Consider the following 115,343-nt stretch of genomic DNA (forward strand, 5'->3'; position numbering starts at 1 on the left):
TTGCGACGCTCCGTCGCGGGTGAAAAAAGTTGGTCCCTGCAACCCCTTGATCCTGCCTCACAAGTTCCAGCCGTTCACAGCTTGTTAACGAAAAACTCTCCCCAACACCGTTGACGAGTCGTTCACCACTGTGGCCCCATATCTGGGCTGAGGGGGCTCCTCAGCCACAAGATATAGCGGCTGGGCGGGGCAATACCCTTCTCCGGAACACGCTGATTGAGCAATGGAATTTGGTCATGAACGGCAGTGAAGCGGCGAAGACGACCATCCGTAGAGAGGCCCAACTGGCGGCCATCAAGCCGGCCAAGCGGCCGCAGCTGGCCCTCGTGCGCAAGGTCGAGGTCGACCGCTCGCGCGACGCCCTGCTGACCGACTTCGGCAAGACCACCCTGGAAGACCGCTACCTGCTGCCGGGTGAGTCGTACCAGGACATGTTCGCGCGCGTCGCGACGGCCTTCGCCGACGACGCCGACCACGCCCAGCGCGTCTACGACTATATGAGCCGCCTGTGGTTCATGCCGGCCACGCCGGTGCTGTCGAACGGCGGCGCCGACCGCGGCCTGCCGATCAGCTGCTTCCTGAACGCCGTGAACGACAGCCTCGACGGCATCCTGGGCGTCTGGAACGAGAACGTCTGGCTGGCGGCCAACGGCGGCGGCATCGGCACCTACTGGGGCGGCGTCCGCTCGATCGGCGAGAAGGTGAAGGGCCAGGGCCAGACCTCGGGCATCATCCCCTTCATCCGCGTGATGGACTCGCTGACCCTGGCCATCAGCCAAGGTTCGCTGCGTCGCGGCTCGGCCGCCGTCTATCTCGACATCCACCACCCGGAAATCGAGGAGTTCCTCGAGATCCGCAAGCCGTCGGGCGACTTCAACCGCAAGTCCCTGAACCTGCACCACGGCATCAACATCACCGACGAGTTCATGCACGCGGTGCGCGACGGCCATAAGTTCGGCCTGCGCTCGCCCAAGACCAACGAAGTGCTGCGCGAAGTCGACGCCCGCGCCTTGTGGCAGAAGGTCCTGGAGCTGCGCCTGCAGACCGGCGAGCCCTATCTGATCTTCTCCGACAGCGTGAACAACGCCATGCCGTCGTTCCAGCGCGAGCTGGGCCTGAAGGTGCGCCAGTCGAACCTGTGCAGCGAGATCATGCTGCACACCGGCACCGACCACCTGGGCAACGAGCGGACCGCCGTCTGCTGCCTGTCGTCGGTCAACGCCGAGACGTTCCTCGAGTGGCGCGACCACCCGACGTTCATCGAGGACGTCATGCGCTTCCTCGACAACGTCCTGCAGGACTTCATCGACCGCGCGCCCGACGCCGCGGCCTCGGCCGCCTACGCCGCCATGCGCGAGCGCTCGGTGGGCCTGGGCCTGATGGGCTTCCACTCGTTCCTGCAAAGCCAGAACGTTCCGTTCGAGAGCGCCCTGGCCAAGAGCTGGAACATGCGGATGTTCAAGCACCTGCGCCGCGAGGCCGACAAGGCCTCGATCAAGCTGGGCGAGGAGAAGGGCCCCTGCCCCGACGCCGCCGATCGCGGCTCGGTCGAGCGCTTCTCGCACAAGCTGGCCATCGCTCCGACCGCCTCGATCTCGATCATCTGCGGCGGCACCTCGGCGGGCATCGAGCCGATCCCGGCCAACATCTACACCCACAAGACCCTGTCGGGCTCGTTCGCGGTGAAGAACCCCTATCTGGAGAACCTGCTCGCCGAGAAGGGCCAGAACACCGACGCGGTGTGGGGCTCGATCCTGGAGCACGAGGGCTCGGTCCAGCACCTGGACTTCCTGAGCCAGGACGAGAAGGACGTCTACAAGACCGCCTTCGAGCTGGACCAGCGCTGGGTGATCGAACTGGCCGCCGACCGGACCCCGGAAATCTGCCAGAGCCAGTCGGTCAACGTCTTCCTGCCGGGCGACGTCGACAAGTGGGACCTGCACATGCTGCACTGGACCGCCTGGGAGCGCGGCGTGAAGTCGCTGTACTACCTGCGCTCCAAGTCGGTGCAGCGCGCGGCCTACGCCGGCGCCGAGGACAAGGTCGCGGCGACGACCAGCGGCTTCGACGTTCCGGAAAAGACCGACTACGACGAGTGCCTCGCTTGCCAGTAAAGGCCTGCCGATAAGGCTTGTCACAAACCTCTGATATCGAGACGGCGGCGCGATGGGGATCGCGCCGCCGTTTTCGTTGGGGCCAACGGAACCCGCCCGCGTCCTGTCTGTTCACCACGTGCGCTTTCGTCACGGTGGACAGGTGGCAGGAAGCGCGTAGGCTGGACCTCCGTTAGGATTGGGGAATCCGGGATGCGGACCGCTGGGGAGCGAACCGTCCTGTGTGTTACGGCCTTTCTGGCCGTCGTGCTCGGTCACGCCGAGATCGCTTGCGCGGCCCAGAAGGCTGGCAAGGCGCCGGTCGACAAGCTCGCGACCGCCAAGCTCGCGCCCACGAAACCCACCTTCGCCGTGAAACCCGAAAGCCTGCGTCCGCTGAACCCGGCCGCCGACTTCATCGCCTATGACAGCGAGGCGATCGAGCTGGCGCTGGAGGGCGGCTTCGCGTTGCCGACGACCGCGCTGACGGGCGATGCGCGCTTGCTGGACACCGATCGCTACTACCAAGGCGTGGGGCCGATCAGCTGGCGTTCGAACGCCTTCAGCCACCAGGCCCAACCCGGCGGCCCGATCGACTCCGTCCGCGTCTCGATGGCGGGCGCCGCGCCGACCGCGGCCTATGCGCCGCTGACGCTCTCGCGTCCCGACGCCTACGAACTGCGCGAGGTCGACGTCACCGTCACGCGCGGCTGGCCTTCGGCGGTGATGCTGGCGGGCCGCAAGTACGCCCTGGACGTGACACCGCACGCCGGCGTCGGCTTCGGCGGAGCCGGCGGATCGGCAGAGGCCGGGGCGACGCTGCGCCTGGGCAAGAAGAAGAACATGGGCGACCGGGTCACCAACGCCCTGGGCGTGCGCGAGGGCGACGAAGCCTTCGGGAGCCGCGGGCGCTGGTACATCTACGCCGCCGCCAGCGGCCGGGCCGTCGGCTTCAACATGCTGCGCGGCCAGAACGGCGATTGGAGCCGCGCGGGCCTGACCCAGGACGCGACCAGCCGCCTGATCGGCGACAGCCAGGCGGGCGTCGCCTGGCGCAAGGGGCCGATGCAGGCCTCGCTGGGCTACATCCACCGCGAGATCAAGGCCAAGGAAGGCATCATGGGCTTGGCGACGCAGAAGGACGACGTGGTCGCCCTGTCGTTCAGCCTGAAGCCCCACTGGTAGGCGTCAATCCGCCTATTTGGCTTGTGTTTCTGGCCGCTTTCATGCAGCAAGCGCCCCACCTGTTCACTGCCAAAGCGAGACCATGAGCGAGAGCGAGCCCCCGCGCCGCAAGACCCTGAGCCTCAAGAGCCCGGTCGCCGCCCCCGGCGGTCCGCCGCCTCTGGAGCGCATGGTCAAGCCGTCGGCCCGCACCACCGTGTTCACGCCGTCGGCCGCCCCGCCGCCGCCACCGCCCGCCCCCGCGCCGGTGGGCGACTGGAAATGCAAGCCGTGCGGCACCCGCTTCGACCCGCCGGCCGAACTGGCCGACGAGGACCATGTCCGCTGTCCGTCGTGCAACGCCCGTCTGGGCCTGGCGTCCGATTTCCGCAGTGATCCGCCGAATGTCGCCAAGCTTCGGGCGCGGTATCTGAAGAAGGCCTAGGGCCCCGTCTGGTTTGGACGGAGCCCTCAAAACCAAGGCTATAATTCAAACACTTAGAGCGCGCTCAAGCGGTCTGGGCGCTCACACTTGGACCTAACGCGCCCTAGGCCAGGGCGTTCGCCGCGCGCGCGCCTTGCCGGTCCGCAACGCCGCCGCCCTCGTCCGCGAGACACGCCAGAAGCCGGGCCGAGAGCTCCGGCCTCGCCGCGTCACTGGCGCAGGCCACGACCGGCGCCAGGACCGCGACCTTCGCCGTCGCCAGGAACATCGCATCGCTGGCGTCGCCGCAGGCCCAATCGTAGATCGCGCCCAGATAGTTGGAATAGATCGTCCGCCCCAGGCGCGCCGGATCCACCGTCTGCTGCAGCACGCCGGCCGCCCGCGCCTGGGCCATCGCATGGACGACGACGTCGGCGGGCTCGCGACCCAGGCGCGTGCCACCGAACAGCACGCGCGGGATCCGCACCAGCACCTGGCGATAGAGCGCTGCGTCGGCGACGTAGAGCGCCGCCGACAGGCTCGAGGCTTCGAGCGCCAGTTCGACGCCGGTGGCGGCGCTGCAGGCCATGGCGGTCTCGATGCGGTCGACCGCCACGTTCACCACGGCCAAGGCGATCGCGTCCAGGCCGCCGATCAGATTGTAGATGGTCTGCGGCGCCACTTGGGCGGCGGCCGCGATCTGGCTTAGCGAGACGTTCTCGATCCCTCGCTCGCGCCACAACGCGGAGGCCGCCGCGATGATCTCGGCGCAGCGGCGGGCCTTGCCGCGCGCCCGCAGGGCCAGCATCAAATTTGGATTAGGTTCCAATTTCATTGCCACGGCTATTTTTAGACAGTATTCCAACTTTCCACAACCCGACCTCGCGGCCGACGAGGGCCGCCTTTGGAAAGCACCGCCTTGGGCCTCTTCGACTCCCATTCCGCCCTGATCGCCCGTTACGACGCCGCCCGCGCGCACGGCCAGATGCCCACGGGCGTGGTGATGGACAGGCTGCTGTCGGCCAGCGAGGCGATCATCAACGGCAAGCGGACGGTGACGGCCGGCACCCACAACTATCTGGGACTGGCCTTCGACGAGGCGTGCATCGAGGCGGCCGTCGCGGCCGTTCGCGCCGAAGGCACCGGCACCTGCGGTTCGCGCATCGCCAACGGCTCGTTCTCCGACCACGTCGCGCTGGAGCGCGAGCTGGCGGCCTTCCACGGCATGGCCCACGCCATGGTGTTCTCGACCGGCTACCAGGCCAATCTCGGGGTCATCTCGACGCTGGTCGGCGCCGGTGACTTCCTGCTGCTGGACGCCGACAGCCACGCCTCGATCTACGACGCCTGCAAGCAGACCCAGGCCAGCGCCATCCGCTTCAAGCACAACGATCCCGCCAGCCTGGACGCGCGCCTGCGGCGACTGTCGGACCAGCCCGGCGTCAAGCTTGTGGTGGTCGAGGGGATCTATTCGATGCTGGGCGACATCGCCCCGCTGCGGGACATCGTCGCGGTCGCCAAGCGGCACGGCGCCTTCGTCCTGGTCGACGAGGCCCATTCGATGGGCGTGCTGGGCGAGCGCGGCTGTGGCCTGGCCGAGCAGGAGGGCCTGCTGGGCGAGGTCGATTTCGTGGTCGGCACCTTCTCCAAGAGCCTGGGCGCCATCGGCGGCTACTGCGTGTCGGACCATGCGCAGTTCGACATCCTGCGCCTGGCCTGCCGTCCGTACATGTTCACCGCCTCGCTTCCGCCCGCGACCGTGGCCTCGGTGCGCGCGGCGCTGGCGGCGGTTCGCGAACGCCCCGGGCTGCGCGCCAGGCTGTGGCGCAACACCCGTCGGCTCTATGACACCCTGACGGCGGCCGGCTTCCAGCTGGGCCCGACGCCCAGCCCGATCGTGGCCGTCTGCCTCCCGTCGGACGAGATCACCATGGCGATGTGGCGGGCGCTGCTGGACGACGGCTACTACGTCAACATCGGCCTGCCGCCCGCGACGCCATCGGGTGAGAGCCTGCTGCGCTGCGCGATCTCTGCCGCGCATTCGGACGCCCAGATCGACGGCCTGGCCGATGCGCTGATCCGCCTGGGCCGGGCCTTTGGCGTGCTGCCCGACGTCCGTTGCGCCGCGGCCCTCTAGAGCGCGTGAGCGGTTAAACCGCTCGAACGCGCTTCAAGTCCAAGACGATGGAGCCTGTCTACGGCTCCAGCTGGGCCTGGGCGCCCAGCGGCTCCTCGCGGATCATCACGCCCGTTCCCGCCGCCGGCGAGGCGGCCAGCGGCTTCTTGAACAGGCCGCGCCACAGGCTCTGCTCCTCCACCGCGCTGGTCCAGGCGGTTCCGGCCATCGCCTGATCGACGCCGGCGTCATAGATCCGTTTCATCAGGCCGGTCTCGAACTTCAGCAGGTTGAAGCCCTCGAAGCTGCCCGGGATCGAGGCCACCGACAGCGGCAGGTTGTGGCGCGTGCAGAAGCCGGCGGCCAGGCTCAGCGCTTGGCGGTACGAGAACCGCAGCATGGTGTCGAAGCTGCGGCTCATGATCGAGGCCACGCCGGGTGGTGTCGACTGCGACGCGGGGTCCAGCACCGTGTTGACGATCACGTGCACGCGGCCGCGCCGGAAGCGGGGGCCGAGGTTGCGCCAGTGCAGCAGGGCGTCGGGCATCAGGAACAGCGGCGCGGCCACGCCGCCGTCGACGTGCATCTCCTGATGCGGGCGGCCGTCGACCTCGACGTCGATCAGCTTGGGCGGGAAGATCCCCGGCACCGAGGACGAGGCGACCAGCAGGGTGCGGAACAGCTTCAGCGCATCGTCGCCGCCCCGGGTGGCGATCTCGCCCAGGTCCCAGACCACGGCCCGCTGGCTGTCGAGATTGGTGGTGGCGATCAACAGGCGCCGGCCCCTCAGGTGCTCGGCCGCCACGGCCTCGACCATGGCCGTGTCGACGAAGGTCTCGACCAGGCGATCCAGCGACTCGCCCTTGAAGATGCTGGGGCCCAGGGCCGAGTTCAGACGGCGCAGGCTGAGCAGCTCCGCCGCGTGGCCGCCGACATAGGCGTCGGTCAGGCGCTCGTCCCAGCTTGAGCCCAGGAAGGCCAGGGGCGCGATCAGGGCGCCGGTGCTGACGCCGGTGACGATGGCGAAGTCAGGGCGTCGGCCGGCCTTGGACAGGCCTGTGAGCACGCCCGCGCCATAGGCGCCGCCAGCGGCGCCGCCGGACAGGGCCAGGATGTTGAACTCGTCGCGGCCCAGCAATGAGCGGAGCGGCGCGAGCCGATCGGCGGCCTGGCGCAGGGCGTCGTCGGCCTGATCGACGCTGAGGCGCACGCCCGGAAAGCCGGCGGCCTCGACATGGCGGTCATTGGGCGGAGCGGGCAGGCGCTTGCCGCGCAGGGGATCGGTCCGGAAGAAGCCCTGCAGGTTGGCCTTGCCGGAAAGATCCTTGTCCACGGCGCGCCTCAGTCGCTACCGCGCGCCAGCCAGCACGACGCCCACCAGCACGGCGGCGTAGTGAAGGCCCGCGCCGCCGATGACGTGGCCATGCCAGATGGCGCGGCGGAACTTCAGCCGCCGCATCAGGTAGAAGATCGTGCCGGTGGAATAGACGAGACCGCCGATGGCCAGCAGCAGCAGGGCCACCCAAGACAGGCCGTCGATCATCGGCTTGATCGCCACCAAGACCAGCCAGCCGAGGGCCAGGTACAGGCCGACCCAGAAGCGCTTGTCCAGGCCCGGGAGGAAAAGCTTGGCCGCCACGCCGACGCCGGCGACGGTCCACACCGCCGTGGTCATGCCGATGGCCCACCAGCCGGTCAGGTTCTGGGTGGTGAAGGGCGTGTAGGACGCGGCGATCATCACGAAGATGCCGGCGTGGTCGAAGCGGCGCAGCAGCGGCCGCCAACGCGCCTTGGCGAAGTTGTAGGCCGTCGACAGCGACAGCATCAGGATCAGACCGACGGTGTAGATGCTGACCGCGGCCACCTGCTTGAGGTCGCCCAGCCCGAAGGCCAGGCCCAGCAGGATGCCGCCGCCCAGCAGGGCGCCGGCCAGACCCGCCAGGTGCACGATCAGGTCGGCGCACTTGGCCGCCGGCGTCGGATAGTGCGTCGCCGCCGGCTCGCGTCCGACGAGATCGGTCGTTTGGGTGGTCGTGTCCATGGCCCCGCTCTGTCCGGATGCAGTACGCCCGAACGGTAAGTTCGTTCCGTGACATATAAGCGTCGATCAGTATGGCCGCGAAAGGGCGATCGCGACACGATCGGCGGTAAAACGCGCTTCAGGTCAAAAGGCCGCGGGACCCGTCGAAGATCAGCTTGCCGCCGACCAGCACCAGCAGGACGTAGATCACCTTGTAGAAGCCCTCGGCCGGCACGCGCCGCACCAGCCAGACCCCGGCCCAGGTCGAGGCGATGGCCAGCGGCGCCAGCACCCCGGCGGTGGCCAGCACCTTGGGCGTGAACTGGCCCAGGGCGACATAGGCCGGGACCTTCATCCAGTTCACGACGGCGAAGAAGATCGCGCTGGTGCCGATGAACGTGTCGCGCGGCAAGCGACGCGGCAGGACGTAGATCTGGAAGGGCGGGCCGCCGGCGTGGGCGATCTGGCTGGTGAACCCGGCCGCCGCCCCGCACAGGGCGCCGAACCAGGGCCGTCCCGGCGTCGCGTCCACCTGCTCGGCCGCTCGAACCGCCCGTTCGGCCCAAAGGCGCTGCAGCGCGAAGGCGACCGAGATCACGCCGACCGCCAGCTCGACCGCCGCCTCCTTGACGAAGGCCGCCAGCGCCCAGCCCAGGAAGATGCCGACCGCCGCGGCCGGCAGCATCAGGATCAGCAGGCCCTTGTCCCAGCTCTTCCGGAACGCCCAGACGCTGACGACGTCCTGCACCAGGAGGATCGGCAGCACGATCGAGGCGGCCAGAACCGGCGACACCGCCAGCGCCATCAGCGGCACCGCCACGACCCCTATCCCCGCGAAACCGCCCTTGGCCAGGCCCAGCAGGATCACGGCCGGAATGGCCACGGCGTAGAACAGCGGATCGGTCAGCATGCGGCGGTGTTACAGCCTCTCCGGCTCGGGCCCAAGCCGCGTCCAGGAGAAGGCGGCGACCAAGAGAAAGGGCCCGGCGTCGCCGCCGGGCCCTCCCAAGTCTTCAAGTCGTCGTCGATCTTAGAAGTTGATCGAGATCGTCGAACGACGGTTCAGCGGTTCCTTCACGCCATCGCCGGTGGCGACGGCCGGAGCGCTTTCACCCTTCCAGTCGACGCCCAGGACGTCCTTCGAGACGCCTTGCGAGACCAGAGCGTCGGCGACGGCCTTGGCGCGGCGTTCCGACAGCTTGACGTTGTACTTCGGCGAGCCCGAGGTGTCGGTGTGGCCGACCACGATGATCTTGGTCGCCTTGCCGTCGTTCGAGTACTTCGCGGCTTCCGTCACCACCGATTGCGCTTCCGGCGTCAGGACCGATTGGTCGAACGGGAAGTACACGATGAACTCACGCGCCTCGAAGGCCGGCGGCGGCGGAGGCGGCGGCGGCGGGGGAGGCGGGGGAGGCGGCGGGGGCGGCGGGGGCGGAGGCGGCGGGGGCGGAGGCGGCGGCGGGGGCGGCGACGCGAACGAGTAGCGCAGACCCACGGTCAGCGACTGGTCCTTGTACTGGCCCGCGAACGCGCCGGGCTGCAGAGCGCTCGAACCTTGCGACTGCCAGGCGTGCTCCGAACCCGTGATATAACGGTAGGTGATGTCGATGTTCAGCTTGTCGGTCGCCTTGATCGAGGCGCCGGCGATGGCTTGCCAAGCGACGGCCAGATCGTCGTCGTCGACGGTCAGGTTTTGGATCGCCGGGTTAGGAATCGTCGGGTCGCTGAGGGCCGGGACGTTGCTGAACTGACCCAGGGTCTTGACGTCCAGGCGGTTGATGCCCACGCCAGCGCCGAGGAAAGGATTGAACCAGGCGCCCGGCGCGAAGTCGTAAATGACGTTCGCCATCAGGGTCCAGGAATCGATCGAGCCATCCGGGGCGCCGCAGGTCGGGGCCGAGGCGGTGCGGGTCACGCCCGGGGTGCAGAGACCCAGCGGTTGGCGAGCGCGCGCGGCGTTGCCGTGGACGCCCTTCAGGTCGCCGGGACGATAGCCGCCTTCAACTTCGGCGCGCCAGTTCGGATTGAACTGGTAGCCCAGGCGAACGAAGCCGGTCCAGTCGCTGTCCGACTTCCAGCCCCAGTGATAGTGCGCGCCGTCAGGAGCGTTGGCGTCCGACTCGGTCTTGAGACCTTGCGGCCAATGGTAGCCCAGGTCGACCGCGCCGTACCAGCCGGTCTCTTGGGCCGAAACGCCCGACGCGGCGAACACCGCGGCTAGAGCGGCTCCCGCCAGGAGGTTGAGTTTCATTTTTGAAGAGCCCTCTATTGCCCTGCCCAGGCCGGAAACCCGAGCCTAGCGCTGTTATACCAAGGCGAACGCCACGGGAAAGTGTCAGCGAGGACACACTCGTCAGGTTTCGCCCTCCCTGTTTTTTCAAGGGAAAGCTCTACAAGACCGCCCCTCAGAGTCGCATCCGAGCGTGTCCGCCAACCTCCACGAAATGGAAGCGTCAGCTTTGCTGGGTTCGCACGTGAAACGATTGCGCGCAAGGTTTCTAGGCGTGAAAAGACCAAGCATTCTTAGATCGTCGCTAAAAAACCTCACCTCTTCGCATGTCATCGACGATCGCCGCCCACGTCACGCCAAAGCGAAAGGCCAAGCTAGACCTTCGCCGTGACCAGCCAGCACGCCGAGTTCATTGTCGCGACACCCTCCCGGACGTGGGGCGCCAAGGCGGTCGCGACCGCTTCGCCGACCTTCCGGCGCATGTCTTCGTCCGCCGCCTTGAGGATCGGGTTTAGCGGCCCGACCCGCAGGCTCATGGTCAGCAACTCGTCGAAGGACAGAGGGCTGGCGGCGTCCAGCGGCGCGACGGCGATCTCCCGCCAGCCGCTGGCCTCCAGGACGCCGCGCACGCGATCCCGATCGGCGAAGGCGAAGCGTCCCGGCCCCTCCGTTTCGAAGCGAGGCGGCTCTGACAGAAAAGGCGCGGCGGCGCGCAGGGGGATCTGCGACAGGGGGTTCTCCTCCGGCCCTCGCCAAGCGGCGAACGCCAGCCGTCCACCCGGCTTCAGCGCCCGCCGCAGGTTGGCGAAGGCGGACACGGGATCGGGGAAGAACATCACGCCGAACCGCGAGATGATCGCGTCGAACGACGGGGCGAAGGCGTGGGTCTGGGCGTCCGCCAGCAGGAACTCCGCGCCCTCGATCCCGTCCTCGCCCGCGCGCCGGCGGGCCAGCTCGACCAGCGCCCCGGAGATGTCGACCCCGACCGCGCGCCCCGTCGGCCCCACTCGCCAAGCCGCCGCCAGCGTGGTCGCGCCCGCGCCGCAGCCGACGTCGAGCACGGATTCCCCATTCGCCAGGCTGGCCGCCTCGACCACAGCCTCGCCGATCGGCGCCATGATCCGATCCAGCAGCGCTTGGTGCTCGACCCACACCTGGCCGGCCCGGTCCCAATAGGCCGCCATGTCGCGCTCGGCGCTCGTGCTCATGCTCATCTCCTCATTGCCAGGATCACGCGGCCCGACAATCCTGCAAGTTCAAGCGCACTTGAGGTCAAGCGATGTTCGACATCGACATTTCCGAGCTCTCCCGCCGGTCCGGCGTCAAGGCTTCGGCCCTGCGGTTCTACGAGGAGAAGGGCCTGATCGCCTCGGTTGGACGGCGGGGCCTCAAGCGCCTGTTCGCGCCGGAGACGGCCGAGCGGCTGTCCCTGATCGCCCTGGGCCGCGCCTGCGGCTTCACGCTGGGCGAGATCGCCCATCTGCTGGACGGGCCCGACATCGATCGTTCCCGGCTTCGCGCCCAGGCGGCGCATCTGGATCGGCGGATCGAGCAACTGACCCGGATGCGCGAGGGCCTGCGCCACGCCGCCGACTGCAAGGTTCCGGTCCTGGCGGACTGCCCGCACTTCCTGCGCCTGGTGAAGGCGGCGGGTCATCGGCGCAGGCGCTATCGGGCCGAGGCGGTCTAGCCGCCTACCGCAGCGACGCGTCGCGCAGCCGCCGCCGCTTGCCGCCCAGGGCGTCCGGGCGATTGAGCTTCTTGCGGTACTCGTCACGGCGCTCGTGGATCGAGGCGATGACCAGACCCATCGGCACGCCGATATCGACCAGCACGGCCTCGGAGAGCTGCAGCGAGGCCTCGATCGTCTCGGGCACGGCGTCGGTGGCGCCCAGCTCGTAGAGGCGCGCGGCGTGGCGGGCGTCGCGAGCGCGGGCGACGATGGCGAGGTCGGGACGCGCGCCGCGCGCGGCCGCGACCACCGCCTCGGCCGCCTCGGGCGCGTCCATGGTCACGACCACCGCCCGGGCCGTGGCCAAGCCACAGCGCTCCAGAAGCTCCACCCGCGCGGCGTCGCCGTAATAGACGCGCCGTCCGTCTCGGCGGGCCCGCTCAACCAGGCGAGCGTCGCGGTCGACCGCGATCCACGGCAGGTCGTGGCGCCCCAGCATGTCGCCGACGAGCTTGCCGACCCGGCCATAACCGATCACCAGCACCTGCCCCGTCGGCTCCGGCCCCAGGCGATCCGGCCCGGCGGCGGCGGGCGCTTCGCTGACTGGCGCGGGCGCGCCCTTGCGGCCCAGTCGTTGCCCCAGCGCCGCCAAACCCGGGATCAGGAACATGGTCAGGGTCGCCGAGACCAGCACCGCCTGGCCGATGGCCGGCGAGACCACCTGCGCGCCCATGGCGTTGTCCAGCAGCACGAAGGCGAACTCGCCGCCCGCCGCCAGGATCAGGGCCGCCTCGGTCGCGGCCTTGCGGCCCAGCCCCATCAGCAGGCCGATGCCGAACACGACGGCGGCCTTGACCAGGAGGAGGCCGACGACCGTCCCCAGGATCACCGCCGGCTTGGCCACCAGCAAGGACAGGTCGAGGCGAATGCCCAGCGACACGAAGAACAGGCTGAGCAGCAGGCCCTTGAAGGGCTCGATCTTGACCTCGACCTCATGGCGGTACTCGGTCTCGGCCAACAGGATGCCGGCGACGAACGCGCCCAGCGCCATCGACAGGCCCGACATCTGGCTGACCAGGCCCGCGCCGATGATCACCAGCAGGCAGGCGGCCATGAACATCTCTTCGCTCTTGGCCTTGGCGACGGACTTCAGCATCGGCCGCAGGGCCACGCGCCCCACCAGCACGATCACGGCGAGGCCAAGGGCGGCCGGCGCGAGAGACAGGAGGTCGGAGGCCTGGAACTCCCCATGGCCGCGACCGACGATGGCCAGGGTGATCAGGATCGGCGCGACGGCCAGGTCCTGGAACAGCAGGACCGAGAAGGTGGCGCGTCCGGCGTCCGAATGCAGTCGCCGCCGCTCGGCCAGTACCGGCACGGCGATCGCGGTGGACGAGAGGGTCAGGGCCGCGCCGATCGCCAGGGCGGCCGCCGGCGGCTGGCCCAGCAGGATGGCGCCGCCGGCCAGCACCAGCGAACAGCCGATCACCTGGGCCGCGCCCAGGCCGAAGACCAGCCGGCGCATCAACCGCAGCCGTTCCCAGGACAGCTCCAGCCCGATCATGAACAGCAGGAACACCACCCCGAACTCGGCCAGCTGGGCGATTTCAGCGGGGTTGTCGACGGTGACGTAGTCGAGCCACGGCGCGGCGTGGATGAAGCGGCCCAGGCCGAACGGACCCAGGATCACGCCAGCCAGCAGATAGCCGAGGATGGGATTGATCTTCAGGCGCTTGAAGATCGGCGCAACGATGCCGGCGGTCGCCAGGAACAGGACAAGGTCCTTGTAGTTCGCCGCTGAAACCCCGTGCTCCACGCGCCCTCCCCCTTTAGCTCCAGTGTTAGATCGGCCTCTTGAAGCGAACGCCGGCCCCGGCCTCGTCCGCAATGATCAAGATCACGCCGGCCGCCTCGATCGCGTCGATCAGCAGCCTTTCGGTGCTATGATGCAGGGCGTGGCGCTCGGTTTCGAAGTCCTTGACCGTGCTGCGCGAAACGCCCGCCCGGTCGGCGAGTTCTCCCTGGGACCAGTTGATCAGACCACGGGCGGCCCGGCATTGCGCCGGGAGGAGAATTTTTGCGTGCGGCATCTAGCGGCCTCGGGCATCTTCACCCATATTGGGTGAGTACGCCCGAAAAAGACGACCGTCAAGGAGGACCTTTGCACCATACCTCGCTGATCGCCACTATCGTCGCGGGCCTGGGCCTGGCGTTCGTCTTCGGCGCCATCGCCAACCGGCTGAAGCTGCCGGTGCTGGTCGGCTATCTGCTGGCCGGCGTGGTCGTCGGCCCCTTCACCCCCGGCTATGTCGCCGACCAGGAGTTGGCCCCGCAGTTGGCCGAGATCGGCGTGATCCTTCTGATGTTCGGCGTCGGCCTGCACTTTTCGCTGAAGGACCTGATGGCGGTGCGCAAGATCGCCATTCCGGGCGCGGTCGTGCAGATCACCGCGGCTACTGTGATGGGCCTGGGCCTGGCCCTGGCGCTGGGCTGGAGTGTCGGCGCGGGCGTTGTGTTCGGCCTCGCCTTGTCGGTCGCCTCGACCGTGGTGCTGCTGCGCGCCCTGCAGGAGCGCCGGCTGGTCGAGACCGGACGCGGCAAGATCGCGGTGGGCTGGCTGATCGTCGAGGACCTGGCCATGGTGCTGGCCCTCGTCCTGCTGCCGGCCCTGTCGGGCGTGCTGGGCGGAGAACCGCCAGTCGATCACGCCAAGGGCGGGGCGGCCGCCGGCGGGGTGCTCGGCGCGTTCGCCCTGACGGTCGGCAAGGTCGTCGCCTTCGTCGCCTTCATGCTGATCGTCGGCCGGCGGGTGATCCCCTGGATCCTGCACCGCATCGCCCACACCGGCTCGCGCGAGCTGTTCCGCCTGGCCGTGCTGGCCATTGCTCTGGGCGTGGCGTTCGGCTCGGCCGCCCTGTTCGGCGTCTCTTTCGCGCTGGGCGCCTTCTTCGCCGGCATGATCATGGCCGAGAGCGAGCTGTCGCAGCAGGCGGCCAATGACACCCTGCCGCTACGCGACGCCTTCGCCGTGCTGTTCTTCGTCTCGATCGGCATGCTGTTCGACCCCAGCGTGCTGCTGCGCGAACCGCTGGCGGTGCTGGCGACCCTGCTGATCATCGTCGTGGGCAAGTCGATCGCCGCCCTGATCATCGTGCGGGCCTTCAAGCGCCCAATGAGCACGGCCCTGACCATCTCGGTCAGCCTGGCCCAGATCGGCGAGTTCTCGTTCATCCTGGCGGGCCTGGGCGTCTCGCTGAAGCTGCTGCCCGACGACGGCCGCGATCTCGTGCTGGCCGGGGCGATCCTGTCGATCCTGGTCAACCCGCTGCTGTTCGCGATCCTCGACCGGATCCTGCCCAAGATGATCGCCAAGGAAGCCAAGGCGCGCGGCGAGACGCCGCCCGTCTCGGCCGCCGACCAGCCGCACGCGGTGCTGGTCGGCTACGGCCGGGTCGGCAAGGCCGTGGCCGAGGGCCTGAAGGGCCGCACGCCGCTGGTCGTGATCGAGGACGACGTCGAGCGCGCCGAGGACCTGCGCAAGGCCGGCTTCGAGACCGTCGGCGGCAACGCCGTGAAGCCCGAGATCCTGCTCGAGGCGGGGCTCGACAAGGCCACGCACCTGTTCGTCGCCGTGCCCAACCCGTTCGAAGCCGCACGGATCATCGAACAGGCCCGCGCCGCCAATCCCCAGGCCCTGATCGTCGCGCGCGCCTATACCGACGCCGACGTGGCCCTGCTCAAGCAGATGGGCGCCTCCCACGCCCTGATCGGCGAGGACGAGATCGCCCGCGGCATGCTCTCCCGCGCCCCGCGCAAGCCCGCGCCAGCGGTGGCCGGCGGGCATTGAGGATGTGGATTTTGCTGGTCATGACGCCGCGCGCCCGCTAACGCGGCGTCATGATCCAGCCACACGCCTCGGGCGGCTACATTCTTGAAGAACTGTCGGTCGGCATGACGGCCGAGAAGCACGTGACCGTCACCGAGGAACGCATTGGCCTGTTCGCCGAAGCGTCGGACGACTTCAACCCCGTGCATATCGACGAGGCGTTCGCGGCCAAGACCGCCTATCGCGGGCGGATCGCCCATGGGCTGCTGTCGGCCTCGTTCGGTTCGGCCGTGGTCGGAACGATCCTGCCGGGCGCGGGATCGATCTATCTGTCCCAGACCCTGGCCTTCCATCGCCCGGTGCGGATCGGCGACGTCGTCACCGCCCGCGTCACCGTCGCGGCGATCGACGAGACCAGCGCCCGCGTCACCCTGCGCTGCGAGGCCCTGGTCGGCGAGGATCCGATCATGGACGGCGAGGCGATCGTGCGCGTTCCGCGCCGCCGCCGTCCGGCCAAGGCCTGACGCCTCTCCCCGGATTGGGCTTGCCCCAAGGGCAAAAGTTTCCGTAACGCCGATCGCCGGAATCCATTGGCGGATCGAGCGCTGGCGCGCGCATGGGCGGCGCCGAAGATCCGGGCGAAGTCCGCCTGACGGCCAACATGAACTTTTTTTAAGGGAGCAAATATTTCGCGCCGTTGCAGATTGCCGCCAGCTCACTCCAACGGACGCGATTTCCATGAAAAGAGTTTTGTTCGGCGCGGCGGCCCTCGCGGCCCTGTCCCTGTCGGCTTTCGGCGCGCAAGCCCACGAGCAGCACGCCTGCATCGACGACGCCTGCGTGATGCAGTCCCTTCTGCCCGCGGGCGTCGCGGGCGCCGCCGGCGACACGACTTCCCTGGAATCCCCGCGCTACGGCGCCTGGGGCTTCGACATCTCGGGCATGGACACCACCGCCAAGCCCGGCGACGACTTCTACAAGTTCGCCAACGGGACCTGGGAAGCCAAGACGGAGATCCCGTCGGATCGCGTCCGCTACGGCAATTTCGACAAGCTGGCCGAGCTCTCCGAACTGCGCACCCGCGCGATCATCGAGTCCGCCGCCGCCGACAAGGCCGCGACCGGCGAGAAGGCCAAGATCGGCGCCGCCTATCGCGCCTTCATGGACGAGGCCGCGATCGAGAAGCTGGACGCCAAGCCGATCCAGCCCTGGCTCGACGGCATCAAGAAGGTCAAGACCAAGGATGAGTTCACGGCCCTGATGGGCAAGAGCTCGACCACGCCCTACGCCGACCTGATCAGCGTGGGCATCGGCGTCGACGCCAAGGATCCGCTGCGCTACGCCGTCTACGCGGGCACCGGCGGCACCAGCCTGCCCGACCGCGACTACTATCTGGACGCCAAGTTCGCCGACAAGAAGGCCGCCTATCTGGTCTATGTCGAGAAGATGCTGACCCTGGCCGGCTGGGAAAAGCCCGCCGAGAACGCCAAGGCCATCGTCGACTTCGAGACCAAGCTGGCCGAGGCCTCGTGGACCCGCGTCGAGCGCCGCAACCGCGACAAGACCTACAACCCCGCCACCCTGGCCGAGCTGCAGGCCCTGACGCCAGGCTACGACTGGAACCGCTACCTGGTGGGCACGGAGCTGCCGAAGGTCGATCGCTTCATCGTCACGACCAACACCTCGTTCCCCAAGTACGCGAAGATCTACGCCGACACTCCGCTGGAGACCCTGAAGGCCTGGCAGGCGTTCAAGGTGACCGACAGCGGCGCCTCGATGCTGTCCAAGCGCTTCGCCGACGCCCAGTTCGAATTCCGCAACAAGACCCTGGCCGGCCAGCCCGAGCAGCGTCCGCGCTGGAAGCGCGCCGTGAGCCAGGTCAACGGCATGCTGGGCGAGGCGGTCGGCAAGGAATACGTCGCCGCCTACTTCCCGCCGGAGTCGAAGGCCAAGATGCTGTCGCTGGTCGCCGACATCCGCACGGCCCTGAAGACCCGGATCGACAAGCTCGACTGGATGGGCCCGGAGACCAAGGTCAAGGCTCAGGACAAGCTCAACAAGTTCACCGTCAAGATCGGCTATCCCGACAAGTGGCGTGACTACTCCAAGCTGGAGATCAAGGAAGGTGACGCCTACGGCAACATGATCCGCACCGGCGCCTGGGACTATCGCCACGACGTCGAGCGCCTGAACCAGCCGGTCGACAAGAGCGAGTGGGGCATGACCCCGCAGACGGTCAACGCCTACTACAACTCGGTCAACAACGAGATCGTGTTCCCGGCCGCCATCCTGCAGGCGCCGTTCTTCCACCCCGACGCCGACCCGGCCATCAACTACGGCGGCATCGGCGGCGTGATCGGCCACGAGATCGGTCACGGCTTCGACGACCAAGGCCGCAAGTCCGACGGCGACGGCGTGCTGCGCGACTGGTGGACGGCGGAAGACGCCGCCAAGTTCAACGCCCAGGCCGACAAGCTGGGCGCCCAGTACTCGGCGTTCGAGCCCTTCCCGGGCGTCCACGTCAACGGCAAGCTGACCATGGGCGAGAACATCGGCGACATGGCCGGTCTGACCCTGGCGCTCGAGGCCTACCACGTCTCACTGAAGGGCCAGCCGGCCCCGGTGCTGGACGGCTTCACCGGCGACCAGCGCATCTATCTGGGCTGGGCCCAGGTGTGGCGCGGCAAGTCGCGCGACGACGCCCTCAAGCAGCAGATCGCCAGCGATCCGCACTCGCCGGGCTACTACCGCGTCAACGGCACGATCCGGAACCAGCCTGGCTGGTACTCGGCCTTCGACGTCAAGCCGGGCGACAAGCTCTACGTCCCGCCGGAAGAGCGCGTGAAGATCTGGTAGTCGCGAGACTCAAGTGTGAACGGGAAAGGCCGCCGGGAAACCGGCGGCCTTTTTCTTGGGCGGACGCCGGGACGCGGCGCGACTTCAGGAGCCGCCACCCCGCATAGTCTAAAGTCCACGGACACTAAACCTTGCCGCGCACGCGCCGGGCTGTAAAAGACCCCGGCTCACCCTCGAGACCCCATGCCACAGCACGGCCAACAGATCGGACAGACGCCGGAGTGGCTTCCGCATGAGCGGCCCTTCCTGCCCGGTTCGCCGTCGACGCCGCATTTTCCGGTCCAGTTCCGGGTCATCCACGGCCTCATCAGCCTGCTGATCGGGATCACCGGCTCGCTGGGCCAGGCGCTGATCCAGGTCAACCTGCCCGCCATCCAGGGGTCGCTGGGCCTAACGCCCACGGAAGGCGCGTGGCTGACCACCGTCTACATCATGACCAACATCTCGATGAACCTGCTGCTGGTGAAGTACCGCCAGCAGTTCGGCATCCGCCGGTTCGCCCTGGTGTTCCTCAGCCTCTACACCGTGGCGGCCTTCGCCCATCTCGCGCTCGACAACTTCGCCATGGCCCTGGTCCTACGGGCGATCAGCGGCGTCGGCGCCGCGGCCCTGACGGCGCTGGCCATGTTCTACATGCTGCAGGCCTTTCCCGCCTCGTTCCGGATCGGCGCCCTGGTGCTGGGGGTCGGGGTCTCGCAGCTGGGCTCGCCCCTGGCCCGGGTGATCTCGACCAGCCTGCTGGACGCCGCCTACTGGCACGGGCTCTACGCCCTGGAGGCCAGCCTCGCGGCCCTATGCCTGGCCGCCGTCTGGCTGTTCCGCCTGCCGCAAGGCATGCGCATCCACGTCTTCGAAGGCGTCGACGCCCTCAGTTTCGCCCTGCTGGGCGGGGGGCTAGGCCTGATCGTCGCGGTCTTAGGCCTGGGCCGCATCGTCTGGTGGTTCGAGGCGCCGTGGATCGGCTGGTGCCTGATCGCCGCGCTGGTCTTGCTGGTCGCGGGCGGCCTGGTCGAGGATCGGCGAACCCATCCGCTGATCGACACCCGGTGGGTGGCCACCGGGACCTTCCTGCGCTTCTGCCTGAACGTCGCCCTGGTGCGGGTGATCCTGTCGGAGCAGACGGTCGGGGCCGCCGGCCTGATGCAGGCCCTCGGCTTCGCGGCCGAGCAGCAGCGCCTGCTCTACGCCATCGTCCTGGCCGCCACCGCGGCCGGGGTCGTGATCAGCGCCGCCACCCTGAACCAGAAGACCCTGCCGGCGCAGTTCCTGGGCTCGATCCTTCTGATCGCCATCGCCGCCTTCCTGGACGCCCGCTCCACGCCCCAGACCGGACCTGGCGAGCTCTATTTCAGCCAGGCCCTGCTGGCCTTCGCCGCCGCCGTGTTCCTGGGCCCGTCGTTCATGTTCGGCATCGGCCAGCTGCTGACCCGAGGCCTGGGCTCGATCATCACCTTCTCGGTGATGTTCGGGGTCGCCCAGAACCTGGGCGGCCTGTTCGGCGCGGCCATGCTGGGCACGCTGCAGACGGTGCGGACCCAGCAGCACGCCGTGGGCCTGGCCGAGCGCCTGACCGGCGCCGACCCCGCCGTCGCCGCGACCTTGCAGACCTATGGCGGCGTCTACGCCTCGACCCAGGCCGATCCGGCGCTGCGCGCCGCCGACGCCAGCGTCCTCCTGACCCAGCAGGTGACGCAGCAGGCCAGCATCCTGGCCTTCAACGACGTCTTCCTGGTGATCGGCGTCGTCGCCCTCGTCCAATTCCTCTATGCCGGCTTCCTGTTCGCGCGCCTGGCCTTGCGTATGAAGGCCCAGGCTGGCGCGTCGCCGGCTCCCACCGTTCCAGCCCGAGAGACCCGCATGACCGACGCGACCTCCCCGCCGCCCGGCGCGCCCCAGCCCGAAGACCGCGCCGCCTCGGCCGCCCCGCCGCCCGCCCGGCCCAAGCCGCCGAGCGGCTATGCGATCTTCATCACCGCCACCGTCACCCTGGCGGTGATCCTGCTGATCCTGTTCCTGTGGAAGCTGCCGCCGTTCGGCGGTTCGGTGCAGCGGACGGACAACGCCTATGTGCGCGGCCAGGTCACGGTCGTGGCGCCGCAGCTCAGCGGTTACGTCGTCGGGGTCGCCGCCCAGGACTTCCAGACGGTCCGCAAGGGCCAACCGCTGTTCACGATCGACCAGCGCATCTACGCCCAACGCGTCGATCAGGCCCGCGCCACGCTGGCGGCGCGCGAGGCCGATCTGGCCAACTCCGCCCAGGCGCAAGCCTCGCGCGAAGCGGCCCTGAAGAGCCGCGAGGCCGACATCGGCTCGGCCCAGGCCCAGGTCGAGCGCGCGCGCGCCGACATGGCCCGCGTCGCCGACCTGGCCACCGACGGCTCGGTGTCGCTGCGCGAACGCGACCAGGCCCGCGCCGCCCTGCGCGCCGCCGAGGCCACGCTCGCCTCGGCCAAGGCCGGCCGCGAGATCGCCCGCCAGGACATCCGCTCGGTCGGCGTGTCCCGCGAGGGCCTGGAGGCCGCCGTGGCCGCCGCCAAGGCCGCGCTGCGCCTGGCCGAGATCGATCTTTCCAACACCATCGTCACCGCGCCCGCCGACGGCCAGCTGGGCCAGGTCGGGGTGCGTCATGGCCAGTGGGTGACCGCCGGCACGCAGCTCGTCTCGCTGGTGCCGCCGCAGCGCTGGGTGATCGCCAACTTCAAGGAGCGCCAGTCGGGCCGCATGCGCCCGGGCCAGCCGGCCAGCGTCACGGTCGACGCCCTGGGCGATCAGCGCTTCACGGGTCGGGTCGAGCAGGTCTCGCCCGCCACCGGCTCGGAGTTCAGCATCCTGCCGCCGCAGAACGCCACGGGGAACTTCACCAAGATCGCCCAGCGCCTGCCGGTGCGTATCGTGCTTGACGCCGGCCAGGCCGATCTGGCCCGCCTGCGCCCCGGCATGTCGGTGCAGGCCGAGGTCGACACCGCCGGCAAGGGCCGCCGCTGATGCGCCGCGCCCTGATCGGCCTGGTCGGCCTTGGCGCGCTGACGGCCTGCGCGACGCCAGGCCCGAAGACCGCGCCGCCGGCCTCGGCCGCCGTCGCCCCGCCGGCCGGATGGCGCGCCACCGCGACTGTCTCGGAGGACGCCTCGGTCGCCGACGGGTGGAAGGCGTTCGGCGATCCGCGCCTGTCGGAGCTGGTCGCCGCCGCCCTGGCCTACAACGCCGACCTCGGCGCCGCCGAGGCCCGGGTTCGCGAGGCCGAGGCCCAGAGCCGCCTGGCCGGCGCCGCCCTGCTCCCGTCGGTCAACCTTGGGGCGGGCGTCCAGAAGGAGCGCGACCTCAACGCCTTCGGCCAGCCCAGCACGACCCTGGCGGCCCAGCCCCAGGTCCAGGTCGCCTACGAAGTCGATCTCTGGGGCCGCCTGCGCGCCGCCGACGCCGCCGGACGCGCCAGCCTGCAGGCCAGCCGCGACGCCCGCGACGCCGCGCGCCTGTCGGTCGCCGCCGCGGTGGCGCGGTCCTATGTGGCCCTGTTGTCGCTGGACGCTCAGCTGGCCACCGCCCAAGGGACCCTGGCCTCGCGCCAGGAAGCCGCCGCCCGCGCTCGCCGCCGGGCCCGCGAGGGCGTGACGTCCGATCTGGAACTTCGCCAGGCCGAGGGCGAGCTGGAGGCCGCCGCCCAGCGCGTCCCAGCCCTGGAGCTGGCGATCCGTCGCCAGGAAGGCGCCCTGGCCCTGCTGGTCGGCCAGACCTCGCAAGCCATCCCGCGCGGGACGCTGGCCAGGCTCGTCATCCCGCAACCCTCCGCGCCCCTGCCTTCGTCGCTGTTGAACCGACGACCGGATATCGCCCAGGCCGAGGCCACGCTGGCCGCGTCCGACGCCAGCCTGGCGGCCGCGCGCGCCGCCTTCCTGCCGCAGGTGCGCCTGTCGGCGGCCGGCGGCGTCCTGTCCGTCCAACATGTCGACACCCTGACCGTCTGGACCCTCGGCGCCAGCGCCCTGGCGCCGATCTTCGACGGCGGCCGCCTGCGGGCCCAGTCCGACGCCGCCACGGCCCGCCGCGACCAGGCCGCCTTCGGCTATCGCAAGGCCGTGCTGACCGCCTTCAGCGAGGTCGAGAGCGCGCTCGAAGGGACCGGTCGCCTGGCCGAGCAGGAAGCCGCGGCCGTGCGCCAACGCGCCGCCGCCGCCTCGGCCCTGGACCACGCGCGCAAGCGCTATCAGGCCGGCTATGTCGCCTATCTGGAGGAGCTGGACGCCCAGCGCGGCCTGCTCGCGACCGATCTGGCCCTCTCGCAGGTCCGCGAGGCCCGGCTGCAAAACGCCGTGGCGCTGTATCAGGCGCTGGGGGGCGGGTGGACGGAGACCGGGCGGTAGCGCCTGTCTGGTTTTAGATGAAACCTCTTTCAGCGGTTGAGGAGGCGCGCCGGCCCACCGGCCGCCGGCTCAACATCGCCCCATTGCGACGCATATTTGCAAATGATTTTCATATGCAATATCCAGGCGCTCCTGAGTCGGGAGGAGCGTTCAATGCACGCAACAACATCTTCAACGGTCGCGCGTCGGCTTAAGTTGGCGCGATCCGCGTCTCTCGTCGCGCTGCTGCCGGTGATGGTCCTGCTGCCCTCGGCGACCTCGGCCCAGGAAGCGGCGGCCGACGACAAGGTCGCGGTGGATGAGCTGTTGGTGTACGGGCGTGGAGCGGCCAGGAACACGACGGCGACGGGTCTGGACCTCACGCCGCGAGAGACGCCTCAGTCCCTCAGCATCATCACCCAAGAGCAGATCCAGGATCAGGCCGCGTCCAGGGTGACCGAAGTGCTGGCCTACACGACCGGCGTTTCGGTGAAGGCGGTGGACCGGGGGCGCAACAGCCTGTCCGCGCGAGGCTTCGAGATCACCAACTTCCAGCTCGACGGCGTGCCGTTCGAAACTGGCAATGTCGGGTTGGAGGAAACCAGCACGGCGCTCTATGAGCGGGTCGAGGTCGTGCGCGGCGCGACCGGCCTGATGCAGGGCGCCGGGGAGCCCTCGGCCTCCATCAACCTGGTGCGCAAGCATGCGACCGCGCGCGAGTTCTCGGGCGAACTGACCCTGGAAGCCGGATCCTGGAACCGTTTCTCGGGGACAGCGGACGTGTCGGCCCCTCTAGCCCGCGACGGCGCCGTGCGCGGCCGCTTCGTCGCCGAGGTCTATAATGAGGAGTCCTTCGTCGACCTGGAGCAAAACCAGGGCTTCACCCTGTACGGCGTGATCGACGCCGATCTCGGCGACAAGACGCGCCTCAGCATCGGCGCCAGCCACCAGCGCGACGAGCGCAGCGGCACCCTGTGGGGGCAGTTGCCCTACTGGTACAGCAATGGCGCGCGCACCCACTGGCCGCGCTCGCAGACCAGCGCCGCCAAGTGGAACCAGTGGGACACCATCGAGCAGACCGCGTTCGTCACCCTGGAGCATTCGCTGAACGACCGCTGGTCGATCCGGGGCGACGCCGCCTATCACCGCCAGAAGGAAGACTCCAAGCTGCTCTGGCTGTCGGGCGACCTGGACGCCCAGACCGGCGTCGGGATGAGCGCCTGGCCCTATTGGTACAGGGCCACGCCCGAGCAGTGGAACCTGAACCTCTCGGCGAAAGGCGGCTACAGCCTCTTTGGCCGTGAGCACGAGCTGATCCTGGGCGCCATGTACAACCGCCTGTCCGCCGGCTGGACCAACAGGGACCCCGTTTCGGTCATGCCGGACGCGGGTGATTTTCGACGCTGGGACGGCAGCTATCCGGAACCCACCTGGGGCGAGCGCTACGACAGCTCGGACCTGGGGACCACCAAGCAGGCGGCCCTCTACGGCGCGACCCGCTTCCAGCTTCTGGACCGGCTCAAGCTGATCGCGGGCGCTCGCCTGAGCTATTGGCGGCGAGACGCGGAGGTGTCGCGCTGGACGCCCGAGGCCGTCACCCTCAAGCAGACCAACATCTTCACGCCCTATGCCGGCCTGATCTACGACCTGACGGAAAACCTGTCGGCCTATGCCAGCTACACCAGCATCTTCGATCCGCAGAACTACAAGGATCGCAACGGCAGCTACCTCGATCCGCTCGAGGGCGACAATTACGAGGCGGGGCTGAAGGTGGACCTGATGGGCGGACGCTTGCGGGCCTCCACCGCGATCTTCCGCGTCGAACAAAACAACTTCCCAGTGGCCGATGACGGTTTCCTCGTTCCGGGCACCGTCGATCCCGCCTATCGCGCCGCGCAGGGCACGGTGTCCAAGGGCTACGAGGCCGAGGTCCAAGGCCAGGTGCTGGACGGCTGGGACGTGAGCGTGGGCTGGAGCCAGTTTTCGGCCAAGGACGGCGACGGCGTGAATGTCCAGGCCCACCACCCTCGGCGCGTCTTCCGCCTGTCCACCAAGTACGAACTGCCTGGGACCCTGGATCGGATCAGCCTGGGGGGATCTCTGCGCTGGGAGAGCCGGCCGCCGCAGACGGCGGTCAATCCAGGTACGGGCCTGACCGAGCCCGTCGGCCAGCCCGCCTATGTGCTGGTGAACCTGATGGGGCAGTTCAAGGTCACGGACCAGACCTCGGTCCAGCTCAACGTCGATAACGTGTTCGACAAGACCTACTACAGCAACAACGCCTGGTTCGCGGGCTTCGTCTACGGCGAGCCGCGTCGCGTGCGCGTCACGCTGCGCCACGCCTTCTGACGGTGAGGGCGGCCACCGGCTTCACGGGCGGCCGCCTTCCACTCGGACAGACCGCGGCATGTCCGCTTCGGCGCCGGCGACCGGAATGTCCGTGTCGGTCCATTCCCCTCATCGCCAGGGCGGGGATGACGGTCTGCTTTGATAAGCTTGAGCCCCATCGCGAGGAGCTTCGGCTTCAGCCCCTAGGCCGCGATCGGCGGGTTGTCGCCGCCGCCCAGCGGCAGGGCCTCGTATTCCTTGAGGAGCTCTTCGAGCGTCTCGCGTAGTTCGGGATCATGCTCGCGCTTCAGCTTGGCGCGGAACAGTTCGATATTCTTGCGGCGAATGAACTCGTCCATGGCCATCTCCCGAAGCCTCCCAAACGCGAGGCAGGATGGCCCGAGATTCTTCCGCGCGCGCTGCGGCCCGACGACGCAGCAGGACGCCAGATCGCGGGCGCGATATTTTTGACGAAGATGTAAAAAATAGAAACAGGGGCCCAGATACACCAAACCCGTCGCGGGGGATAATCGCGACGGGCTGGCTATTTTCTCGATCATTCGATCTAGGCGGGCGTTTCCTCCCCGAAACGCCGAAGAACGGGAGCTCTCTGTTGGGCTCGTTTCGTCCTTGCAGTGTGTAGAAACGTCAAATTCGTGACGCTGTCAACGCGTCAAAGCCGTTTTCTGCAACGGTTTGGACGAATTTTTGACGCGGGTGGCGTAGTTTGGACTGAAAAGTCGGTTTTACCCCTGGATTCCGGCGTTATTTTTGACGAGAATGTCAAAACTTACTTTCCAAGCGTCGCCACGAAACGGTCCAGCACGGCCGAACGCGACTCGAAGACATAGTCCGGACGCGACACGGTCACCGGCTCGACCCCGGCCTCGGCCAGGGCGGCGGCGGCGTCGAACAGGTCGGCGGTCGCCAGGAGCGCGCCGTTGGCGCGGCGCGAACCGCCCTTGGCGACGAAGCCGGCCACGGCGTCCTGGGCGGCGCGGTCCTGCTCGGCCGGCCAGACCAGGGTCGCCAGCTTGCCCGCCCGGCCCTTGGCCTCGACCACCGACAAGAGGCGGCGCAGGGCGTCCAGCTGCTCGCCGTTCCAGCCGGCCAGCCGCGAGGCCGTCAGCTGGGCCTGGCTCTTCAGGATTACGCCGTCGGACAGGATCTTCAGGCCATTGGCGGCCAGGGTCGCGCCCGTGGTGGTGATGTCGACGACCAGCTCGGCCGCGCCGGCGGCGGGAGCGCCTTCGGTCGCGCCGCTGCTCTCGACGATCCGGTAGTCGGCGACGCCGTGGCGGGCGAAGAAGGCGCGGGTCTGGGTCACGTACTTGGTCGCCACGCGCAGGCGCCGGCCGGTGCGGGCCAGATGCGCGTGCCCGACCTCGTCGACGTCGGCCATGGTGTCGACGTCGAGCCAGCTCTTGGGCGCGGTCACCACCAGGTCGGCGCGGCCAAAGCCCAGCGCCCGCAGCAGCATGACACGCGGCTGTCCATGTCGTCGCCGCGCTCGCGCAGCAGATCTTCGCCGGTGACGCCCAGGTGCAGGTCGCCGCTGTCGAGGCCCGCGGCGATGTCGCCGGCCGAGAGTAGGCGCACCGAGACGCCGGGCAGGCCCGACAGCTCGGCCGAATAGCCGCGCGCCCCGCCGGTCATCTCCAGCTTGAAGCCGCACTCGGCCAGCCAGGCCTCGACCTGGTCCTTCAGGCGGCCCTTGGACGGGATGGCGAAGATCATCGGAGCAGACGTCATTCGCCGCCTCCCGCATAGGCGCGCGCGGGACGGACCATGAAGCCGACCGCGCCGGTGTTGATGGTGGAGACGCCGAGGCGCCCCGGCAGGCCGTCATAGCGACCGCCGGCGGCGATCGGCCGCTCGTCGCTTAAGGCCGCCGAACGGACCTCGAACAGGTAGCCGTCGTAATAGCCGAACGCCCGGCCGAAGGCGGCGGCCAGGGTCGCGCGCTCCAGCGGCACGCCCTGGGCGGCCATGCCGGAAAGACGCGCGCGCCAGCCGGCGACGGCGGCCTTCAGCGCGGCGTCGTTCGGGCCCGCCAGGGACGCGATGGCGTCGAGCGCGGCCTCCGGACGATCCGACACCGCCAGGAAGGCGCGGACCTTGGCGGCTTGATCCGCATCGAGACGGCCGGCCTTGGCGGTCTCGGCCTTTTCGACGAGGCGGCGAGCGATCTCGGCCGGGCGGCGGCCGCCGACGGGCTCGATGCCGGCCAGGGACCACAGCTCCTGCAGCACGGCGGAGGCCTCGGCCTCGGGCAGGCCGGCCAGCAGGGCGGCGATGCGGCTTTTTTCCTCGTCCGCGGCCAGTCCGCGCTCAGACGAACCGTCCAGCTCGGCCTTCAGCTGGCGCGGCTTGGCGAAGGCGCGCTTCAGGCGGGCCGCCAGCGGCGCGGCCAGGTCGAGACTGTCGACGAAGGCCGCGAACAGCGACACGTCGCCCAGCACCAGCGAGAGGTCCCCCCGCCCGCCGGCCGCCGAGGCCGCCCAGGCCAGGGCCGCCATCTCGGCGTCGGCGGCGACGGGATCGCCGGCCTCGAAGGCCTCGATCCCGATCTGCAGGAACTCCTCGGCGCGGTCCGAGCCGCGCGGGGCCACGCGGAAGGCCTTGCCCTCGTAGCGGTAGCGGCCGCTAGCCGCCCCTCCAGAAAAGTGCTGTCGCGCCACGGCGACGGTGAAGTCGGGGCGCAGGGCCGCCTCCTCGCCGCCGTCGCCGGAGACGACGAACAGCCGCGAGCGCATGGCCTCGCCGGCGAGGTCCAGCAGCAACCCTAAGGGCTGCAGCACCGGCGCGTCGGTCGGCGCGGCGCCGGCGGCCAGAAGCGGAGCGCGGATGGCGTCGAGCGCCTCCGCCGGAATGGAACGCTCGAGCCTCACGAACTAGCCCCCGATGATCTTGCGAACGGCGTCGACCAACTGGCCGCGCGGAATGGTCTGCTGGCCGGGACGCTCGGCCTTCCAGGCGGCGTTGTCGGCGACGCCCGAGGCCAGCTCGCGGCCGAGGTCCAAGTCCTTGATCGTCACGGTCCCCGCCGCGATCTCGTCGCCGCCCAGCATGATGGCCGCGGGCGACAGGCGCCGGTCGGCGTATTTCATCTGCGGCCGCATGCCGGAGGTCCCCAGATAGACCTCGGCCGGAATGCCCGCCGCGCGCAATTCTCCGACCACGGAGAAGTATTCCGGCATGTGCGCGTCGTCGAAGGCGATGACCACTACCGGCCCGCGCGCCGCCCCGCCCGGCTCGCGCCCGGCCGCCCGCAACGCCGCCGCCAGGCGCGACACCCCGAACGAGAAGCCCGTCGCCGGCGTCACATTGCCGGTGAACCGCGCCACCAGGTCGTCATAGCGCCCGCCGCCGCCGATCGAGCCGAAGGTGACCTTGTTACCCTTCTCGTCGGTGGTGGAGAGCAGCAGTTCGGCCTCGAACACCGCGCCGGTGTAGTATTCCAGCCCCCGGACGATCGACGGATCGATGAAGGCCTGGTCGTCGGCGATGCCCAGGCTGGTCAGGGCCGCGTCGATCCGCGACAGTTCCAAGAGGCCCTCGTCGCCCTCGGCCGAGCCGCCGATGACCTTGGCGATGTTGTCCAGCGTCGCCGAACGCCCGCCAGAGGAGCCGGCCTGGACGAAGTCCAGCACCTGGTCGACCGCCTGACCTTTGAGGCCCGCGCCCTTGGTGAAGTCGCCGCTCTCGTCCAGGCGGCCTTCGCCCAGCAGCAGCCGGACGCCGTCGACGCCCAGGCGGTCCAGCTTGTCGACCGCGCGCAGCACGGCCAGCTTCTGGCCGGCGCTGTCGGCGCCCGCGGCGGTCAGCAGGCCGTTCAGCAGCTTGCGATTGTTGATCTTCAGCACCGCCGCCCCGCGCGGCAGGCCCGCGGCCTCCAGGCCCTCGACGGCCATGGCGATGATCTCGGCGTCGGCCTCCGGACGGGCCGAGCCCACCGTGTCGGCGTCGCACTGGATGAACTGGCGGAAGCGCCCCGGCCCCGGCTTCTCGTTGCGCCACACCGGCCCGAAGGCGTAGCGGCGGAACGGCTTGGGCAGGGTCTCCCAGTTCTGGGCGGCGAACCGGGCCAGCGGCGCGGTCAGGTCGTAGCGCAGCGCCATCCACTGGTCGTCGTCGTCCTGCAGCGCGAAGACGCCCTCGTTGGGCCGGTCACTGTCGGGCAGGAACTTGCCCAGGGCGTCGGCGTATTCGAACGCCCCGGTGTCCAGCGCCTCGAAGCCGTAGCGCTCATAGACCGCCGACACCGCCTCCAGGATCGCCCGCTCGGCCCGCAGGTCGCGCGCGCGCTTGTCGGCGAAGCCGCGCGGGCTGCGCGCCTCGGGGCGGAAGTCTTGCGGGGTGTTGGTTTCGGAGTCGGTGGTCATCGTCGGTCCTTAGAACTTCAAGGCTTCGACGGATGGCGCTTTGGCTCAAGCCCCATCCGCTAGGCGGGGCTCAGGCTGGGGGCTTGCTTTTAGAGCGAGCGGACCCGGCCGATCCCGCGAGGCGAGGTCGGATGGTGGTGGTGGCCGTGATGGTGCGGCGTGCGGGTCATTGCGGGGGCGGTGTAGCGGATGGCGGGGGTGAGGGGAAGGGGGGAGGGCAACAGACGCTTGGAACACGCCCTTCGACAAAATTACAATTCAGACCACATCGGGATCTATAGCAGCATCCTCCAAGCCCAAAAGTGTAAAGCTCTCGCGAACAAGACCGCCATCTTTTAGAACTTTTCGCACCCTGAAACGACCTACCGATCGCCTCTCCATCCACTCTCTATTTAGATCAACAATTGCTGCTGAGCTGTATGAGCGATCAACACGACCCCTTATTATTCCTCGAGGCCCATCAGTTCTGAATTCCATTTGATGGCCTTCAGGGAGAGCGACGGAGAAAACGCCCTCAATTCGCTCTTCTTCATCGCCAACACTGGTAGTGGTCGCGCGGTCATCGGCACGCGCTATCGCAAGTGCTGATAGAGATCGATCCTTGCCGCCGCTCACGAGCCGGAATGTTGCACCAGATTGATACATGTGTTCAAAAAATACTTTCGCAGTTGATAGAACCCGCTCATCAACTTCAGAAACAATTGCCTGGAACCTCTCCTCATCGTCCTCGCCAAAGGCAGCTATAAGATCAGAAACGTGATCCACGCTTTCTTTCAAAGTGGAGTCTATAAGAGAGGATTGACCATCAATTTCCTCAAGTACAAATCCAAAAGATCCGCGCACAACATCAGTTATGTGCAACCGCGCAGCCGCCTTGTTTGGAACAACACCTCTTTGCCCCAAGCCACCATTTTCATGGGCCAATTGCTTGGCAACCAAATCTTGAAAGATTGAGACAGCCCGCGCCCCGAATTCGCTCTCAATTCCGCGATTTCCAATCACCGGCGCGCCGCCAAAGAAGAGCGCTGCTGAAGCTAACTCGCCCCCCGTTTGACCAAGACTCTCTAGCTCGACGCGAAGCTCCATCAGTCGATCTTCAAGACCGATGCGCATAACAACATCACGATCGCCCAGCTCTCCGAGCATGCGATTTAGCGAAGCGGACTCTGCTTCGAGTCGATCGCGCTCAAGCTTTTTGAGCGCACTCATGCACCGAACTCCTCAATTGGATTTTCAGCAGCGGATTGAGCTTCCTCAGCGACCTCAGCAGCCAGGGCATCCAGGAGAGCAATCGCTTCTGCGTCTCCGCTGACATCAAGGGAAACTTCAACCATGCCCTTCCACAGATCGTCGCCCCGACGATGCGAGAATAGACTACCGTAGTATCTAGTAGCACTCACAATGTTCGCCGGACTCGAATTTAGATCCACGAACATCGCATCCACTTTCAACCGACTTTTGATTGACGGCCGCCTGAGCACATCTGGATTTGCCAAAACTAGCGACCCAATCTGCGCATCGGTTTCGTGCCCATTTGGCCTATGGAAAAAGGTTATAACGTCGATATCGTTCGGAATTTTGTCCTCAACAAAGCTACCATCAATCCACTGAAAGCCGTTGTTAAAGCCGAGATCGGCCATCTCTTGCCGATGCTGGAGCCAATCTCTAAGAATCGTTCGGCGCCTTGCCGTGCTAGCGAAGCGCTGCACCACCTCCAACAACGGCGCTTTATAGGGCGACATGTCCGATGGCGCACCGCCAGGTCCGTTCGCCCCGACATACGGCGGAAGCACGCCATGGATGGTAAAGTTAGGAACCGGCATTTACCCCCCCGGCAACGACGTCGCCGCATTCTAACATCACGCAACTTTCAGGGGTTAATCGGAGACAAGGCAATCCAAAAACTCAAGTAACTGGGCACCCGCAACAAGCCCCCCTTACATCTCACGGCGAGACGATCGCTGGGCGGGCCGGGTTGCTCAAGGACCGCCCGGAGGGCGGCCGCAGCGCGGCGGCGCGGAGCGCCGTCCTTGACCAACCCGGCCCGCCCAGCACGCTGCAGCCTCCAAGAGATGTAAGGCTTGGCCCGACCTGGGGCGGTCGGGCTTTTCACTGACCAATCCTATTAAACTCCGTCATTCCCGCCCTTGTGGCGGGAACCCCTCTGTCCGCCGCAAGGGCGGGAGGGGCGGACCGCTGGCGGTCCGCTTGCGTCTCACGTGTCAGCTGAACCAGGGGTTCTCGCCACAAGGGCGAGAATGACGGTGGGCTTTGGGGGCGTGGGTGGAACGTCGCGGCGGTCGGGCTTTTCACTGACCAACCCTATTAAACTCCGTCATTCCCGCCCCACGGGACCGGCCTCGCCGGCCCGAGGGCAAGCCAAGTGGCGGGAACCCCTCTGTCCGCCGCAAGGGCGGGAGGGGCGAACCGCTGGCGGTTCGCTGGCGTCTCACGTGTCAGCTGAAACAGGGGTTCTCGCCACAAGGGCGAGAATGACGGTGGTTGGGGTGGTGGGCGTGACGGCGAACCAATGTTCATATATTGTTCTCATCCAGGAGGACACGCATGGTTCCGCGCGAGGCCTGGATCGCCGTCTACATGATGGCCGACCGTTATCGTGGGACGCTGTACGCCGGCGTGACCGCTCAGTTCATCACCCGGATCACGGACCACCGCGAAGGACGCGGGTCGGGCTTCACGCGGCGATACGGGCTGACGCGCCTGGTCTGGTACGAGGAGCACATGCTGATGACAGAGGCCATCCAGCGGGAGACCTCGATCAAGCGCTGGCCACGCCAGTGGAAGATCAACCTGATCGAGCGCGACAACCCACGCTGGGACGACCTCTACGCCGCCGTGTTCGAATGGACGCCGGTCCCGAAGTGGACGCCGAACTCGCCCCTTACTTCCCCAACCTCACCGGAAACAGCGCCCTCAGCGCCGGGTCGCGGAGCCACAGGCCGCCCCATAGGAAGAGGCCCAGATAGACGCTGAACAGCACGTGGCTGAACAGCGGGCTCTCGGCGCGGATCTGCGCAGCCATGGCGCCGCCCAGCAGGCCCGTGAACAGCACCGCGCCCAAGAGGCGCGTGCGCGGGATCAGGTAGAGCGCGAGGCACGTCGCCTCGATGATCCCGATCGTCAGGGTGTGGCGCGGGTCCCAGCCCAGCTTTTCCAGGGTCTGCGTCGCCGCCGGGTGATGCAGCAGTTTCGGCGCGACCGAGGCGCCGGCGATGAACAGGGCGAACGCCCCCGACAGCATCCACCCGGCCCAGGTCGTGATCTTCTCGCGCATGTGTGAGGTCCCTCCGTTTGGAGCGAGGACGGATGACGGGGGCGCGGGCCGACAGGGGGCTCCCACGAAAATCCTCCCCCTAGCGGGGGAGGTGTCGGCTCGAAGAGACGACGGAGGGGGAAGAGGCAAGGTCGGCGGGACTTCCGTCCGCGGAGTTTATCCTCGGGCGCGCGCTTCGCGCGACCCGGGGGCGGACACCTCCCCGCTAGGGGGAGGATTTGGTGTTTCCGCCCCTGAACGCAGCCGCGTATCCGGAATCGAATCCCACGAAATCAACGACTTCTCACTTTTACACGCCAATCTATCCTCCCCCTCCAAACCGGCGCCCATACTTGTTCTCGCCCCGTCGCGGGGGAGGCCGTCCAGCTGGCGACCGAACGGGCGGCGGGGGTGGTCGAGCGGGATGCGGTCCGGCTCGGCGTCGCGGGGCCCGGCGGGCCGGCGGAAGGGCGACAGCTCCGGACGGGGCGGCTCCTTCCGGCGGCCGGGCCGGGGGCCATGCTCGCGACGTTGAGAAGGGCGGCGCCAGGCGCGGGCTGAAATCGCCCGCGCGCGGTCCGGGAGGGTCGCTTTCCCTCCCGCCCGCCGAGGGCCTCTTTTCGGAAGCGGGTTAAAACCCCGCGCGCCGAGGGCTTTCGTCCAAACGATCGCGCGGAGCATCCGGGTCTCGTCGAAACGGTAACTCCTACATCCTTCCGGGCGCGCCCCGGAGCTCCGCCGCCTCCCCAGCCCGCCGGCTTTTCCGGCGGAAGACCGTCGCCGCATGTCCAAACCCGATGGAGACCCTCGCATGTCCAAGCACAGACCCCCGGCCTCGCCGGTTTCACCCCAAACCAGCGCCATGGCCGGCGCCGTCAGCGCCGACAGCTCCGTCCAGGCGATCCGCGCAGAGCGGTCCCGCGTCTTCGACGAGCTGCTGCGGCGGCAGGAATATCAGCTGCTGGTGGCCCTCAGAGCGCGGCTGGACGACACGCCGCCCGTCCCCGAACTCCACCCTCCGCCGGCCAACCAGGGCTGAACCGGGCGGCGGCTATACACGAAGTCTTAAGACTTTCGGGCGGCTCGGGCAGACTTATCCACAGCGCCGCGCTGTATAAACATGACAGCCCTGTAACCTATCAAAGATGTAATCCACCTTTCAGGCTTGTAACTTGAGATGAACAGGGGCGGCGGCCACAGCTTTCCTCGTGAGGGGAAAATTGATGACCAAGACCGCGCTTCTGGCGACCGCCGCCACCATGCTGCTCGCCGCCGCCGCATCGGCCCAGGCCGCCGAAACGCCCAAGCCGGCCGACCAGGCCGCCGCCGTGGCGCCGGTCCCGACCGGCCCGACCTCGCAGGCGCCGCTGGACGACACGGCCCAGAAGGGCGTGCTGGTCTTCACCCCCGACTTCTTCGCCGCCAATCGTCCGAACACGGCCCAGGACATGGTCAACCGGGTGCCCGGCTTCACCATCCAGGACGGCTCGGGCACGCGGGGCTTCGAGGGCGCGGTCGGCAACGTGCTGATCAACGGCAACCGCCCGGCCTCGAAGAACGACACCGGAAGCAACGTCCTGTCGCGCACGCCGGCCAACCGGGTCGAGCGGATCGAGCTGATCCGCGGCGGGGCCCCGGGCGTCGACATGCAGGGCTATTCGGTCGTCGTGAACGTGGTGCTGAAGAAGGGCGTCAGCCACCAGCAGATCGCCACCTGGAACGGCGCGTTTTTCGACGGCGGCCACGACGTCTACGGCGGCAGCTACCAGTTCACCGCCACGAACGGCGACACCAGCTGGGGGGTGACACTCAGCGACGGCACCTCGACCAGCGACTCCAACGGCGCGGGCCGCAGCGTGCGCCACGACGGCGCGGGCAGGCTGATCCGCGACGAGGCCTATCTGGACGACGGCTATGGCGGCGGGCGCTCGATCCGCGGCAACTGGTCGGGCCCGCTGCTGGGCGGCAAGCTGGAGGCCACGACGCGCTTTGGCCGCAACGACTGGCACGAGTGGACGGACCTCACCTCGCCCACCGCCTTCCGCCGCAGCGCCTACGACGAGGAGAGCCACTCGGGCGAGCTGGGCTTGACCTACACCCGGCCGCTGGCGCCGAAATGGGCGCTGGAGACGCGGCTGATCCACTCGTTCGAGAACTTCGACAACGTCTCGACCAGCGACGCGACGCTGAACGGGGCGACCTCGGACCAGCAGCGCTTCGTGGCCGACGGCGACAGCTCGGAGTCGATCGTCCGCGCCCTGCTGCGCCACGACTTCTCGGCGGCCCTGACCCTGGAGGCGGGGGCCGAGGGCGCCTACAACATGCTGGACGTGAGCCAGGCCTACAGTGTGGGCGGCGTCGGCGTGCCCCTGCCCAGCGCCTCGGTCAAGGTCGAGGAGCTGCGCGGCGAGGCCTTCTCCAAGGCCACCTGGCGCGTGAACCCCAAGCTGACCCTGGAGGCCGGCCTGCGGCTGGAGAAGTCGACGATCAAGCAGTCGGGCGACGCCGACAACGAGAAGAGCTTCTTCTACGCCAAGCCCCGGTTCCTGGCGACCTGGACCCCGATGGCCAACAACCAGCTGCGCGTCCGCTTCGAGCGGGAGCTGGGCCAGCTGGACTTCGACGACTTCGCCGCCTCGTCGGACCTGGACGACGAGACCGTCTACGGCGGCAATGTCGAGCTGAAGCCCGAGCAGCGCTGGATCTCGGAAGTGACCTACGAGCGGCGCTTCTGGGGCCAGGGCGTGATCTCGATCGGCTATCGCCACGACGAGATCATCGGCGTGATCGACCGCCTGCCGCTGCCGGGCGGCCTGTCGGCGACGGGCAATATCGGCGACGGCACGCTGGACCGCCTGTCGCTGAACATCGTGGTCCCGACCGACAAGCTGGGGATCAAGGGCGGCCGCTTCACCTTCAAGAACGACTGGAACGAGACCCACGTGAAGGACCCGACGACCGGCCGCGACCGGCCGATCACCCAGGTCCGTCCGACCCAGGCCAATTTCGGCTTCCAGCAGGACATCGTCTCGTGGAAGACCCAGTGGGGGATCAACTGGCTGCCGCTTCTGGGCCAGGGCACCTATGACGTCGACCAGACCAGCGTCTGGCGCGGCTCGCGCTACTACGAGGCCTTCGCCGAGTACAAGCCGACCCCGACCCTGGCGATCCGGGCGCAGCTGAACATCTGGGACGACTTCACGATCCGGCGCACGGTCTTCGCCAACCGCGGGCCGGACCGCGCGGTCGCCTTCGTCGAGGACCGCACGATCGACCCCCGCACCTTCTTCCAACTGCGGGTGCGCAAGACGTTCTAGCGGCTACTTCTTCAGCCGCTGGATCAGGGCCGCCGTGGACGGATCATGGTCGCCGGCGGCGCCGCTCTCCAGCTCGGGCAGGATGCGATTGGCCATGACCTTGCCCAGCTCGACGCCCCACTGGTCGAAGGAATTGATGCCCCAGATGACGCCCTCGACGAAGGTCTTGTGCTCGTAGAGGGCGATCAGGGCGCCGAAGGTCTCGGGCGTCAGGCGGTCGAGGACCACCAGGGTCGAGGGCCGGTCGCCCGCGAAGGTCCGCTGCGGGGCCAGGGTGGCGATCTCGGCGTCCGAAACGCCCTTGGCCTTCAGCTCGGCCACGACGTCCTCGGTGGAGCGCCCGACCATGAAGGCCTCGGCCTGGGCCAGCAGGTTCGACAGCAGCTTCTCGTGCATGCCGGCCGGGCCCTCGTCCGACTTGGCGACGCCGATCAGCTCCATGGGCGTGACGTCCGTGCCCTGGTGCATGCACTGGAAATAGGCGTGCTGGACATTGGTGCCCTCGTCGCCGAACACCACCGTGGCCGTGCCGCGCTGGGCGGGCTTGCCGTCGGGACCGACCGACTTGCCGTTGCTCTCCATCTCCAGCTGCTGCAGGAACGAGGCCAGGCGGCGCAGGCGGTGCGAATAGGGCACGACCGAGCGGGCGCGGCGGTCCAGGCCATTGCGGTTGAAGATCTGGGCCAGGGCGACCAGGACCGGCGCGTTTTTCTCGAGCGGCGCGGTCTTGAAGTGCTCATCCATCGCCGCCCCGCCGCGCAGGAAGCCCTCGAAGGCCTCCCAGCCGGCGGCGACGGCCACCGACAGGCTGACCGACGACCACAGCGAGTAACGGCCGCCGACCCAGTCCCAGAAGCCGAACACGCGCTCGTCCGGCACGCCGAAGGCGGCGGTCTTGTCCAGCGCCGTCGAGATGGCGGCCAGGTGCTGGTTCGCCCCCTGCTCGCCCAAGGCCTCGACCAGCCAGGCCCGCGCCGCGCCGGCGTTGGCCATGGTCTCCTGGGTCGTGAAGGTCTTGGAGACCACCATGACCAGGGTCTCCTCCGGATCCATGTCGGCCGTCGTCAGCGCGAATTCGGCGCCGTCGACATTGGCCACGAAGCGAAGATCGATCTGCGGCTTCACCGGCCGCAGGGCGTCCCACAGCAGGCGCGGACCGAGGTCGCTGCCGCCGATGCCGATGTGCAGGATCGCCTTGAACGGCTTGCCGGTCGCGCCCTTGATCGCGCCGGAGCGCACCGCCTCGGCGAAGGCCTTCATCCGCTGGCGGACGGCCTCGACCTCGGCCATGACCGGCTGGCCCAGCGCCTTGACCTCGGCGTCGGCCGGAGCGCGCAAAGCGGTGTGCAGCACGGCGCGGCCCTCGGACGAATTGATCGCCTCGCCGCCGAACATCTTGGCGCGGGCGCCCTCGACATCGGCGGCGTGCGCCAGATCCAGGGCCGCTTCGAGGCCGGCCTCGTCCCAGGCCTGCTTGGACAGGTCCAGATGCAGGCCGGCGACGTCGAGGGTCAGGGCCTCGAGACGTCCAGGCTCGTCCCTGAAGAAGTCGACGATGCGCTGCTGACCGGCGGCCTTGGCGGCGGTTTCCAGGCGGGTCCAGGCGGCGTCGAGATCGGCCATAGGGCGGCGTCCTTGCTGAGAGATCGGAGCTTTCGCTTCGGGCTTAGCAAACGGCCGCCGCCGCGTCATGGCGGACCAATGACGTTTTTTTGGAGCGGGCCCGTCGCGAGCCCGCTCGCCTCGCCACTAGGCGTCCTTGTACTTCACCGAGCAGCCATAGGGCGGCGCGAAGGGCGTGGCGACCTTGCGCCCCGCCTTGACGTCGGCCAGGGCGGCGGCGACCAGATTCTGGGCGCCCGCGATGTCCTCGACCTTGCTGGTCGGCCGGTCATCGATCGCCCCCTCGTAGACCACCTGGCCCGCCTTATCGATGACGAACATGTGCGGCGTGGTCTTGGCCTTGTAGGCCGTCGCGACCTTCCCCTCGGGGTCAAGCAGAAGGGCGGTGGGCTTGGCGCCCTTGGCGCTCATCCAGGACTTGGCGGCCGCGCCGTCCGGGAAATGTCCCTGCTTGCCGGGCGCGGACGAGGCGACGGTCAGCCAGACCACGCCGTCGGCGCGAGCGGCCTGCTGCAGCCCCTGCATGTTCCCGGAATAGTGCTTGCGGACATAAGGGCAACCCTCGTTGGTCCATTCGAGGACCACGGTCTTGCCGCGGAACTCGGACAGCGAGCGCGTCTTGCCATCGACATCGATGGCGGTGAAGTCCGGCGCGGGCTTGGCGTTCGCGGCGCCAGGAAGCAGAGCGGCCAGCGGCAGCGTGGCGGCGACGAGTCGGCGGGTGATCGGCATGTCGGGTCTCCTGCTTTCAATACCCTCCCCAACTCGACCCTGCCACAGATCGCGGTTATGCGAAACGGTCGCAGAATCGCCGCCGGCGTCGAAACTTCGCCATTCTTGCTTGCTCCAATGACCGCCCGCGCCCAGAAGAACGCGCACCCTCTCTCAGCACCGCCTCCCCGCCCGATGTCCCGTTTGAAGACCCTCGCCGCGCTCACCGGCGTCAGCCTGCTCCTCGCCGCCTGCGCGACAGAGACGAACACCACCGTCTTCGTGCCGGTCGTCGCCCCGACGCCGCCCAGCTCGCTGACGCCGCAGCCGATCATGCTGTTCAACCAGACCAAGGACGGCCGCAAGCTGTTCACCCTGGACGCCGAGTTCCCCTACTGCGACGTCGAGACGGGCAAGGTCATCGTGGTGCCGCGCTGGTACGTCACCGACTTCGCCAGCGTGCCCTGGTACGGCCAGGGCTTCGTCGATCCGCAAGGCCCGACCGCGCGCGCGGCGATCGTCCACGACTGGCTCTACACGATCGGGGAACCGGGCAAGCGCCAGGAGGCCGACGATATCTTCCTGCGGGCGATGCTGAAGTACGGCGTGCCGCCGTTCCAGGCCAACATCGCCTACAAGGCCGTTCGGCTGGGCGGCGAAAAGGGCTATGGTCTGCCGACCGACTGGCGCTTCGTGGATCCCAAGCGGCAGGACTTCACCCAGCCCGCGCCGTTCCCAAAGCCACGCACTGGCATGGTCCGCTACCTGCCCAAGTGCCAAGGCTTCACCGCCCTGATCCAGACCGGCTGGCGGGCCTACCCGATCAAGACCGCGCCCGTCGTCGCGCCGCCGCCGGTCGTGATCACCCGGACGCCGCTGGACCAAGTCAAGTCCAAGCTGCCCTTCGGCGGCGGCGACAAGAAGAAGTAGCGTCGAGCCTTAAGCGCCCGCCTTCTCGATCGCCTCGATCACCATGCCCTCGGTCAGCAGCTGGGGCAGGATCACGGGCTCGCCGCCATTTTTCGGATAGACCACGTAGAGCGGCACGCCGACGCGACCGAAATCCGCCAAGGCCTTGGCGATGACGGGGTCGCGATTGGTCCAGTCGGCCTTCAGGAGCACGGCGTTCCGAACCTTGAAGGCCTCGGCCACCTTGCCGCCCGACAAGGCGACCTTCTCGTTGACCTGGCAGGTCACGCACCAGGCGGCCGTGAAGTCGACCAGCACCGGACGCCCCTCGGCCCGCAGCGCCGCGACACGCTCGGGCGACCACGCCTCGGCGACGAGCCCGGGGCCCGAGGACGGCGCGGCGGCCGCCACTGTCGGCGGCTTGGCGGCCAGCGCGGCGGAGACGGCCAGGGCCAAGGCGACGGTCACGCAGAGAAGGCCGACGATCATCTGGACCAGGAAGGCCTTGCCTGTCGCGCGCCGCCCCTGCGCCAAGCCGTACAGCCAGGCGCCGAAGGCGGCCAGCACGCCCGCGCCCAGCACCTGACCAAGCGCGATCGGACCGGCCTGCTGGGCGAAGACCCAGGTCAGCCAGAGCGCCGCGCCGTACATTGGGAAGGCCAGGCCCTTCTTCAGGGTCTCCATCCAAGCGCCGGGCCGGGGCATGCGCTGCAGGACGGCGGGGATGAAGGCCACGGCCACGAACGGCGCCGCGAAGCCGAGGCCCAGCGCCGCGAACACGCCCAGCGCTACGACCGCCGGCTGGGTCAGGGCGTAGCCGAGCGCGCCGGCCATGAAGGGCGCCGTGCAGGGGGCGGCCACGATCACCGCCAGCGCGCCGGTGAAGAAAGCTCCGAGCGCGCCGTCGCGCGACGAGGCTCCGGCGCCGACGCCCTGGATCGAAGTTCCGATCTCGAACACGCCCGACATGTTCAGCGCGACCAGCAGCATCAGCAGGGCCAGCGCCGCGATGACCAGCGGCGACTGCAGTTGGAAGCCCCAACCGACCGCCGCGCCGCCGGCGCGAACGGCCAGCAGCAGGCCCGCCAGCGCCAGGAAGGTCGCCAGCACGCCCGCCAGGAAAGCCAGCCCCTGCGCGCGCGCCTTGCTCTCGTGGTGGGCGTGGCCCGCCAAGCTGGCCGCCTTCATCGACAGCACCGGGAAGACGCAGGGCATCAGGTTCAGGATCAGGCCGCCCAGGAAGGCCAGCACCAGCGCCCCCGCCAAGCCACCCGGCGCGCCGGCGGCGGAAGGCTGCGACTTGACCGGCGGAGCGCCAAGGCCAGAGGCGGTCGCCGGCGGTTCGCCCGCGGTCGCCCCGATCTCCCAGGCCGAGCCATCGGCCAGCGCCAGAACGCCCTCCAGCGACGCCGGCGGCGTCCCGCCGCCCACGAAGTCGTAGCCAGGCTTCAGCGTCAGGGTCAGGCCCTCGGGACCGCGTTCGATCGTTTGCTCCGCGGCGTGCTCGATCACCTTGGGCGAGTAGGGGAAGAAATAGGCGTCGGCCATGTCGGCGCCCTTCAACGGGCCGCCCGTGACCGCCAGCTTCAAGGCCTGGCCGTCGAGCTTGAACACCGCCTTCAGGCCGGCCGGCTTCGGCGCCTTGGCCAGGACCTCGGCGATCTTGCCGCCCCACTGGGGATCCGCGCTCGGCGAACCGGCGACGACCGGCAGCAGCAACGACAGCTCGGCGTCCTCGGGCACGCAGACCTGTTCGCAGACGAGGTAGGAAACCTTGGCGGTCAGAGAGACGGTCGTCCCGACCTGGGCGCTCGCCGGCGCGCTGATCGGGACGGGGATCAGGACCTCGCCCTCATAGGCGTAGTCCAGCAGCGGCCCCAGCTTGGCCTTGATAGGCGTCGGCCAGACCATGTCGCCGGCTGACCAGCCGGACGGCAGGGTCCAGGCGATCTTGGTCGGTTCGCCCGCGTCGCCGGGGTTGCGCCAATAGGTGTGCCAGTCCTGCTGGATCTTCTGGCGCAGGGCGACATAGATCGTACCGCCTGGCGCGATCCCCGTCTCCTGGGGCACGAGCTCGGATTCGATATGGCCGGAGTTGACGATCGGACCGGCGATAGCGGCGCCGGTCAACAAAGTCGCCGCCACGAAGGCTTGCAGGGCGAGGACGGCTCTCTTGAGGAACATCGGCGACCGGACTTTGTGAAAACGACAACGCTTTCACACATGGCCCGGCTTGGCGCTCTCGACAATGGTCAAGAGCCACACGACAGTCAGAAGCGAATCATCCGGAGCCGCTCATGCCCGCAGCGTTCGACGACATCGAGATCGGTCAGGTCGTTTCGCTGGGGACGCGCGCCGTCGACGCCAAGGCGCTGGAGGCGTTCATCGGCGCCTTCACGCCGGGCTGGCCTGTCGAGAACGGCGCGCCTGACGCCATGATCTTCTCGATCTGGAGCCGCCTGGACGCCGACGCCACCGCCGCCTGGCCGCAGACCAAGCGCCTGGGCGTCGACGCGCTGCGCTGGATGCGCAACCCGCCGGTCGGCGAGCTGCTCCGCGGCCGCATGACTGTGATGGGCAAGGACCCCGTCGGCGAGGGCAAGGGCATCGTGATCGCCCAGCACGACCTGCTGGACGAGGCCGGGCGTCTGGTCTTCTCCTGCCTGACCCGCAGCATTTTCGCGCGCTAAGAAAAAGGGCGGCGGAGCCTAAGGCCCGCCGCCCCTCTTGGTCTTCAGCTGACGCCAAACCTTAGTTCAGGTTCGCGGCTTCCGCCTGCTTCAGCACGGTCTTGTTGATCAGGCGGTCCCAGCCCAGCAGCGACACCAGGTGCGCATAGATCTGCGCCAGGGCGCCGTTCTGCTGCAGCTCCTTCAGCTTGTCGGCCGACAGCGCGTTCAGCTTCTCTTCCGAGACGCCGAAGTACTCGGCGACGGTCACGGGCTCGCCGACGGCGGCGCCGGTCTCGTCTTGCGCCTGGAACAGGGCCTTCTTCAGCTCGAACAGGTCCAGGTCCTTCAAAAGCTGGACGAACGAGTCCGTGCGACGGCGCTCGTTCTCGAAGTCGTCGCAGAACTTGATGCAGTTCTGAGTGTACTCGGTGGGCTCGCCCTTGTCGTCGAACAGGGGGGTCTGGCCGTTCTCGGTCAGCAGGTCCGAACCGCGGTCGATGCAGACGATCAGGCGGTCTTGCGTGTCGTCATTGGCCAGCACGAACGGATAGCGGCGGATATAGGCCGGGATGTAGACGTTCGGTTCGACCGAACCGTCGGCGCCGATGAACAGGTTTTCCTGCTGGTTCAGACCCATCACGGCCAGCGGAACCTTGTCGTCGCCGGCGAAGATCACCGGGAAGGTCAGGGCGGCCGGAGCGAACTCCGAAACGGTCAGCGGAACAGCGGTGCCGGCGGCGGCGAAGGCATACGGCTTATCCTTGTGCACCAGCGCCAGCTTGGCGTGCTGCTCGCGATTCAGCGGCTCGGGCGAATTGTAGAACAGGACGTTGCCGGTGATTTCGCCGGCGGACTGGGTCGTGGTCATGAAGCGCTCTACGACAGAAATGGGACACGGACGCTCGAACACTTCGAAGACGACCGCAAAGGCTCGCGGTTCTAGCCGATCCAGCCGGATGCGGCAATCTGGCCGCCGTCGTAGGCGAGTCCGGGGCCCGGCGATGGGAGAAGCCGGGCCCCGGCGCGTGGCGAGCTCCCTAGGGGCTGATCGAGAACCCGCCTCCGCCCGGCGCTAGAAGCGCCAGGCGAAACCGGCGCGGACCGATCGGCCCGGCGCGGGCGTGAAGTCCTTCAGGAACGAGGTGTGCTCGCGGATCGTCGCGTTGGTCAGGTTACGGCCGTCGACGAACAGGCGCAGCGCCGGATCCTGGAACGGCTTGAAGGTCACCATGGCGTTGACTTGCGTGTAGCCGTCGGTCGGCAGCTCGAAGGTCGAGACACGATCCTGTTCGGCGACGCGCCGGACCTCGGCCTGGGCCGTCAGGCGCGGCGCGCTCCAGACGACGCGACCGGTCACGGCCCACGGCGGCACGCGCGCCGGGACGCCAAGGTCGGTCGAGCCGCGCACCCAGTCGTAGACGCCTTCCAGCTTCAGGCTGTTCTCACCGCCGCGCCAGGCGACGTACGAGGTCTCGAGCTCGGCGCCGTGGAACTTGGCGTCGGTCTGGAAGTACTGGAACACCGGCAGGCCATCCTCGACCGCGCCCGTGGGCTTCTCTTCGATGAAGCCGTCGTACTGGGCGCCCCACAGGTGACCCTCAACGCGGAGCCGGTCGCCGGTGTAGCGGTAGGTGGCCTCCAGCGAGGTCACCTTCTCGGAGTCGAGGGTGGCGTCGCCGACTTCATAGCCGCCGGTGCCCGGGTGGGGGCCGTCGGCGAACAGCTCGAACTCGGTCGGGGCGCGGCCGTTGCGCGACAGGGTCAGGGCCAGGAACTGCTTGTCGGCCGGCTTATAGAACACGCCCAGCGAGGCCGAGACGTTTTCGAAAGAGCGCTTGGCGACGTCGGTCTTCAGCTCGCGGCTGTCGAAGCGCAGGCCCGCGTCGACGCCCCAATCGCCCTTGTCCAGGCGCTGTAGCGTGAAGACGCCGTATTCCTTGATGTCCGTCGAGGGCACGAAGGCCTCATCGCCGATGGCTTCGAAGTGGCGCTCCAGGGCCTGGAAGCCCACCGCGCCCTGCCAGCCGTCGCGCTCCTTCTGCACCAGCTCCAGCCGGCCTTCGGTGCCGTCGGACAGGAAGCGGGTGCCTACCTCGCCGTCCTCGACCGAGACCTCGGCGTGCTCGTACTTGGCGTGGCCGGCCGACAGGCGGATCTTGGCGAACGGGCCGAGGTCGACGTTCTGCTCGCCGCGCAGGTCGTAGCGGGTCTGCTGCAGGTGAATGGAGACGGGGCCCTCGGCGTCCGGATCGATCGGCGCCAGGATCTGCAGGTACGGCACGCCATAGGTCGTGTCGGTCTTCTTCACCGCGACGCCGAAATAGCCGCTGTCATGAACGTAGGACACGCCAGCGCCATAGGCGTCCATCTCGACGTCGGTGTTCCTGACGGTCTTGTCGGGGTCCGGCGTCAGGCCGTCGCGCGCCGCCAAGCGGCTGGACACGGGCGTGGTCGGCACGTCGTAGTCGCTGCTCTCGCGGTGATCGGCGTCGATGGCGAAGACCAGAGGACCCTTGCCGAACTGGGCCGAGCCGTTGATCGACTTCCCGTCGTCGACCGAAGACATGGAGCCGGCGATCCGACCTTCGAAGCCGTTAGGGGGCGCGCTGGACGGCACCCGGTCGTCGATGATGTTGACCACGCCACCGATCCCCGAGCCGCCATAGGCCAGGGTGGACGGTCCGCGCAGCACCTCGATGCGCGAGGCCTCGCCCGGATCGGAGGCCACCGCATGGTCGGGCGACAACGAGGAGGCGTCGACCTGACCGACGCCATTCTCCAGCACCATGACCCGGGGACCGGACAGGCCACGGATGATCGGTCGGCTGGCGCCGGGACCGTAGGCGGTCGAGCGCAGGCCCGGTTGGCCGTTCAGCATGTCGCCCAGACCCGCGGGCGGCGCGACGTCCAGCTGGTCGCGGGTCACGATGTTGACGCTGCTCGTCACCGTGTCGAGCGAGACGGCGTAGGGCGCGGCGGTGATCACCACCTTGGAGACTTCGGTGTCCTGCGGCGCGGGCGCGGGGGCGGCCGGCGTCTCGGCGTGGGCGGAAACAGCGGCGGCGAGCGCGACGAGGCTCGCGGCGGAAAGAACGGCGCGACGAAGCATAGGGAGTCCTGAACAGGTACGACTTGGCCGGAGGAGCGGCTTCGGATTAGCTGTTATGAAATAACATATCTCCTCGTCAATCCGCTTTTCACCCGCCTACGTTCTTGACGCGGGATTTCCCGCCCGCTCTGTGGGCGGATGACCTACAGGACGCACGCCATGCCCCGTTTCGTGCTGATCGCCGCCACCGTCATCCTCGCCAGTTGCGCCCGCTTCGAGGCGCCTGCGGGTTCCGGCCCAGTCGCGACCACGCCGCCTTCGGCAGGTTGGACCAAGCCCCCTCCCGGCTATCTGGCCGGGAATAGCGGCATCGACGCCACAGCCATCATCGGCCCTCCGCCCGCGCCGAACTCGCCGCGCGGCAAGGCCGAGCGCGCGCAGTTCGAGGAGACCCGCAAACTGGTCAACACGCCGGCCTGGAGCCAAGCCGTCGCTGACGCGGATCTGTCGGGCAAGAATGGCCTGAAGAGCTTCTCCTGCGCGGCGGGCGTCACACTCAGCGCAGAGGCGACGCCGACCCTGGCCAGCCTGTTGCTGCGCATGACCGACGACGCGGCCAAGATCTACCAGCCCGCCAAGGCGGCTTATCGCCGTCCCCGGCCGCCGGTCGGCAACGCCAAGCCGATCTGCGTGCCTCGCGAGCCCTGGATCGAGACCGACGGCTCCTATCCTTCAGGACACGGCCTGATCGGCTGGGCCTGGGCCTCGGTGATCGCCGAACTGGTCCCGGAGAAGGCGTCTCCGATCCTGGCCCGCGGCAAGGCGTTCGGCGACAGCCGGATCATCTGCGGCGTGCATTTCCAGAGCGACGTGGAAGCGGGCCGTTACCTCGGCTCGGCCCTGGTCACGCGCCTGCATGACGACCCGGCCTTCATGGCGGACATGGCCAAGGCGCGCGCCGAGGTGGCGGCGTCGAAGGCGAACGGAGCCCCAACGGGCTGCGCGAGCTAGGGTCTGGCGACGTAGACGACGTGCGGGCGGAGAGGATGGTCGTCCGCCAAGCCCGGATGATCGAAATCGCGCGCCGGATCATGGCGCATGCCGATCCGGCGCATGACGCTTTGCGACGCGAGGTTCGCGCGGGCCGTGAAGGCGATGATCTCGGGCAACCTCAGGGTCTGGAAGCCGTAGGCGAGCGCCGCCCTGGCCGCCTCCGTGGCGTAGCCCTGGCCCCAGGCGTCGGGAAGGAAGCGCCAGCCGATCTCGACGATGCGGCCCAGCCCGACTTCGGGCGGCGTCCACCAGACGCCAGTCATGCCCACGACGGGCGCTTCGGGCCGTCGCTCCACCACGACCCAGAAGCCGAAGCCGTGCTCGGCCTCGTGCGCCATCACCCGATCGACGAAGGCGTCGCTCTCGACGCGATCGCGCACGCCGCCCAGCCACTCACCCACGCGAGGATGGGCGTTCATCGCCGCGATGGCGTCACGGTCGGCGTCGACCGCCGGACGCAGGGTCAGGCGGTCGGTCTCGATCACGCGGGACGGCCGGTGGAAAGAGCCGTGTAGAACTCCGGCCGGCGGTCGCGGAAGAAGCCCCAGGCGGCGCGGTGCGTGGTCAGGAAGTCGAGATCGAAGGTGGCGCTGACAAGCCCCTCGTCGGCCCGACCCAGCTCGCTGACGAGGTCGCCACGGTGGTTGGCGATGAAGGACGAGCCGTAGAAGGTCTGGCCGCCGTTCGGATAGCCGTCCCACGGCTCGAAGCCGATGCGGTTGGCGCCGATCACCGGGATGACGTTCGAGACGGCGTGGCCCTGCATGGCGCGCCGCCATGGCAGGGCGGTGTCCAGGGTCGGGTCATGCGGCTCGCTGCCGATCGCGGTCGGATAGAACAGGGCTTCGGCGCCCATCAGGGCCATGGCGCGAGCGGCCTCGGGGTACCACTGATCCCAGCAGATGCCGACGCCGATACGGCCAAAGCGCGTGTCCCAGACTTTAAAACCGGTGTCGCCCGGGCGGAAGTAGTACTTCTCCATGTAGCCCGGGCCGTCGGGGATATGGCTCTTGCGATAGACGCCCATCAGCGAGCCATCGGCGTCGGCCATGACCAGGCTGTTGAAATAGTGCGGCCCCTCGCGCTCGAAGATCGAGATCGGCAGCACCACGCCCAGCTCGCCCGCCAGCGGCGCGATCGCCTTGACCACCGGGTGCTCGCGCCACGGATGGGCCTCGGCGAACCAGCGCTCCTCCTGGGCGACGCAGAAGTACGGCCCCTGGAACAGCTCGGACGGCAAGATGACCTGCGCGCCCTTGGACGCGGCCTCGCGAATGAAGGCTTCGGTCTTCTTGATGTTGGCCTGCAGATCCATGCCATACGCGGTCTGGATCGCGGCGACGCTGAGCGTGCGGGCCATTATTCGGGCTCCTGCTGGCTGATGCAGTGGAACGAACCGCCGCCGGTCAGGATGGCGGTGGACGGCAGGCCGATGACCTGCCGCTCGGGGAACAGCCCCTTGATCACCTCGACGGCGATGGCGCCCGACTCCTCGGCGTAGATCGGCACGATGACCGCTTCGTTGGCGATCAGGAAGTTCATGTGCGAGGCCGGGATCGGCTCGCCGTCCTCGTCCAGGATCTTGCCGGGCGAGGGGATGCGGGCGACCTGCAGCGGCGAGCCGCGGCTGTCGGTCATGCCGGCCAGAGCGCGGGCGGTCTCGGCGTAGACCTCCGCGTTCGGATCATCGGCGCCATAGGCCATCGGACAGGCGACGACGCCGGGGGCGACGAAGCGCGCCAGGTTGTCCACGTGACCGTCGGTGTGGTCGTTCAGAAGGCCGTCCCCCAGCCACAGCACCTTCTTGGCGCCCAGCGCGCGGGCCAGCGCCGCGGCGGCCGAAGCCTCGTCCCAGCTGGCGTTGCGGTTGGCGTTCAGCAGGCACTGGCGGGTCGTCAGAATCGTGCCCAGACCGTCGTGGTCGAGCGCGCCGCCCTCGAGGATGAAATCGTTGCGCGCCAGCGGCGCGCCCGACGCGGCGGCGATCTGCTCGGCGACGATGTCGTCGCCTTCCAGGCTGTACTTGCCGCCCCAGCCGTTGAACCGGAAGCCGGCGGCGACGGCCTTGCCGTTGTCGTCGAAGAAGATCGGCCCCGTGTCGCGCAGCCAGATGTCGCCGAATTGCCCCCGGACGATCTCGACCGTGGTGTCGGACAGCAGGGCGCGCGCGGCGGCCTCCGCCTCGTCGCCGACCACCATCAGGCGCACGCGCTCGCCGCCGGGCCCGGCCAGGGCGCGGGCGAGGTCGGCGACCTCCTGCTGGGCCTGCTCAAGATCCTCCTGCCACAGCTCGGCGTGGCTGGGGAAACCCACCCACATGGCGCGGTGCGGAGCCCACTCGGCGGGGACGATCACGGTCATTCGTAGGTCCAATGAAGGCGGTCGGTGAAACGAAGGGGGCGCAGATGGCCCCTCCGAGGCCTGGGGTCAAGCGGAGCCTAGTTAGCAAACCCCTGTGACAAAGAAAAAGGGCGGCCCGATCGGGCCGCCCTTTCCCAGGTCTGGCTTGACGCTCAGCTTAGAAGCCAGCGCGCAGGGTAAGCGTGAAGGTCCGCGGCGAGCCAATGTTGGCAAAAGGCCGGCCATAGCCCGGAGCGCCTGGGGTCGCGCTCGTCTGAGTACCCAAATTACCGTAGTACTTTTTGTCGAACAGGTTGCTAACGTTCGCTTGGATGAACGAGTTCTCGAAACCCATTCCCTTCAGGGAATACTTAGCATCCAGGTCAGTCAGGACATAGCTACCCACCTTTAGATCGTTGACGTCGGTGGCCCAGCGCGAGCTGACATACTTGGTCTGGACACCCAGCGTCAGGCCCTCGACGGGTTCCACTTCCATCCGGTTCGAGAAGGTCCAGTGCGGAGTCTCGACGATCTCCTTACCTTTGGTCGCCGCAAAGGTGGTCGAGCTGATCGCGATATTATCCTGTAGCTCACTGTCGTTATACGAAACCGAGAAGTAGGCGGTCAGGTAGTCGGTCGGGTTGAAGCCCGCTGAGGCGTCGACGCCCCACTGCTTCACTTCGCCAACGTTTCGGTCGATGTTGATACCCAGGTCCTGATCGTAAGAACTGACGATACGGTTCTCGAACTTCGTGTTCCAGGCGCTGACGCTAACCAGCCATTGGCTGGTCTGATAGCGATAGCCACCCTCGAACGTGTTGCTGGTCTCCGGCTGGACCGTCGAGTTCCCGACCGTGCCGTTGGCGAGACGTAGAACCGTATACAGGTTGTCCGTACGCGGCAGCGAGGTCGAGCCAGCGTAGCTAGCGTATAGCTGGCTGTGATCGTTCAGGCGATACATGCCGCCGATGTTGGGCAGAACGTCGTCATACTTCAGGGTCTTGGAGTACGGCGCGATGTATTGAGTGGAGCCCGTAGCCGCGAAGGTCACGTTGCCGTTAGGCAGAGTGTTGTTTGGGGTTTCGGTGGTGCAGCGCACCGAGCTCGAGCCGTTCTGCGAATAGCAGAACTGGTTCAGCTCGCGTTTGAAGAATGGCGCGCGGACGCCGATGCTGAGGTTCAGCTTGTCGTCCAGGAATTTGCCGCGATACTCAGCGCTGACTTGGTTCAGAGTGGCGATCGAGAAGCGGTCACGCGCGCGCATGAAGCTCTTTCCATCCACGGTCTTGATCTTCTCGCCGTGGCCGTCCTTGCCGCCGAACCACGAGGTGTAGCGCGGCCCGTCCGAACCACCGAAGTCGATCGTGCTGTACTCGCCGGTTTGGCGGTGACGACCGTAGTCCAGCGTGTAGCCAATGCGGAACGCGTTGTTTTCGTTCAGCTTCCAGATCAACGACGTCAGCACGCCGTAACGGCGGGTGTTGGTGTTGCTGGGCGTCATGACCCGAACGGTGTCGTTCAGATCGCCATCCTTGTTCAGATCGACGCCACCCGTCGTGGCCGTGCCGCGCAGCTGAGCGTTGGTCTCGGTCAGCGTGGCGTTCTGAGTGCCCCCGTTGGCCAGGGTGTACTGGAACGAAGGGTCGAAGGTGAAGGTCAGGCCGTGACCCAGCGTGAAGCGCGATTGGCCGCGCAGGTTGCCGGTATTCGACGGGTTGATGCGAAGGCCGTAGTACGACGAGCTGCCCGCGTCGACGTCAACATCGCCGGTCACACCGGTCGGGGTGGTGACGGTCGGAGACGCATAGGTGGTCGCGAAGTCGACGCCCCAGCCAGCCGTGTCCACTTCGTTCGGCAGCGAGGCAGTGGCCGTCCGCAGGTTCGGGCCGTAGTAGGCGTTGTTGCGGTTGACGTTGTAGTGTGCGGCCAGGCTGACGAAGTCGCCGTTGTCGCCGATCGGCTGATAGACCTTGGCGTTGATCTGGCGCTTGTAGATCTCGCCTTCGCCCTTGAACTTATCGTACTTCTGATACGAGCCTTCCACCCACATACGGGTGCCCCACGGACCGAACTCGCCGGTCTCTGCGAAAGCGGCGAAGCGGCGATAGTTGTCGGTGCCGACGCTGGCCTGGGCCCAGGCGCTGGCTTCCTTGCTCGGCGTCAGGGTCGAGATGCCGATGGTGCCGCCGGTGCTGGCCGCGGTCGGGCTATCGACGTCGGTCGAGCCAGTGTTGACCGAGGCGTAAGCGATGATTTCCGAGTCGGGCAGCTGGTTGGTGTAGGTCGCGTAGTTGCCGGTGTCGTTCAGCGGCATGCCGTCAAACGTGAGGGCGACGCGGTTGCCGTCGAAGCCGTGCAGACGAATGTTGCCGCCGCTGCTGCCGTAGGCGTCATTGTTGGTGAAGTTCAGGCCGGGAACGAGAATGCTCAGCGACTGGATCACCGTTTGGCCCGGAACCTGGGTGGCCAGGAACTCCTGCGACACCGTCGCACGGCTCTTCGCCACGGTTTCGGCGTTCAGCATGCCTCCGACGGTCTTCGGACCGGTCGCCGCGGTGATGACGACGCTATCGAGTTCGGTCGAGGCTGTGGACTGAGCAAAAGCGCTCGTGGCGATCAGGCTGCCGACCAGGGCGGTCGTGGCCAGGGCGAAGTTTTTCATTTTCATGCGGAAGGATCCCCTCGTTGTTCGCTACGCCCGCCCGTTCAGAGCACGGTCACGCATCGTTTCCGGCCGTTTACAGAAAGTTTTAGAAGGTTTGGTGACGGAATCGCCACGCCCGCCCGGAAACTGTCACAATGCCCCGGAAACGCGGAAGAATTGGTCAGATTTTTCTTACTTGTTTAATCAGGGGTCATGACACCTCAGCCCGACTCAGCCTCCAAAATCGCCGAAATCCGCGCCTGGCGGCTGACCCTGTCGATGGTGGCGGGGCTGACGCTCCTGCGCCTCGCCGCGCTGTTCTCCACGCCCTTGGAGCTTTATCCGGACGAGGCTCAGTACTGGCTGTGGTCGCGCGAGCTGGCGTTCGGCTACTTCTCCAAGCCGCCGATGATCGCCTGGCTCATCTGGCTGACCACCAAGATCGGCGGCGACGCCGAGGCCTGGGTGCGCCTGTCGGCGCCGCTGCTGCATGGCGCGACGGCCCTGGTCGTCCATCGCATCGCCCGACGCCTCTACGGCGGATGGTCCGGCCTCGCCGCGGCGGCGATCTACAGCCTGATGCCCGGCGTCGTGCTGTCGTCCGGGCTGATGGCCACGGACGCGCCCCTGCTTTTCTTCCTGTCCCTGACGATCTGGGCCTATGTCGACCTCGCTGAAGCCTATGCGCCGCGCCGCTACTTCGTGGCTGCGGGGATGGGCGTCGCGCTCGGGCTCGCCTTCCTATCGAAATATGCGGCGATCTATGCGCTGGGCAGCATCGTCCTGCACGCCCTGATCTCGCGGGAGGCGCGCCGTCGCTGGTGCCCGGCGGCGATCGTGCTGTTCGCCTTCGCGTTCGTGCTGACCCTGGCGCCGAACTTCGCCTGGAACGCCAGCCATCATTTTTCGACGGTCAAGCACACCGCCTCGAACGCCAACTGGGGCGCTCAACTCTTTAATGTCCGCGAACTGAGCGAATTCGTGCTCTCGCAGTTCGGCGTCTTCGGCCCCGTCCCCTTCGGCGTGCTGCTGGGCGGGGCGATCTGGCTCAGCGCGAAGCGGAGGATTCAGTCGCCGGATCTTCTGCTGCTGTGCTTCAGCGCGCCGCCCCTGATCGTTGTCGCCGGAGAGGCCTTCGTGTCGCGCGCCAACGCCAATTGGGCCGGAGCGGCGTTCGTGGCGGGCTCGGTGCTCGCCGCCGGCTGGCTGCTGCGCTGGAACGCACGGCGATGGCTGATCGGCGGACTGACGGTTCAAGCGATCTTCGCGGCCTTCTTCGTCGTGTGCATGGTCAATCCGCGCGCGGCCGACGCCGTCGGCCTGTCGAACGGCTTCAAGCGCGTGCGCGGCTGGGATCAGACGGTCCAGGCGATCATCGAGCGGACGCGGGAGGAGCAGTCGCTGCGCAGCGGCGTCACCGCCGTCGCCATGGACGACCGCTTCCTCTACAACGCCGCCGCCTACTATGGCCGCGACTATTTCGGCCAACCCGGCGCGCCGGCGCTGCGCATGTGGGTGCACGAGGCCCATCCCCAGAACCAGGCCGAGACGGAGGCTCCGCTGAACGCCGCCTTCGGTCGCCGCGCCCTGGTCGTCAGCCTCGAGGGCGGTTATCGCCCCGAGATCGAACAGGACTTCAAGGCGACCTCGGGCCTGCAGATCTCGCGCGTGCGCCTCGACAAGAAGCGCGCGCGCCGGATCGACCTCTTCATCGCGGAGGGCTTTGCGCCCCTGCCCCGCGACCCCGTCACCGGACTGCCGCCGAAGCCGAAGCGCAAATAGCCGGGGACTTGGGCTAGACCGCCGCTTGGAACGCGGCTTCGGTCTTGGCCTTGACCTCGTCGACGGTCACGCCGGGCGCCAGTTCGATCAGGCGAACGGGCGTCTTGCCGCGATTGATCTCGAAGACGCCAAGCTCGGTGATCAGCAGGTCCACCACCCCGGCGCCGGTCAGCGGCAGGGTGCAGGCCTTCAGCAACTTGGGCGCGCCGGACTTCTCGCAGTGGTCCATGACCACCACCACACGCTTGACGCCGGCGACGAGGTCCATGGCCCCGCCCATGCCCTTGACCATCTTGCCCGGCACCATCCAGTTGGCGAGGTCGCCATTCTCGGCCACCTGCATGCCGCCCAGGATCGACAGGGCGATATGGCCGCCGCGGATCATGGCGAAGCTGTCGGCCGAGCTGAAGTACGAGCTGCTGTCCAGCTCGGTGATCGTCTGCTTGCCGGCGTTGATCAGGTCGGCGTCCTCTTCGCCCTCGTAGGGGAAGGGGCCCATGCCCAGCATGCCGTTCTCGCTCTGCAGCGTCACATGCATGCCTTCCGGGATGTAGTTGGCCACCAGGGTCGGGATGCCGATGCCGAGGTTCACGTAGAAGCCGTCCTGCAGCTCCTTGGCGGCGCGGGCCGCCATCTCGTCGCGGGTCCAGGCCATTACGCTTGCTCCTGAGTCTTTTGCTCGTGGGGGCGGGTGGTGACCCGCTCGATGCGCTTCTCGAACTTCGCGCCCTTGAGGATGCGGTCGACGTAGATGCCGGGCGTGTGGATCGCGTCCTTATCGAGGGCGCCGATCTCGACCAGCTCCTCGACCTCGACGACGGTCGCGCGGCCGGCGGTGGCCATCATCGGATTGAAGTTCCGCGCGGTCTTGCGGTAGATCAGATTGCCTTCGGCGTCGCCCTTCCAGGCTTTGACGATCGCGAGGTCGGCGGTCAGGCCGCGCTCCATCACGTACATCTCGCCGTCGAACTCGCGAACCTCCCTGCCTTCGGCCACCAGGGTGCCGTAGCCGGTGCGCGTGAAGAAGGCGGGGATGCCCGCACCGCCCGCACGGATGCGTTCGGCCAGCGTCCCCTGCGGATTGAACTCCAGCTCCAGTTCGCCGGAGAGGTAGAGCTGTTCGAACAGCTTGTTCTCACCCACATAGGACGAGACCATCTTCTTGATCTGGCGATTTTCCAGCAGGATGCCCAGGCCGAAGCCGTCGACGCCGCAATTGTTGGAGACGACCGTGAGGTCCTTCACCCCCGCCTCGCGGATGGCCGCGATCAGGTTCTCCGGGATGCCGCAGAGGCCAAAGCCCCCGGCCATGATGGTCATGCCGTCCTTGAGCAGCCCGGCCAGGGCCTCGACGGCGTTCTTCTTCACCTTGTCGACCATGGTGTCTCCCTTGTCCCGACCTGCTAGTCGGGTGATGGGCGAACCGTGTCGCCCGAGCCAAGAAGAAATTCAACCCTTGATGAATTGTTTTTCCGGAAGGGCCGCCTGATGTCCGACGCTACCACCGGCTCGGTGACACCCGCCACCTCCGGCTTGCTTCTGGTGCTGGCCCACCCCGCGCTTGAGCGCTCGCGCGCCAATCGCGCCCTGGCCAAGGCGGCGAAGAGCGTTTCCGGCGTCACTTTCAAGGATCTCTACGAGTCGTATCCGGACTTCGTGGTCGATATCGAGACCGAACAGGCGGCCCTTGTGGCCCACGACGTCGTGGCCCTGCAGTTCCCGCTGTTCTGGTACTCGACGCCATCCCTTCTGAAGGAGTGGCTGGACATCGTGTGGCTGCATGGCTTCGCCTACGGCGAGGACGGGGAGGCCCTGAAGGGCAAGAAGCTCTTCGTGGCCTGCACCACGGGCGGCTCGGCCAAGGCCTATCACGCCCACGGCTATAACCGTTTCAGCCTGGACGAATTCCTGCGCCCGCTGGAACAGACGGCCCACCTCTGCGGCATGGAATGGGAGACCCCGTTCGTGGTTCATGGCGCATCCGTGAAAGACGACGCCGCCCTGAAATCTGAAGCCGAGCGCTACAAGGCGCGGATCGCTTCGCTCTTGCCGGCCCGCGCGGAGGCGTAAGGACAGATGGAAAACTTCCTCACCCAGACGCTCGTCTATCTGGGCGCGGCCGTCGTCTCGGTGCCGATCGCCAAGCGGCTGGGACTCGGCTCGGTGCTCGGCTACCTGATCGCGGGCGTGGTCATCGGACCTTACGCCCTGTCGCTGATCGGCGCGCAGGCCGACGTCATGAAGTTCGCCGAGTTCGGCGTCGTCATCCTGCTGTTCCTGATCGGCCTCGAGGTGCGGCCCTCGATGCTATGGGACATGCGCAAGGCCATCTTCGGCTTTGGCGGGACCCAGGTCGTCTGCACCTCGCTGGCGATCGCCGGCGCATCCATGCTGCTGGGCCTGCCCTGGCAGACGGCCCTGGCGGTCGGCATGGTGCTGGCGATGTCCTCGACCGCCATCGTGTTGCAGACCCTGGATGAAAAGGGCCTGAGGCAGGGACCGGTGGGACGGGCGGCGTTTGGGATCCTGCTTCTGCAGGACCTGGCCGTCATTCCGATGTTCGCGCTCCTGCCCCTGCTCGCCACGGTCGCCCCGCAGACCCATGGCGACGCGGGCGGGCACGGCGGCGCCAGTCTGGTGGCCCACCTGCCCGTCTGGGCGCAAGGGCTGTCCGTCTTCGCGGCCGTGGCCGCCGTGGTCGGCGGCGGCCGCTATCTCGTGCGACCCGTCTTCCGCTTTATCGCCAAAGCCCGCCTGCGGGAGATCTTCACCGCCTCGGCGCTGCTGATCGTCGTCGCCGTGGCCAGCCTGATGCAGATCGTGGGCCTGTCGCCCGCGCTCGGCGCCTTCCTGGCGGGCGTAGTCCTGGCCGAGAGCGAGTTCCGGCGCGAGCTGGAGACCGACATCGAGCCGTTCCGCGGCCTGCTGCTGGGCCTGTTCTTCATCACGGTGGGCGCCGGGGTGGACCTGCCGCTCGTCGCCCGTCAGCCTCTGCTGCTGGGCGGCCTGGTCCTTGGGCTGATGGCGCTGAAATTCCTGGTCCTGTACGGCCTGGCCCTGTTGTTCGGCGCGCCCAAGCGAGGCGCCCTGGCGGTCGCCACCGCCCTCGCCCAGGGCGGGGAGTTCGCGTTCGTGCTGCTCAGCTTCACGGTCGGGGCGGGCGTGATCGGCGCGCCGCTGGCGGCCCTGCTGACCGCCGCCGTGGCCGTCTCCATGGCGCTCACGCCCGTGGCCATGATCCTCTACGAGCGCGTGGCCGCGCTGATGGACGCCGCCATCCCCGATGTCGTTCCCGACACTGGCGACTTCGACGAAAGCGAGCCGGACATCATCATCGCCGGCTTCGGTCGCTTCGGGCAGATCACCGGCCGCTTGCTGTCGTCGAACGGCTTCAAGTCGACGGTGCTGGACAGCGACATCGAGCAGATCGAGCTGCTACGTCGCTTCGGCCGGCGTGTGCACTACGGCGACGCCACCCGCCTCGACCTACTGCGCCAGGCCGGCGCCGATCGGGCGCGCATGCTGATCGTGGCGCTGGATGATCGGGAAAAGACGGTTGAGCTGGTGGAGACGGCGCGCAAGGCCTTCCCCAATCTCGTCATCCTGGCGCGCGCCTGGGATCGTCGCCACGCCTATGATCTGCTGGCCAATGGCGCCGACGCCGTGGAACGCGAGACCTTCGAGTCAGCCCTCGCCCTGGGGGCCACGGCGCTGCAGAAGCTGGGCTTCCGCGCCCATCGCGCCCATCGCGCGGCGGCCTACTTCCGTCGCCACGACCGCCGCATGTTCGAGGAGCTGCGGCCGATGTGGGGTCAGGAAGAAGCCTATATCCTGGCCTCCCGCGATGCGGCCCAGACCATGGATCGGCTGCTGGACGCCGACCTGCACCGCATGCGTCCCGGCGACGCCGGCGGCGCGTGGGACACGGCCAGCCTGGACGAGGAATTGCGCGAGCGGGCCCAACAGGAGGGCGCGGACTGAGCCGCTAGGCGACGCGGTCAGGCCCCTTCGAGGGTCCGCAGCCAGTCTGGCAAGCGCTGGTCCTGAGTGGCCGCGGTCCAGGCCTGCATGGCGGACACGGCGCCGATCTCCCGCGCCTCGCCGGGGCTCATGCCAAACCGCGCCTTGAACGCGCGCGCGAAGCTGGACCACGCCGAAAATCCGTGACCCTCGGCTACCTGGCTCAACGGCAAATGACGCAAGGACGGGTCGGTCAGGGCGTCGAACACGCGCCGAAGACGCCGCCCCTGGATATGCTCGCGCACCCCGCCAAGCGGCTCGAACAGCCGATACAGCGAAGCGCGCGACAGCCCGAACTGGCGGGACAGCATTTCGGGACCCAGGCCCGGCTCGTGCAGGTTGGCGTCGATGAACCGGCGGATCTGAGTGAGGCGGGACTCCGAAACGGCCCGCCGGGCCTGCTGGCGATCGGACGTCGGCAGCGCGAGGCCCGCCAGCAGGTCAATGGTGGATCGGCCCACGGCGGGCGCGTCGTGGATCGAGAGGGCGCCCGTCATGCTCCAGATCGTCTCGACGTGTCCCTTGAGCAGGCGAGCGGCGGGGGTGTCGTATCGCAGGACCCGGCCATGCAGATCGTCAAGGTCGCGGTCGCGCGCGGCCAGGGCCTCCCGGGGAATAGCGAGACTGAAGTTGCCACAGGTCTGGGCTTCGGATTGGAAGGATCGTGAGAGGTCCAGCAGGCAGACATCGCCGACCTGCGTTTCGACCTCGCTGCGGTGGGCCTGCCTGCGGTCGCTCCCCTCGGCGATGATCTGCACCAGGATGAGGTCCAATCCCGTCGCGGCCACCTTCCGGTGATCACGCCCGTAGCCATAGGTTCCGCCGCTCATATGGGCGTAGCCCAGCAGCATGGGACCGACATTGACGCTGCTGATCCAGAGATCCGGCCCTTCGGGGCCGACGTCGCACAGGCGCGTGTCGAAAACGGGCGCGATCGCTTCGGCGTAGTCAGCGACGCCGCGACGGCCGGGCGAAACACGGGTGCCGGCCTGATGCCGGGGAAGCGGAAGAGAAAGCGACATAGGACGCTCGAACTGGAGCGCCCCATGGACGCTACCCAGGACGCCCCTCTCTCTTGCCGCTCGAGCTTGGCCTTGTCGAGAGCCTACAACTATTCGGCGGCGTGGCGTCCGTGCTCAGCCACGACAGGCTTGACGGCCACCCGCCGGAACAGCGCCGTCAGGGCCTCGAACAGTCCCTTCTGTGACGCGCGATGATAGAGCGAGTCCGGCGTCAGCGCCTGGGCCAGCCGCGCATGGGCCTTGCCGAGATTGTGGTACGGCAGCTTGGGAAGCAGGTGGTGCAGGGCGTGGTAGCGTAGCCCCACGGGGGCCCACAACTCCGAGGCCAGATTCGGCGGCGGCACGTTGACCGAGTCGAGGAATTGCTCGTCCAGGCTCATCTTGCCGCCGTCGTTGTCCCAGTGGTGGGCGACCAGGGTGCGGGCCTGGTTGACGAAAGTGGCGAGCGAGAAGATCGCCAGGCCGGTCAGCACGAAGCGCAGCGGAAGCCAGCCGGCGACGGTCGCGGCGATCACGGCCCACGACCACAGCCAGCAGGCGATATCCTGGAAGAGCCAGGCGGGGCGGACGCGCGCCATGTCCTCGCGAACGAAGTCGGGATTGATGACCAGGGCCGACAGACGCTGCTTCACGAAGCGTCGCAGCGGCGGGACCAGGAACGACAGCGGAGTCAGGACCGCCGAGCGGATCAGCACGCCGATCGGCGCCAGCAGCGCCACGAATAGAAAGCCCGCCAGCGACAGCGGCGTGTAGCGCGACAGCGGCAGGTACTCCGGATCCAGCGCCGTACCGAACCGATCCTTGACGTGGTGGACGTTATGCACGCCCTCGTACATCAGCGACGGCGTCATCAGCGGCACGCCCACCAGCACGTTCCAGCCCACGCGGAAGCCAGGCGCTTCGTCGTCACGGATGTGGGTCAGTTCGTGGATGAAGCTCAGCCCGCGATAGAGCGCCAGGACGCTGATCAGGCCAGCGACCAGACCAATCGCCAGACTCGACGTCGTCGCGGCCAGCAGGAAGCCGCCCCACATCAACGCCGCCGACACAAGCAGGTCTATCCAGTAGACCGCCGCGTTCGGCGTCATCAGATCATCGGTCAGGGCGTAGGCCTGACGCGTCAGGCTGACGCTATCGCTCGCTGTCTTGGCCACTTCGCCCTCGCACTGCTCGAAGGTGACGAATTGGCGACGACGGAGACGAAAAGCAACCGCTTCGTGCTCGTAAGGGCGCGAAGCGGTCGACGCTTATCGGGTCAGAGGCCGCAGAACGATCTCGACACGGCGGTTTTCGGCGCGGCCGGCGGCGGTGGAGTTGTCGGCGATAGGCTGGCGCTCGCCCATGCCGGCGACGAAGACACGGTCCGGCAGCACCCGTCCCTGGCTGGTCAGATAGCCGGCGACCGCGCTGGCGCGACGTTCGGACAGCACTTGATTGTACTCATCCGCCCCGCTGGAGTCCGCGTGACCAACCACATCGATCGTGGTCTGCGGATAGGCGTTCAGGGTGCGCGCCACATCGTCCAGCACGCGGACAAAGCGCGGCTGGATGTCGGAGCGGTCGACATCGAAGGTCACGTCGCTGGGCATGACCAGCACGATCTGGTCGCCGTTGCGACGGATCATCACCCCCGAGCCCTCAAGGCTGCGGCGGAAGTCCGCCTGCTGGCGATCCATGTAGTTGCCCACCGCGCCGCCGGCCAAGGCGCCGATCCCCGCGCCGATCAGAGCGTTCTTGCGGCCCTGCTCGCCCTTGTTGGTGTTGGTGAGGTAACCCAGCAGGGCGCCGGCCCCGGCGCCCGCCAAGACGCCCGTACCGGTGTTGTTGCGGACCGGCATTCCGGTATAGGGGTCGGTCGTCGTGCAGGCGACCAAAGCCCCCGCGCCCACCAAGACGGCGGCCAAAGCAAACTTGCGCGTCATCGCAACCCTCGTTGGTTTGTTGTAGATCAAGGCCCGACGGGCAAACGCCCGACTTATGGTCAAGTTCCCTCGTCAAGCCGTCGGCGGCACGAACGCTCTTCGCGTCGGTCTCAGCGCGGTGTAGTAAGAAGGAACTTACTCATTCAGAAGCTTGCAGACCCAAGGCTCGTCGACGTGTCTAACTCCGCCATCGCTCCGGTTTCCTTCTCGCTCTACGCGAAGGACTTCACGCGCTTCTCCCAGGAGCTTGGCGCGTCTTTCGAACGCTACGGCTTCGCGGTTCTTTCGGACTATGACCTGGATCAAGCGCGCATCGACGCCGCTGTCGACGCCGCCAAGGCCTTCTTCGCCCTGCCCGTCGAGACCAAGAAGCAGTACGCGGGCGTGAAGGGCGGCGCGCGCGGCTACATCCCGTTCGGGGTCGAGACCGCCAAGGGCGCCGACCACTACGACCTCAAGGAATTTTGGCACATGGGCCGCGAGCTGCCGCCCGGCCACCGCTTCCGCGCCCACATGGCCGACAATGTCTGGCCCGCCGAAATCCCGGCGTTCAAGCATGACGTCAGCTGGCTGTATAACGCACTGGACGGCATGGGCGGCAAGGTGCTGGAGGCCATCGCCAACTACCTGAAGCTCGACCGCAACTTCTTCCATCCGACCGTCCAGGACGGCAACAGCGTGCTGCGCCTGCTGCACTATCCGCCGATCCCCGCCGACGCCACCGGTGTTCGGGCCGGCGCCCACGGCGACATCAACACCATCACCCTGCTGCTCGGCGCCGAGGAGGGGGGGCTCGAGGTGCTGGATCGCGACGGTCAATGGCTGCCGATCAACCCGCCCCCCGGCTGCCTGGTGATCAACATCGGCGACATGCTCGAGCGCCTGACCAATCACGTCCTGCCCTCGACAGTGCACCGGGTGGTCAACCCGCCGCCGGAACGCCGCGGCTTCGCGCGCTATTCGACGCCGTTCTTCCTGCACTTCGCGTCGGACTACGAGATCAAGACGCTGCCCAACTGCGTCACGGCGGAAAATCCGGATCGCTATCCGGAATCGATCACGGCGGACGAGTTCCTTCAGCAACGCCTGCGCGAGATCAAGCTGGCCTGACGCCGCGAGCTGAACCAGAACCCTGAAGGGCGGCGGCCATGCGGTCGCCGCCCTTTCTATTTGGCGATCCGCAGCGACGAGATTTCCTGGGCGATCGACTTGAAGGCGGTCTTCAGCTCGGACCCGGTCGCCGGGAAATAGACGTGTTGAGCGTCGGTGGCGCAGTATTTCAGCATGTTGACGGCGTTGGCGTCCCCGCCGACGTCGAAGCCGACCGTGAAGATCGTCAGCTTCAGCGACGGATCCTTCATGGCGTCGCACAGCTTGCGGGTCTGGGTGAAGGCGTCCCCGTTGGTGGCCACGCAGTTGATGTGGTCATCGACCGCCCCGCTGCCGGACCCCGCGTCCTTGGCGATCACGCCCTTGCAGTAAGGCGTGTTGAAAGCCCCGTCGGTCATCAGCACCACCACCTTGACCAGGTCCTTGCTGTTGTAGGGCGCGGGACGCTGGGTGGCGTTGGGCCAGAGATAGCCGAAGTTCGGCGAGACCATGTACCAGCCCCACGCGAACCCGATTTGACCGGCCGTGGAGCCGCCGATCGAAAGCGCGTTGATCTGTCCCTTCAGCGTGACGCGGTCGCTGGAAAGCGGCGTGATCGTCGCCGTCGGGCAGGGGTTGGGCTGCATGCTGTTTTCCAGCTTGGTCGTCGGATAGTTCCGCCCGACGGGCGCGATGCTGGGCGCGATGTCGGTATAGGCGTAGGTCCCGGTCCGCTCCGTCACGCAGGTGCTGAGCGTCCGTGTTTCCTTCGTGTTGCTTGCGCTGGTGAAGGTGAAATTCAGGCACCCCGGATTGGTGCTGGTGTCGCACGTCGCCACCCCGCCAGAGACGTATTTCGGCGCATTGGAGGTGTTGGCGTTGATGGTGAAGCTGTCCGCGGACGCCGCCGTGATGTTGTAGGTATTGCCGTTCAGCATCGTCGGGCCGGACACCCCGCTGATCGTCACCTTGTCCCCGACGATGAAGCCATGAGCGGCCGAGGCCACCACCGCGGCGTTGGTCTTGCTGACGCCGGTGATCGTCCGCGCGATGACGGCGCCCCGGACGGCGTCGGCGTAGGTCCCCACATTGACCCCCACCGAGTAGGGCACGATGGCGACTTTCGAGTAGAACGGCGCCTGCTGATCCTTGACCACGATATCCACGAGGTCGGAGGCGCCCGTCTTCAGGTCGGTGATGCGCGAGCCGCTCATCGAGCCGGTGATGTCCAGCACGACCGCGACCTCGAGGTTCTTCGACGATCGCACGACGTCGGATGTCGCGGTCAGGTTGAAGTCGTCCGTGGTCCAGAGGTTGGCGATGATCGGCTTCACCGTCGCCGTGGCGGTTCCGATGATGTGATTGCCCGCGCCGGCCTTGAAGCTGGCGTTCGACGCCGAGAGCCCAAGGTTCAGGCCCGCGATCTCGGCCAGGAACGCCGGATCGCCGACGGACTCCAGTTCGGCGTCCGTCACGGCGGTCGATCGGGCGGCCATCAGGGTGGCGGCGTCCAGGGCGTCCTGCATCTGGTGGCGCTGCAGGCTGATCCGGCCGAGATCGATCAGGGCGAAGACCAGGATCGACATCGGAATGGCCAGCAGGGCGAACTGTATGGCGATCGCGCCCCGGTCATCACGCCCGAGACGGCGGAAAAAGCGGGTGAGGCGCGACATCAGACAATCCAAGCCATATCTCGCGACCTTGGACGGCGCTGGTGAATAAGCCGGTAACCCCTTGGGTAAATAAGCGGCCCTTCGACTCTCGCGTCCGCTGCGGCTAAACAGCGCCCATGCCGTTCACCGCCACCGTCCTGACCATGTTCCCCGAGGCCTTTCCCGGCCCGCTCGGCGTCTCGATGATCGGGACCGCGTGGAAGGAACAGGACCTTTGGCGTCTGGAAACGCTGGACATTCGGGCCTTTTCCAAGGATAAGCGCGGCTTCCTCGACGACACCCCCGCGGGTGGCGGCGCAGGAGCCGTACTCAAAGCGGACGTCATCGCCTCTGCGCTCGACAGCGTGGAGCTTGGTGGACGGCCGCTTTTGTACATGAGCGCCCGGGGCAGGCCCCTGACCCAGGCGCGTGTTCGGGAGTGGTCCAAGGCGCCGGGTATCGTGGTGCTGTGCGGCCGCTTCGAAGGGGTGGACCAGCGGGTGCTCGACGCTCGCGGGTTCGAGGAGGTCTCGGTCGGAGACGCGGTTCTCGCTGGTGGCGAGGCGGCGGCGATGGTCGTGATCGAGGCGTGCGTTCGACTTGCCCCGGGGGTTCTGGGGAACATCGAGAGCACGCTGGAAGAAAGCTTCGAGGACGGGCTCCTCGAGCATCCGCAGTACACGCGACCGCGGACGTTCGAAGGGCTCGACATCCCCGAGGTGCTGCTGTCGGGCGATCACAAGAAGATCGACCAGTGGCGGCGGAGTATGCGTGAAGAGACGACCCGCGAGCGGCGCCCGGATCTCTGGGAGGCCCACCTCGCCAATCAACAGGCAAAAGGCGTCCCGAAAACGGGAAAGCCCAAAGGAGACTAGACCATGGCTGCGAATATCATCGCTCAACTCGAGCAAGAAGAATCGGCCCGTCTGCTGGCCGCTCGCGCGATCCCGGACTTCCGGCCCGGCGACACCCTGCGCGTCAACGTGAAGATCAAGGAAGGCGAGCGCGAGCGCGTTCAGGCCTACGAAGGCGTCTGCATCGCTCGCGCGGGCACGGGCGTCCACGAGAGCTTCACGGTCCGTAAGATCTCGTTCGGCGAAGGCGTGGAGCGTCTGTTCCCGCTGCTGTCGCCGAGCATCGAAAGCATCGAAGTCAAGCGTCGCGGCGTCGTCCGTCGCGCCAAGCTGTACTACCTGCGCGACCGTCGCGGTAAGTCGGCCCGTATCGCCGAGCGCGCCGGTGGCCCGAAGGCCGCGGCGGCGACCGAAGAGTAATCTTCGTCGATATTGCGAAAGATCGAGGCCCTGGCGGATCCGCCGGGGCCTTTTTCTTTGGCGCCGCGCAACATGCAACTAGGGTGAGTTTCTAAGGCGCAAGCCATTACGGCGCCCAATGGAGAGGAGCGAATGCAGCGCGTCTTAAAGACGATCGGTCTCCTGGCCGCAGGGCTGTTGGCGATCGGCGCCGCGCCCCCTCCCGAGCTTTCCAAGCCGGGTGGCAAGGTTGACGTCCTAGCGAAGACGCGCCGGACCGGTCCGTCCGTCGACCTGAACGAAATCCGGTTGTCAGTATTCGGCGGCTTTGACGGCGAGCGATTGAGCAAGACCGCGCTGCGCCCCTTGCGTCGTCTCGATGGCATGCAGCTTTACGCCCACGCGAAGTCGGACCACCTCTACATCGACCGTGACGCCGATGGGCGGCCGGACGCTTGCGCGCTTTACAATCCCAACACGGGGATTGTCTCCGCAGACTTCGGTTGTGACGGCGGCGGCGATCAGATCCTCGCCAACCTGAGGCCACCGCCGCCCGTCCGCTCTTCGGAAGATCTAGCGCGCCGCCTGAATGGAAAAGGGCCGCGCTGATCGGGCCTAGGAACGCTTAAGCCGGCTGCGCGCCCAAGGCGCGCTTATCGGGGGGTTAGCAGACGCCGGCGTTTGCAGGGTGGGCTAGGCGCGCGCAAGGCGGACCATATTTCCCGCAGAGCCCAAACCCACCCGAACGCACTTTCCTTATGGTTCTTCAGCGCTTCGTCCATCATCATGGCCCTCCTTGGCGCATTGATGAGCTGAAGGTCGTGGTTCTGCGACCGCATGACAAACGCGGCGTCCTTTGCTACGCATAAGCTTGGTTTATGTCAGACATCCTCGCCCGCCTGCCGCTCAGCGCGATCCGCGTGTTCGAGGCGGCTGCTCGCCTGAAGAGCTTCACCCGCGCCGCGAGCGAGCTGGGCATGAGCCAGGCCGCCGTCAGCTGGCAGGTGAAAGCGCTGGAGCAACGTCTGGACCAACCCCTGTTCAACCGGCTGCCACGCGAAGTCGCCCTGACGCCCGCGGGCGAGCGCCTCTCCCGCGCCGCGACCGAAGCGGTCTCCCTGCTGCGCTCGGCTATTTCGGACCTGGTCGAGACCGAGGAAGGCGTGCTGTCGATCACGACCGTCCAGAGCCTTGGCGGGCAATGGTTGGCCCCGCGTCTGGGCGCTTTCCAGATCGCTCATCCCCGCATCGCCGTGAGACTCGAAGCCTCGAGCCGAGTGGCGGACCTGGCGCGCGAGGGCCTCGACATCGCCATGCGCGGCGGTCAGGGACAGTGGCCGGGCATGACGGCGCATTTCCTCATCCCCGCCGTGCAGACGCCGCTGGTCTCGCCCCGGTTCTTGGAACGCATCGGCGGCCTGGCCCGCCCCGAGGACCTGCTGGACACGCCACGTGTCGGCGTGGCGCGAGAGTGGGAGGAGTGGTTCCACGCGGCCGGCGTTACAGGGGGCGCAGACCAAATAGCGCCGCGCTTGGCCTCCGACGCCCAGACCCTGGAGGTCGCCAGCGCCTTGGCGGATCAGGGCGCGGCCTTGGGCTCTCCCATCTTCTTCGCGCGCGAGTTGGCGGAGGGGCGTCTTGTCATGCCCTTCGACGTGGTCGCCCGCTATAGCGGCGGCTATTGGCTGGCCTATCCCAGCGAACGGGCCCGCGTCCGCAAGATCGCCGCCTTCCGAGACTGGGTCCTGGCCCAGGCGGCGGGCGACCCTTTGATCACGCGGTACGCCGCCATGGCGCCGGTGAACGCGCCGAAAGCCTCGCCCTTGGCCCGCACGGGCGAATGAATGGCCAAGCTTGCGTGCGTTCGCACCAAGATTGACAAACCGTCGTTCCATGAGAAGATCACTTCACCCCCGGCGCTTGTCGCCCGGGCTTCCAGACCGTCTCCTTTCTAGTGGACGGCCCTCTTCGGGCGGAGCCCATCGGCCCCCGAAGGCTGAAAATGATGCTAGGGCGCGCCGAGAGGTCGAGAGACCGGCGCGCCCTTTGCGTTTTCTAGTCGTCCGGCGGACACGGAACGCAAGAATTTGGCGCAAGGCCGGGGCGCCACTGGATTTTGGCGCATGATCCGCCCTATATCCCCGCCATGTCCGGTAAAACCCTTTACGACAAGATCTGGGACGCTCACGTCGTCAGCGAAAACGACGGCGAAGCGATCCTGTACATCGACCTGCACCTGATCCACGAGGTGACCACGCCGCAGGCCTTCGCAGGCCTTCGCGCGGCCGGCCGCAAGGTGCGCCGTCCCGACCGCACGCTGGCCGTGGCGGACCACAACATCCCGACCGAGGGCCAGGCCCTCGGCGTGGATGCGGTGAAGGACGAAGAGGCCCGGCTCCAGCTCAAGACCCTCGCCCGCAACGTCGCCGACAACGGGATCGAGTTCTTCCCCATGGGCGACATCCGCAACGGCATCGTCCACGTGGTCGGCCCCGAGCAAGGTCGCACCCAGCCGGGCATGACCATCGTCTGCGGCGACAGCCACACCTCGACCCACGGCGCCTTTGGGGCCCTGGCCCACGGCATCGGCACGTCCGAAGTCGAGCACGTCCTGGCGACCCAGACCCTGCGCCAGAAGAAGGCCAAGAACATGCTGGTCCGCGTCGACGGCCAGCTGGCGCCCGGCGTCACCGGCAAGGACGTCGCCCTGGCCGTGATCGGCGAGATCGGTACGGCCGGCGGCACCGGCTACGTCATCGAGTTCGCCGGCGAGGCCGTGCGCGGCCTGTCGATGGAGGGCCGCATGACCCTCTGCAACCTGACCATCGAGGGCGGCGCCAAGGCCGGCCTGGTCGCGCCCGACGAAAAGACGTTCGAATACATCCAGGGTAAGCCGGCGGCGCCAAAGGGCGCGGCCTGGGAGATGGCCCTGTCGCACTGGAAGACTTTCTTCACCGACGAGGACGCCGTCTTCGACCGCACCGTCGTGATCGACGGCTCGGCCCTGGTCCCGATGGTGACCTGGGGCACCTCGCCGGAGGACGTGATCCCAGTGACCGGCACGGTCCCGGATCCGGAAAGCTTCGCGACGCCCGACAAGCGCGCCGCCGCCCATCGCGCCCTCGACTATATGGGCCTGACCGCCGGCCAGCCGATCGCCGAGGCGCGGATCGACCGCGTCTTCATCGGCTCGTGCACCAACAGCCGCATCGAGGACATGCGCGCCGCCGCCGCCGTGGTTCAGGAAGCCTTCCTGCACGGCCGCCTGGTCGCGCCGCACGTCAAGGCGATGGTCGTGCCGGGCTCGGGCCTGGTGAAGGAACAGGCGGAAGCCGAAGGTCTGGACGCCATCTTCAAGGCCGCCGGCTTCGACTGGCGCGAGCCGGGCTGCTCGATGTGTCTTGCCATGAACCCCGACAAGCTGCAGCCGGGCGAGCGTTGCGCCTCGACCAGCAACCGCAACTTCGAAGGTCGCCAGGGCCGCGCTGGGCGCACACACCTCGTCTCGCCGGCCATGGCGGCGGCGGCGGCGATCGCCGGCCACCTCGTCGACGTCCGCGCCCTGCTCTCGGAGACCGCCCAATGAAGGCCTTCACCCGCCTGGACGGCCGTGCGGCTCCGCTGGAGCTGGCCAATATCGACACCGACCAGATCATCCCCAAGCAGTTCCTCAAGACCGTCGAGCGCGAGGGCCTGGCCAAGGGCCTGTTCTACGATTTCCGCTTCGACGCCGACGGGAACGAGATCGCCGACTTCGTGCTGAACAAGTCCGAGTACAAGGGCGCCAGCGTCCTGATCGCCGGCGACAACTTCGGCTGCGGCAGCTCGCGCGAGCACGCGCCCTGGGCCCTGATGGATTTCGGGATCATGTGCGTGATCTCGACCAGCTTCGCCGACATCTTCTTCAACAACTGCTTCAACAACGGCCTGTTGCCGGTGGTGGTAAAGCCGGAGGAGCTGGCGGTCCTGATGGACGAGGCCAAGGGCGGCAACCACATGGTCAGCGTCGACCTTGAGGCCCAGACCGTCGTGTCGCCCTCGGGCAAGATCTTCGCCTTCCAGATCGATCCGGCCCGCAAGGAGAAGATGCTGAAAGGACTCGACGCGATCGGCGAGACCCTGCAGCACGCAACCGACATCGACGTCTTCGAAAACAAGCGCGCCATCAGCCAGCCCTGGCTGGAGGCTTGACCCGCCTCCCCTCCGCGAGAGGGGAGAGAGGCTCCACGATGACCCTGATCCTCGCCGGCACGATCCGCATCGCCCCCGAGCGCCTGGCCGACCTGCGTCCGCACCTCCGGGCTCAGGTCGAGGGCACGCGCGCCGAGCCGGGTTGTCTAGATTACGCTCTGACCGAGGACCCGCTCGACCCGGGCCTGATCCGCGTCTACGAGCATTTCGAGAGCGAGGCCGCCTTGGAATTCCATCGCGCCACCCCGCACATGGCCGCCTGGCGGACCGCTTGCGCCGAGCTGGGCGTACACGGCCGCGACCTGCGGTCCTTCGACGTTTCCGCCTACCGCAAGATCTAAGAGAGAAGCTTCATGTCCACCCTGCTGCTCCTGCCTGGCGACGGCATCGGCCCGGAAGTCTGCGCCGAGGTGCGCCGCGTGGCGGCCGCCCTCACGCCGGACCTGAAGGTCGAGGAAGCTCCCTATGGCGGCATGAGCTACGACGCCCATGGAACGCCGCTGCTGGACGAGGTCCGTGATCAAGCCATCGCCAGCGACGCGGTGCTGATGGGCGCGGTCGGCGGTCCGAAGTGGGCCGACGTCCCGCGCCACCTGCGCCCCGAGGCGGGCCTGCTGAACCTGCGTAAGGCGATGGACGTCTATGCCAACCTGCGCCCCGCCTACTGTTTCGAAGCCCTGGCCGGCGCGTCCAGCCTGAAGCCGGAGCTGGTCTCGGGCCTGGACATCATGTTCGTGCGCGAATTGGTCGGCGGCGTCTATTTCGGCCAGCCGCGCGGCATTGAAACCCTGCCCGACGGCCAGAAGAAGGGCTTCGACACCGCCGTCTACACCACGAGTGAGATCGAGCGGGTCGGCCGGGTGGCCTTCGAGCTGGCGCGCGGCCGCACCAACAAGGTCCATTCGGCCGAGAAGTCGAACGTCATGGAGTCGGGCCTGCTGTGGAAGCAGGTCATCACCGAGCTGCACGCCCGCGAATATCCGGATGTCCAGTTGGAGCACATCCTGGCCGACAACTGCGCCATGCAACTGGTCCGTGCTCCCAAGCAGTTCGACGTGATCGTGACCGACAACCTGTTCGGCGACATCCTGTCGGACGCGGCGGCGATGCTGACGGGGTCGCTGGGCATGCTGCCTTCGGCGGCCTTGGGCGCGCCGGGCAAACCCGGACTCTATGAGCCGATCCACGGATCAGCGCCGGACATCGCCGGCAAGGGCGTGGCCAATCCGCTGGCGGCGATCCTGTCGTTCGAAATGGCGCTCCGCTGGTCGCTCAATCAGGTCGAAGCCGCTGACCGGCTACTGGCCGCGGTCAAGGCCGCGCTGAATGGCGGCGCGCGCACGCGCGATCTCGGTGGAGCGTTGAGCACCGCCGAGATGGGAAGCGTCGTTTTGTCGCACCTTTAGGCGGCCCGGCTCCCGCCGGCCGGGCGTGAAAACCACCTAAACCTTAATGGTTGGGCCCTAGACGTTGACGCTATCGCGTTGGCGTGGGGCCCAGTCATGAAATTCCAGAACCTGAAGATATCCGCGAAACTGGCGATCGCATTCAGCACGCTGATCTTGGTCTTCGTGGCCTCCGCCGCCGTCGTCCTGACGAGCCTCAACAAGATCGACGAGGCCTCGACCTCAAGTCAGCGCGCGCTCACGCTCGCCGCGCAGGTCGAGGCGATGGCCACGATGGCCGAAGAGCAGCAGAACGCCCTGCGCGGATACGTTCTCAGCGGCGACGCCGATTTCAAGCAGTCCTATGAAAAGCTGGCGGCGAAGTTCGACGCCTCCCTGGACGCCTTCGAAGCCAAGACCACCCAGGCCCCGCAGAAGAAGCGCGCCCAGGGCATCCGGGCCGCCATGAGCGATTGGCGTCGCGACGTCGCCGCCCCCACGCTCGTCGCCATGAACGATCCGGCCGGCAAGGAGCAGGCGTCCGGAATCATCGGCCAGCACACCCTGACCAAGCTACGCGAGCTGCAGGAGGACATGCGCGCCGCCGCCGTCGCCCGCGTGGCGATCCGGACCAAGGAGCAAGCCGACGCCCTACTGCTGGCCAAGACCTCGATGATCGTCGGCGGCCTGGCCTCGTTGGCCATCGCGAGCCTGATGGGCTGGCTGCTGTCGGCGACCATCGGCTCGCCGGTCAACCTGATCACCACCGTCATGCGTCGCCTCGCCTCGGGCGACAACAGCGTCGAGATTCCGGCCATCGGCCGCAAGGATGAGGTCGGCGAGATGGCCGAAGCCGTCGCCTACTTCAAGGACGCCGCGATCGAGAAGCTCCGCTTGGAATCTGAAGCCGCCGGCCAGCGCGCCGAGGCCGAAGCCGAACGCCAGCAGCGCGAGCGCGAGAAGGCCGCGGAGGCCGAGGCCGACGCCTTCGCCATGAACGCCCTGGCCCAGGCCCTGGATCGCCTCGCCTCGGGCGACCTGACCTACCGCATCACCGCCCAACTGGCGCCGAAGACCGAGCGCCTGAAGCGCGACTTCAACGCCGCCGCCGATCGCCTGCGCGACGTGCTGCGCGGCATCAACGGCGCCACGGGTGGCATCCGCTCCGGCTCCGAGGAAATCGCCCAGGCCTCCGACGACCTCTCGCGCCGCACCGAGCAGCAGGCCGCCAGCCTCGAGGAAACCGCCGCCGCCCTGGACGAGATCACCGCCACCGTGCGCAAGACCGCTTCCGGCGCGCTGGAAGTCTCGGGCCTGGTCGCCCAGGCCCGCGCCGGCGCCGAGCGTTCGGGCGCGATCGTCGAGCAGGCCGTCTCGGCGATGAGCGAGATCGAGACCTCGTCCAGCCAGGTCAACCAGATCATCAGCGTGATCGACGAAATCGCCTTCCAGACCAACCTGCTGGCGCTAAACGCCGGCGTCGAGGCCGCGCGCGCAGGCGACGCCGGCAAGGGCTTCGCGGTCGTCGCCCAGGAAGTGCGGGCCCTGGCCCAGCGCTCGGCCGAAGCCGCCAAGGAGATCAAGGCTCTGATCTCGACCTCGACCCAGCAGGTCGGCGCCGGTGTCGATCTGGTCGCCCAGACCGGCGACGCTCTGCGCGCCATCGTCGGCCAGGTCGCCTCGATCGACGCACTGGTCAAGGAGATCGCCGCTTCGGCTCAGGAACAGTCGACCGGCCTGCACCAAGTCAATGTCGCCGTGAACCAGATGGACCAAGTCGTTCAGCAGAACGCCGCCATGGTCGAGGAGGCCACCGCCGCCACCCACTCGCTGAAGGGTGAGGCCGGCGAACTGGCGGTGCTGGTCAGCCGCTTCCAAGTGGGCGACGCCAATTCGGACGCCGCCACGCGAGCGCGGGCCGCCTGACCGCCTTTCCCTGAACGTCGATAAGGCTCTAGGCTCCTCCCAACGAAAAGAGTTGGGAGGAGCCGATGATCCCGGGCCTTATGCAGACTACGCCGCTTCTGATCAGCGGCGTCCTGACCTACGCCGCCCAGGCCCATGGTTCCCGCGAGATCGTCTCGCGGCTGATCGACGAGCCGCTTTGGCGGTACGACTATGCGGGGCTTGCCCGCCGCGCCGCGCAGGCCGCCCACGCGCTGCATCGTCTCGGCGTCGCGCCGGGCGATCGGATCACCTCCCTGGCCTGGAACACCCACCGGCACCTGGAGCTGTTCTACGCGGTTCCCGGAATCGGCGCGGTTCTGCACACGGCCAATCCGCGTCTGTCGGACGAGCAGATCGCCTATACGATCGACCACGCCGGCAGCCGCGTGCTGGTCTTTGAGCGCAACTTCCTACCGCTGGTCGAGCGGATCGCCCCGCAACTGGCGTCGGTGACGACCTTCGTCATGCTCTCCGACGAAACCCGCACGGACCCGGGCGAGGTGGGCGCGATCTCCTATGAGCGCCTGATCGCCAGCGAGCCCGAAGCGATCGACTGGCCGTCGTTCGACGAGAACGCCGGGGCCTTCCTCTGCTACACCTCGGGCACGACGGGCGATCCCAAGGGCGTGCTCTATTCGCATCGCGCCGTGGTGCTGCACGCCATGGCCGGCGGTTTGAACAGCGCGTTCGGCTTCACGGCCTTCGACGTGGCCATGCCCTGCTCGAGCCTCTACCACGCCACCGCCTGGGGCGTGCCGTTCAGCGCCCCCATCTGCGGCGCCAAGTTGGTCCTGCCCGCCGACCGCATGGACGGGGCGTCGCTGCATGAGCTGATCGAAAGCGAAGGCGTCACCTTCACCGGCGGCGTGCCGACGATCTGGACGATGTACCTCGACTGGCTCGAGAAGAACCACGCCGCGCCCGGCACGCTCAAGCGCGTCGTGATCGGCGGCAGCGCGGTGCCGCGCGCCATGGCCGAGACCTTCAAGCGCCGCTACGGCGTCCAGGTGCTGCAGATCTGGGGCATGACCGAGACCTGTCCGATCGGCGTCGTCGCGACGCCGACCCCAGCGCTGGCGGCGCTCGGCGAGAAAGCCATGGACGAGGCGATCTGGACCCGGCAGGGCCGGCTGCAGTTCGGCATCGAGCTGAAAGTGGAGACGGAGGATGGCGGCGACGCCCCCTGGGACGGCCAGACCTCCGGTGCCCTCAAGGTCCGCGGCCCCTGGGTGGTCCGCCGCTACTTCCGCAAGGACCACGACGCCACGGATGACGGAGGTTGGTTCGACACCGGCGACATCGCCACCCTCGACGCCAACGGGTTCATGCGGATCACCGACCGCCAGAAGGATGTCATCAAGTCCGGCGGCGAGTGGATCAGCTCGATCGACCTGGAGAACGTCGCCGTCGGCTGCCCTGGCGTGAAAATCGCCGCCGTCGTCGGCGTGCCGCATCCCAAGTGGGAAGAGCGCCCCTTGCTGGTCATCGAGCCGCATGAGGGCGCGGCCGTCACCAAGGCCGCGGTGCTGGCCTATCTGGCGCCGCGCATCGTCAAGTGGTGGACGCCCGACGATGTCGTCTTCGCGCCGGTGCCGCTGACCGCGACGGGCAAGATCGACAAGAAGGTCCTGCGCGCGGCATGGCGCGGGCACCTGGGAGGCTAGAGCTTGAGCCGCCAGCTCTCCGACACCAATCCCTCGCCAAAGCCGTCGAAAGGCCAGCTGTCCTCCAGCACGAAGCCGAAACGGACATAGTGGCGGCGAGCCGGCAGCAGGTTGCTCTGGGTCCAGAGGACAACCTCGGCGTAACCCGCTTGGCGCGCGAAACCCAGGCAGGCCGAGATCAGGGCCTCGCCCACGCCCAGCCCGCGCGCCGACGGTTCGACCAGCAACAGGCGAAGGCGGCCCACCGTGTCGCTGTCCCGGACCAGCATGATCGAGCCAACCTTGCGGCCCTCATGTTCGGCGATCCAGCAGGCTTCTCGAGCGGGATCGAAGGTCTTGGCGTAGTCGGCGATCACCCCGGCCACCACGCCCTCGAAGCGATGATCCCAGCCCTGTTCGGCGGCGTAGAGTTCACCGTGCCGCTGAACGATCCAGCCCAGGTCTCCGGGCGCGGGCGGACGCAGCGTGATCATGCTTCCAGCAGCGCTTTCAGCCTGGCCAGATCGCGCGCAACCGTCGCCGCGTCGCGATCGAACGCAGCGTCCTCGTACATCGTCGGTGGCCGGTAGAGGGTCAGGCCGACCTCGGCGCCATCGCCATTAGCCACCACGCGCAAGGGAATGAAGAGCTCGGTCCCGTCGGCCAGGGTGACCCAGTGGTCGAGAACTCCGTAGGGGTTCTCTGGCGAGAACCGCACCATCACATCGCCGCCCGGTCCGTGGGCGATCCAGCGGTCGCCATCGCGGGTCAGGCCGGAGGCCAGGCCCGCCGCCCACTTGGGGAAGCTCTCCGGATCCTTGGCGAACGCGTAGACCTCCGCGGCCGGCCTCTCGATGCGGATGCTGATGTGCCGGGATTCGAACATCGAGCTACTCCACCGTCATCTGGGTCTGGGTGACCACCGCCACGAGGCGCCCGTCATCGCCCTCGATCCGGGTGACCCAAATGCTCGAACGGCGGCCGATATGCAGCGGCGTCGCCGTCGCCTTGACGGTCGAGCCGACCGCCGCCGGCGCGATGAAGTTGGTCTTGCTCTCAAGAGTGGTGGTGCGCTTGCCCTCCGGCGTCGACAGGAACGCGCCGATGGCGCCCAGCGTATCGGCCAGGGCCATGGCCGCGCCGCCATGCAGGATGCCGCCGGCCGTGCAGAGGTCGGGTCGAACGGCCAGCCGCCCCTCGACGCGGTCGGGGGCGGCGTGAACGATCTCGACGCCCATCAGGGCGGCGAAGGGCAGCAGGTCCAGGTCGAAGACGGGCGTGGTCATGACGCCATCTGACGCCCGTCTTCAGCCTGGATGCAAGCCTCAGCGCGAACCGCGTTCGCTGTCGAGGTGGGTCATCATCGCCTCCGCGTAGCGCGTGCCGGCGACCGCCTGGACCGGAACCGCGGCCTCGATCGCCGCCAGATCCTCAGCGCTCAACGAGACGTCGAGCGCCCCCAAGGCTTCCGAGAGGCGGTCGCGACGGCGCGCGCCGATCAGCGGTACGATGTCGTCGCCGCGTGAGGCCACCCAGGCGATGGCCGCCTGAGCCGTCGTCACGCCCTTGGCCTCCGCCACCGCGCTGAGAGCCTCGGCGAGCTTGAGGTTGGCCTCCAGGTTCTCGCCCTGGAAGCGCGGGCTGTGGGCGCGGAAATCCCGCCCGCCCTTGCCGCTATCCTTGGTCCAGTGGCCGCTGATCAGGCCACGCGACAGGACCCCGTAGGCGGTCATGCCGATGCCCAGCTCGCGCAGGGTCGGCAGGATTTCCGCCTCCACGCCGCGCGAGACCAGCGAGTACTCGATCTGCAAGTCGACGATCGGCGCGACCTTGGCGGCCCGGCGGATCGTCTCGGCCCCCACCTCCGACAGACCGACGTGGCGGACATAACCAGCCTGGACCATCTCGGCGATGGCGCCGATGGTGTCCTCGATCGGAACGTCGGGATCGAGGCGCGAGGGCCGGTAGATATCGATGTGGTCGACGCCCAGGCGCTTGAGGCTGTAGGCCAGGAAGTTCTTGATGGCGTTAGGGCGGCCGTCATAGCCGAGGAAGCCGCCGGCGGGGTCGCGCAAGGCGCCGGTCTTGACGCTGAGCACCAGCCTGTCGCGCTTGTGGTTCTTCAGCGCCTCGCCGATCAGCATCTCGTTGTGGCCCATGCCGTAGAAATCACCCGTGTCGATCAGGGTGATCCCGGCCTCGACGGCGGCGTCGAAGGTGGCCAGGCTCTCGGCTCGGTCGCTGGGGCCGTACATGTCGGACATGCCCATGCAGCCCAGGCCAAAAGCCGAAACGACAGGGCCGGTCTTTCCAAGTTGGCGCGTCTTCATCTGATGTCTCCGTGTTTGCGGAGCAGGTTATGCGCCCAATAATGTCGTGCGATAATCTGATAAGGTTCGCACGACCCGTTCGGAATTTCGCACAATGCAGCAGGCCGACTTCGCTGATCTCGACGTCTCTTCACCGCCGTGGCCCGGGCGCGCGGCTTTCGCGCGGCCGCCGCCCTGCGCGGCGTGTCGGCCTCGTCGCTGAGCGAAGCGGTGCGACGGCTGGAGGCCCGCCTAGGCGTGCGCCTGCTCAACCGCACCACCCGCAGCGTCACCCCGACCGAAGCCGGTCAGAAGCTGCTGGAGCGCCTTTCGCCGGCGCTCGCCGACGTCGCCCTGGCGCTGGACGAGGTCAACGCCTTTCGCGACAGCCCGACGGGCACGCTGCGTCTGAACGTACCGAGCGTCGTGGCCAAGGTGGTGCTGCCCAGGCTGCTGCCCCGCTTCCTGGCCCTGCATCCGGGTGTGGCGGTGGAGGTGACGGCCGAGGACTCTTTCATCGACGTTCTGGCGGCCGGCTTCGACGCGGGCGTCCGCTACGACGAGCGGCTGGAGAAAGACATGATCGCCGTGCCGCTCTCGGGACCACAACGCTTCGTTCTCGTGGCCTCGCCTGCCTATTTCGACACGCATGGACGCCCCGGCCATCCGCGCGACGTGCTCGAACATGCCTGCATCCGTCATCGCTTCGCCAGCGGCTCCTCCTATGCGTGGGAGTTCGAGAAGGACGGCGAGGTGATCCGCATCAATCCGACGGCGCGGCTGACCTCGACCAACATCGACCTTGAACTGGCGGCTTGCGAAGCGGGCGTCGGCCTGATGGCGACCTTCGAGGACTTCGTCGCCGACGCCCTGGCGGCGGGACGATTGGAGAGCGTGCTCGACGACTGGCTGCCCCCGTTTACGGGCCCCTACCTGTATTACGCCGGTCGGCGGCACATGCCAGCGCCCCTGCGCGCCTTCGTGGACTTCCTAAAGACCGAGCGCTAGCTCTTACAATTGCAAATACAGTTTTAACTAAATATAACTCCACCTAGAGTGGTCTAGCGATTCGCGTGAATTGCGGCTCAAGGCCGCCAGAAGTTCTTGGAGTATCGATGGCGGTTGTCAGCTCCGATCCGTCGGCCCTGTCCAGTCTCACGACGACCCGGATCGCCGGACTGAGCGCGGCGGCTCTGGCCGCCGCCCCGCCATCGGAATTCGCCAAGCTCACCTCCCGGCAGGTCGCGGCGATCTCGGCGACCGCAATCGCCGCCCTGAGCGCGGAGCAGTTCGCCAGGTTCGGCGCCAACCAGCTGGCGGGCCTCACCGCCGCGCAGTTGCCTCGCCTACCTGCGGTAGGGTTCAGCAGCACCCAGCTCATGGTCTTGAACCAAGCTCAGGTGTCAGCGCTCTCCCGCACCCAGATTCAATCGCTGACCACCGAGGCGCTGGACGGGTTGCGCACGACCCAGATCGCGGTCTTGAGCGCGACGAATGTCTCAGCCCTTAGCCGGGAACAGGTCCAGAGCCTGTCAGCGGTCCAGCTGCGCGCGCTGAGCGCGGCTCAGCTGCGAGGCCTTTCCGCCGGGGATATGGCGGAGTTCAGCCTGGATCAGCTGGCGAGCCTGACACCAACCCAGATCGGCGCGCTTGGCCCTACGCAGGTGGTCAGTCTTTCGCAAAGCCAGATCGGCGCGCTGACCCCAGCCCAGTTCGCCGGCCTGTCGCCCGCGACCATGCGCGCGCTGCCGCCAGAAACCATCGTCCTGTTTTCCCCGGACCAGTGGTCGAGGGCGACCTCCGGCCAACTCTCGTCCCTGACGTCGCCCCAGCTGAACGCCCTCGGCGATCGCAAGGCCGTGTTCACGGCGACGCAAATCCGATCCCTGTCGCCTGCGGAACTCGGACGAGCCGGTCCACAATTCCTCGCCGCCCTGACGCCGACCCAGCTGAATGGTCTCGCGGCGAACCAAGCGGCGGCGCTGTCGGTCACCGCGACCACAAGCCTCAACACCACGCAACTGGCGGCGCTGGACCCCGTCGCCCTCGGCGGCTTGTCGCCCACGGCATTCTCGGCGCTGAACGCCACACAGGTCGGCGCCCTCAGCGCCAGCCAGATCGCGCGCCTTCGCGGTGATCAGCTAAAGGCCTTGAACGGCGAAGACTTCAACGAATTCACCCGCGCCCAACTCAAGGCGTTCACGGCGACTCAAATCCGGGCTCTGCCAGCAGAACGGCTGGCCTCCCTGTCGGACGAGGCCTTTTCGACCTTCACGTCCACCCAGCTCAAGGCGATGACCGCGCTGCAGCTGAAAGCGCTCTCGCGCAGCGATCTCGCGGCCCTTTCGCCAGAGCAGGCCGGCGCCCTGACCGCGGCCCAGCTCACCGAGCTGTCCGGAACCCAGTTGGCGGCGCTGCGTCAGGCCGGCCCTTTCTCGATCGGGCAGATTTACGGCATCACCGCGACCCAGCTTAACGCCTTCACGCCGACCGACATCGCCAGCCTGACGACCACTGAGATCAGCGGGCTCAAAGCGCCGCAGGTGAGCGGCCTGACCCCGACGGCGCTTTCCGCCTTCAATCAAGGTCAGATGGACAGCCTGGGCGTCAACCAGCTGCGTGGCCTGACCGCCACCCAGCTGAGCGGCCTGGACGACACGGATGTCGGACAACTCAGCGCCACCCAGATCGCGCTCCTCGATGGAACGCAGATTGGCGCCATGGCGCCCCACCTCTCGGCCACGATTATCGGCGGACTGACCGCCATGCAGGTGGCCAGGATGTCGGTGACCGCGCTCGACGCGCTCTCGACGGCGCAGGTCGCCGCTTTGGGGCCGACACAGCTGAAAGCTCTGACCGCGGAGCAGATCGGCCGCTTACCGTCGGACATCGCCTCCGCTCTCACCGCCTCGCAGATCACGGCGCTGACGTCGAAACAGCTGAGCGCGCTCTCGCCGGAAAATCTCGGCCGCCTGTCCATCGACGGCTTGGCGCGGCTGGACGCCAGCCAGCTCAGAGGCCTGACCGCCACCCAGGCCCGCAGCCTGACGTCCACTCAGATCAGCGCCTTGAACGGAACACAGATCGCCAGCTTGACCACCAGCCAGATCGGAGCGCTCTCGGCGGACGTGGTGACGGACCTTTCGACGACCCAATGGGCCAGCCTGAGTGGAACCCAGACCCAAGGCCTGACCGCTACGCAGCTGGCCGGACTGGACGCGGGCGATCTTCAAAAGCTGTCAGCCACCCAATGGACGGCGCTGCGCTCGACGCAGATCGCGGGCCTTGCGGCGACGGCCATCGCCGCCCTCGCCCCCGAACGCTTAGCCCTGCTGACGCCATCCCAGTTGGCTGGCCTCTCACCGAATGCGCTCTCCGCACTGGACGCCGCCCGCATCGCCGCTCTTTCGACCAGTCAGATCGCAGCCCTGACCGCCACGCAGCTTCGCGGTCTTTCGCCCGAGGACATGGCCGAGTTCAGCGCCACGCAGATCGGTGCGATTGGCGCCGCGCAGCTGGCCGCCCTGCCCTCAAGCGATGTGGCCGCGCTGAACGTCACCCAGGTTGCGGCCCTGGGCGTCAGCCAGATCAGGGCCTTGGCGGCGTCGCAGATCTCGGCGCTACGCCCGACCCAGCTGAGCGGCTTGTCGGGCAGCCAGTTGACTGCGCTGAGCGCCGTCCAAATCGGCGCCCTGTCGACTGACGCCGTGGCGGCTCTGACCATGACGCAGATCGGTGCGCTGACCGCGAGCCAGATCGCGGGCCTTGGCGCGACCCAAGCGGCGAATCTGACCGGAGAGCAGCTCGTAGGTCTGTCTGAGACCCAGGTGGGCGGTCTGACCGGGAGCTTCCTCGCCGCACTCGGCCCCACGGCCTTCTCGACGCTGACCGCGACCCAGGTCGCGCGCCTTTCGACGACCCAGCTGCAGAGCCTGAGCACCACTCAGATCAGCACGCTTTCAGCCACCGATTTCGCCGAGTTCTCAACCACCCAAGTGAACGGGCTGAACGCGTCGCAATTCGCGGCTCTGTCGATAGCGAACCTGACCTCCCTATCGTCCACGCGCCTGGCTGGCCTGACCGCCACACAGTTCAGCGGCTTGACGACCACCCAGCTGGCCGCCTTGCCCGACACCGTCGTGCGGCCCCGCATCGGCCAACTGACAACCGGCCAAATCGCGGGCGTCTCGAGCACCCTGATCGCCAGCCTGTCGACCACCGAGGTCGCGGCGCTCAGCGCCGGTCAGATCGGCGCGCTCTCCGTGTCCGCTTTCGCGGCCCTGGGGACCAGCGGGTTGGCCAACCTGACCTCGACCCAAGTGGCGGGGCTCGCTACGACGCAGATGGCCGGCCTGGACTTCAGCAGCTTCGGAAGCTTCTCGGAGACCCAGGTCGCGGCGCTCTCCGCAGCGCAGATCGGCGCCGTGAACGGCGACGTCCTTTCGGCTCTGGACGCCACGCAGTTCGCCCGTCTGACGACCGCCCAGGTGCGGGGCCTGACGACCAGCCAGATCGAGCGTCTCAGCGCCACGGACATCGGCGAGATCACCACCACCCAGATCGGCGCCCTCAATCCACAGCAGATGGAGAGCTTCTCGGCCGCCGACATTTCGGCCCTGACGGCGGGGCAGGTTGCGGCCCTCTCGGCGGCGCAGATTTCGGCGCTGACGGCGGTCCAGGTGCGCGGCCTCAATCAAACCGACATGGCCGAGCTCAGTCGGACACAGATCGCGAGCCTCACATCCAGCCAGATCGGGGCCCTCTCCATGGACGCCATCGGAGCGCTTTCGGAGGAGCAGTTCGGCGGCCTCACCGCGACGCAAGTGCGCGGCCTCACGGCGGATCAGCTGGCCGCGCTCGGCGTAAGCGGTCTCTCCCGCTTGTCGGGCCCACAGCTTGGCGCGCTGACGACCACCCAGGTCGGTCAGTTGCCGACGGCCTCGATCCAGGCGCTCAACACCACCCAAATGGGTCAGATCATGCCCAGCCAAATCCCGGGCTTCACAAGTATCCAGATCGCCGCCCTCACGCCAATCCAGCTGAGCAGCCTGTCCCGCGCACAGATCAACAAGCTGACCGCCGCGCAGCTCGATGCGATGGGGCCAGGACAACTGGAGGCGATCGGCCTGTAAACTTTGCGCCGCCGCGTCAGCGCGTCGACCTCCAGGGCCTCGCACGTCCGCCGGCCAAGGCCAGAATGCAAAAAGGCCCGGCGGGTTTCCCGCCGGGCCTTTTCTGTATCCGCGCTAGGGGACGCCTAGTCCTTGGCGCGTTCGACGTACGAGCCGTCTTCCGTCAGGATCACCACCTTGGTGCCGGCGGTGATGTACGGCGGCACCGTCGTCTTCACCCCGTTGCTCAGCACGGCCGGCTTGTACGACGAACTGGCGGTCTGGCCCTTCACCGACGGTTCGGTGTCGACGATCTCGAGGACCACGGTGCGCGGCAGGTCGATGGCGATCGGCACGTCGTTGTGGGTCGACAGGATGACGGTCATGCCTTCCTGCAGGTACGGGGCGGCGTCGCCGATCACTTCTTCCGTCGCCACGAGCTGGTCGTAGCTTTCCGGGTTCATGAAGTGATAGCCGTCGCCATCGCTGTACAGGAAGGTGTGGTTGCGATCGTCCACGAAGGCGCGCTCGACCTGTTCGGTCGTGCGGTAGCGTTCCGAAACCTTCACGCCGTCCGAGATGCGGCGCATGTTTAGCTGGGTCACCGGGGTGCCCTTGCCGGGGTGGATGTTCTCGGCGCTCAGGACGACATAGAGCTTGCCGTCCATGTCGACGACGGAGCCTTTGCGGAGCGAGCTGGCTGCGACCTTCACGTAGTTTCCGTCCTTGGTGGAAAGCGCGCGCGAGGCCGCGGGCGCGTTCGTGCTATTGATCCGTGAGCGCCCTCCTATAGCGAAAGGGGCGAAATCTCCAGTCTCTTCGGTTTAGAGCCCTTGCCGCACCCTTCCTCGACCTGGTGGCGCTCCGACGTCCATCAAGACCGCCGGCCCTTCCTTCTGGCCCGCAATCGCATCACCAAGGCCTTCAGGGCTTGGTTCGAAGCGCAGGGCTTCGAAGAGGTCGAAACGGCCGCCCTCCAGGTCTCGCCGGGCGCCGAGGCGCACCTGCACGCCTTCGCCACCGAGGCGCTGAGCGCGGGGGGAGAGGCCTCGCCCCTCTATCTTCACACCTCTCCAGAGTTCGCCTGCAAAAAGCTGCTGGCGGCGGGGGAGGAGAAGATCTTCAGCCTGGGCAAGGTGTGGCGCAATCGCGAGCGCGGACCGCTGCACCATCCCGAGTTCACGATGCTCGAGTGGTATCGGGCCAAGGCGCCTTACGAGACCCTGATGGACGACTGCGCGGCGTTGCTGGCGCTGGCGGCGGAGACCGCCGGGACAAAGCGGTTCGATTTCCGAGGCATGGCCTGCGATCCGTTCGCCCAGCCCGAGCGGCTATCGGTGGCGGAGGCCTTTCAGCGGCATGCAGGCGTGGATCTGTTGGCGAGCGTCGCTTCGGACGGCGAGACCGATCGCGGCGCTCTGGCGGCCTCGGCCCGCGCGGCCGGCGTCCGCGTCGCCGAGGACGACACCTGGGCCGACATCTTCAGCCGGATCATCGTCGAAAAGGTCGAGCCGCGCCTGGGCGAAGGTCGACCGACGATCCTGTGCGAGTATCCGATCCCCGAAGCGGCACTGGCCCGACCCAAGGCCGCCGATCGACGCGTAGCCGAACGCTTCGAGCTCTATGCCTGCGGCGTCGAGCTGGCCAACGCCTTTGGCGAATTGACCGATCCGGTCGAGCAGCGCCGCCGCTTCATCCTGGAGATGGATGAGAAGTCCAGGGTCTATGGCGAACGCCACCCGATCGACGAGGACTTTCTCGCCGCCCTCGGCCACATGCCTGAAGCGTCCGGCTCGGCCCTGGGCTTCGATCGACTGGTCCTGCTGGCGACGGGCGCCCGGCGTATCGAGGATGTGTTGTGGACGCCCGTCGCGGGATGACGGAGGCGAAAATTTTCGCCGCCCCTCTTGAGTCCTGCCGGTTTTCTTCCAAAGTCCTAAGAGCGGGCCGGGCCCCTCTGACGTTTCGACGCTTGCGTCGGCCGTGATGTCGGACCGCATCGAGTGCGCTCGATGCCGGGTCCAGGAGGCCGCTTCCCCCTCTCAAGCCCTTCGGTCCGGCGTCGGCGCACTCCCCATAGAGGAGAGCGACGACATGCCGTTGATGAACGCCCAGCAACTTCGCGCCGAGATCGTGCGGCTGAGCACGGCCATGCGCGAGGAAAGCGCGCGGCCAGATCCCGACAAGGCCAAGATCCAGATCTGGAGCCTCCGAAGGCAGAGCCTCCAGGAACGGCTCTGGACGGTCGAGCTGAACGCCACCAGCGCGCGATGGGCCTGAGGCCATGGCCAAGCCCGTCAATGACAATGAGAGCCAGGAAACGACCATGAACAACGCCGTGCGCAAGGCGCTGGGGCCGACGGACGTCTGGACGCCCCGCCAGTTGGAGCAACTCGACGCCGTGGTGGCGGCCTGCATGTTGATCGCGCAAGCCGACGGCGAGGTCTCGACCGAGGAACGCGGGCGGATGTTGGACCGCATCCGCGGTCAGGCTGGCCTGATCCCGTTCGGCGTCGACGACGTGCTCGAAGCGTTCGAAGCTCTGGACGCTCGCTTTGAGAGCCGCCCAGAGGAGGCGCGGGCCGAGGCGGAGATGATGATCCGGCAGCTCAAGGGGAGGGCCGAGGCCGTCGAGGTCGCCGCAGCGGCCCTGGCGGTGTCGATCGCTGACGGAGGCCTGGAGGCGCAGGAGCGCGAGGTCATCCTCGACATCTGCGCCTGGCTCGGCGTGTCGTCCAAGCGCTTCGACCTGGCGCACTGAGCCCTTAGGCGCCCGCAAAGCTTGACCTAGAAGCACCTTGCGCGCCCTCCTTTTGGTCAGATGCGATCCAAGGGAGCGCCCATGACCCGGCTGAAGGCCCATGTCGAACGACACGCCGTTTCGCGGATCGGATGGCTGCGCGCCGCCGTGCTGGGCGCCAACGACGGCATCGTCTCCACCGCCGCGCTAGTGGTCGGCGTGGCCGCGGCGGAGACTTCGCGGGGGGCGATCTTGCTGGCGGCCGGCGCGGGCCTGGTCGCCGGCGCGATGTCCATGGCGGCTGGCGAATATGTCTCGGTCAGTTCTCAGGCCGATAGCGAGGCCGCCGACCTGGCCCGCGAACGGCGGGAACTGGCGACCCAGCCCGAGGAAGAGCTGGATGAGATCACCGCGATCTATGTCGCCCGCGGACTGACGCCCGACCTTGCTCGCCAGGTTGCTGTCCAGCTGAACGCGGGCGACGCGCTCGCCGCCCATGCGCGCGACGAGCTGGGCATCTCCGAGCACCTGACCGCGCGTCCTGTTCAGGCGGCCCTGACCTCGGCGGCCACCTTCGCCCTGGGCGCGGCCATGCCGCTGGTCGTCACCATGCTGGCCCCGCACGGGATCATGATCCCCGTGGTGACCGCCGCGACTTTGGCGGCCTTGGGCGTTCTAGGATGGCTCGGAGCCTGGGCTGGCGGCGCTCCGCCGCTGAAGTCCGTGATCCGCGTGACCTTCTGGGGCGCCCTCGCCCTGGCGGCCACCGCCCTGATCGGCAAGGCGTTCGGCACGGTGGTCTAGCGCTAGACTGGAAGCGGCCGCGGCTTGCGATGCTCGTCGATGGCCACGAAGGTGAAAACACCCTCTGTCACCTTGTGCGCCTGCTCGCCGTCGCGGCGGCGGCGCCAGGCCTCGACCGCGACCTTGATCGAGGTGCGGCCGGTGTGGACGACCTTGGCGAACAGGCTGACCTCGTCGCCGACGAACACCGGGCTGATGAAGGTCATGCCGTCGATGGCGATGGTCGCGCAACGTCCGGCCGCGCGGTGGAATGCGATCGAGGCCGCCGCCAAGTCCATCTGCGACAGCAGCCAGCCGCCGAAGATGTCGCCCTCGGGATTGGTGTCGGAAGGCATGGCGATAGCGCGCAGCACCGGCGCCTCGTGGGGCCACTCGGCTTTTTCCCAGGCCTTGGCGAGCGTCTCCGCCCGCTGGTCCGTCGGAACGCTGTCGTTCACGGCTTAGTGGCCGCCAGCGCCTTCGTAGACACCTGGAGCGAGCAGCTCGCTCTCATCGCCTTCGCCGGTCGCGGCCACGAAGCGGCGGTCACAATAGGAACAGTCGACGAAGCCGGCCGCGCCCATCTCGAGCCAGACGCGCGGGTGACCGAGCGCCCCGCCGACGCCGTCGCAAGCGATGCGGTGCGAGCGGACGATGATCGTCTCCGGCGCGGGACCAACGATCGCCGCCGGGTCCATGGCGGTCGGAACGGTCGCGTTGGCGGTCGGGGTCTTGGCCTTGGCCATCTTCGGAGTCCTCGAATTCGGATCGCGGCCTTGGCGTCGCCGCGAACCAGGCATACCTATGCGACGCCGAAAGGCGCCGTCAATCGACGCGCGCCGCCCGGAGCCCTTCTGGCGGCGTTTCCGACCTCGCCGTTTGCAATCTGGACGATCCATGGACCTGCCCGCCTACGCCATCGAAGCCGAAGGCCTCTACAAGACCTACGCCGGCACGAAGACCTCGCCGGAAAAGCGGGCGCTGAACGGGATCGACCTGAAGGTGCCGCGCGGCTCGATCTTCGGCCTCCTGGGGCCCAACGGCGCGGGCAAGTCGACCTTCATCAACATCTTGGCCGGTCTGGTCCGCAAAAGCTCGGGCACGGTGCGGATCTGGGGTCGCGACATCGATCAGCGCCCCCGCGACGCCCGCGCGGCGATCGGCGTGGTTCCTCAGGAGCTGGCCGCCGACGTCTTCTTCACCCCGCGGGAATCCCTGGAGGTTCAGGCCGGCTTCTACGGCGTGCCCAAGCGCGAGCGCCGCACGGATGAGCTGCTCAACGCCTTGGGCCTGGGCGACAAGGCCAACGCCTATGTCCGGCAACTCTCCGGCGGCATGAAGCGCCGGCTGATGGTCGCCAAGGCGATGGTCCATCAGCCCCCCGTGCTGATCCTCGATGAGCCCACCGCCGGGGTCGACGTCGAGCTTCGTCGCCAGCTCTGGCAGTACGTCACCGGCCTCAACGAGTTGGGCGTCACCATCGTCCTGACCACCCACTACCTGGAGGAAGCCCAGGAGCTGTGTGACCAGATCGCGATCATCAACCGCGGTGAGGTCGTGGCCTGCGAGCCCACCGGGACCCTGCTGCGCCGGATGGACAGCCGCAACGTCGTGGTCACGCCCGAGCAGCCCGTGACCGTCGCGCCCGCCTTGGCCGGGTTCGACACCAAGCTGCGCGCCGGCGGCGCCTTCTCGGTCAGCTACCGCACCGGTCAATCGAGCGTCGAAGAGGTGCTGGCGGCCGTGCGGTCCAGCGGTTTGCTGATCAAGGACATCGCCACCGAGGACCCCGACCTCGAGGACGTCTTCGTCGCCCTGACCTATGGCGACCCGAACGCGGCCGATCCGACCAAGGACTAGTCAGCCTTCAGGGCGGTCTGGAAATCCTCGCCAAACTGGGTTGCCACGGCCGCTCGACCGCGCCAGCTTCCCCGCGATTTGCGTGCGGGGGATCGAGTGATGCGTTTTGTCGGGTTTGTTCTGGCGCTGTGCCTGGGCCTAGCGCCCATGGCTCACGCGGAAACGTCCAAACCGATCCCGGTCAAGGTGGTGGTGCTGACCACCTTCGAGATCGGCGCGGTGACCGGCGACCAGCCGGGCGAATTCCAGCCCTGGGTCGAGGGCCTGCCGCTGAAGGAGACCATCGCCGTCCCGGGCCTCCGTCACCCCGCCCGCTGGTCGCCTGAAACCGGCGTGCTGGGCGTCGTGACGGACATGCGCGCCCGGGCCCGCGAAAGCGTCGCGGCCCTGATCCTGTCCAGGCAGTTCGACTTCTCGAAGACCTATTGGATCGTGGCCGGCATCGCGGGCGTCGATCCCAAGGCCGCCTCGATCGGCAGCGCCGCCTGGGCGCGCTATGTCGTCGACGCCGATCCCATCTTCGAGGTCGACGACCGCGAGATTCCCGGCGACTGGCCCTACGGCCTCTATTCGCTGGAAACCGACAAGCCCAACGTGAAGGGCTCGGCCGTGGGGTCCTCGGGCATGGTCTGGGCGTTGAACTGGCGGCTCGTGGACTGGGCCTACGGCCTGACGGCCGGCGCCGCGCTTCCCGACAGCCCGTCCCTGGCCAAGCTGCGCGCGCCTTACGCGGGCGAAGCCAACGCGACCAAGCCGCCCTTCGTTCTGAAAGGCGAAGCGCTGGGGGCCACCCGCTTCTGGCACGGCGCGCGCCGCACGCAATGGGCGGAGGACTGGGTCAAGCTGTGGACCGACGGCGCCGGGACCTTCACGATGACCGACTGCGAGGACCAGGGAATACTGGACGTCCTCGATCTCTACGCGAAGGCCGGCAAGGTCGACTTCTCTCGGATCCTGGTCCTGCGCACCGCCAGTAACTATTCGCGCGCGCCCGTCGGCGCGCCGGAGTTCCCGCGAGCTTTTCACAGCGAAGGCGCGATGGCGGCGTTCGACGCGGCCTATCGCGTCGGCTCGATCGTCGTGCGCGAGCTTTCCACCCACTGGGACCGGTACGAAGCCAATACGCCCAGCATGACGGCCAACGGAGGGGCCGCGAAATGATCGAGCGGATGTTCAAGCTGTCGGCGCAAGGGACCTCGGTGCGCACCGAGGTGCTGGCGGGTTTCACGACCTTCCTGACCATGGCCTATATCGTGATCGTCAACCCGACGATCCTGGGTCAGGCCGGCATGCCGATCGCGGCGGTCGCGGCCGCCACCTGTCTCGCCGCGGGCTTCGGCAGCATTCTGATGGGCCTGATCGCGAACTATCCGATCGCCCTGGCCCCGGGCATGGGCCTCAACGCCTATTTCACCTTCACCGTCGTCAAGGGCATGGGCCTGCCGTGGGAGACAGCGCTGGGCTGCGTGTTTCTATCCGGCATCGCCTTCCTGGTGCTGACGGTGGCCGGCATCCGGCAACTGATCGTCGGCGCCATTCCCCGCCCACTGTTTTCGGCCGTCGCCGCGGGCGTCGGCCTGTTCATAGCCTTTATCGGCCTCAAGGAAGCGGGGATCATCGTCGCCGATCCCGCCACGACGGTGGCGCTTGGCGACCTGACCAAGCCCAATGCGGCCCTCTCAATCCTGGGCCTGCTCATCATGGGCGGATTGATGGTCTGGCGGGTGAAGGGCGCGATCCTGATCGGCATCCTGGTCGCCGCCGTCGCGGGCTGGGCGCTCGGTCTTGCGAAGATCGCCCCTGGAGATCATGGCCTGGCCGCTCTGACGGCCACGGCCTTCAAGCTCGATGTGCCCGCGGCCCTGCATCTGAACGGCGGCATGGGCATGGCGCTGGCCGAGGTGATCTTCGTCTTCCTGTTCGTCGACCTGTTCGACAACGTCGGCACCCTGGTCGCCGTGACCAAGAAGGCTGGCCTAGTGCAGCCGGACGGGACGATCCCACGCCTCAACCGCATCCTGACCGCCGACTCCATCGCCACGATCGGCGGCTCGCTGGCCGGCACCTCGACCGTGGTCAGCTATATAGAGAGCGCCTCCGGCGTCGCCGCCGGCGGGTCGCACGGGCCTGACGGCTGTCGTGGTCGGCCTCCTGTTCCTCGCCACCCTGTTCTTCGCCCCCTGGGTTCAGGCGATCCCAGCCGCCGCCACGGCGCCGGCCCTGATCATCGTCGGCTCGATGATGATCGGCGCGCTGGCCGACGTGGACTGGGAGGACCCCGGCGTCGCGATCCCGGCGTTCCTGACCGTGATCGCCATTCCGCTGACCTTCTCGATCGCCAATGGCCTGGCCTTCGGCATCACCGCCTATGCTGGGCTCAAGCTGGCGCGCGGGCAGGCCCGCAAGGGCGACTGGCTGCTATTCGTGCTGGCGGCCCTGTTCGTCGCCCGCTTCATCTACATGGGGGCGGCGTAAGCCGCTCCCCGCAACACCGTTTGCGCCAAGCCCGCCTTTCGGCTAAGACCCGCTTCCCACAAGGGATGCACCCGTAGCTCAGCTGGATAGAGCGTTGCCCTCCGAAGGCAAAGGTCACACGTTCGAATCGTGTCGGGTGCGCCATTTTCCCATAGAATATCAATGACTTACCGAGGCGCGCTTCGCCTGGCCCGGGCGGATTGTTTCTCCCGGAAGGCCGGAAGCAAACCGTTCTCCTGAATATTCCCGAAAGCGCGCCGCCTTCCGATGTCCGGAAGGCCGCGCCCCAGCCTGCAGATATTAAAAGCGATACGGCTGATTAGTTTCGGCAGGATCGGGCGTACAGCCGACCGCAGCCTTATGGCTTGCTTTCAACATCGCACCGTATCGCGTCGCCGGGTGGTCGTCCTGGAAAAGGGCGGTCTCCTCCAGCGTCATCCCCGGTGCGTTCGACCAGCGCCTTTCGCACGGCCAGCGCAAGATCGGTGACCTTGAAGGGTTTGCGCAGCACCGCCTCGGAGTTGACGAGTTCGCGGATCGCCCCAGCATCGGCGTAGCCTGTCACCAACAGGACACCCAAGCATGGCGACGCCTGGCGCGCGCGTCTGGCGACCTGGGCGCCATCCATGCCGGGCATGGCGAAGTCAACGATGAGCAGATCGGGCGCTTCGCGCGCCAAACGCTCAAGCCCCTCGTTGCCGCTAGCGGCCTCGGCGACTCGATAGCCGAGCGAGCGGAGGCACTGCACGATGAAGCGCCGCACACTGGGGTCGTCGTCGATAACCAGAATCCGCTCGCCTTCGCTTAACGGCGTTTCCTCGAACGTCATCTCGCGCAAACGGGCGCTGCTTGCGGCCTCTGTCAGCGGCAGCCAGATTTCGATCGTCGTCCCGACGTCAACCATGCTGTCGATCCTCACCGTGCCGCCTGATTGGGTGGCGATGCCATAGACTTGGCTCAGGCCCAGCCCGGTGCCTTTCCCCACGCTCTTGGTGGTGAAGAAGGGATCGAAGACCTTTTGCAACAGCGCTTGGGGAATGCCATGGCCCGTGTCGCTGACCGACACCACAATGTGGTCGCCCGGCTGCAGGCCCTCATGCCATTCCTCGGAAATCCGGCTGGAGATGGTGACCGTCCCGCCGTCGCTCATCGCGTCTCGGGCGTTGATGGCCAGGTTCAACACGGCCAACTCGAGTTGGTTGGCGTCTGCCTTGGCCCTCGCCGCGCCAGCGCCAAGCGCCATGCGAACCTCGACCGTGTGACCCAGCGTGCGGCCCAGAAGATCGTCCATGCCCGCGATCAGAGCGTCGACTTCGACAGGTTGCAAATCCAACTGCTGGCTACGGGAGAACGCGAGAAGCTGAGCCGTGAGCTTGGTGGCGCGCTCGACGCCTTCTCTGGCGTTGGCGGCCATGCGCTTGACGCGTTCGTCTTCGCTGCGCCGCTCGATCATATCGATGTTGCCGATGATCGCGGTCAGAAGGTTGTTAAAGTCATGAGCGATGCCACCGGTTAGCTGGCCGATCGCATCCATCTTCTGGGCTTGGACCAGAGCCGCTTGCGCCTGCTCGCGCTCGCTGATCTCCGCTAGAAGTCGCTCGTTGGCGCGGCGCAGCTCGCCAATGCTGTCGGCGATGCGCTGCTCGAGGGTTTCGTTCAGCAACCGCAGCTGCATCTCCGCAGCCTTTCGGGCCGTGATATCGAGGCTGACGCCAGACATACGTCGTGGCTCGCCTGGCTGGATCCTGCTCAGACGGCCGCGGATCTGGACCCAGTGGAGCGAACGGTCTGGCCAGAAAATCCGGTATTCAATGTCGTAATCTTCCCCACCCGTCACCGAACTTTGGATGGCTTTGGCGCGAAGAGCCGCATCGTCGGGATGCACGACCGCCTCGATCTCCGCCAGCGTCAAAGGCTTGTCCGCCGGCACGCCGAAGTGAGCGCGTGTCGCCGGCGACGTCGTGAGGTTGCCGCTGTCGAGGTCAAGATCCCAGGCCCCAAGCTTTGCGGCCTCCAGGGCAAAGCGGAGTTGCTCTTCGGCCTTGGCCTGAGCGTCGAGATGATCTCGCGCGACGTACTGTCGGCGACGCGCGCGGATGGCCGAATGGGCCGCGCTGATCAAGGTCTCCGCGTTAATCGGCCGCTCCAGCAAGACGACGTTGCCGATCGCCTTCAGACGCTCGGCGTCCGCCTGCGCGCGTCGTCCAGGCTGTTTGGTGACAAGCACGACAAAGGGAAAATCCGACCAGGCGGGTTGCCGAGCTAGCCATTGGGTCAGGGCGTCCGAAGCGCCTTGGGCCAAGGCCTCCTCGGTGAGGATCGCCGCGCCGGCCTTCTCGCCCAAGGCGTGGGTTAACCCGACGAGGTCGCCACAAATCTCGACGGTGTGGCCGACGTTCGTCAAGGTTTCGGCGATCACCGCCCCGTCGCGTCCGCGTGGCGCCAGGACCAGGATAGGCTCAGACATCGGTCGACGCCCGCCCCTCCTCGCCGAGCATGTGCATCGTTCCCTCGTAGGCGGGCAGGCCTGACATCACCCCTTGGAAGTCGGTCAACGCCTCGCCGACTTCGATCCCATCCTCTGTGAGGCGGATTTCGCGGATGGTCTTCTCGTGCGCGGCGGTGCGGCTCTTGACCGCCGAAATTGCCGTACGCACCGAGCCGGTCGCTTCGAAGAAACGGAACAGAAGGATGCCATCGCTGAGATAGCTTAGATCGATGTCGCTCCTCACCTCGCCGATAAAGCCGTGTTGGCCCAGGATCAGCAGCGTCACGACACCCTGCTGGTTCAGGTAGGTGAGGAGTTCGTGCATCTGCAGGAGCAGGAACTTCTGGCCCGGCATCGCCTGAAGGTAGGCGTTGAGGCTGTCGATGACGACAGTACGGGCCCTGTCGCGCTCGACCGCTTCTCGGACATGGAACGCGAATTCGCCCGGCGAAAGTTCTGCGGGATCGATGGACCGGATGATCAACTGGCCGCTATCCAGGTGGGGGCGCAGGTCCATGCCCAACGATGCCGACCGCGCCAGCAAAATGGCCAGCCCCTCGTCGAACAGGTAATAGGCGACCCTTTCGCCGCGCTGCAGAGCTGTTAAGGCGCAGCGTACAGCGGTCGTGGTCTTGCCGACCCCAGAAGGACCGCTGATCAGCGTGTTCGTCCCGCGTGTCAGCCCTCCGCCAAGCAACGCGTCGATGCCGGGCGAACCGGTCGAGACCATTTCGTGCTCGAAGGCCGCGGTGTGATCGGCGGCCACCAGCCGCTCGAAGACGCGGATCCCTCCGGTATCGAGCTCGAAATCATGGAAGCCGCCGCGGTACTTCACCCCGCGCATCTTGATCACTTCGAGGCGTCGCTGCTGAGCGCCGTACTCCTGGGTCGTACGCTGCAAGCTGATCACGCCATGGGCGATGCTGTGGAGTTGCAGATCGCCCTGCTCGGCGGTCTGGTCGTCGAGGAGCAGGACCGTGCAATTACGCGTCGCGAAGAAGTGCTTGAGCGCCAGGATCTGGCGACGGTGGCGCAGCGGATTTTGAGCCAGCAGGCGCATCTCTGACAGACTGTCAAAGACCACGCGAAGGGGTTTGGTCGCCTCGACCTGCCGCATGACGCCGCGGGTCGTCTCGCCAAGCTCGACATCCGACGGGTGGAGAACCGATTGTTCGCTATCGGGATCCAGCCCTTCCTCGCTGACAAGTTCGAAGAGATCGATCCCGTCCAGCGACCAGCCGTGGCTGGCGGCGGCGGCCCGTAGCTCCGCCTCGGTTTCCGACAGCGTGATGTAAAGGCCCGACTCGCCTAGCTCTCGCCCCTTCAACAGAAACTGAAGCGCTAGGGTCGTCTTGCCCGAGCCCGGCGTGCCCTCGACGAGATAGATCCGGTCGCGCGTCAGGCCACCACCCAGAATATCGTCGAGACCTGACACACCCGTGCTGACGCGGGCGCCTTGGGTTTCGACCGCGATTTCCGACATGCTTGCTCCGTGAACGACGCGCGGGCCCCTCGCGCACGGAGTCAACGCAGCAGCCAAGCCTAGGTTCAGCACGCCAAATAACCGGCCTGTCGGCGTAAACGCGCCGATCCAACGTGGCGCCGGTTTAGCGCCAGGCGTTCACCGACATCCTCCAGATCGAGGCGGCGACACGGCGACGTTGCCCCCCCGCTCCAGGGTTCGCTCGCCTAGGCGGAACGTGTCGATGACCTGGCGGTTTAGATGCTCGCGCGGACGCGGGTGGATATCTATGGCCAAGAACACGCCGATCAATCCCCCGGCTGTCACCGGCGCCGGGCGTCGAGAACTGCCGGCGTATGTCTCAAACGGCTTGATAGGCCTACGGGTCAGAGACGTGCCGCTAACCACGGGCATGACGCTTTTGAGCGGCTATAGCGGAGAGCACTACGAGCGCCAGATCGAGGCGGCCGCTGTTGCGCCCTACCCCATCGCCGGAGACATCGCTCTGGATGGCGCTTGGCTTTCGGATAAGTCCCACCAGATTTCCGACCTTCAGCAAGCCTATGACTTCTCCGCCGGTGAACTGACCAGCCGCTTCACGTTCCAGGCCGAAGGCGTCAGCGCCCAGGTCGAGGTGCTGACATTCTGCAGCCGCGTCGATCCCACCCTGGTCTGCCAGGAGGTGAGCATCACCGTCGACAAGGGCTGCAGCCTGGGTCTTCGCGCCATCGTCGACGCCAGCGGCGCGGATGGCCGCGCCCTTAGGCATAGTCGCGTCACCCCTGGCGAACCCGAGCCGTCCACCGACGGGGCGTTGTTGTGGGAGTCGGCGGGAGGTCTCTCGACCTGCGGCGTGGCCTTCGTGTCCCAAGTGCTGGGTGTCGGCGACCAGCAGCCCACGCGTCCGCCGCTGCGCGATCAGCGGCTGGTCACCGAATACGGATTTCGGGCACGCGCGGGGAGAAAGGTGCGTCTGCGCCAGATCGCGAGCCTCATTCCCTCGGCGCTCCACACGCTCCCCGACCAGCAGGCCGCGCGCCTGGCCGCGAAGGCGGCGAACGACGGGTTCGACAAAATCCGCCAACAGAACCGCGCAGCGTGGGATGAACTTTGGAAGGGCCGCATCCGCCTGGAGGGCGCTGAGGACCGCTGGCAGAGCCTGGCCGACGCGGCGTTCTTCTATCTCAACAGTTCAGTTCATGCCTCGTCGCCCGCCTCGACCTCGATCTTCGGTTTGGCCACCTGGCACGACTATCACTATTATTTTGGCCACGTGATGTGGGACATCGAGGCCTTCGCGGTTCCAGCCCTATGCATGCTGCAGCCCGAGGCGGCCCGTGCGCTGCTCGATTATCGATCTTCCAGGCTCGACGCCGCCCGGCAAAACGCGCGCCTGATGGGGCGCAGGGGAATTCAGTTTCCCTGGGAAAGCGCGCCGACCAGCGGCCAGGAGGCTGCTCCCCTTCCCGGTACGGCGGCATGGCATGAGGACCATGTGTCCCTCGACGTGGCGCGCGCCTTCTCGCTCTACGCCGACGCGACCGGCGACCGCGAATTCCTGCGGACCCGCGCCTGGCCGGTGCTGGCGGGAGTCAGTGAATGGATCACCACCCGCGTAAGCAAAACGGGACGCGGTTACGCGATCAACGAGTCGATGGGCATCGCCGAGCGTGAGAATCCGGTCGACAACGCGGCTTTCACGAACATGGGCGCCGTGGTCGTCCTGCGCGACGCTGTCCGCGTCGCGGCGGACCTCAACCTTTCTGCCGATCCAGAGTGGACAAGGATCGCCGACGGCATGGCCTTGCCCATGCGCGGCAAGGCGGTGATCTCGCATGAAGCCTATCGGGTCGATGAGGAAAAGGGCGCTACGCCTGATCCGCTGATGGGGCTATTTCCCTTCGGATATCGCCTCGATCCGGCCGAGGAGAAGGCGACGCTCGAATTCTATCTGGGCATGGCGCAAGACTACATCGGCAGCCCTATGCTCTCAGCGCTTTACGGCGCCTGGGCCGCGCGCCTGAATGACCGCCGCCTGGCTCTGAAGTTGCTCGACGAAGGCTATGGGCAGTTCTGCACCGGCCGGTTTCTGCAAACGCTCGAGTACCGCGCCGATCGCTTCCCGGAACAGCCGCAGGCCGGGCCTTTCTTCGCCAATATCGGCGGGTTTCTCACCGCTCTGCTGTTCGGGTTTACGGGCCTGCGCGCTGGCCCGGACGCGCCTGACGCGTGGGTCGAGCGCGAATGCGTATTGCCGGAAGGATGGACCTCGATTGAGGTTGATCGCCTGTGGATCTGTGGGCAAGCCATGCGGCTTGTCGCTCGCCAAGGTGAGACGGCTCGGCTCATCCCCCTCTGATCAAACGCCGCTCCGGCCGCACCGGTGTTGCGACGCCTAGTCGCGGTGGCTGCGACGTCGCTCTTAATGGATCTGGTGGATCCAAACCGCCATTCTCGCGGCATGACGGCTATTGCTTGCCTTAAGATTTTTGTTGGCGAGGACCTGCGCTTCGGCGACGCCGACGCCATGGCGGCGCTCGTCGCCAAGGTCGCGGGCGCCTATCTCGAGTCATCGTGGACTTGGCCGAGGCGTTACGGACTGGTGGCGCCTTACGCCTTTGTTCTAGCGGATCCCCGCGCAACGCGTCTCGACGCGCGCGAGCTGCAGAAGATGGCGCGCGACCTTCAGGTCAAGATGTTCGGCGACAAGGGCGCGGGCGAGGTCGCGCTCTTGATGTTCGAGGGCGATCAAACGGATGTGATGCGCTTCGCCAGCGCCCACGACGAGGCGCTGAAGGCGCTTTTGTCCGGAGAGGCTGGCAGCGACTTCGCGGGGCGGATCTGCAAGATCACGCCAGATGTCGTCACCAGCGTCCAGCCACCCGGCGGCCCGCTGGACGGTGCGCCTCCGGCCGCGGAGCTCGCGGCGATCGAGCCAGAGCCGCCGCTGGATGGCATCGGCGCCCTGCTGGACGCCCCGCGTCGAAACACTGGCTGGTGGGGTATTTATTATCTGGCCAAGGAGCGGTTCGTCGGTAGCGGCGTCGACTGGCGTCTGGCTTGGGACGAGCAGGCGTTCGGAGCCCTCGAGCACGCCGACATGGTCGCTCACGATCTCGCCTGCCTGGAAGCCGCCCAGGCGCAGCTGCGTAATCGCGATCCTGGCTACATCTTCCTCCCCTTCAGCTTCTCGTCCCTGGTCAAGCCTTCGGTGCGGGAGATCTATCAGGGCGCGGTCAGCCGGTTTCCACGCGCCTTGAGCTCGCGACTGGCGGCCAGCGTCTACGACGTGCCCCGAGAGCCAAGCTATGGAGCCATCGCCCAGATCCGCGGTTTCTTGAATCCAAACTTCTCGCTGCTTGATCTCCACGTGCGCGATCCTGGATTCCGCATCGACAGCCTTTCGGTCGGTGTGGTTCACAGCGTCACTCTCGTGCTTGAGGGCGACGACGAACGCGTGCGGCTCGCCGCGATCACGCGCTTCCTCAAGGACGCGCCCGTCTATCGCGCCAAACGCGTCTGGCAGGGTGTGGCCATGGTCAACAGCCTCAAGGAGCTCGACCTCTGCCGACGGCTGAAGGCGCCGTTTCTAAGTGGTCCGATGGTCGCCCCGCTGACAAGCAAGCCCACCGGCGAGGTCGCGATCGCGCCAGAACGGCTACCCTATCGCGCGAAGGTCGAGCGCGTTCGAGACGGGCTCGGAGCTTAACTGAAAAGGGTGCTCAGACCCAGCAAGCCGCAGTTCGGGTCGTTGACGAGATATAGCGGAACGTCGCGCATATAGTCGGCCATCTGCCCCTTCGCTTCGAACCGGCGACGCAGGATCTGGCGGTCGAGATGGCGTCCCCATGACAGGACGGTCGCGCTGATAATGTAGATGCCGCTCCTGGCGCCAACGGTCAGGACAAGATTGCCGCAGACGGCGCCAAGCCACGCCGACACCAGAGCGAACGTCTCGCGCGCCACGGGTTCCTCTCGCTCAGCGGCCGCGATCAGCGCCTGCGCGTTGTCGGGGCGCGCCGGGGCTCCAGCCAGCGTCGACAGGGCAAGCGCCACGTCAAGCAAGCCATTGCCGCAAAGCACCTTGTCGGCGGAGACGTGGCCGTATGTGTCGCGCAGAAGCCTAATCACAGCAGCTTCACGATCACTGGCCGCGGCGAGGTCGGCGTGCCCGCCCTCGGCGGCTGCGGCGGTCCACCCGACGAAACCGTCGGGGTAAAGTATCGACATGCCCACGCCGGTTTCGGACGGCCCGATGGCTCCCGCCGGCGCGTCGCGATGGGGCGCCCCTGCTCCTATGGACTCCAGAGCGCCGTGATCCAGCAACGGCACGGCCAAGGCCCGGGCGGTGAAGTCGTTGACCAGGCGTAGTCGATGGATCCCAAGCCCGGCCGCTATGCTCTCGGCCACAAGGCGCATCGGGGCGTGGGTAAGCTTGATCGCCCCATTGAGACTGGGGCCCGGCGCGGCGATGGCGACGCCGAGAATGGGGCCCGGCGCTTCAGCCAGGGCTCGCGAGAGGATCTCGATGAGCGCCTCCTGGCTGTCGCAGTCGACAACGCCGACGTCGACTGGCGCCCGGCCCGGCTCGGCCAGACCAATACGGGCCTTTTCGCCGTCAACGTCGGCGACGAGCGCGTAGGCCGTTTTTTCTTGCGACACGATCATCGGCTCAGCTCCTGGGGGCCGCCAATGGGCGAGCGCCGTTCGGGATAGCCTCGCCAAACCCAAGCCGCTCGCCAAGGTGGCTCTGTGTCGCAATCCGCCACGTGATCCTGGGAAAGGTTCTCCTAGCAAACCACCATGGGCGGGGCCCTCTGACCGACGGGGCGGAGCCCGTCATTCACCGCGAGGGCTCACTCTCGACGTGGGAAAGACCTGGCCGTAGAGCAGTTCGGCGAGGCGCTGTCCCATGTCGCCTTCATCGCCGTAGGGGAGCGGCCGGCGCGCCCCAGGCCGCCCTGGAAGGCAAAGACCTAGGCCCGCGCCCGTCGATCACGCAGCCGACGGGCTCCGGGACCAAATGGCTACTCGGCCGCGACTGGAACCGGCTCAACGTCGGAGGGCATGGCGTGTCCGGCCAGGGCCGCGTCGAGCGCTTCCTTGTCCAGCGCCTTCTCCCAACGGCTGACAACGATGGTGGCCACGGCGTTACCGATGAAGTTGGTGAGAGCCCGGCATTCGCTCATGAAGCGGTCGACGCCGAGGATCAGCGCCATCCCGGCCACGGGTACGCTCGGCACGACGGACAAGGTGGCGGCCAGGGTGATGAAGCCCGCGCCGGTAACACCCGCGGCGCCCTTGGACGACAGCATGGCCACGCTAAGCAGGAGCAGTTGGTCGCCCAGGGACAAGTGGACACCAGTGGCCTGGGCGATGAACAAGGCCGCCAGGGTCATATAGATGTTGGTACCATCGAGATTGAACGAGTATCCCGTGGGCACCACCAGGCCCACGACAGGCTTGGCGCAACCGGCCCGCTCGAGCTTGTCGATCAAGCTGGGCAGCGCCGATTCCGACGAGCTGGTGCCCAGCACCAATAGCAACTCGCTCTTCAGATAGCGGATCAGCTTCAGGATCGAGAAGCCGTTGAACCAAGCCACCGCGCCCAGCACCACGATCACGAAGATGATCGAGGTGACATAGAAGGTCGCGACCAAGGCGGCCAGATTGACCACCGAGCCGATGCCGTACTTGCCGATAGTGAAAGCGAAAGCCCCGAAGGCGCCGATCGGGGCCGCCTTCATCAGAAGGCCGACCAGGCGGAAAAAGGCGTGGGCGATCGACTCCAGGAGGTCCACCACGGGCTGGCCCTTGTCGCCGATCAGGACGAGCGAGACCCCGAACAGGATAGAGAAGAACAGCACCTGCAGGATATCGCCGTCGGCGAAGGCGGCCGTGACGGTGGTTGGAATGATGTTGCTGAGGAATCCAACGATCGTCGTCTCGTGGGCCTTGGCGGCGTAATCAGCGACCTTGTCGCTATGGAGCGTCGCCGGATCGATGTTCATCCCAGCGCCCGGATGAACCAGGTTGCCGACCACCAGGCCCAGCACCAGCGCCAGGGTTGAGAAGGTCAGAAAATAGGCGAAGGCCTTCAGCACCACCCGCCCGAACTTCCCCAGGTCGCGCATGCCGGCGATGCCTGTTGCGATGGTCAGGAAGATCACCGGGGCGATGACCATCTTCACCAGCTTGATGAAGGCGTCGCCGAGGGGCTTCAGGTCGGCGCCGAACTTTGGCCAGAAGTGCCCGATCAAGGCGCCGGCGATAATGGCGACCATCACCTGGACATAGAGCTGCGCGTACCAGGGACCGGGACGCGGCGATGCGGCGGCGGAAGGGGTTTGGGGGATCATCCGGCGGGCTCCTGGGCTGGCTTCCTCGCACGCCCTTTCAAGCCGGGCGCTTGCGACCACAGTGGCTCAGCCCTCTGAAACCGGGAGTCTCCCCGCAAGAAAACCCATAAGCATATGTTTAAATAAAAGAATATGCCCTTCCGGGCTCGCCAACCCCACCAAATGAGTGCCATAATCAGCCCACATCTGGTTCAGATTGTGCGGTTCATGACACAAGCTCCATCGGTCGACCCGACAGCGCTCTCCGCCGCTCCTCCTCTCCTTCCGTCTCGCCGCCTCGCCGCTGTCGTCCTCATGACGGCGATGATCGGCGTTCTACTGGTCTGGTTGGTGGGAGCGCTGGTGGAGCAGCGGGCGATGGCCGCCTTGCAGGCGCGGTCGGCCGCTTCGGCTGCGTTGCACGCCGCGGTGCTCCGCAGCGAGCTCGACAAGCAGCGTGCGCTGCCGCTTGTCCTGGCTGACGACGCCGACGTCAAAGCCGCCCTCGCCACGCGCTCCGCGCCGCGCCTGGAGGCTTTGTCGCGCAAACTGGAGGCGCTCGGGACTCAGGCGCGTACCGCGGCGGTCTACGCCATCGCGACCGACGGCATCACCGTCGCCGCCAATAACTGGCGCCTGCCGACGAGCTTCGTCGGTGCGGACTATCGATTTCGGCCCTATTTCACCAAGGCCCTGCGCGACGGTTACGCCGAGCAATTCGCCCTGGGCACCGTCAGCCGCAAGCCAGGCCTCTACCTCGCCCGCAGGGTCGACGGCCCATCGGGCCCGCTGGGCGTCGTGGTGGTCAAGTTGGAGTTCGACGGTGTCGAGGCCGCATGGCGGGCCATCGGCGAGCCGGCCTTTGTGGTCGACCGCCAAGGCCTCGTGCTGATCGCCAGCGAGCCACGATGGCGCTTTCTGTCGCGAGACCCCTTACCTCAGGCCAGCCGCGACGCCTTACGGGCCCAAGGTCAATACGGCAAGGCGACCTTCGCGCCCCTGCCCTTGCGCTCGGCGTCCGGCACGGTCGTCCGCACCGACACGCCCCGCGCCGAGCGGCAGATCGAGACACGCCTTCGCGAGATCGCCCCCGGTTGGACCCTGCACCTTCTCAGCACCGCCGTTCCCGCCGAGCAGGCCGCGACAGCGGCGCGATGGATCACCGCCCTGGTCTGGACCCTGTTGAATGCCGCCCTGCTGTGGTTGTGGGTGCGGCGGCGGCGGATCAGCCTGGCCGCCCAGCGCGACCGTGAGGCTCGTTTAGAACTAGAGCGCAGGGTCAAAGCGCGCACCCAGGATCTGACCCAAGCCAATCGCGCCTTGTCGCACGAGGTCGAAGAACGCCAGCGCACCGAAACACGGCTTCGCTCACTGCAAGCCGACCTGATCCAGGCCAACAAGCTCGCCTCGCTGGGTCAGATCACCGCCGGCGTGGCGCACGAAATCAACCAGCCGGTGGCGACGATCCGCGCCAGCGCCGACAACGGCCTGCTGCTGCTCTCCTGCGGCGACCGCGAAGCGGCTGGCCAGACCCTCACGACCATCGTCGCCATGACCGAGCGGATCGGCCGGATCACAGACGAGCTGCGGGCCTTCTCCCGCAAGGCCGATGGTCGTGTGGAGCCGACTCTGGTCACCGAGGTGATCGACGGCTCGGTGCTGTTGACCGCGAGCCGATCGCGCCGCCAGGAGGCCAGGCTCGTGCGACAGGGCGAGGCCGGGGGCTTGAGCGTTCTGGGCGAGCGGGTCCGGCTTGAGCAGGTGCTGGTGAATCTGTTGCAAAACGCCTTCGAAGCCGTCGAGGATCGCAAGGATGGCGTCGTCACCGTCACCGTGCGCGATCGGGGCGACATGGTCGATGTCGCGGTCAGCGACAACGGCTCTGGTCTTGCGCCGGAGGTGGAGGCGGCTCTGTTCACGCCCTTCCTGACCACGAAGCCTCGCGGCCTGGGCCTTGGCCTGGTCATCGCCCGTGACATCGCCGCCGACTTCGGCGGCGACCTGACCGCGACCTCGGCGCCAGGGCAAGGCGCGACCTTCACCTTGACCCTGCGCAAGGCTGTTCCATGAGCGCGACGGTCAACAAGGTCCTGCTCGTGGACGACGACGAAGCTTTGCGGAGCGCGGTGGCGCAGGGCCTGATGCTGCGTGGCTTCGACGTCTCCGCGTTCGACAACGCCTCGGCGGCGCTCAAGGCGCTGTCGCGAGACTTCGGGGGCGTGGTGGTGTCGGACGTGCGGATGCCCGGCATGGACGGCTTGGCGCTGTTCGAGCGCATCCAGACGATCGATCCCGACATCCCCGTGCTGCTGATTACCGGTCACGGCGACGTGGCCATGGCCGTCGCGGCCCTGCAGGACGGCGCCTACGACTTCGTGTCGAAGCCCTTTCCGATGGAGCGACTGACGGCGGCGCTGTCGCGCGCCCTGGGAGAAGCGCGGACTGGTGCTGGACAATCGACGCCTGGAACTGGCCGCTCAGGCCGTTGGCGGCTCGCCCCTGCTGGGCGACACCCCCGTGATCCGACGCCTGCGCGCCACCGTCGCTCAACTGGCTGACGCCGAGGTCGATGTCCTGGTCCAGGGCGAGACCGGCGTGGGCAAGAATCTGGTGGCCCAGGCCCTGCACCGCGGCGGAACACGCCGCGCCCGGCCAATGATCACGGTCAACTGCGCGGCCCTTCCAGAAGCCGTATTCGAGAGCGAACTGTTCGGCGCGGTCAGCGGCGCGGGGGGCGGCAGGCCGGGTATCGGCCGCATCGAGCGCGCCGACCGCGGCGTGCTGTTCCTGGACGAGATCGACGGCCTCTCGCCGACGATGCAGGCCAAGTTATTACGCGTGGTCGAGGCGCGAGAGATCTGGCCCCTCGGGGCGTCCGAACCTCGCCACCTCGACCTGCGCATCATCGCCGCCAGCCAGGTCGACCTCGCCGAAGCGGTGCGCAACGGGACATTTCGCGCCGACCTTTATTATCGCCTCAACGTCGTCACCCTGGTGGTTCCCCCCCTGCGCGAGCGGCGCGAAGACGTCGCTTTGCTGTTTGGCCAGTTCCTGGCCGCCGCGGCGGCGCGCCTACGGCGTCCCGTACCGCGCCTGGCGGCCGCGGATCGCGACCATCTTCTCAACCACGATTGGCCCGGCAACGTCCGCGAACTCGCACACTACGCCGAGCGCCTGGCGCTGGGGCTGTCGAGCGCGCATGGCGAGGAGTTCCGGAGCGTTTCCGGAGGTCTCGCGGAAAAGACGATGCGGTATGAGGCCATGATCATCCGCGAGACACTCGCGGCTTGCGGCGGCGACGCGCGAAGAGCCATGGCGATCCTGGAAACGCCGCGTAAGACGTTCTACGACAAGCTGCGGCGTCACGGTATCGAGATCGATAGATATCGCTCACCCAAGCGTCCGGCGCATGGCTAGAGTCTCGGCGAACGACGGCTAAGAGCCCTGAGCGCCTGGCCCAAAGCGGACATTCTCAACTTCGCTGATGAGTCAAAGGCAGCCATTGGCCCGCTTCAGGGAAGTGAACGCCAGACCCTGATGCAGTCGCCCTCTCGGCCACCACGCGTGGGCGCAGGCGGGGGCTTCCTTTCGGGCGGCGATGTGAAGTTTGGCCAGACGCTTCTCGCAACGCTCGCGGACCATCTCCCGCGGCACGCCGATCCGCTCTTCCGGCCACGTCAATTGCTCGGCGTAGTGGCGATACGGAGCGGAGGGTGTTCGCACCCAGCGCTCCTGCCGGTGTGGCAGGTCATCCAACAGGGCGGGGCGGAATTGCGCTTTGAGGCGGACATCCGCCCGCGAGCGCCATGGCTCACGGACGGAATCCCCCACCTGCGGCTGAGGGGCGGGACGGCGGTGATTTGTCCACCGTCCTCAGCCACCGGTACGGCTTGCATGTCGCCTGTATCATTAGGGACGGCGGACAAGCCTGGAGGACCGTCGCCGAGACGGGTGGCGATCACGGCCCTCTACTGGGACATTACCAAAGCGCGCGGTTCGGGCCGACGCCGCGATGTCTCAGTTTGTTGACCTGACGTCTCAATCTGGCGAAGCGGCGTTCAGCGAAGCCGCGCATAAAAAAGGCGCGGCGGTCACCCGCCGCGCCTCATTTTCAACGCCTCTTGGCGACGATCAGAAGAAGCGCTCACCGATGCGAATGGTGTCGCCCGGAGCGACGACGATCGACGGCGTCAGTTCGCTCTTATTCTCCGTCGTCTCGCCGTTATGCTTGATCCAGACGTTCTTCTTATCCGCGCGATAGGTGAAGCCGCCGGCGGTGGCCACGGCGTTCAGCACGGTTAGGCCGGACGTGTAGGGATAGGTGCCCGGCTTCTCCACCTCGCCGAGGATGTAGAAGGGACGGAAGGTCAGCACCTCGGCGCTAACGCGCGGGTCCTTGAGATAACCATCGCTAAGGGCCTTCTGAACCGCTTGCTGGAATTGACCCACGGTCATCCCGCCCGCCTTGATCTCGCCGATCAGCGGTAGGGACATCAGGCCGCTGCCAGTGACGAAGAACTCGCCCGACAGCGAGGGTTCGCCATACACCGTGACTCGGACCTTGTCCGACGGGCCCAGCAGATAGTCCATGGACTGCGCCGGCGTGACGGCGGGCGCGCTCGGAGAAACGGCCTGAGCATGCGCCGCGCCAGTCATGGCGCCGAACGTCATGAACACGGCCAGCGCCAACATGGAGAGGGCGCGAGACAGTTTCGAAACACCGATCATTGCGAAGCTTCTCACCTTCAGACTTACAAGACGCGGAGATTGAAATTGCACATCGCACGTGACCGGCCGATGAACAAGGTGAAGTCTCAGGCCGCTCGCGCTTTACTGAACTGGATGATCTTAGGCTCGCCACCATCTAGTCTAACAGCGGTAAGCACGCCGGTCGCATAGGCGCCGGTGTCCACATTGATCCGCCGCCGGCCGATGAAGACCTCCTCCACCGGCGTATGGCCATGCACCACGACGGCGTCCAGGCCGTGAGCGTTGTCCAGGAACTCGTTGCGTATCCAGAGCAGGTCGGAAGCGACCTGACGCTCCAGGGGCAGGCCAGGACGCACGCCGGCATGGACGAAGACGTGATCGCCGTAGACGACCATCAACTCAAGCTGCCTTAGGAAGGCCTCATGGGTCGGCGGGAAAGCCGCGCGGAAGGCCAAGCGCGTCTGCTCCCACACCTCGGGTTCGGCGCGCCCGACGGGTCGCTGCACGCCGTAGGAGGCCATGGTCTCCCCGCCGCCGTATTCCACCCACGACGGCCCGGCCATCGGATCGTCGAGGAAGTGCAGCAGCGTCTCCTCGTGATTGCCCATGAGAGCTCGGAACTCGAAGCGCCCCTCAGCGGACTGTTGGCGCAGGTCGATCAACCGATCGATCACGGCCGCAGACTGAGCTCCCCGATCAACGTAGTCGCCCAGCATGATCAGGACCGGCCGGTCCTGGCGCCCCAGCGTACGGAAATCTTCCGTCATACGTTCGATCAGGCCATCCAGGAGATCGAGCCGACCATGCACGTCCCCAACGGCGTAGAGCAGGCGTCCGTCGGTGGACGCCGCGCGGTGGGCTTGCTGCTTCGGCCGAAAGAGAGATTTGAACATCGAGCTCGCCAGGTCGGCGACGGGCGCCGTGAAGATCATTCAATTTTGCCCCAGCCCGCCTCTCAGTTCAACGGCGCGCAGGCCGGTTAACCCTGAATTTAGCAAACCAGTTCTCGATCAATTTACCTAATATATATCACCCGCATTAGAGTTAATACCGAAATTACCTTCGTCTTACATTTCAATTATACCATCTAAATTCAGCTCAAATTTGGGCCCGCGATGAATATTGACCCCACGAACACAGCGGGGTCAGCATGTTCAACACGCGCAACATTGTTACCGGACTGATCAGCGCCGCGGCGCTGATGGCGGGCGCTAGCGCCCATGCCGGTTCGATGCCCTTCATGCCTCGCGGCGAAGGCGTGGGCGCGCCGATGGGCTTCGCTGAGCTGTGCCGCCGCGACGTCGCCACCTGCGGCCTACCCTCAGGCCAGCTGGCCTTGATGGGGGTGGACGCGCCGGCGGGGTCCGCGCTCACATCATCGGTCGGCGCGCAGCCCGCGAGCCCGTTCCAAGCGGCGCACGCCGTGTCCACGAGCGAAGAGGCGAGCCCGCCCCCAGCGGTCGCGCCGACGCCCATCGCGTTGAGCGAGGACGCGATCGCAGGCCAGGGGAGCGTGAACGTCGCCGGTTCAGAGGCGGCCGCCACGACGGCTCTGATGACGTGGATGTCCCGCAGCGAGCGCGAACAGCTGAAGCTGCTCAACCAGGTCAACCAGTTGGTCAACCGCGAGGTCAAGAAGGCGAGCGATCTCGATCTCTATGGCCAGCCCGAATATTGGTCGTTGCCGCGCCTGGTCGATGGCAAGCTCTATGGCGACTGCGAGGACTACGCCCTGGAGAAGCGCCGCCAGCTGATCGCCGCCGGCGTGCCCCAAAGCGCCCTGTCTCTGGCCGTCGCCTTCACCGCTCGGGGTGAGAGCCACGCGGTCCTGATGATCTCGTTGAAGAGCGGCGATTGGGTGCTGGACAACCTGACCCCCTGGGCGACGCCCTGGGAGGACCTGAACTACCGCTGGGTCGAACGCCAAGTGCCCGGCACCGCGCTTTGGACAAGCGCAACCTAAGTCAGTCGGTTCAACCGAAAAGCCCCGGGCCAAGGTCCGGGGCTTTTTCTCTACCGTCGCTACCCAGGCCCGATCGCAACAAAGAAACGCCCGCCCCGGTGGCCGGAGCGGGCGTTTCTTCATATCGATGTGACGTGGGAAAGCCGATCCGCGCTCTACAGGAGCGAAGAAACGCCCCAGGCCAGCAGCCCCCAAAGACCCAGGGACGCCAACATCGCCAATCCCAGGCCAGCCAACGGCGCGAGGCGCGAATCCGGCGCCGAGAGGGCCATGTCCGTGGGGGAGAACGAGATTTCTACGTCGACCATGGTCGCAACTCCTGCTTGTCCAAGGAGTACTGCGATGGCGGTAACGCCCCATGAAAAATCAGGGTTTATTGGGATTAAACACGACGAGGCGCACGCATCGGCTCGCAGCCGCCTTGTTCCGTTCGCGTCCAACATCGAGGTCGCTTGTCAGCGCCTTCTAACCCGCCTCCCCCTGAAAGATAGTTTAAGACTGGCGCGCCCGTACGGTCGTTGCCGTCCTATCAAAGGGCGATGTCAACCCGAACCTACGACGGCTTATTGAGGCGCGGCCTTGGCCTGCTGTTGCTTTGCACGTTCAGACACGATCAAGAACGCCAGACCTATCCGCCCCGCCGGATCGCGGATGCTGTTGGCCAAGGCGGTCAATCGCCTGGGCCCGCGGCCTCGCGCGAACTCCGTGCGCGCTTGGTACATCACCTGTTGGCGAACAGCCGGCGTCAAGAGCGGCCAATGTTCGTAAGCCAGTCGCGCACGGCTCTCGAAGAGGCTGGTCTGGAGCGGCGCTACGGACAGCGAATGGTCAAGGGCCGCATTGGCGGCGTCGACATCTCCGCGCTGGAACTGCACGGCGGCCATACGCAGCCAGGCGCCGCCGGAGGCCGGACGCAGAGCGACCTCACGTTCGGCACGGGCCAGCATGCGCTTTTGGATATCGGGATCCTTCGTTTCCCGTGCGAGGTCTTTCTCGACGCTACTCGCCAGAACTTCCGCCGACGCGGTCGGCGCCCAGGCCATGTCGCCGTCGAAGCGCGACGCCACCAGGGGCGTTGCGAAAAGGAGGGAAACAAAGAGGACGCCACCAGCGAAGACGAAACCGCTCACCGTATTCGGGGGCGGCGCGCGGCGCGACGGCGGGGCGGCCGTCACCGCGCCGAGGCCAACGACGAACAGCGCCTGCAGCGCGGGCACTTGGACAGCGAAATCCGAGAGGCCGTGGATCAGAACCAGAACGGCCGCGGCCACGGTTGCGCGAGCCAGCGCGCCGGCCGTGCCGGGTTGGAGACCTTCGCGCGCGGCCCGCCAAAGCGCCGCCAGAGCCCAGGCCGCCATAAGGACCGTGGCGACGATCCCGCCTTCCTCCAACCATTGAAGATAGAGGTTGTGGGTGGCCCGCACGTCGAAAAGGATCCGCAAGGTCTCGCTGGTGATGATCAGCTGGTTGACGACCGGGAATGAGCCCAGGCCAAATCCAAACCATGGCGACCCTTGGAACGCCTGCCAGTGCGCATCGAAGATCGCCCTCCGTACGACCAGGTCGCCTTCGAGATTCTCGAGACGAGCCGCCGTGAGATCGGCGCTTCGCATGGCCACGCCGATGACGACCAGCAGAGCCGCGGCGCCGCCGATGATGGCGACCGCGCCTAGCTTGCGACCTTGGGCCAAGACCTGCCACGTCAGCAGAACCGCCAGGGCGACCACGGTGGCGAAAATCCCCGCACGCGACGCTGTCATGGCGAGCGCGACAGCGAACACCGCCGCGGCTCCAAGAGACAGGCTCGCATCGAAACTCATCCGCTCGAGGCGAAGTCTGCCGCCGGTTCGGTGAAGGGCCTGGGAAAAGAACGCCACGGCGAACACGACACCGATACCCATCAGCGTCGCGGCGCTATTGGGACTCAACAAGGTCGCCGTGAGCCGCCGTCCGCTCCTCAGCGTGACATGATCCACGATGGCCAGCGCCGCGAACGCGCTCAAGGCCAGCAACATCCACCAGATCAATGTGCGACGTCTGGTCTCCGAGGCTCCGATGATCCACGCCGCGTTGAACAGGCAGGCGAGCCCAAGGAGTCGAAACAGGTTCAGGACAAGCGAGGAACGATCCACCGTGATCGAGCCCGCGCCCTTACCGATATAGGCCCAGACTGGATGTGGACCGCCTGGCCCAAACGGCGTCAGCGCCCAGGCGGCGGCGACCAGCATGCCCAAGAACATCAGGCCTGGCCAAGGCGTTCCCAGAATGCCCGGGACGCGCCGAGCCCAGCCGCATGTGGCGAGCAGGGCCAACAGAAAAAGCGCGTGCAAAGCGCCAAAAACAGAGGCGACCGCGACGTCGCTGGCGCCGAACACGACGATTTCGGCCAAGACGAGCGCAACGAGGGCGCCGATCGCGACGCCCTCGGAGACTTTTAGCGTTCGGGCTCTTGCCGCGCCGGGCGATGGCGAGCCCCCGCCCGAACGCGTTCTAGTCCGCATAGTACTTTCGATAGTTCGCGTAATAGTAATAGGAGTCGCCGTAGCCGTAACGAGACTGGGCCTTGAGGTCCATCTGGGTCAGAGCAACGCCTGCGATGAACGCCCGCGTTCCCTGCAGAAGAGCCAGGGCCGATTGCACGGCCTTAACGGGCGTCTTCTTCCAACGAACCAGCATCACCACGGCGTCGGTATGCGGCGCGAGGATGCGCGTGTCGGCGATCGCCAGCAGCGGCGCGGTGTCGAGCAACACGATCTCGTAACGGCCACGCAACTCCTGCAGCAGGCGGTGCATGGCGGCAGACCCCAACACATCACGCGGCGTGTAGGCCGACTTCGCCAGCGGCAGGATATGGGCGCCGCTCTCGTCGCTAACCAAGGCCTGTTCCAGGGTGGAGACACCGTTCAACACTTCCAGCAGACCTACCTGGGCAGGCTCCTTGAGGAACTGGCTGATCGCGCTTTGACGAAGATCGCAATCGACGACAATGACCTTGGCGCCCGACGTCGCGAGGGTGCGCGCCAGTGAGAAGGTCGTCGTCGTCTTGCCCTCACCCGGAAGGGACGAGGTCACCGCGATCACTTTCACCGTTTCGCCGACCTTCGAGAACAGGATCGACGCCCGGAGCTTCCGGAGACTTTCCGCAAAGCTGGAGAGCGGCTTGATCAACAGATAGTCCGGCGGCGTCACGCCTCGGAGGGTCTTCGCATCGTCGACCGTGGTGTCGAGCGACGGCACGGCGCCCAGATAGGGCAGGCCCAGGCGACGCTCGACCTCGTCTTCGGTGAACAGACCCGCCATCAGGATTTCGGCGAGGACGATCGACGCCAAGCCCGCGCCGAGCGCCAGCACCAGGCCGAGCGCCAGGTTCAGGGACGGCTTGGGATAGCTGGCGCCGGTCGGGATCTTGGCCGGCGACACGACACGGGCGTCAGCCTGCTCGATACCTTCTTGAGTCGTCGTCTGCTTGAAGCGCGACAGCAAGGTCTCGTACAGCGTCTTGACGGATTGAGCCTTGCGCTCCAGCTCCGCCAAACCGATCGCGGCGCGGTTGTTGCCCGCGAGCGTGCCCTTGGACTGCGAGACGCTGGAGGCGACCGAGCCGGTCCGCTGGCGCGCCACCTGAGCCTGGGCTTCCAGGTTCGAGATGATGCGGCGGATTTCAGCCTGGATCTGGGTGTCGATGTCGGCCAGCTCGCGCTTGGCCTTCAGCAGGTCCGGGTGGCGATCACCATAGCGGCCGCTCAAGTCCGCGACCTGGGCGCTCTTTTCGGAGCGCTGCTTCCGCAATTGTTGCACGACCGGCGAGTTCAGAGATTCGCCGACGTCCTCGCCGGTGCTGCCCCGCGCCAACTGTTGGCGCGCGATCGACAAGCGAGCGTCCGTCTCAGCCTGAGCGGCCCGGCTGAGCGCCAGCTGCTGGTTCAGACCCGAAATTTCCTGCTCCGTAAGGGTCGCCCCTTCGGCGCTGAGCAAGTTGTTGGCGATCTTGTATTGCTGCACGGCGGCGTCGGCCTGCGCGACCTGATCGCGAAGCTCGCCCACGCGGGTGTCCAGCCACTCATTGGCCTTCTGCGTCGCGTCGAACTTGGCTTCAAGCTGCTCGGTCAAATATAGATTGGCGAAAGCGTTCGCCAACTCCGCCGCGCGTCGAGGATCGGTGTGCGTGTACTCGATCGAAATCAGATAGGTCAGGCCGGAGCGCCGTACCTTCAGCCCGTCGAGCACATTGTCGACGATCCGTTCGCGACGACGCTGCAGTTCGGTCGGATCGGTGACGGCGACAGGCGCGGCCGCCTTTTTCAACGACGAGAACCAAGCCGTCGCGCCCTTGGCCTTGGGCAGGAAGGGATTGAAGTAGGGGTCTTGCTCAAGCTTCAGATCCTTGACGACCCGCGCGGCCAGCGAACGGGACTTCAGAACCTCGACCTCGGTGTCGACAACGGCGGAGTCCGCGGGCAAGCCCGACAGCACCGCGCTCATGTCGGTCACCTGTTCCTTGCGCACATCCAGCATGACTTGAGCCACCGCCGTATAGCGGGGCGTCTGCTGCAGCGTGAAAAGAACCACGGCGGCGAAGACCACCACGGCCACCGCCGCGAACAGCCGAAAACGCCGTCTGAAGGTCGCGATCGCGATATTGAGATCAAAAGACAACGCTCCGGTGTCATTCACCGGAGCGTTCGAAGTTTCATAACCGGAGCCGTCCATAACCACTCTCAGTAATCGGCAAAACTTGCCGTTTCGTGGACGTGTTTCTTAAAACTGAAGCGCGACAGACGCGATCAGCTTGTTGTCCTTGAACGACGCGCCAGATTGGGCGCCCGACGAGTCCTGCTTGAGGTAGTTATAGGTCAGGAACAGACCCACCCGACGGTTCAGCAGATAGGTCGCCGTCGCCGAGAAGTTGTCGCGCTTGTCGTCGCGATCAACGCCCTTGTAGTTGTCCTTGCCGTGCGTGTAGGCGGCCGAGAGCAGGACGTTCCGCATCAGTTCGTGGTCGATCGACGCGCCGATATTGTTAGAGATGAAGCCCTGCGACCCAGGCGCGGTCGATTCCTCGATGCTCCGCGAGCCATTCAGGCCGATCGTCGTGAGCTGGGTCGGGAACCATTCCAGTCGGCCGACTGCGCTGAAGCCGTCGATATCGGCGAAGATAGGATTGTCGTACGACTGCTTCATGTAGCCGACCTGAACGTCGCCACGCACCAGCTCCGAAACGTCGAAGTTGGCGCCGACGCCGAGAACATAACCGTCCGAGGTGCGGTCGGAGGCGGCGATGTTGGCGTCGTAGTCCTTCTTGTTGCCCGTGGCCGACAGATAAACCGCCGTGTCGGGGCTGACCGCATACTCGGCCTTGGCGCCGTAGTAGAGTTCGTTGCGGTCACGGAAGTCCTGATCGACGATACCCGTACCGGCGACGTTCGGGACATCCTTGTAGTTGAAGTCCTTGTCATCCAAGCGACCCGTCACGCGGAGACGATTGAATTCCTTGGCCAAGGAAATCGTGCCTTGGGTCAGGTCGTACTTCACCGGCTTACCCGAAGCTGTGGGCGCGGTCGGGGAGGTGCGGGGCTCGACGAGGCGCTGGGTCTGAATCGAGCCAGTCAGGTTCGAGCCACGCGCGATGTCGACCCGGCCATTCGCAGCGACCGTGTACTCTTCGGCGTCTTCGGAACCATTGTCCGAATAGCGGATAATGTTGCCGCCAGCGAACAGGCCTAGGGCGTGACGCGACCAGTCGGAGCGAACCGCCAGCTCGGGCTTAACGCGCCAGATCGTGTCGTCGACCTTGTTCGTCGCCTGAGCGTAGATGTTGTCGTTGTGTTCGACGTCGACCGTCATGCGCGGATAGAGCGTGAATCCGCCTGCCTTCTGGCCAGTCGCCTCATAGTCAGGGCGCGGGCGCTGACGGACGCTGACGTTCTTGGCGCGATCGAAGTTAGAGCCGGTTTGTTGAGCCAGGCCAACCTGAGGAAGAGCCAGAGCGATGCAGGCCATAGCGGCCGAGCACATTAGGAGTCGCATGTTTATCCCCACCAGTAGGTGGCGGCCAGCGCACGTCGTGACGCGCCGGTCCGCCCCGGAATTGTATTTCTGTTAGCCGCCGCAGTACGCAGCGACCACGCCGGCGCACGGATCGAACGGAGCCGGCGTCGTGGTCGTCGTGCCGCCACCCGCCGTCGTGCCGGCGTCACCGCCCGCTGCGGTCGAAGACACGCCTTGCAGGCTCACGAGCACGCTGGGGGCGCCCCCGTCGGTCGTGGCGGCCGTGACGGTCGCCGACTGCCCGGTGGCCGCCAACTGCTGCTGCACAGCCGGAGCCGAAGCCACTTGTTGAGCCATTTCAGGAGCGACCGCGGCCGCAACCTGAATGGCGACGCCGGCGCTGACCGTACCGTTCGAAACCGCCTGCACCAGCGCCGCGGCGATCACGGTCGGCGAAGCGCCGGAAGCCGCCAGAGCGGCGGAAACCGCGGCTTGGATAGCGGCAAGCTTCGCCTGGGCCGACAGACGGGCGAAGCCCGGCTGCGCTGCAGCTTGTTGAGCTGCGGCTTGGATCGTAGCTTGCAGCGAAACGGCGGTAGGAGCCGGGGTATTTTGAGCCCAGACCTGACCAGCGCCCATGGGCGCCAGCGCAACGGCCAAGCTGATAGCGATCGCCCGAACGCGATGAGAAGCCATGACTGCTCCCTCCAATTTAACGGCGTCCCTTTAGGACAATGTAAACGAATTCTCTAGCCCAGAACGCGCGCATCCGTCGATTTCTCGGCAGAGGCGTTTCCCGGAGAGCACACTTCCCGTGCAATCCCCGCGAAAGAACACGCGAACGAGCCTTAGACTAAGATTATGACGCGTCTCTCCGCCCCCGGCAGAACTATCAGACTTCGTCAGCAGGCTCGTTAGGCCTAAAAAAACACGCACGCCGTCGTATTGCAACGCCGCAACTGGAAAATCCATAGAAAATGCTGAGAATCTGACCGTTTTCGCGTATTAAGCGATCAAATAGTTCGGTTAACCTGCACTGACTTGGTTAAGATTAGGCCGCCGCCGTGGTTAACCCGGGAACTTGCTGGCGCTGTACGAGGCAGCCGTACCAACCAAGGCCCGCATAGGTCTCGTACCCTGGCGTCAAGGCGTAGCCGACCGTGACGTCGCCATCGGCATAGCTCCCCATCGCCCCCGCCGACGTATCGAGGGGGAAAATTTCGCTGAGAACGCCTTGATTGTCGGAGGACGCCAGAACGCGCCCCTTCTGGTCGAGCAGCATGACACGTGAGCGTTCACGCTCCTCGCTGGTGAGGCGAACGCCGTCCACAACCGCCTGAGCTTGCGGGCGCCAGTCGAAGTGAACCCCCAGGACGCCCAGCGGCTTCCCGCTAGCCTCGCCGCCGGCTCGTATGGCCGTCGCGTAGGTTGCGACGGGCGCATCGCCTAGCGCTCGACACTTCTCGATGTCGCAGGCGACGAAATCGTCTCCGCTCGCAGTGCCCAGCCCTTCCCGGAACCAGCGCGCGTCGGCCACGGATTGGCCCACGACATTTGGGTAGCGCGAGGGCCGACCATTGGCGACGACCCTGCCTCGCGCATCGCAAATCCAGAGGTCGAGATACACAGTATAGGCGTCAAGTATAACGCCAAGACGTTGGCTTGCATGAAGCCGGGAGCCTTCGCCCTCTTCTCCAAGACAGGCGACAACAGCCGAGTCCGTCGCCCACCAGCGCACGTCACAGGTTCGCTCATAGAGGTTCCGGTCGACGATCTCGATAGCATTGAGCGCCAAATCAGCTAGCCGCTGCCCCCGCATATGGGAAAGGATCGCTCCCCCGATCGCCGAGAGTTCGTCCAGATCAGCGCGGACCTGGCTCTCAAGCGCGGCCGCCACAGCGTCTATCTCGGTGGAGATTTTCTTGAATTCTTCGGCGACGATAGCGAAGCCCTTGCCGGCCTCGCCCGCGCGGGCCGCCACGATCAGAGCGTTGATCGAGAGCATTTTGGCCGCTCGGTTCACCCTCGCGATCTCGCCAATCTTCTCGCCCGCTACGCTCGAAAGTCGTTCGGACAAGTCCAGGATCCGTTCCGGACGAAAACTGGAGTCCTGCTCCATAACTGACGCGCCCCCACGCACGCTTAAGCGAATCACCTACCTCCAGGAAGATGACGCCGTCGCCATGACCGCGCGACGGCATGACACCACGCCTGCCGCTTCTTGTCGCCTCCACGATGTGAAAACGCCGGAACGCCCTTGAAACGGGCGCCCGGCGCTCAGAAAACAATCGTTTGCGAGGGGTTAGACGTCAACCTCGGCGTCCAACGCGTTCTCCTGGATGAACTCGCGACGCGGCTCGACAAGGTCGCCCATCAGCCGGCTGAACATGTCGTCAGCGTCATCAGCATGGTTGACGCGGACCTGCAACAGGGTGCGCGCCTCGGCGTCCAGCGTCGTCTCCCATAGCTGCTCGGGGTTCATCTCACCGAGCCCCTTGTAGCGCTGGATCGTCAGCCCTTTGCGTCCGGCGTCGAGCACGGCGTTCACGAGGTCAAGGGGCCCACGGACAGTGGTCGACTTGTCCTTGCGGCGGAACACGGCGCGACCGGAGAAGATCTCCGCCAGCCTGACCGCGCGCTCCGCCAGGCGACGCGCGTCGGCGGCGTGGAGCAGGACGTCGTCGAGCACCACGCGCTCGGAGACGCCGCGGCGCACGCGGCTGAACACAAAGCCGGTATCACCGCGCTCGCCGCTCCAGGGGCCGTCGCCCTCCTCGGCGTAGAGATCGAGGCGGCGCGCCGCGGCGGCGGGATCGGGCGCGTCACCCAGCAGGCCCGCTAGAGCGGCCTGCTCGATGGCGGTCGCCGGCGCGCGCGCCGCCAGACGGTCGATATTGCCCTTGGCGGAGCGGCAGGTCTGGACGAGGGCCAGCAGGTCCTGGCCGATCAGACGCTCGCCGGACGAAAGGTCCAGCTCAGCCCCGTCGACACCCTCGTCGACCAGGAACGCGTCCATCTCGGCGTCATCCTTCAGGTAACGAGAAGACTTGCCCTTACTGGCCTTATAAAGCGGGGGCTGAGCAATATAGATGTAACCGCGCTCGATCAGCTCCGGCATCTGCCGGTAGAAGAAGGTCAAAAGCAGCGTCCGGATGTGCGCGCCGTCGACGTCGGCGTCGGTCATCAGCACGATCTTGTGGTATCGCACCTTGTCCGGATTGAAATCGTCGCGACCGATGCCCGCGCCCAGAGCGGTGATCAGCGTGCCGATCTGGTCCGATGACAACATCTTGTCGAAGCGCGCGCGCTCGACGTTCAGGATCTTGCCGCGCAGCGGCAGAACGGCCTGATTGTCGCGGTTGCGGGCCTGCTTGGCGGAGCCACCAGCCGAGTCCCCCTCGACGATGAAGATCTCGGACTTGGCCGGATCCCGTTCCGAGCAATCGGCGAGCTTGCCTGGCAGAGAGGTGATGTCGAGCGCGCTCTTGCGACGGGTCAGCTCGCGCGCCTTGCGGGCGGCTTCGCGGGCCGCCGCGGCCTCCGCGATCTTCGACACGATAGCCCGCGCCTCGTTCGGGTGTTCTTCGAACCAAGTCGCCAGGCCTTCCTGCACCAGACCTTCAACGGCCGGACGCACTTCGGACGAGACCAGCTTGTCCTTGGTCTGCGAGCTGAACTTGGGGTCCGGCACCTTGACCGACAGGACGCAGGTCAGGCCCTCGCGGGCGTCCTCGCCGCCCAGATTGACCTTCTCCTTCTTCAGGATCCCCGAGCTCTCGGCGTAGTTGGTGATGATCCGGGTCAGGGCCGCGCGGAAGGCCGAGAGGTGCGTGCCGCCGTCCCGCTGCGGGATGTTGTTGGTGAAGCACAGCATCTGCTCGTGGTAGCTGTCGTTCCACCAGAGCGCGAGATCGACCTCGACCTTGTCCTTCAGACCGCGAACCGAGATCGGAGCCTTGAGCAGCGGCGTCTTGGCCTTGTCCAGGTGGCGAACGAACGCCTCGATGCCGCCCTCGTAGTGGAGCTTTTCCTCCCAGGGCTCGGCGTCGCGATGGTCCTTGAACCAGATCGTCACGCCCGAGTTCAGGAACGCCAGCTCGCGCAGGCGGTGTTCCAGCGTTTTCCGGTCGAACTCGATGAACGCGAAGGTGTCCCGTGACGGGA

93 protein-coding genes, 1 tRNA gene and 6 pseudogenes (1 of these 100 cut by a window edge) are annotated in these 115,343 nt (G+C 67.0%); 49 read left to right on the forward strand and 51 right to left on the reverse strand.

Going from position 1 to position 115,343, the window contains the following annotated elements:
- Nucleotides 1-230 precede the first annotated feature (230 nt).
- From CSEG_RS19560 to CSEG_RS19570, 3 genes are all read left to right on the forward strand, one after another.
- Nucleotides 231-2,114, forward strand: coding sequence for a ribonucleoside-diphosphate reductase subunit alpha (locus CSEG_RS19560; protein ID WP_041538379.1), 1,884 nt, complete (start codon nt 231-233; stop codon nt 2,112-2,114).
- 192 nt (nt 2,115-2,306) lie between these two features.
- Nucleotides 2,307-3,278: a lipid A-modifier LpxR family protein gene (locus CSEG_RS19565; RefSeq protein ID WP_013080965.1), complete on the forward strand. Its 972-nt coding sequence runs from the start codon at nt 2,307-2,309 to the stop codon at nt 3,276-3,278.
- An 82-nt stretch (nt 3,279-3,360) separates the two neighbouring features.
- Nucleotides 3,361-3,702 (forward strand): hypothetical protein, encoded by a 342-nt coding sequence (locus CSEG_RS19570; protein ID WP_013080966.1) that lies wholly within the window; start codon nt 3,361-3,363, stop codon nt 3,700-3,702.
- Between the two features lie 103 nt (nt 3,703-3,805).
- Here CSEG_RS19570 and CSEG_RS19575 read toward each other — a convergent pair whose 3' ends face one another.
- A complete protein-coding gene (locus CSEG_RS19575) occupies nt 3,806-4,489 on the reverse strand; it encodes a TetR/AcrR family transcriptional regulator (protein WP_013080967.1) in 684 nt (227 codons plus the stop codon).
- 111 nt (nt 4,490-4,600) lie between these two features.
- On the opposite strand from CSEG_RS19575, the gene spt reads away from it, so the two are divergent.
- The gene (gene spt, locus CSEG_RS19580) at nt 4,601-5,818 is read left to right on the forward strand and encodes a serine palmitoyltransferase (protein WP_041538761.1); all 1,218 of its coding nucleotides are present in this window, start codon (nt 4,601-4,603) and stop codon (nt 5,816-5,818) included.
- A 58-nt stretch (nt 5,819-5,876) separates the two neighbouring features.
- Here the strand turns inward: spt and CSEG_RS19585 are convergent, their stop codons facing one another.
- The 5 genes from CSEG_RS19585 to CSEG_RS19605 form a co-directional block, all read right to left on the reverse strand.
- Nucleotides 5,877-7,130: a patatin-like phospholipase family protein gene (locus CSEG_RS19585; protein WP_013080969.1), complete on the reverse strand. Its 1,254-nt coding sequence runs from the start codon at nt 7,128-7,130 to the stop codon at nt 5,877-5,879.
- Nucleotides 7,131-7,145: 15 nt separating this feature from the next.
- Nucleotides 7,146-7,838 carry a PAQR family membrane homeostasis protein TrhA gene (gene trhA / locus CSEG_RS19590; protein WP_013080970.1) on the reverse strand — a complete coding sequence of 231 codons (693 nt, stop codon included), beginning with the start codon at nt 7,836-7,838 and terminating at the stop codon, nt 7,146-7,148.
- A 118-nt stretch (nt 7,839-7,956) separates the two neighbouring features.
- Nucleotides 7,957-8,727, reverse strand: coding sequence for a sulfite exporter TauE/SafE family protein (locus CSEG_RS19595; protein ID WP_013080971.1), 771 nt, complete (start codon nt 8,725-8,727; stop codon nt 7,957-7,959).
- 120 nt (nt 8,728-8,847) lie between these two features.
- Nucleotides 8,848-10,068 (reverse strand): OmpA family protein, encoded by a 1,221-nt coding sequence (locus CSEG_RS19600; protein ID WP_013080972.1) that lies wholly within the window; start codon nt 10,066-10,068, stop codon nt 8,848-8,850.
- A 353-nt stretch (nt 10,069-10,421) separates the two neighbouring features.
- Nucleotides 10,422-11,255 (reverse strand): class I SAM-dependent methyltransferase, encoded by an 834-nt coding sequence (locus CSEG_RS19605; protein ID WP_013080973.1) that lies wholly within the window; start codon nt 11,253-11,255, stop codon nt 10,422-10,424.
- Between the two features lie 71 nt (nt 11,256-11,326).
- Between CSEG_RS19605 and CSEG_RS19610 the strand changes: the two genes are divergently transcribed.
- Entirely contained in the window at nt 11,327-11,737 is a 411-nt protein-coding gene (locus CSEG_RS19610) for a MerR family transcriptional regulator (RefSeq protein WP_013080974.1), read from the forward strand.
- A 4-nt stretch (nt 11,738-11,741) separates the two neighbouring features.
- On the opposite strand, the gene CSEG_RS19615 is transcribed toward CSEG_RS19610, so the two are convergent.
- Complete coding sequence (locus CSEG_RS19615) at nt 11,742-13,535, reverse strand: cation:proton antiporter domain-containing protein (RefSeq protein ID WP_013080975.1); 1,794 nt, start codon at nt 13,533-13,535, stop codon at nt 11,742-11,744.
- Nucleotides 13,536-13,560: 25 nt separating this feature from the next.
- Entirely contained in the window at nt 13,561-13,809 is a 249-nt protein-coding gene (locus CSEG_RS19620) for a helix-turn-helix domain-containing protein (RefSeq protein ID WP_013080976.1), read from the reverse strand.
- Between the two features lie 71 nt (nt 13,810-13,880).
- On the opposite strand from CSEG_RS19620, the gene ybaL reads away from it, so the two are divergent.
- From ybaL to CSEG_RS19655, 6 genes are all read left to right on the forward strand, one after another.
- Nucleotides 13,881-15,566 carry a YbaL family putative K(+) efflux transporter gene (ybaL, locus tag CSEG_RS19625; protein ID WP_013080977.1) on the forward strand — a complete coding sequence of 562 codons (1,686 nt, stop codon included), beginning with the start codon at nt 13,881-13,883 and terminating at the stop codon, nt 15,564-15,566.
- Nucleotides 15,567-15,616: 50 nt separating this feature from the next.
- Complete coding sequence (locus tag CSEG_RS19630; protein ID WP_013080978.1) at nt 15,617-16,069, forward strand: MaoC family dehydratase; 453 nt, start codon at nt 15,617-15,619, stop codon at nt 16,067-16,069.
- 214 nt (nt 16,070-16,283) lie between these two features.
- The gene (locus CSEG_RS19635) at nt 16,284-18,401 is read left to right on the forward strand and encodes a M13 family metallopeptidase (protein ID WP_013080979.1); all 2,118 of its coding nucleotides are present in this window, start codon (nt 16,284-16,286) and stop codon (nt 18,399-18,401) included.
- A gap of 183 nt (nt 18,402-18,584) precedes the next feature.
- Nucleotides 18,585-21,386, forward strand: coding sequence for an MFS transporter (locus CSEG_RS23480; protein WP_013080980.1), 2,802 nt, complete (start codon nt 18,585-18,587; stop codon nt 21,384-21,386).
- Entirely contained in the window at nt 21,386-22,762 is a 1,377-nt protein-coding gene (locus CSEG_RS19650; protein WP_013080981.1) for an efflux transporter outer membrane subunit, read from the forward strand. Before CSEG_RS23480 ends, CSEG_RS19650 begins: the two co-directional genes overlap by 1 nt.
- A gap of 195 nt (nt 22,763-22,957) precedes the next feature.
- Nucleotides 22,958-25,090 (forward strand): TonB-dependent siderophore receptor, encoded by a 2,133-nt coding sequence (locus tag CSEG_RS19655; RefSeq protein WP_157952258.1) that lies wholly within the window; start codon nt 22,958-22,960, stop codon nt 25,088-25,090.
- 182 nt (nt 25,091-25,272) lie between these two features.
- Here CSEG_RS19655 and CSEG_RS22745 read toward each other — a convergent pair whose 3' ends face one another.
- From CSEG_RS22745 to CSEG_RS22755, 6 genes and pseudogenes are all read right to left on the reverse strand, one after another.
- Nucleotides 25,273-25,428 carry a hypothetical protein gene (locus CSEG_RS22745; RefSeq protein ID WP_157039005.1) on the reverse strand — a complete coding sequence of 52 codons (156 nt, stop codon included), beginning with the start codon at nt 25,426-25,428 and terminating at the stop codon, nt 25,273-25,275.
- A gap of 431 nt (nt 25,429-25,859) precedes the next feature.
- Nucleotides 25,860-26,821 (reverse strand): annotated as a pseudogene (gene hisG, locus CSEG_RS19660) (ATP phosphoribosyltransferase).
- Nucleotides 26,818-27,960: an ATP phosphoribosyltransferase regulatory subunit gene (locus CSEG_RS19665; RefSeq protein ID WP_013080984.1), complete on the reverse strand. Its 1,143-nt coding sequence runs from the start codon at nt 27,958-27,960 to the stop codon at nt 26,818-26,820. The pseudogene hisG and the gene CSEG_RS19665 overlap by 4 nt, the downstream one beginning before the upstream one ends.
- Before the next feature lie 3 nt (nt 27,961-27,963).
- Nucleotides 27,964-29,454 carry a histidine--tRNA ligase gene (gene hisS, locus CSEG_RS19670; RefSeq protein ID WP_013080985.1) on the reverse strand — a complete coding sequence of 497 codons (1,491 nt, stop codon included), beginning with the start codon at nt 29,452-29,454 and terminating at the stop codon, nt 27,964-27,966.
- 258 nt (nt 29,455-29,712) lie between these two features.
- A complete protein-coding gene (locus CSEG_RS22750; protein WP_013080986.1) occupies nt 29,713-30,663 on the reverse strand; it encodes a hypothetical protein in 951 nt (316 codons plus the stop codon).
- Nucleotides 30,660-31,277 carry a DUF6932 family protein gene (locus tag CSEG_RS22755; protein WP_013080987.1) on the reverse strand — a complete coding sequence of 206 codons (618 nt, stop codon included), beginning with the start codon at nt 31,275-31,277 and terminating at the stop codon, nt 30,660-30,662. Before CSEG_RS22755 ends, CSEG_RS22750 begins: the two co-directional genes overlap by 4 nt.
- A 118-nt stretch (nt 31,278-31,395) precedes the next feature.
- Here CSEG_RS22755 and CSEG_RS23485 point away from each other — a divergent pair, with 118 nt between their 5' ends.
- From CSEG_RS23485 to CSEG_RS19675, 3 genes and pseudogenes are all read left to right on the forward strand, one after another.
- Nucleotides 31,396-31,488 carry a hypothetical protein gene (locus CSEG_RS23485; RefSeq protein ID WP_227878937.1) on the forward strand — a complete coding sequence of 31 codons (93 nt, stop codon included), beginning with the start codon at nt 31,396-31,398 and terminating at the stop codon, nt 31,486-31,488.
- Between the two features lie 47 nt (nt 31,489-31,535).
- Nucleotides 31,536-31,950: pseudogene (locus CSEG_RS22150) on the forward strand (hypothetical protein).
- A gap of 45 nt (nt 31,951-31,995) precedes the next feature.
- Nucleotides 31,996-32,355: pseudogene (locus CSEG_RS19675) on the forward strand (GIY-YIG nuclease family protein); the annotation flags it as partial.
- A gap of 1 nt (nt 32,356) precedes the next feature.
- Here CSEG_RS19675 and CSEG_RS19680 read toward each other — a convergent pair.
- A pseudogene (locus CSEG_RS19680) lies at nt 32,357-32,812 on the reverse strand (DoxX family protein); the annotation flags it as partial.
- 727 nt (nt 32,813-33,539) lie between these two features.
- On the opposite strand from CSEG_RS19680, the gene CSEG_RS22760 reads away from it, so the two are divergent.
- Together CSEG_RS22760 and CSEG_RS19695 are read left to right on the forward strand one after the other, a co-directional pair.
- Nucleotides 33,540-33,767 (forward strand): hypothetical protein, encoded by a 228-nt coding sequence (locus CSEG_RS22760; protein WP_013080990.1) that lies wholly within the window; start codon nt 33,540-33,542, stop codon nt 33,765-33,767.
- A 181-nt stretch (nt 33,768-33,948) separates the two neighbouring features.
- Nucleotides 33,949-36,045 carry a TonB-dependent receptor plug domain-containing protein gene (locus CSEG_RS19695; RefSeq protein WP_041538383.1) on the forward strand — a complete coding sequence of 699 codons (2,097 nt, stop codon included), beginning with the start codon at nt 33,949-33,951 and terminating at the stop codon, nt 36,043-36,045.
- 3 nt (nt 36,046-36,048) lie between these two features.
- Here the strand turns inward: CSEG_RS19695 and pgi are convergent, their stop codons facing one another.
- Together pgi and CSEG_RS19705 are read right to left on the reverse strand one after the other, a co-directional pair.
- Nucleotides 36,049-37,668, reverse strand: a complete 1,620-nt coding sequence (gene pgi, locus CSEG_RS19700) for a glucose-6-phosphate isomerase (protein WP_013080992.1) — start codon at nt 37,666-37,668, stop codon at nt 36,049-36,051.
- Nucleotides 37,669-37,794: 126 nt separating this feature from the next.
- Complete coding sequence (locus CSEG_RS19705; RefSeq protein WP_013080993.1) at nt 37,795-38,400, reverse strand: thioredoxin family protein; 606 nt, start codon at nt 38,398-38,400, stop codon at nt 37,795-37,797.
- 117 nt (nt 38,401-38,517) lie between these two features.
- Between CSEG_RS19705 and CSEG_RS19710 the strand changes: the two genes are divergently transcribed.
- Complete coding sequence (locus tag CSEG_RS19710) at nt 38,518-39,309, forward strand: DUF1353 domain-containing protein (protein ID WP_167535144.1); 792 nt, start codon at nt 38,518-38,520, stop codon at nt 39,307-39,309.
- Nucleotides 39,310-39,318: 9 nt separating this feature from the next.
- On the opposite strand, the gene CSEG_RS19715 is transcribed toward CSEG_RS19710, so the two are convergent.
- A complete protein-coding gene (locus CSEG_RS19715) occupies nt 39,319-41,472 on the reverse strand; it encodes a protein-disulfide reductase DsbD family protein (protein WP_013080995.1) in 2,154 nt (717 codons plus the stop codon).
- Nucleotides 41,473-41,585: 113 nt separating this feature from the next.
- Here CSEG_RS19715 and CSEG_RS19720 point away from each other — a divergent pair, with 113 nt between their 5' ends.
- Entirely contained in the window at nt 41,586-41,978 is a 393-nt protein-coding gene (locus tag CSEG_RS19720; RefSeq protein WP_013080996.1) for a hotdog family protein, read from the forward strand.
- A gap of 61 nt (nt 41,979-42,039) precedes the next feature.
- On the opposite strand, the gene CSEG_RS19725 is transcribed toward CSEG_RS19720, so the two are convergent.
- Complete coding sequence (locus CSEG_RS19725; protein WP_013080997.1) at nt 42,040-42,828, reverse strand: SapC family protein; 789 nt, start codon at nt 42,826-42,828, stop codon at nt 42,040-42,042.
- 204 nt (nt 42,829-43,032) lie between these two features.
- Nucleotides 43,033-45,069: a TonB-dependent receptor gene (locus CSEG_RS19730; protein WP_013080998.1), complete on the reverse strand. Its 2,037-nt coding sequence runs from the start codon at nt 45,067-45,069 to the stop codon at nt 43,033-43,035.
- A gap of 159 nt (nt 45,070-45,228) precedes the next feature.
- Between CSEG_RS19730 and CSEG_RS19735 the strand changes: the two genes are divergently transcribed.
- A complete protein-coding gene (locus CSEG_RS19735; protein WP_013080999.1) occupies nt 45,229-46,020 on the forward strand; it encodes an acid phosphatase in 792 nt (263 codons plus the stop codon).
- Here CSEG_RS19735 and CSEG_RS19740 read toward each other — a convergent pair.
- The 4 genes from CSEG_RS19740 to CSEG_RS19755 all read right to left on the reverse strand — a co-directional run bounded on the left by CSEG_RS19740 (nt 46,017) and on the right by CSEG_RS19755 (nt 51,070).
- Nucleotides 46,017-46,547, reverse strand: coding sequence for a GNAT family N-acetyltransferase (locus tag CSEG_RS19740; RefSeq protein ID WP_013081000.1), 531 nt, complete (start codon nt 46,545-46,547; stop codon nt 46,017-46,019). The two genes, CSEG_RS19735 and CSEG_RS19740, sit on opposite strands and share 4 nt — an antisense overlap.
- Complete coding sequence (aguB, locus tag CSEG_RS19745) at nt 46,544-47,422, reverse strand: N-carbamoylputrescine amidase (protein WP_013081001.1); 879 nt, start codon at nt 47,420-47,422, stop codon at nt 46,544-46,546. Before aguB ends, CSEG_RS19740 begins: the two co-directional genes overlap by 4 nt.
- Nucleotides 47,422-48,423, reverse strand: a complete 1,002-nt coding sequence (locus CSEG_RS19750) for an agmatine deiminase family protein (protein ID WP_013081002.1) — start codon at nt 48,421-48,423, stop codon at nt 47,422-47,424. The genes aguB and CSEG_RS19750 overlap by 1 nt, the downstream gene beginning before the upstream one ends.
- Nucleotides 48,424-48,580: 157 nt before the next feature.
- Entirely contained in the window at nt 48,581-51,070 is a 2,490-nt protein-coding gene (locus tag CSEG_RS19755) for a TonB-dependent receptor (protein WP_013081003.1), read from the reverse strand.
- A gap of 189 nt (nt 51,071-51,259) precedes the next feature.
- On the opposite strand from CSEG_RS19755, the gene CSEG_RS19760 reads away from it, so the two are divergent.
- On the forward strand, nt 51,260-52,828 hold the full coding sequence (locus CSEG_RS19760; RefSeq protein WP_013081004.1) for an ArnT family glycosyltransferase: 1,569 nt from the start codon (nt 51,260-51,262) through the stop codon (nt 52,826-52,828).
- Between the two features lie 13 nt (nt 52,829-52,841).
- Here the strand turns inward: CSEG_RS19760 and CSEG_RS19765 are convergent, their stop codons facing one another.
- Nucleotides 52,842-53,483, reverse strand: a complete 642-nt coding sequence (locus CSEG_RS19765) for a 3-oxoacid CoA-transferase subunit B (protein WP_013081005.1) — start codon at nt 53,481-53,483, stop codon at nt 52,842-52,844.
- Nucleotides 53,483-54,208, reverse strand: a complete 726-nt coding sequence (locus CSEG_RS19770) for a CoA transferase subunit A (RefSeq protein ID WP_013081006.1) — start codon at nt 54,206-54,208, stop codon at nt 53,483-53,485. Before CSEG_RS19770 ends, CSEG_RS19765 begins: the two co-directional genes overlap by 1 nt.
- Before the next feature lie 108 nt (nt 54,209-54,316).
- Here CSEG_RS19770 and kefF point away from each other — a divergent pair, with 108 nt between their 5' ends.
- Entirely contained in the window at nt 54,317-54,898 is a 582-nt protein-coding gene (gene kefF, locus CSEG_RS19775; RefSeq protein WP_013081007.1) for a glutathione-regulated potassium-efflux system oxidoreductase KefF, read from the forward strand.
- A gap of 6 nt (nt 54,899-54,904) precedes the next feature.
- Nucleotides 54,905-56,809: a monovalent cation:proton antiporter-2 (CPA2) family protein gene (locus CSEG_RS19780; protein ID WP_013081008.1), complete on the forward strand. Its 1,905-nt coding sequence runs from the start codon at nt 54,905-54,907 to the stop codon at nt 56,807-56,809.
- 17 nt (nt 56,810-56,826) lie between these two features.
- Here the strand turns inward: CSEG_RS19780 and CSEG_RS19785 are convergent, their stop codons facing one another.
- The 3 genes from CSEG_RS19785 to CSEG_RS19795 form a co-directional block, all read right to left on the reverse strand.
- Nucleotides 56,827-57,870 (reverse strand): helix-turn-helix domain-containing protein, encoded by a 1,044-nt coding sequence (locus CSEG_RS19785; RefSeq protein ID WP_013081009.1) that lies wholly within the window; start codon nt 57,868-57,870, stop codon nt 56,827-56,829.
- A gap of 89 nt (nt 57,871-57,959) precedes the next feature.
- A complete protein-coding gene (locus tag CSEG_RS19790; protein ID WP_013081010.1) occupies nt 57,960-59,024 on the reverse strand; it encodes a fatty acid desaturase family protein in 1,065 nt (354 codons plus the stop codon).
- Nucleotides 59,025-59,117: 93 nt separating this feature from the next.
- A complete protein-coding gene (locus CSEG_RS19795) occupies nt 59,118-59,792 on the reverse strand; it encodes an OmpA family protein (RefSeq protein ID WP_013081011.1) in 675 nt (224 codons plus the stop codon).
- Nucleotides 59,793-59,966: 174 nt separating this feature from the next.
- Between CSEG_RS19795 and CSEG_RS19800 the strand changes: the two genes are divergently transcribed.
- The gene (locus CSEG_RS19800; protein ID WP_013081012.1) at nt 59,967-60,902 is read left to right on the forward strand and encodes an isopenicillin N synthase family dioxygenase; all 936 of its coding nucleotides are present in this window, start codon (nt 59,967-59,969) and stop codon (nt 60,900-60,902) included.
- 56 nt (nt 60,903-60,958) lie between these two features.
- On the opposite strand, the gene CSEG_RS19805 is transcribed toward CSEG_RS19800, so the two are convergent.
- Nucleotides 60,959-62,554, reverse strand: a complete 1,596-nt coding sequence (locus CSEG_RS19805) for a TadE/TadG family type IV pilus assembly protein (protein WP_013081013.1) — start codon at nt 62,552-62,554, stop codon at nt 60,959-60,961.
- A 116-nt stretch (nt 62,555-62,670) separates the two neighbouring features.
- Here CSEG_RS19805 and trmD point away from each other — a divergent pair, with 116 nt between their 5' ends.
- The 10 genes from trmD (at nt 62,671) to CSEG_RS19855 (ending at nt 72,973) form a co-directional block, all read left to right on the forward strand.
- Nucleotides 62,671-63,408 carry a tRNA (guanosine(37)-N1)-methyltransferase TrmD gene (trmD, locus tag CSEG_RS19810; protein ID WP_013081014.1) on the forward strand — a complete coding sequence of 246 codons (738 nt, stop codon included), beginning with the start codon at nt 62,671-62,673 and terminating at the stop codon, nt 63,406-63,408.
- Nucleotides 63,409-63,411: 3 nt separating this feature from the next.
- The gene (gene rplS, locus CSEG_RS19815; protein ID WP_013081015.1) at nt 63,412-63,807 is read left to right on the forward strand and encodes a 50S ribosomal protein L19; all 396 of its coding nucleotides are present in this window, start codon (nt 63,412-63,414) and stop codon (nt 63,805-63,807) included.
- Nucleotides 63,808-63,939: 132 nt separating this feature from the next.
- Nucleotides 63,940-64,395 (forward strand): hypothetical protein, encoded by a 456-nt coding sequence (locus CSEG_RS19820; protein WP_013081016.1) that lies wholly within the window; start codon nt 63,940-63,942, stop codon nt 64,393-64,395.
- A gap of 269 nt (nt 64,396-64,664) precedes the next feature.
- On the forward strand, nt 64,665-65,630 hold the full coding sequence (locus CSEG_RS19825) for a LysR substrate-binding domain-containing protein (RefSeq protein ID WP_013081017.1): 966 nt from the start codon (nt 64,665-64,667) through the stop codon (nt 65,628-65,630).
- A gap of 302 nt (nt 65,631-65,932) precedes the next feature.
- Entirely contained in the window at nt 65,933-67,372 is a 1,440-nt protein-coding gene (gene leuC, locus CSEG_RS19830) for a 3-isopropylmalate dehydratase large subunit (RefSeq protein ID WP_013081018.1), read from the forward strand.
- Nucleotides 67,369-67,977 (forward strand): 3-isopropylmalate dehydratase small subunit, encoded by a 609-nt coding sequence (gene leuD / locus CSEG_RS19835; protein WP_013081019.1) that lies wholly within the window; start codon nt 67,369-67,371, stop codon nt 67,975-67,977. Before leuC ends, leuD begins: the two co-directional genes overlap by 4 nt.
- 38 nt (nt 67,978-68,015) lie before the next feature.
- Nucleotides 68,016-68,318 (forward strand): putative quinol monooxygenase, encoded by a 303-nt coding sequence (locus tag CSEG_RS19840; protein WP_013081020.1) that lies wholly within the window; start codon nt 68,016-68,018, stop codon nt 68,316-68,318.
- 12 nt (nt 68,319-68,330) lie between these two features.
- Nucleotides 68,331-69,383 (forward strand): 3-isopropylmalate dehydrogenase, encoded by a 1,053-nt coding sequence (gene leuB / locus CSEG_RS19845; RefSeq protein ID WP_013081021.1) that lies wholly within the window; start codon nt 68,331-68,333, stop codon nt 69,381-69,383.
- A gap of 96 nt (nt 69,384-69,479) precedes the next feature.
- On the forward strand, nt 69,480-71,288 hold the full coding sequence (locus tag CSEG_RS19850; protein ID WP_013081022.1) for a methyl-accepting chemotaxis protein: 1,809 nt from the start codon (nt 69,480-69,482) through the stop codon (nt 71,286-71,288).
- Nucleotides 71,289-71,353: 65 nt separating this feature from the next.
- Nucleotides 71,354-72,973, forward strand: coding sequence for a long-chain fatty acid--CoA ligase (locus CSEG_RS19855; RefSeq protein WP_013081023.1), 1,620 nt, complete (start codon nt 71,354-71,356; stop codon nt 72,971-72,973).
- Here the strand turns inward: CSEG_RS19855 and CSEG_RS19860 are convergent.
- The 4 genes from CSEG_RS19860 to CSEG_RS19875 are packed head-to-tail and all read right to left on the reverse strand — an operon-like array spanning nt 72,970 to nt 75,282.
- Nucleotides 72,970-73,446, reverse strand: a complete 477-nt coding sequence (locus CSEG_RS19860) for a GNAT family N-acetyltransferase (RefSeq protein WP_013081024.1) — start codon at nt 73,444-73,446, stop codon at nt 72,970-72,972. The genes CSEG_RS19855 and CSEG_RS19860 overlap by 4 nt on opposite strands.
- Nucleotides 73,443-73,838: an SRPBCC family protein gene (locus tag CSEG_RS19865; protein WP_013081025.1), complete on the reverse strand. Its 396-nt coding sequence runs from the start codon at nt 73,836-73,838 to the stop codon at nt 73,443-73,445. Before CSEG_RS19865 ends, CSEG_RS19860 begins: the two co-directional genes overlap by 4 nt.
- Before the next feature lie 4 nt (nt 73,839-73,842).
- The gene (locus CSEG_RS19870) at nt 73,843-74,238 is read right to left on the reverse strand and encodes a PaaI family thioesterase (protein WP_013081026.1); all 396 of its coding nucleotides are present in this window, start codon (nt 74,236-74,238) and stop codon (nt 73,843-73,845) included.
- 39 nt (nt 74,239-74,277) lie between these two features.
- On the reverse strand, nt 74,278-75,282 hold the full coding sequence (locus CSEG_RS19875) for an aldo/keto reductase (RefSeq protein ID WP_013081027.1): 1,005 nt from the start codon (nt 75,280-75,282) through the stop codon (nt 74,278-74,280).
- A gap of 138 nt (nt 75,283-75,420) precedes the next feature.
- On the opposite strand from CSEG_RS19875, the gene CSEG_RS19880 reads away from it, so the two are divergent.
- On the forward strand, nt 75,421-76,269 hold the full coding sequence (locus CSEG_RS19880; RefSeq protein ID WP_013081028.1) for a LysR family transcriptional regulator: 849 nt from the start codon (nt 75,421-75,423) through the stop codon (nt 76,267-76,269).
- 107 nt (nt 76,270-76,376) lie between these two features.
- The gene (locus CSEG_RS19885; protein WP_013081029.1) at nt 76,377-80,393 is read left to right on the forward strand and encodes a hypothetical protein; all 4,017 of its coding nucleotides are present in this window, start codon (nt 76,377-76,379) and stop codon (nt 80,391-80,393) included.
- A gap of 125 nt (nt 80,394-80,518) precedes the next feature.
- On the opposite strand, the gene efp is transcribed toward CSEG_RS19885, so the two are convergent.
- Nucleotides 80,519-81,085: an elongation factor P gene (efp, locus tag CSEG_RS19890; protein ID WP_013081030.1), complete on the reverse strand. Its 567-nt coding sequence runs from the start codon at nt 81,083-81,085 to the stop codon at nt 80,519-80,521.
- Nucleotides 81,086-81,205: 120 nt separating this feature from the next.
- Here efp and epmA point away from each other — a divergent pair, with 120 nt between their 5' ends.
- The 4 genes from epmA to CSEG_RS19910 all read left to right on the forward strand — a co-directional run bounded on the left by epmA (nt 81,206) and on the right by CSEG_RS19910 (nt 83,916).
- Complete coding sequence (epmA, locus tag CSEG_RS19895) at nt 81,206-82,252, forward strand: EF-P lysine aminoacylase EpmA (protein ID WP_013081031.1); 1,047 nt, start codon at nt 81,206-81,208, stop codon at nt 82,250-82,252.
- Nucleotides 82,253-82,466: 214 nt separating this feature from the next.
- Nucleotides 82,467-82,652, forward strand: a complete 186-nt coding sequence (locus tag CSEG_RS19900) for a hypothetical protein (RefSeq protein ID WP_013081032.1) — start codon at nt 82,467-82,469, stop codon at nt 82,650-82,652.
- Nucleotides 82,653-82,656: 4 nt separating this feature from the next.
- Nucleotides 82,657-83,133 (forward strand): tellurite resistance TerB family protein, encoded by a 477-nt coding sequence (locus CSEG_RS19905; protein WP_013081033.1) that lies wholly within the window; start codon nt 82,657-82,659, stop codon nt 83,131-83,133.
- Nucleotides 83,134-83,214: 81 nt separating this feature from the next.
- On the forward strand, nt 83,215-83,916 hold the full coding sequence (locus tag CSEG_RS19910) for a VIT1/CCC1 transporter family protein (RefSeq protein ID WP_013081034.1): 702 nt from the start codon (nt 83,215-83,217) through the stop codon (nt 83,914-83,916).
- A 2-nt stretch (nt 83,917-83,918) separates the two neighbouring features.
- On the opposite strand, the gene CSEG_RS19915 is transcribed toward CSEG_RS19910, so the two are convergent.
- Nucleotides 83,919-84,353 carry an acyl-CoA thioesterase gene (locus tag CSEG_RS19915; RefSeq protein WP_013081035.1) on the reverse strand — a complete coding sequence of 145 codons (435 nt, stop codon included), beginning with the start codon at nt 84,351-84,353 and terminating at the stop codon, nt 83,919-83,921.
- A 3-nt stretch (nt 84,354-84,356) separates the two neighbouring features.
- Nucleotides 84,357-84,641 carry a zinc-finger domain-containing protein gene (locus CSEG_RS19920; protein ID WP_013081036.1) on the reverse strand — a complete coding sequence of 95 codons (285 nt, stop codon included), beginning with the start codon at nt 84,639-84,641 and terminating at the stop codon, nt 84,357-84,359.
- 151 nt (nt 84,642-84,792) lie between these two features.
- Here CSEG_RS19920 and CSEG_RS19925 point away from each other — a divergent pair, with 151 nt between their 5' ends.
- The 4 genes and pseudogenes from CSEG_RS19925 (at nt 84,793) to CSEG_RS19940 (ending at nt 88,374) form a co-directional block, all read left to right on the forward strand.
- On the forward strand, nt 84,793-85,755 hold the full coding sequence (locus tag CSEG_RS19925) for an ABC transporter ATP-binding protein (protein WP_013081037.1): 963 nt from the start codon (nt 84,793-84,795) through the stop codon (nt 85,753-85,755).
- 78 nt (nt 85,756-85,833) lie between these two features.
- Nucleotides 85,834-86,916 (forward strand): purine nucleoside permease, encoded by a 1,083-nt coding sequence (locus tag CSEG_RS19930; protein WP_053463786.1) that lies wholly within the window; start codon nt 85,834-85,836, stop codon nt 86,914-86,916.
- Nucleotides 86,913-88,230: pseudogene (locus tag CSEG_RS19935) on the forward strand (NCS2 family permease). Before CSEG_RS19930 ends, CSEG_RS19935 begins: the two are co-directional and overlap by 4 nt.
- Nucleotides 88,231-88,297: 67 nt before the next feature.
- Nucleotides 88,298-88,374, forward strand: a tRNA-Arg gene (locus tag CSEG_RS19940).
- Between the two features lie 214 nt (nt 88,375-88,588).
- Here the strand turns inward: CSEG_RS19940 and CSEG_RS19945 are convergent.
- A complete protein-coding gene (locus CSEG_RS19945; protein ID WP_013081039.1) occupies nt 88,589-90,697 on the reverse strand; it encodes a hybrid sensor histidine kinase/response regulator in 2,109 nt (702 codons plus the stop codon).
- Nucleotides 90,690-92,201 (reverse strand): ATPase domain-containing protein, encoded by a 1,512-nt coding sequence (locus CSEG_RS19950; protein ID WP_041538384.1) that lies wholly within the window; start codon nt 92,199-92,201, stop codon nt 90,690-90,692. Before CSEG_RS19950 ends, CSEG_RS19945 begins: the two co-directional genes overlap by 8 nt.
- A gap of 268 nt (nt 92,202-92,469) precedes the next feature.
- Between CSEG_RS19950 and CSEG_RS19955 the strand changes: the two genes are divergently transcribed.
- A complete protein-coding gene (locus CSEG_RS19955; protein WP_013081041.1) occupies nt 92,470-94,539 on the forward strand; it encodes a glycoside hydrolase family 65 protein in 2,070 nt (689 codons plus the stop codon).
- A gap of 102 nt (nt 94,540-94,641) precedes the next feature.
- Complete coding sequence (locus CSEG_RS19960; protein ID WP_013081042.1) at nt 94,642-95,889, forward strand: hypothetical protein; 1,248 nt, start codon at nt 94,642-94,644, stop codon at nt 95,887-95,889.
- Here the strand turns inward: CSEG_RS19960 and CSEG_RS19965 are convergent.
- Both CSEG_RS19965 and CSEG_RS19970 read right to left on the reverse strand, forming a co-directional pair.
- Complete coding sequence (locus CSEG_RS19965; RefSeq protein WP_244264914.1) at nt 95,886-96,923, reverse strand: glucokinase; 1,038 nt, start codon at nt 96,921-96,923, stop codon at nt 95,886-95,888. The two genes, CSEG_RS19960 and CSEG_RS19965, sit on opposite strands and share 4 nt — an antisense overlap.
- A gap of 284 nt (nt 96,924-97,207) precedes the next feature.
- Nucleotides 97,208-98,539, reverse strand: a complete 1,332-nt coding sequence (locus tag CSEG_RS19970) for a dicarboxylate/amino acid:cation symporter (RefSeq protein ID WP_013081044.1) — start codon at nt 98,537-98,539, stop codon at nt 97,208-97,210.
- 294 nt (nt 98,540-98,833) lie between these two features.
- Between CSEG_RS19970 and CSEG_RS19975 the strand changes: the two genes are divergently transcribed.
- From CSEG_RS19975 to CSEG_RS19980, 3 genes are read left to right on the forward strand one after another with little or no spacing between them, the layout of a single operon-like run.
- Entirely contained in the window at nt 98,834-100,588 is a 1,755-nt protein-coding gene (locus CSEG_RS19975; protein WP_013081045.1) for a sensor histidine kinase, read from the forward strand.
- Nucleotides 100,585-101,076 (forward strand): sigma-54-dependent Fis family transcriptional regulator, encoded by a 492-nt coding sequence (locus CSEG_RS23640; RefSeq protein ID WP_322786021.1) that lies wholly within the window; start codon nt 100,585-100,587, stop codon nt 101,074-101,076. The genes CSEG_RS19975 and CSEG_RS23640 overlap by 4 nt, the downstream gene beginning before the upstream one ends.
- Nucleotides 100,964-101,935 (forward strand): sigma-54 dependent transcriptional regulator, encoded by a 972-nt coding sequence (locus tag CSEG_RS19980; RefSeq protein WP_322786022.1) that lies wholly within the window; start codon nt 100,964-100,966, stop codon nt 101,933-101,935. Before CSEG_RS23640 ends, CSEG_RS19980 begins: the two co-directional genes overlap by 113 nt.
- 72 nt (nt 101,936-102,007) lie before the next feature.
- Here CSEG_RS19980 and CSEG_RS22765 read toward each other — a convergent pair whose 3' ends face one another.
- The 3 genes from CSEG_RS22765 to CSEG_RS19990 form a co-directional block, all read right to left on the reverse strand.
- Nucleotides 102,008-102,241, reverse strand: a complete 234-nt coding sequence (locus CSEG_RS22765) for a hypothetical protein (RefSeq protein ID WP_013081046.1) — start codon at nt 102,239-102,241, stop codon at nt 102,008-102,010.
- Between the two features lie 408 nt (nt 102,242-102,649).
- Nucleotides 102,650-103,246 (reverse strand): polysaccharide biosynthesis/export family protein, encoded by a 597-nt coding sequence (locus tag CSEG_RS19985; RefSeq protein WP_013081047.1) that lies wholly within the window; start codon nt 103,244-103,246, stop codon nt 102,650-102,652.
- A gap of 86 nt (nt 103,247-103,332) precedes the next feature.
- Nucleotides 103,333-104,160, reverse strand: coding sequence for a metallophosphoesterase family protein (locus CSEG_RS19990; RefSeq protein WP_013081048.1), 828 nt, complete (start codon nt 104,158-104,160; stop codon nt 103,333-103,335).
- A 218-nt stretch (nt 104,161-104,378) separates the two neighbouring features.
- Here CSEG_RS19990 and CSEG_RS19995 point away from each other — a divergent pair, with 218 nt between their 5' ends.
- Nucleotides 104,379-105,191, forward strand: a complete 813-nt coding sequence (locus CSEG_RS19995) for a transglutaminase-like cysteine peptidase (RefSeq protein ID WP_013081049.1) — start codon at nt 104,379-104,381, stop codon at nt 105,189-105,191.
- 155 nt (nt 105,192-105,346) lie between these two features.
- On the opposite strand, the gene CSEG_RS22770 is transcribed toward CSEG_RS19995, so the two are convergent.
- From CSEG_RS22770 to gyrB, 7 genes and pseudogenes are all read right to left on the reverse strand, one after another.
- Nucleotides 105,347-105,499: a hypothetical protein gene (locus CSEG_RS22770; RefSeq protein WP_013081050.1), complete on the reverse strand. Its 153-nt coding sequence runs from the start codon at nt 105,497-105,499 to the stop codon at nt 105,347-105,349.
- Nucleotides 105,500-105,754: 255 nt separating this feature from the next.
- Entirely contained in the window at nt 105,755-107,581 is a 1,827-nt protein-coding gene (locus CSEG_RS20000; protein WP_244264915.1) for an O-antigen ligase family protein, read from the reverse strand.
- 100 nt (nt 107,582-107,681) lie between these two features.
- Nucleotides 107,682-109,901 (reverse strand): GumC family protein, encoded by a 2,220-nt coding sequence (locus CSEG_RS20005; protein ID WP_013081052.1) that lies wholly within the window; start codon nt 109,899-109,901, stop codon nt 107,682-107,684.
- Between the two features lie 48 nt (nt 109,902-109,949).
- The gene (locus tag CSEG_RS20010; protein WP_013081053.1) at nt 109,950-111,218 is read right to left on the reverse strand and encodes an outer membrane beta-barrel protein; all 1,269 of its coding nucleotides are present in this window, start codon (nt 111,216-111,218) and stop codon (nt 109,950-109,952) included.
- A gap of 72 nt (nt 111,219-111,290) precedes the next feature.
- On the reverse strand, nt 111,291-111,875 hold the full coding sequence (locus CSEG_RS20015) for a hypothetical protein (protein WP_013081054.1): 585 nt from the start codon (nt 111,873-111,875) through the stop codon (nt 111,291-111,293).
- A gap of 355 nt (nt 111,876-112,230) precedes the next feature.
- Nucleotides 112,231-113,298: a methyl-accepting chemotaxis protein gene (locus CSEG_RS20020; protein ID WP_013081055.1), complete on the reverse strand. Its 1,068-nt coding sequence runs from the start codon at nt 113,296-113,298 to the stop codon at nt 112,231-112,233.
- A 183-nt stretch (nt 113,299-113,481) separates the two neighbouring features.
- Nucleotides 113,482-115,343, reverse strand: a pseudogene (gene gyrB, locus CSEG_RS20025) (DNA topoisomerase (ATP-hydrolyzing) subunit B); it runs 605 nt beyond the window's last position.

It is taken from the genome of Caulobacter segnis ATCC 21756 (genome assembly GCF_000092285.1).
Taxonomy (GTDB): domain Bacteria; phylum Pseudomonadota; class Alphaproteobacteria; order Caulobacterales; family Caulobacteraceae; genus Caulobacter; species Caulobacter segnis.

Excerpts from the sequence above, each read along its gene's own strand:
- CSEG_RS19565 (WP_013080965.1), top strand. The coding sequence starts at position 2,307 with ATGCGGACCGCTGGGGAGCGAACCGTCCTGTGTGTTACGGCCTTTCTG.
- CSEG_RS19570 (WP_013080966.1), top strand. The coding sequence starts at position 3,361 with ATGAGCGAGAGCGAGCCCCCGCGCCGCAAGACCCTGAGCCTCAAGAGC.
- CSEG_RS19575 (WP_013080967.1), bottom strand. The coding sequence starts at position 4,489 with ATGCTGGCCCTGCGGGCGCGCGGCAAGGCCCGCCGCTGCGCCGAGATC.
- trhA (WP_013080970.1), bottom strand. The coding sequence starts at position 7,838 with ATGGACACGACCACCCAAACGACCGATCTCGTCGGACGCGAGCCGGCG.
- CSEG_RS19595 (WP_013080971.1), bottom strand. The coding sequence starts at position 8,727 with ATGCTGACCGATCCGCTGTTCTACGCCGTGGCCATTCCGGCCGTGATC.
- CSEG_RS19600 (WP_013080972.1), bottom strand. The coding sequence starts at position 10,068 with ATGAAACTCAACCTCCTGGCGGGAGCCGCTCTAGCCGCGGTGTTCGCC.
- CSEG_RS19605 (WP_013080973.1), bottom strand. The coding sequence starts at position 11,255 with ATGAGCACGAGCGCCGAGCGCGACATGGCGGCCTATTGGGACCGGGCC.
- CSEG_RS19610 (WP_013080974.1), top strand. The coding sequence starts at position 11,327 with ATGTTCGACATCGACATTTCCGAGCTCTCCCGCCGGTCCGGCGTCAAG.
- CSEG_RS19620 (WP_013080976.1), bottom strand. The coding sequence starts at position 13,809 with ATGCCGCACGCAAAAATTCTCCTCCCGGCGCAATGCCGGGCCGCCCGT.
- CSEG_RS19630 (WP_013080978.1), top strand. The coding sequence starts at position 15,617 with ATGATCCAGCCACACGCCTCGGGCGGCTACATTCTTGAAGAACTGTCG.
- CSEG_RS19635 (WP_013080979.1), top strand. The coding sequence starts at position 16,284 with ATGAAAAGAGTTTTGTTCGGCGCGGCGGCCCTCGCGGCCCTGTCCCTG.
- CSEG_RS23480 (WP_013080980.1), top strand. The coding sequence starts at position 18,585 with ATGCCACAGCACGGCCAACAGATCGGACAGACGCCGGAGTGGCTTCCG.
- CSEG_RS19650 (WP_013080981.1), top strand. The coding sequence starts at position 21,386 with ATGCGCCGCGCCCTGATCGGCCTGGTCGGCCTTGGCGCGCTGACGGCC.
- CSEG_RS22745 (WP_157039005.1), bottom strand. The coding sequence starts at position 25,428 with ATGGACGAGTTCATTCGCCGCAAGAATATCGAACTGTTCCGCGCCAAG.
- hisS (WP_013080985.1), bottom strand. The coding sequence starts at position 29,454 with ATGACCACCGACTCCGAAACCAACACCCCGCAAGACTTCCGCCCCGAG.
- CSEG_RS22750 (WP_013080986.1), bottom strand. The coding sequence starts at position 30,663 with ATGAGTGCGCTCAAAAAGCTTGAGCGCGATCGACTCGAAGCAGAGTCC.
- CSEG_RS22755 (WP_013080987.1), bottom strand. The coding sequence starts at position 31,277 with ATGCCGGTTCCTAACTTTACCATCCATGGCGTGCTTCCGCCGTATGTC.
- CSEG_RS22760 (WP_013080990.1), top strand. The coding sequence starts at position 33,540 with ATGTCCAAGCACAGACCCCCGGCCTCGCCGGTTTCACCCCAAACCAGC.
- pgi (WP_013080992.1), bottom strand. The coding sequence starts at position 37,668 with ATGGCCGATCTCGACGCCGCCTGGACCCGCCTGGAAACCGCCGCCAAG.
- CSEG_RS19705 (WP_013080993.1), bottom strand. The coding sequence starts at position 38,400 with ATGCCGATCACCCGCCGACTCGTCGCCGCCACGCTGCCGCTGGCCGCT.
- CSEG_RS19710 (WP_167535144.1), top strand. The coding sequence starts at position 38,518 with ATGACCGCCCGCGCCCAGAAGAACGCGCACCCTCTCTCAGCACCGCCT.
- CSEG_RS19715 (WP_013080995.1), bottom strand. The coding sequence starts at position 41,472 with ATGTTCCTCAAGAGAGCCGTCCTCGCCCTGCAAGCCTTCGTGGCGGCG.
- CSEG_RS19720 (WP_013080996.1), top strand. The coding sequence starts at position 41,586 with ATGCCCGCAGCGTTCGACGACATCGAGATCGGTCAGGTCGTTTCGCTG.
- CSEG_RS19725 (WP_013080997.1), bottom strand. The coding sequence starts at position 42,828 with ATGACCACGACCCAGTCCGCCGGCGAAATCACCGGCAACGTCCTGTTC.
- CSEG_RS19730 (WP_013080998.1), bottom strand. The coding sequence starts at position 45,069 with ATGCTTCGTCGCGCCGTTCTTTCCGCCGCGAGCCTCGTCGCGCTCGCC.
- CSEG_RS19735 (WP_013080999.1), top strand. The coding sequence starts at position 45,229 with ATGCCCCGTTTCGTGCTGATCGCCGCCACCGTCATCCTCGCCAGTTGC.
- aguB (WP_013081001.1), bottom strand. The coding sequence starts at position 47,422 with ATGGCCCGCACGCTCAGCGTCGCCGCGATCCAGACCGCGTATGGCATG.
- CSEG_RS19750 (WP_013081002.1), bottom strand. The coding sequence starts at position 48,423 with ATGACCGTGATCGTCCCCGCCGAGTGGGCTCCGCACCGCGCCATGTGG.
- CSEG_RS19755 (WP_013081003.1), bottom strand. The coding sequence starts at position 51,070 with ATGAAAATGAAAAACTTCGCCCTGGCCACGACCGCCCTGGTCGGCAGC.
- CSEG_RS19760 (WP_013081004.1), top strand. The coding sequence starts at position 51,260 with ATGACACCTCAGCCCGACTCAGCCTCCAAAATCGCCGAAATCCGCGCC.
- CSEG_RS19765 (WP_013081005.1), bottom strand. The coding sequence starts at position 53,483 with ATGGCCTGGACCCGCGACGAGATGGCGGCCCGCGCCGCCAAGGAGCTG.
- CSEG_RS19770 (WP_013081006.1), bottom strand. The coding sequence starts at position 54,208 with ATGGTCGACAAGGTGAAGAAGAACGCCGTCGAGGCCCTGGCCGGGCTG.
- kefF (WP_013081007.1), top strand. The coding sequence starts at position 54,317 with ATGTCCGACGCTACCACCGGCTCGGTGACACCCGCCACCTCCGGCTTG.
- CSEG_RS19780 (WP_013081008.1), top strand. The coding sequence starts at position 54,905 with ATGGAAAACTTCCTCACCCAGACGCTCGTCTATCTGGGCGCGGCCGTC.
- CSEG_RS19785 (WP_013081009.1), bottom strand. The coding sequence starts at position 57,870 with ATGTCGCTTTCTCTTCCGCTTCCCCGGCATCAGGCCGGCACCCGTGTT.
- CSEG_RS19795 (WP_013081011.1), bottom strand. The coding sequence starts at position 59,792 with ATGACGCGCAAGTTTGCTTTGGCCGCCGTCTTGGTGGGCGCGGGGGCT.
- CSEG_RS19805 (WP_013081013.1), bottom strand. The coding sequence starts at position 62,554 with ATGTCGCGCCTCACCCGCTTTTTCCGCCGTCTCGGGCGTGATGACCGG.
- trmD (WP_013081014.1), top strand. The coding sequence starts at position 62,671 with ATGCCGTTCACCGCCACCGTCCTGACCATGTTCCCCGAGGCCTTTCCC.
- rplS (WP_013081015.1), top strand. The coding sequence starts at position 63,412 with ATGGCTGCGAATATCATCGCTCAACTCGAGCAAGAAGAATCGGCCCGT.
- CSEG_RS19820 (WP_013081016.1), top strand. The coding sequence starts at position 63,940 with ATGCAGCGCGTCTTAAAGACGATCGGTCTCCTGGCCGCAGGGCTGTTG.
- CSEG_RS19825 (WP_013081017.1), top strand. The coding sequence starts at position 64,665 with ATGTCAGACATCCTCGCCCGCCTGCCGCTCAGCGCGATCCGCGTGTTC.
- leuC (WP_013081018.1), top strand. The coding sequence starts at position 65,933 with ATGTCCGGTAAAACCCTTTACGACAAGATCTGGGACGCTCACGTCGTC.
- leuD (WP_013081019.1), top strand. The coding sequence starts at position 67,369 with ATGAAGGCCTTCACCCGCCTGGACGGCCGTGCGGCTCCGCTGGAGCTG.
- CSEG_RS19840 (WP_013081020.1), top strand. The coding sequence starts at position 68,016 with ATGACCCTGATCCTCGCCGGCACGATCCGCATCGCCCCCGAGCGCCTG.
- leuB (WP_013081021.1), top strand. The coding sequence starts at position 68,331 with ATGTCCACCCTGCTGCTCCTGCCTGGCGACGGCATCGGCCCGGAAGTC.
- CSEG_RS19850 (WP_013081022.1), top strand. The coding sequence starts at position 69,480 with ATGAAATTCCAGAACCTGAAGATATCCGCGAAACTGGCGATCGCATTC.
- CSEG_RS19855 (WP_013081023.1), top strand. The coding sequence starts at position 71,354 with ATGATCCCGGGCCTTATGCAGACTACGCCGCTTCTGATCAGCGGCGTC.
- CSEG_RS19860 (WP_013081024.1), bottom strand. The coding sequence starts at position 73,446 with ATGATCACGCTGCGTCCGCCCGCGCCCGGAGACCTGGGCTGGATCGTT.
- CSEG_RS19865 (WP_013081025.1), bottom strand. The coding sequence starts at position 73,838 with ATGTTCGAATCCCGGCACATCAGCATCCGCATCGAGAGGCCGGCCGCG.
- CSEG_RS19870 (WP_013081026.1), bottom strand. The coding sequence starts at position 74,238 with ATGACCACGCCCGTCTTCGACCTGGACCTGCTGCCCTTCGCCGCCCTG.
- CSEG_RS19875 (WP_013081027.1), bottom strand. The coding sequence starts at position 75,282 with ATGAAGACGCGCCAACTTGGAAAGACCGGCCCTGTCGTTTCGGCTTTT.
- CSEG_RS19885 (WP_013081029.1), top strand. The coding sequence starts at position 76,377 with ATGGCGGTTGTCAGCTCCGATCCGTCGGCCCTGTCCAGTCTCACGACG.
- CSEG_RS19900 (WP_013081032.1), top strand. The coding sequence starts at position 82,467 with ATGCCGTTGATGAACGCCCAGCAACTTCGCGCCGAGATCGTGCGGCTG.
- CSEG_RS19905 (WP_013081033.1), top strand. The coding sequence starts at position 82,657 with ATGGCCAAGCCCGTCAATGACAATGAGAGCCAGGAAACGACCATGAAC.
- CSEG_RS19910 (WP_013081034.1), top strand. The coding sequence starts at position 83,215 with ATGACCCGGCTGAAGGCCCATGTCGAACGACACGCCGTTTCGCGGATC.
- CSEG_RS19920 (WP_013081036.1), bottom strand. The coding sequence starts at position 84,641 with ATGGCCAAGGCCAAGACCCCGACCGCCAACGCGACCGTTCCGACCGCC.
- CSEG_RS19925 (WP_013081037.1), top strand. The coding sequence starts at position 84,793 with ATGGACCTGCCCGCCTACGCCATCGAAGCCGAAGGCCTCTACAAGACC.
- CSEG_RS19945 (WP_013081039.1), bottom strand. The coding sequence starts at position 90,697 with ATGTCTGAGCCTATCCTGGTCCTGGCGCCACGCGGACGCGACGGGGCG.
- CSEG_RS19950 (WP_041538384.1), bottom strand. The coding sequence starts at position 92,201 with ATGTCGGAAATCGCGGTCGAAACCCAAGGCGCCCGCGTCAGCACGGGT.
- CSEG_RS19955 (WP_013081041.1), top strand. The coding sequence starts at position 92,470 with ATGGCCAAGAACACGCCGATCAATCCCCCGGCTGTCACCGGCGCCGGG.
- CSEG_RS19960 (WP_013081042.1), top strand. The coding sequence starts at position 94,642 with ATGACGGCTATTGCTTGCCTTAAGATTTTTGTTGGCGAGGACCTGCGC.
- CSEG_RS19970 (WP_013081044.1), bottom strand. The coding sequence starts at position 98,539 with ATGATCCCCCAAACCCCTTCCGCCGCCGCATCGCCGCGTCCCGGTCCC.
- CSEG_RS19975 (WP_013081045.1), top strand. The coding sequence starts at position 98,834 with ATGACGGCGATGATCGGCGTTCTACTGGTCTGGTTGGTGGGAGCGCTG.
- CSEG_RS23640 (WP_322786021.1), top strand. The coding sequence starts at position 100,585 with ATGAGCGCGACGGTCAACAAGGTCCTGCTCGTGGACGACGACGAAGCT.
- CSEG_RS19985 (WP_013081047.1), bottom strand. The coding sequence starts at position 103,246 with ATGATCGGTGTTTCGAAACTGTCTCGCGCCCTCTCCATGTTGGCGCTG.
- CSEG_RS19990 (WP_013081048.1), bottom strand. The coding sequence starts at position 104,160 with ATGATCTTCACGGCGCCCGTCGCCGACCTGGCGAGCTCGATGTTCAAA.
- CSEG_RS19995 (WP_013081049.1), top strand. The coding sequence starts at position 104,379 with ATGTTCAACACGCGCAACATTGTTACCGGACTGATCAGCGCCGCGGCG.
- CSEG_RS22770 (WP_013081050.1), bottom strand. The coding sequence starts at position 105,499 with ATGGTCGACGTAGAAATCTCGTTCTCCCCCACGGACATGGCCCTCTCG.
- CSEG_RS20005 (WP_013081052.1), bottom strand. The coding sequence starts at position 109,901 with ATGGACGGCTCCGGTTATGAAACTTCGAACGCTCCGGTGAATGACACC.
- CSEG_RS20010 (WP_013081053.1), bottom strand. The coding sequence starts at position 111,218 with ATGCGACTCCTAATGTGCTCGGCCGCTATGGCCTGCATCGCTCTGGCT.
- CSEG_RS20015 (WP_013081054.1), bottom strand. The coding sequence starts at position 111,875 with ATGGCTTCTCATCGCGTTCGGGCGATCGCTATCAGCTTGGCCGTTGCG.
- CSEG_RS20020 (WP_013081055.1), bottom strand. The coding sequence starts at position 113,298 with ATGGAGCAGGACTCCAGTTTTCGTCCGGAACGGATCCTGGACTTGTCC.